This window comes from Methylovorus glucosotrophus, assembly GCF_009858335.1.
GTDB lineage: Bacteria > Pseudomonadota > Gammaproteobacteria > Burkholderiales > Methylophilaceae > Methylovorus > Methylovorus glucosotrophus.
The window spans coordinates 1,038,089-1,153,431 of the sequence record NZ_VMSE01000001.1 but is presented as its reverse complement, the minus strand read 5'-3'; the positions used below and the strand labels follow the sequence as shown (position 1 = coordinate 1,153,431).

The following is a 115,343-nucleotide window of genomic DNA, read 5'->3' as shown; positions in this document are numbered from 1 at the left end:
AAGGTCAGCATGTCAGGCAAGGCACCAACTGTGATTGAGTTCACGCCGGAAGTCAGCGCGCGGCTGGAAGTATCAAACAGCTTGACCACACCAGGGGCGGTACGATCCACGGTGGACTCGATGGCGAAAGCGGCCAGGCCATTATGAATGGCTACACTGTTGATCGATCCATAGGCGGTCGTATCAATATGCTGCACCAGACTGCCGCTGCTCGCGTTCAAGACATCAACGCCATTGATACCAGCCACCCATACCGTGTTGGTGATCTTGTCATAGGCGGAAATTTCAGAGGTTTGACCAGCCACGCCGGTGGATGCGTGGTTATATGTCCAGAGTTTGCTCAGACTCAGCGCGTCTGCAGCGTACGACATCGCCGGCAGGCAAAGGGCGGAAACCGCCAGTGTGATCAGTTTCTTTTTCATCTTCCCATCCTTGTTATTAGGTGTGTAATTGGTGTGTGTGTTCAATGCCTGCGTGCAACAGGCAATGTTAATAAATGTAAAGATGATGTGTGACAGGATGATGAAACCGAGCAGTTACAAAGGATTGCAGACATAAAAATGCCCCGACAAGCGGGGCATTGGGGATCATCACTGTGCGCGATGTATTAGCTAATGAGGCTATTCATGCGACGCACAAAACTGGCCGGGTCTTCCAGTTGCCCGCCTTCTGCCAGCAAAGCCTGATCAAACAGCAGGTTTGCCAGGTCGGCAAAACGGCCGTCATCCGACTCGGTCTTGAGCTTGGCAACCAGCTTGTGCTCAGGATTCACTTCCAGGATAGGTTTGCTATCCGGCGTTTTCTGTCCGGCAGCCTTAAGCAGCCGCTCCAGATTACCCGAGAGATCGTTTTCACCGGCCACCAGACAAGCCGGGGAATCGGTCAGGCGGTGCGTTACGCGCACTTCCTTCACGCGTTCGCCCAGTGTCGTTTTCACGCGCTCAATCAGATCACGCGCTTCTTCTTCCACCTTCTTCTGCTGCTCTTTTTCGGCTTCATCTTCCAGATTGCCCAGATCGAGGTCGCCCTTCGCCACTGATTGCAAGGCCTTGCCATCAAACTCGGTCAGGCTGGACAGCATCCACTCGTCCACGCGGTCAGACATCAGCAAGACCTCAATGCCCTTCTTGCGGAAGATTTCCAGGTGCGGGCTATGCTGGGCGGCTGCGAAGCTATCTGCCGTGATGTAGTAAATCTTGTCCTGGCCTTCCTTCATGCGGCCGATGTAATCCTTAAGCGACACCACTTGCGCATCGGTATCGGCATGGGTGGAAGCAAAGCGCAGCAGGCCTGCGATCTTTTCGCGATTGGCAAAATCTTCGCCCGGGCCCTCTTTCAGCACGCGGCCAAATTCCTTCCAGAAACCGGCATACTCTTCCGGCTTGTTTTCTGCCAGATCTTCCAGCAGACCCAATACCTTTTTCACCGAACCGGCCTTGATATTGTCGATATCCCGGCTGGACTGCAGGATTTCGCGCGACACATTCAGTGGTAAATCCGCACTATCGATCACCCCGCGTACAAAGCGCAGGTATTGCGGCATCAGTTTCTCCGCATCGTCCATAATGAACACGCGCTTCACGTAAAGCTTGATGCCATGCTTGCGCTCGCGGTCGTACAAGTCCAGCGGCGCGCGGCTCGGCACATACAGCAGCGAGATATATTCCTGCTTGCCTTCTACGCGGTTATGGCTCCAGGCCAGCGGGTTTTCAAAGTCATGCGATACATGCTTGTAAAACTCCTGGTACTCCTCGTCGCTGATATCGCTCTTGGCACGCGCCCACAAGGCAGACGCCTTGTTCACGGTTTCATCCTCATCGGTCGGCACCTGCTCGCCATCTTTCCACTCCGACTTCTTCATGATGATGGGCAGCGTGATATGGTCGGAATACTTGCGGATGATGCTCTTCAGCTTCCAGTCATTCAGGAATTCATCTTCACCTTCACGCAAGTGCAGGATGATATCGGTGCCACGGCCAGCTTTCTCAACCGCTTCCAGGGTGTAGTCGCCCTCGCCTGCCGATTCCCACTTCACCGCTTCATCGCTGCCCGCGCGGCGGGTAATCAGGGTGACCTTGTCAGCCAGAATGAATGCCGAGTAAAAGCCCACGCCAAACTGACCAATCAGATTGGCATCCTTGGCCTGGTCGCCGGTCAGCGACTGGAAAAACTCCTTGGTACCAGACTTGGCAATGGTGCCGATATTGCTGATGACTTCAGCGCGGTTCATGCCGATACCGTTATCCGAAATCGTCAGCGTACGGGCATCCTTATCAAAGGACACACGAATCTTCAAATCACTGTCATTGCCATACAGGCTGTTGTCAGACAGCGCCTCAAAGCGCAATTTGTCTGCCGCATCCGAGGCATTGGAGATCAGCTCGCGCAGCACAATTTCCTTGTTGCTGTAGAGCGAATGAATCATCAACTGCAGCAGTTGTTTTACTTCGGCCTGAAAACCTAGCGTTTCTTTTTGAATGGTGTCGGTCGACATATAAACTCCCATGGTAAAACTTTGGTGTTGGTAAGAAGCAGGCTGTATGAAATCAGGGTTCATACATGCATAAAAACGTGCTTATAAATTTGGGGCATTCGTCATATTTTCAAGTGCGATTTTGCTAAACTGACGCAGGACAGCCGGGGAGCAAACATGATCAAGGTAAAACCGCTAGACAATAGCAAGTTTGAAGTGGAAGTGACCAGCCGCTCAACAACCACGCATGTGGTCACGGTACAGCCGGAATATGCCCGAAAACTGGCGCGGCAAGATGAAGACACCGTGTCGCTGGTCAAGCGCTCCTTCGAGTTTTTGCTGGCGCGTGAATCCAACACCAGCATCCTGCGCAGCTTTGATCTTTCCGTGATTGCGCGCTACTTTCCGGAATACGAATCCGAAATTCAGCGTTAGCGGGCATTAAGCCTGCGGATTGTCTGAGCCAGACTTGGTAATGCGCCGAGCAGCGGGTCGTTTGGGTTTTCAGCCCTTGCTCTTAGCCGCGCGGCGGCAGGCATCTGAACAGTATTTGACGCTATCCCAGTTTTTTTCCCACGCTTTACGCCAGGTCATGGTGCGGCCACATTGCACGCAGGGTTTGCTGGGGAGGTAGGCCTTATTGCCTTTGAATTCCCTGGAAGGCAAGGTGCATGCCTCAGGCCGAGAGAAGCTTCAGTAACAGCGCGGAAGCGGCCATGCCAAATGGCGCAGTCACGCAAACGGAGGAGCCATAGCCGGCACAATTAAGGCCGCTCAGCCCGCCATCCGCCTCGCAGCTTGCATCCGGTTTCTGGATGGGTTCATCGGAGTAAATGCAGGGAATGCCAAATTTGGTCGGGGCTTTATTGCCAGAAGGCGCGCGGGGAAAGCCATGATCACGTCGCAGGCTGTTGCGCACCTTGGCCAGCAGTCGATCTCCATGCACCTGGGCCAGATCAGCATGGCGAATACGGGTGGGATCCAGGCGACCACCAGCACCACCTGTCACAACCAGTGGCAGCTTGTGGCGACGGCACCAGGCGGCAATCGCCACTTTGGCGCGTGCATCATCAATCGCATCAATCACGCCATCAAAGCCCTGCCCCAGCATGGCGTCTACATTCTCCACCGTGACAAAATCCTCTATCTGCACTATCTGCGCCCATGGATTAATCCGCTGGATGCGCTCCGCCATGGCCGTCACCTTGGCCTTGCCCAGCTCGCCATCCAGCGCATGCAGCTGGCGATTGATATTGGATTCAGCGATGTTGTCGAGGTCAATCAGCGTGATACGGCCAATCGCATTGCGCGCCAGCGCCTCGGCGGCCCAGGACCCGACGCCGCCTATGCCGATCACGCAGACATGCGCCGCCTGAAAACGCGCCAGCGCCTCTGCGCCATACAGACGCCGCACGCCACCAAAGCGTCGCTCCATATCCACATCCTGCGTATCAGGGATTGCGCCCTGTCCGGCATCAGACTGGTTGGTAGACGAACGCAATGCCATGGCCTACTGCCCGCAATACAGGCGCTTGATGGTGGCAAACGGGGTGTTGGCCAGGATGGTCTTGGGCGGCTCGGCACCGAGGTTTTCGATCACATCGTTGACCTTGAGCGTGCCGCCAAGAAAGGTCGAGGTGTTTTTATCGCAATCAATCGACACATGGTTGAGCATTTCGCTACCCTCGTCATAGGTCGACTTCAGCATGATGGAGAAGAAACTGCGGTCGGTATTCCAGCGCACGCTCTGGTTACTGAGGTACAAGCGGCTTTTGCCCCCCACGTCCAGTTGCTGCCAGTCATTGATAATGGGGATTTCCACGCAGAATTTCTGCGACAAGGCTTCCAGCGTCGCCGTTTTGCTGACCATGGTCGTGGGCTTGGGCTTGTCGAACACCTGCGTCAGCTTGCCATCCTTTAGCGTGCTCATGCGAGTCATGATAAAGGAGCTGGCATCGCAATCAAACGACAGTGTGCTCAGGGTTTCCTGGCTTTTATCGAAAGGCACGACCCGGGTATCGACCATGAAATGGCTGCCGTCGGCGTATTGCTTGATGGATTGCCGATTGTAAAAGACTTCGGATACCTTGCTTTTGCCTATGGACTCCCATTGACCTGCAATGGAGCGCACGCCACAGAAACTGCCTTTCAGCTGGTCAGGCATGGAATCACGCACAATGGCGCTGGCCGGCTTGGGCGTCTCAAATTCGCTCAGCACCTGGCCATCCTGGGTTTTGCTGCCGCTCAGATAGGCATAGCTGCTGTCCTTGCAGTCCACGCGTATGGTCGTCAGCCACTCGGCGCTGTCAGGCTGCACTACGCGGGTACTGATGGTGAATGCGGTCTTGCTGGCTTCCCACTCCAGAGTGCCGATATCAATGTAATGCTTGCCAAAGCTGCTTTCGCCTAGGAGATTCCAGTTGGCCGCCTGAGCTGGCATGACCAGACCAAGGGACAGCAGGAAAAACACCAGCTTGAGTAATCGAGAATTCACCATCACGCCTTTTCCAAAACGACAAACGCAGCCGCCAGGGCTTTTTCATCGCTGATTGATAAATGTTTGTGCACGATGCCTTTGGCATCGAGCAAGCTTTGCAATTCTTGCGCCAGCACCAATATGGGTTTGCCCAGCTCATCGTGGCCGACCCCAATATTCTCAAACGCCGCGGGCCCGCGAATACCGGTCCCCAGTGCCTTGGCAAAGGCTTCCTTGGCGGCAAAGCGCTTGGCGAGAAACCGCGCACGGGTCTTGCTCGCAAGGTACTCATCATACTCGGCCGCGGTCAGTATGCGCTCGGCAAATGCATCGCCAAAGCGCGCCAGCGAATCCTCAATCCGCGATACCTCAACGATATCGGTACCTATGCCGAAGATCATTGCGCGCCCTGCTGCGTCGGCAAATGCTGGGAGCAGATCATTCGGCTTTGGCCGCCTGCAGCATCAAGGCTTTCATTTCACGCACCGAGTATTCCCAACCGACAAAAATGGCATGCGCCACAATGGCGTGTCCGATGTTCAGCTCTTCAATACCCGGGATCGCCGCGATCAAATGCACATTGTGAATATTCAAGCCATGCCCGGCGTTGACCACCAGGCCCAGCTTGCGCCCATGCGCAACAGCGGCCTGAACGCGGGCCAGTTCATGGGCCTGCTCTTCCGGTGTTTCTGCATCGGCAAAGGTCCCGGTGTGGATTTCAATCACCGGAGCACCTGCCGCTTTGGCGGCATCAATCTGCGCAATATCAGGGGCGATGAACAATGACACGCGAATGCCCGCATCGCGCAGCACCTGGCAGGCATGGCTCACCGCCGCCAGATTGCCTGCTACTTCCAGGCCCCCTTCGGTGGTGCGCTCTTCACGCCGCTCTGGTACCAGGCAGACATCCTGCGGTTTCACCTGCAAAGCAATGCCCAGCATTTCTTCGGTCACCGCCATTTCCAGATTCATCTTGGTCTGCAGCAAGGGCCGCAAGGCAAACACATCCGCATCCTGAATATGGCGGCGGTCTTCACGCAAATGAATAGTGATGCTGTCAGCGCCCGCCTCTTCCGCGCGCAACGCGGCTTGCACCACGCTGGGGTACTGGGTGCCGCGTGCCTGGCGCAGCGTGGCGACATGGTCAATATTGACCCCGAGTTTAATCATGATGGAGTAACTTTCATTGATGACAGTAAGAGACAGCCTGGGCTGCCCGGCACTACAGGCCTTGCAAGTCGATCAGCAACTGCCGCGTATGCAGCGGCTTGTCACCGAGATAATGCGCCAGCAGCATGCGCATCAATTGCTTGCTTTGCTGCTGGGTCTGGCTATCGGCGTAATCATCCCGCGCCATGTCCAGCAGGGTTTTGCCACGCAATTGTACGCGATTGGCCACAGGCAGTGGAGTGGCACCGGTGCAGGCGCCGCGCTCGGCTACGTATTCATAGATGCGCTCCGCCTCGACCGGCTGGTCGCGCTCATCGTTCAGCAGGGGTACGGCATAGCCCATCTCCTGCAGCATGCGCAGCTCAAAGCGGCGCAGGCTGGTGGCATGCTCGGCGCTCTGCGACAGGGTACGCAAGGTATCCCCGTAGTAAGCAAACAGCGCATCGTGGCTATCCTCACGCGGCAGCAAGCGCAGCAGCAGCTCGTTCATGTAAAAGCCGCACATCAGGGCATCGCCCTGCAACAGCAGCAGGCCACTGCCCCACTCCAGGCTATGCAGGGTCTTCAGCTCCGCCTTGCCTGACCAGGTGGCAAGCAGGGGTTGAAAGGATTGCAGCATGCCGCGCATGGCGGAACGCGGACGGCGCGCGCCTTTTGCCACTGCCGCCACGCGACCAAAATCGCGGCTGAACAGCTCCACCACCAGACTGGTTTCCTTGAAAGGATAGGTATGCAGCACATACACCGGCTGATTGTCTTGTTTGTGGAGGACGGCCATAAGAAGAATTAACTGCGAATAAAATCAGATGGATTCAGAGGCAACCACCACACCGGGCATCCGCAACCCGCAGGCCTGCGTACACCGAGGCAGTCACCGCTTGGCGGCAATGCCGGGGGGATTGATCATCAATGACGATCAATAGCCCAGGGACTTGAGGGCACGCTCATCATCCGCCCAGCCGCCTTTGACCTTGACCCAGGTTTCGAGCCAGACTTTGCCGCCAAACAGGTTTTCCATGTCCTGACGCGCTTCGGTGGAAATCTGCTTGAGCTTGGCGCCACCCTTGCCTATCAGCATGGGCTTCTGGCTTTCCTTGTCGACAATAAATGCGGCGTGAATGCGGCGCAGATTGCCTTCCATTTCAAATTTTTCAATTTCAACAGCGATGCTGTAAGGCACTTCATCGCCCAGGAAGCGGAAGGCTTTCTCACGCAGAAGTTCGGCTGCCAGAAAACGCTCATTCTTGTCGGTCAGCTCATCTTCGCCATAAATGGCCTCCTGCTCTGGCAGATGCTGGCGCACCGCCTGCAGCAGTTCATCCAGATACAGGTTTTTCTTGGCGCTGACGGGCACGATGGCAGTAAACGGGAATTCCAGATCAAAATCCTGGATCAGCGGCAGCAGGTTGCCCTTGTCGCCCATCAGGTCAGCCTTGTTGACCACCAGCAATACCGGCTTGTTGCGCGGCAGCATGTTCAGCACCAGGCGATCAGCATCCCCCAGATGCATGGGTTCGATCACGAACAGCACCACATCCACCTCGGCCAGCACCTGCGTCACGGTCTTGTTCAGACTGCGGTTCAGGGCATTCACATGCTTTTGCTGGAACCCGGGCGTATCCACAAATAGGTACTGGGTATCGTCGGTAGTATGAATGCCCAGCAGGCGGTGGCGCGTGGTCTGCGCCTTGCGCGAGGTAATGCTGAGCTTGAGCCCGAGAATGTGGTTGAGCAGCGTGGATTTGCCGACGTTGGGACGGCCCACAATCGCCACGGTACCGCAGCGAAAGGGAGAAGCAGGAGTATTTTCAGTGGTCATATAAAGTCTTTTCGCTACGAGGTAGCTGTAAGTTGCTGGTAGGCACGCTCGGCGGCCTGTTGCTCGGCCGCGCGGCGGCTGGAGCCTTCACCATGGGTGACCAGCTTGAGTTTGGGGATGGTGCAATCCACCTTGAACAACTGGCAATGCGCCTCGCCCTCGGTGGCTGTCACGGTGTATTCGGGCAAGGCGATCTTGCGGCCTTGCAGGTATTCCTGCAGCAGGGATTTGGCATCCTTGCCTATGGATTTGGGGTCTATGGCTTCGAGCAAAGGCGTGTATAGCCTGACCACCAGCGCTTCGGCGGCAATAAAACCAGCATCGAGAAACACTGCGCCGATAATGGCTTCCAGCGCATCGGCCAATACGGAAGGACGACGCCAGCCGCCGCTTTTCAATTCGCCCTCGCCCAGTTTCAGCATGTCACCCAGTTGCAGGCGCTGGGCAATCTCGCAGAGGGTTGGCTCCTTGACCAGATGCGCGCGCAAACGGCTGAGGTCGCCTTCTGGCAGTTTGGAAAAACGCTGGAAAAGCTGGTTGGCGATAATGCAGTTCAGCACACCATCGCCGAGGAATTCGAGACGCTCGTTGTTACGCGCACTATGGCTGCGATGGGTCAGTGCCTGCGTCAGCAGTTGCCCATTGGTGAAATCATGGCCTAGCAGCCGTTCCAGTCCGGTTTGTGACATCCGGATCAGGGCGATGCCGAAGCATCGGTAGAGGCGGTGAAATCAATCAGCACGCTGACATTGGCGATAATCGGGATCACTTTCTGGTAATCAATGGACACCGTGTTTTGACCAGCCGCATTCTTGCCCACCACGAGATCCTTGGCGTTCACATCGCCGATCTCGTCTATCATCGCCGCCTTGGTATAGACATCCATGATTTCCTTGCGGCTCATGCTCTCAAAGCCAGGCTCCTGGCTGATTTTCTTCAGCGTTTTCTTGATGGTGAAATATTCAACATAGGCAGGCGTCAGCTTCATGCCTACCATGACCACGAACAGCCCCGCGGCAATAAGCAGCACCAGCCCGATAAAGGTAATACCACGTTGACGGTTCATGTTGATCAGCCCCTAGTTGATGGTGTTGCCAATTCTGCCGAAATTATCAAAATTCCACCAGATGAAAAACGCCTTGCCGACCAGATTCTCTTCCGGCACAAAGCCCCAGAAGCGACTGTCATTACTGTTATCGCGGTTATCGCCCATGGCAAAGTAATGCCCTGGCGGCACTTCCACTTCGCCATCCAGCGAGGGCTTTTCTTCTTCCAGCAGGATATCGTGCTTGTGCTCGCCCAATTGCTCCTGGTAACGCTTGGTCACCACCATGCTGAGGCCGGAGCCTACATACTGGTAGTCATCCGCGTAGTTCACATCCAGCTTTTTGCCATTGATGTAGAGCTGCTTGTCGCGATAGGCAATCTTGTCGCCAGGCACGCCGACCACACGTTTGATGTAATCAATCGACGGGTCCTTTGGATAATGGAACACGAACACTTCGCCACGTTGCGGATGGCGGATCTCGAGAAAGGTATTGTTAAGAATAGGCACGCGCAGGCCGTAGATGAATTTGTTCACCAGGATGAAGTCGCCTGCGATCAGGGTAGGCATCATGGACGCGGATGGAATCTTGAAGGGCTCGACCACGAAGGAGCGGATCATGAACACCACCAGAATCACCGGGAAAAAGCTTTTGGAATATTCCACCAGTACCGGGTCTGCCTTGCCTGCCGGGCGACGCTTTTTCAGCACCAGAATATCCAGCAACCAGATCAGGCCGGTGACAGCCAGGATAACCACCATAAACAGTGCGAACATCATTTGTCTTCTACTTTCAGAATCGCCAGGAATGCTTCTTGTGGAATTTCCACATTGCCCACTTGCTTCATGCGTTTTTTACCTTCTTTTTGTTTCTCAAGCAGTTTTTTCTTGCGGGTAATATCGCCGCCATAGCATTTTGCCAGCACATTCTTACGCATGGCTTTCACGGTTTCACGGGCAATGATGTTGGCGCCAATGGCCGCCTGCACTGCCACATCAAACATCTGGCGCGGAATCAGCTCGCGCATCTTGGCACACAACTGGCGACCACGGTAGATACTGTTGGCGCGGTGCACAATCAGGGATAACGCATCCACGCGGTCACCGTTGACCATGATATCCAGCTTGACCAGATCGGCCGCACGGAACTCGAGGAATTCGTAATCCATGGATGCATAGCCACGCGATACGGATTTCAGCTTGTCAAAGAAATCGAGCACCACTTCGTTCAACGGCATCTCGTAGCTCAGCATGACCTGACGGCCCATGTACTGCATATTGCGCTGCACGCCACGTTTGCCATTGCACAGCGTCATTACCGGGCCCACATAATCCTGTGGCATCAGCAGGTTGACGTTGATCACCGGCTCGCGGATTTCATCGATGCGCGAGGGCTCAGGCAGGCGCGATGGATTCTCGATCTGCACAACCTCACCGTTTTTCAGCAACAGCTCATACACAACGGTAGGCGCCGTGGTAATGAGGTCCATGTCGTACTCGCGCTCCAGCCGTTCCTGCACGATTTCCATGTGCAAGAGACCGAGGAAGCCGCAACGGAAACCAAAGCCCAGGGCAGTGGAGTTTTCCGGCTCGAATTGCAGCGAGGCGTCATTCAGGCGCAGTTTTTCCAGCGCATCACGCAAGGCTTCAAACTGATTGGATTCCACCGGATACAAACCCGCGAACACTTGCGGCTTTACTTCCTTGAAGCCAGGCAACGCTTCGGCAGCAGGCTTGTCGGCCAGGGTCACCGTATCGCCTACCTTGGCACTGGTCAGTTCCTTGATACCGGCAATAATGAACCCCACTTCACCCGCGGATAAGGATTCCTTCTGGCGTGACTTGGGGGTAAACACACCGACCTGCTCGCACAGATGCACGGCCCGTGTGGCCATCATGCGAATCTTGTCTTTGGGCTTGAGCGTACCGTCAATCACGCGCACCAGCATCACCACGCCCACATAGTTATCAAACCAGGAGTCGATGATCAGCGCTTTCAATGGCTTGGTTGGATCGCCCTCAGGTGGCGGAATACGAGCAACGACGGCTTCCAGCACATCGCGCACGCCTTCGCCGGTCTTGGCCGAGCAACGCACGGCATCGGTGGCTTCCACGCCAATCACGTCCTCGATTTCCTGAATCACGCGCTCAGGGTCTGCCGAGGGCAAGTCGATCTTGTTCAGTACCGCTGTCACCTCAACACCGAGATCAATCGCGGTGTAACAGTTGGCCACACTCTGCGCTTCCACGCCCTGCGATGCATCCACCACCAGCAAGGCCCCCTCACAGGCAGACAGCGAACGACTCACCTCATAGGAGAAGTCGACGTGCCCTGGGGTATCAATCAGGTTAAGCTGGTAGATCTGGCCATCCAGCGCCTTGTATTGCAGGGCTGCAGTCTGCGCCTTGATGGTAATGCCACGCTCACGTTCCAGATCCATGGAATCCAGCACCTGCGCTTCCATTTCGCGATCCGAAAGACCGCCGCACAGCTGAATGATGCGGTCAGCCAGCGTGGATTTACCGTGATCAATGTGGGCAATGATGGAAAAGTTACGAATATTTTTCATGAGGTCCGTTTGCAATATATAGCGAGGAAAGTCCATGCGTCCAAGCCTGATCGACACTGAGGTCAGACCGCTCGGCCGCCACCAGTACCGGCGTGCGGAAAGCGCTGCCGGTCGGGACTTTCAGCCTGTTTCAAATCAGCAAGCCTGCTCGCGGCATAACTGATTCAGCCTGCCGCGAATATAGCAAAAGGGCGCCGAAGCGCCCTCTTACATTCACTAGTACGTGATTTTACCGTAAAGCAGGCCTAATAGCACTGCTGATCACGGCTATTTATCCGCAGCGAGCTTCAATGGTACATACAAGGTGTTGTCATCGCGCTGTACCAGCAAGGCCACGGTTTTACCACTAGCGACACCAGCGAGTTGCTTGTTGAACTGCTCCAGGCTCTGCACTTCGGTGTTGTTAAGACCAAGCACCACATCGCCACGGCGTATGCCTGCCTGAGCAGCAGCGCCCTGCGCATCTACCACCAGCAGGCCATTCTTGCCACTGAGTTTGCGCTTCTGCACTGGCGTCAGCTCGCGCAACACCAGGCCAAGACGGTTCACTTCTGGTTTGGCCGAGCCTTTGGGCGTTGGCGCAACGCCATCTTTCTCAGTAGGTGCTTCGCCCACGGTGATGTTGAGGGTCTTGGTGCTACCCTTGCGCAAGACTTCTACCGGCACGGTTTTGCCAGGTTTGGTAGCGCCAACAATACGCGGCAGGTCAGAGGAAGTCAGTACAGGTTTGCCATCAAACTTGACGATGACATCGCCCGCTTCCAGACCCCCCTTCTCTGCAGGAGCGCCTTTTTCCACACCCGCAACCAGCGCACCGTTGGTGCTCTTCATGCCGAATGAATCTGCCAGATCCTTGGTGATTTCCTGAATGCCGATACCCAGCCAGCCACGGGTCACCTTGCCGTTGGCTTTCAGTTGGTTGGACACATCGATCGCCACATCAATCGGGATGGAGAATGACAGGCCCATGGAGCCACCGCTACGGCTGTATATCTGGGAATTGATGCCCACCACTTCGCCACGCAGATTGAACAGCGGACCTCCCGAGTTACCTGGGTTGATTGCCACGTCGGTCTGAATGAAAGGAACAAAGTTTTCCTGCGGCAAGGCACGGCCCTTGGCGCTGACGATACCGGCAGTCATGGTGTTTTCCAGACCGAACGGTGAGCCGATGGCCGCTACCCATTCGCCAACCTTCAGCTGATTGGGGTCGCCGATGGTCACCTTGGGCAGGTTGGTCGCATCAATCTTGATCAGTGCTACATCGGTACGACGGTCAGAGCCTATGATCTTGGCCTTGAATTCGCGCTTGTCGGACAACTTCACCAGCACTTCGTCGGCTTCATTAACCACATGCGCATTGGTCAGGATATAACCATCATTGCTGATGATGAAGCCCGAACCCAGCGACTGCGATTTGTAATCCTGTTGCGGAGCGCCGTTACCCTGGCCTGGCATGCCGGGGATGCCGAAGCGACGCAAAAATTCGCCCAGCGCCGGATCATCCGGCATGCCGGGAAATGGCACCGTGCCTTCTGCCTGGCCATGCATCACCTGCGTGATACTGATATTGACCACCGCCGGCCCCTGCTTTTCCGCCAGCTCGGTAAAGTCGGGCAAATCCTTGGCCGACGCAGTTCCTGACACTGTAATAAGGATCGCGCAAGTGGCGATTAATTTTTTAAGCATGCATACACCTCATTCATACATCGGTTAAATGACAGTCATACCTCAGGCATGAGCCACGTATGGTTGAAGACATCGCGCCGTCATGCCTGTTCCCCTAATAACACTAGATAAAGATGCATCGATCACGCATGGATAAGCAGCATGGCAGCAACACGCGTTGCCGCGCTGGCACTGCATGCTGCAAGGAAAATCCATACGGGAGTTATTTCTTGAAATGAATGGTGTTGGCGATCTGGGTTACGGTAGCTTCGGGGACTTCCCCCACCACCACAACCTGGTGTCCCTCAAGGACATTGGCATAGAAATGGGTGGCGCCAAAAGCGCTATGCCCGACTTTGGGTGCCATGCCTTTGAGCAAAGGCTCGATAAACAGCGACACGGACGCAAGACCATCGGAATAGACGATCTGGGTAACGGGTGCTGGCTTGCCTGGGACCAGGCGTGTGATTTCGTCGACCTTCCGGTAACCAGAAGGAAGCTGTTCTACCGTCCAGGTAATAGCCTCGACCGGTTCGGAGCGGCCCGCCCCGGATTCTTCCATGACATACTGCTTTTCCGGACTGACATTAGGTTGAAACCAGTCCATTTTCTGGCTATTCATCAAGGTCAGCTGGTTGAACGCAAATTGCTCCATAGGCTCGTTGCGTTCGTTCGCTGACATCGATTTCAGGAGCAGGCCATATTCACGGTCTGCCCAGAACTTGTAGGTATAACGGAATTTATCCTTGGGGGAGAGAATCACCATTTGGCCATCCCGCCCACCTATACGCTCCGTGCCGCCAAACTTGACGTCATAGCTGGACTTGATCGCATCCAGGTTGGACGGCAAAACGGCGGGGAACATATTCTGCCCCCGGCGCTTTTCGATGACAACTTTCTCATTGCGTGGGCTGAAAATCACCACATCGCGGCCCTGGCTCAATACCTCGCGCGGAGTGCCATCCAGCACCACAATGCGGGCATACTCGCCCTGCCCGTAATTCATGTGGGTGATCTGTACCGAGCGTGAACCAGTGCCAGACTGATAAACAAATACGCCTTGATAACTCAGCTCGCGGGCAGCCTGAGCTGCCTTTTGCAAGACCATCCAGGGGTCACCAGTGGCTTCTCCCGCCGCTGTTGCAAGCGCAACATGGCTGACAAGCAAAAAACCCAGCACCCCACGCTTCATTACTTCTCGCTTTCAGAGTAAGACGCAGGCTGAATGTAATAAGCGGAGTTGCTTGGGGCCATGGACTGATGGGCCAGCAGATACTCGGAGGCGACATTCTGTGCGATTTCGGCAGGTGCAGCTTCGCCGTGTGTTTGCACCTGTTGTTGCAATACCATCCAGCCGACAAACATGACGGCAGCCACCGAAGCAGCGACCGACCAGAGTGTAGGCGTCTTGTAGACCGCTTTTTTGGCCTTGGGAGCCAGTACCACCGGCTCCTGTTCCAGTTGCTGCATGATGCGATCGGTCAAATCCGCCTTGAAAATGGGACTGCCACGCATGCAATCCCCAATCAGGTGGTATGTGGTCCAGGAATCGGACAGGGTTTCGCTGGACCGAATGGCCGTGTATAGATACTCGGAGTCTTCCAGAGACAGCTCTTCGTCAACGAGAGCAGAAACTTGATCTTTCATTACTTTCTCCTGTTACTTACCAGCGCTTGTCCTGAGGCGTATCCAGCAGCGGGCGCAGTTTCTGCGCAATGGTTTCACGAGCCCTGAAAATACGTGAACGCACCGTACCAATCGGGCAGTTCATCAGGGTCGCGATTTCCTCGTAGCTCAAACCTTCGATTTCGCGCAGGGTAATCGCCGTCCGTAATTCATCAGGAAGTGCCGCAACGGTATCGTTGACGGTACGGGCGATTTCCTTGGTCATTAACTCTGTTTCAGGCGTGTCCATGGTACGCAACTCGTTACCGTCCTCGAAGTTTTCTGCATCTTCGATTTCGATGTCGTTGGATACCTGTGGACGACGGCCCATGGCCACCAGATAATTCTTGGCGGTGTTGATGCCAATACGATACAACCAAGTGTAGAACGCACTTTCACCCCGGAAGTTAGGCAAGGCACGATAGGCCTTGATGAAGGACTCTTGTACCACGTCCTCAACCTCGGCCTGGTCACGAATCAGTCTGGACAATAAACGTCCCAGCTTGCGCTGGTATTTGTCCACCAGCATGCCAAAGGCGCGCTTGTCGCCGCGCTGAGCACGCTCAACCAATTCCTGATCTATCTCCCGGTTGCCCACCATGGGGCCAGCGCTCCCTGTCTGCATATTGTTAATTTTCGGAGTATACCCTTGCATCGTAGTGTCTACGAAACCGAGGCGCGAAAATTCTCCCATATTTTTTGCATTAATCATTGTGTTTCTCCCAGCTTGGTGTCGACTAGCTTAGTGTTGAAGACAGCGCTACACTGATTAAAGTTTCACCTGACGGATATATATGCAGCAATTTGATGTATTGATCATTGGTAGCGGGCTGGCGGGTCTCACCCTGGCCTTGAAAGTGGCAGCAGACAAAAAAGTATGTCTGGTCAGCAAGCGCAGCATCAATGATAGCTCCAGTAACTGGGCACAAGGCGGCATTGCTGCGGTGCTCACCGACGACGATTCCATTGAAGCTCACATTCAGGACACCCTGATTGCCGGCGCCGGACTCTGTGATGCCGAGGTCACCCGCCTGGTGGCCGAGCATGGCCGCGAAACCGTGCAATGGCTGATTGACGAGGGCGTGCCGTTTACCCGTGAAGACGACGATAGCGGCTTTCACCTGACGCGTGAAGGCGGTCATAGTCATCGTCGCATCATTCATGCCGCCGATGCGACCGGGCATGCCGTGCAAAAAACGCTGGCCGAGAAAGTCCGCAATCACCCCAACATCACCCTGCTGGAAGACCATATTGCCGTGGACCTGATCACGGCACGCAAGGTAAAAATTGAAGGTGCGGAGTGCCTGGGCGCCTATGTGCTGGATAACCAGAGCGGCAAGGTACTCACCATTGCCGCACAGAATACCGTGCTCGCCACGGGCGGCGCGGGCAAGGTTTACCTCTACACCACCAATCCGGATGTCGCCACCGGCGATGGCATTGCCATGGCCTGGCGCGCAGGATGCCGCGTGGCCAACATGGAGTTCATCCAGTTCCACCCCACCTGCTTGTACCATCCGCAGGCCAAGTCATTTTTGATCACGGAAGCGGTGCGCGGCGAAGGTGGTCGCCTGCTGTTGCCCGATGGCACCCGTTTCATGCTGGAACATGACCCGCGTGGCGAGTTGGCGCCACGCGATGTGGTCGCACGTGCGATTGACTTTGAAATGAAAAAGCGCGGCATTGATTGCGTGTATCTGGATATCTCGCACCAGCCAGCCGATTTTGTACTTTCGCATTTCCCCACCATTTATCGCCGCTGCATGGAGCTGGGCATCGACATCACGCGCGAGCCTATCCCTGTGGTACCGGCCGCCCACTATAGCTGTGGCGGTGTCATGACCGACCACATTGGCCGCACCGATATTCCGCGGCTGTACGCCATCGGCGAGACCGCCTGCACCGGCCTGCATGGCGCCAACCGCCTGGCCAGCAATTCGCTGCTGGAATGCCTGGTGTTCGGTCAGGCCGCTGCTCAGGATATTCTGGCAAAACCCAATAATCGTCCGGTCAAGCTGCCCTACTGGGATGAAAGCCGCGTGACCGATGCCGATGAAGAAATCATCATCACCCACAACTGGAGCGAGCTACGCCGCACCATGTGGAATTACGTGGGTATCGTTCGCACCAATAAGCGCCTGACGCGCGCCCTGCACCGCATACACTTGCTGCGCGATGAGGTGCACGAGTTTTATAGCAATTTCCGCATCAGCAATAATCTCATTGAGCTGCGCAACCTGCTGCAGGTGGCGGAGCTGATCGTGAATAGCGCCATGGAACGGCATGAGAGCCGCGGCCTGCACTACAGCAAGGATTACCCGGACATGCTGCCGGATGCGATTCCTACCGTGCTGACCCCATCCAATTACTACAGCCTGCTGGATCGCCATCATGGACATCACGAGGTGACGAGTTTGAAAAAACCGGCGCGCCGCACCAAGGCAACACATTAGATTCAGACGAAAGTTTGCTTATGAAACACATCTGGCTATCTGCCGCGCTGATCGCGGCCTTCCTCGCCCCACTGTATTCGCAGGCAGACAACAGCTCGACTGCTGCCGTGCAATTGATCGAAGTGGAGGATGCAGACTGTGCGATAAATGATGGAAAACTGATCACGCTGACCAATACGCAGCCGCAATCCGGCAAAGTGGTATGGGTAGACCGCTGGTATCTGGACAAGCAGACGGCCGACCATACCAAACATGTGCTTGATGTCGAACACCCCAGTGCAAGCCTGGGATGCTCCATCACTCGGGCGGGCAATCAGCACTGGACCATCTACAGCGTGACAGATCTGCCAGGCTGATCCACTTTCCTTTATATCAGGTCAGGATGCGTCGGGCCTGATACCAGCATCGTCGCTAACCGCAATGCCCCAGACGATATCCTGCTGGCGCAACTCTTCCAGCAGTGCCCCGCCAAAGCGCATCAGGGAATCAGGATCCGCATGCCCCATCTCCATGCCCAATTGTTGCAAGGCGGCGCTGCCCGTCAGCTCACCCGCTTGCAATAGCGCCAGCAGGCGCGCCGTCATGGCATTCATCTCGACAAATTTCACCTCATCCAGCTGGTTGCGAAACACCAGCAGATGCACAGGCTCAGGCAAGGCCTGACGCGGCTTGTAACGGACTGAAATCTGCTGCACTGGATAATCATAGGCCAGCAGCGCCAACGCCGGCGCCAGAACGGGCACGCCCAGCAACAAATCGCCCTCCTCAGCCAGCTCTGGCGCTTCTGCTGGCGCCGAAGCAATCGCCAGTTCTACCCATTCATAATGCGCGAGACTGACGGCGTAAGGCGGCAATGTTGCTACCTGCGGTAAAAATTCCAGAAAGGCCTGGGGAATATCCCGAAAAAAAGGGCTGCTCGCCTGATGCTCGGCAAAAAACCGGCGCAGCAGCGCCTGCCAGGCACGCTTGCCCAACACTCGCTGCAAAACCGGATAACAGGCGCCAACGGCAGACTGCAGGTTATTGAATACGATTTCGTTATAGACGCGCATGCGCTTGGCCTGCACTCCTGCCGGGCGGGCATGCTGACGCGGATGGCGAATATGCGCGGTGAATGCCAGCTGATATTGCTGAAACAAGGGCAAATCAGTATCAGCCCCGCTCATGCGGACACCCGTTTGCGGCTGACGGCATCCGCTGGTTGCTGTCTGGCAATAGCTTGCTGCGCCATTTGCAAATCGGCAATTTTATTCACCTCGCGCATGGCCTCCGCTAGCGGCGGAATATTGGTATCGCGCTCCAGCAAGGTGGGGAAAACACCAAACATCGCATAAGCCTCGCGCAGCAACTGCCAGACAGGATCAATCACATCCTGTCCATGGGTATCGATAATCAGGTCTTCAGCCTCGTGATCATGCCCGGCGATATGCGCATAGACGATACGTTCGCCCGGCATTTCACGCAGAAACGCATGCGGATCGAAACCAAAGTTGACACTGTTGACGTAGATATTGTTTAGATCGAGGTGCAAATCGCAATCCGCCTCCTGCAACACGGCACGGATGAAGCTGGCCTCATCCATTTCGGCGATGGGCGAAGCCACATAAAACGAGGCATTTTCTACCGCAATGCGCCGCTCCAGAATATCCTGCGTGCGGCGGATACGCGCAGCCACATGGTGCACGGCCTCTTCGGTAAAGGGGATAGGCAGCAGATCATACAAATAGCCACCATCGGTACAATAGCTTAAATGCTCGGTATAAAGCGGAATCTGGTGCTGATCGAGAAACTGTTTTACCTGATGCAGAAAATCTTCATTCAGTGGATCCGGCCCGCCCAGCGACAGGCACAATCCATGACAAACGATGGGATAGCGCTCGGTGAACCAGGCCAATTGCTTGGCATATTTGCCACCGGCGCCTATCCAGTTTTCAGGCGCAATCTCAACAAAATCAAGGTGAGCGGTCAGGCTGGTGCCGTAAGCTGCCTGAATCTGCGGCAACAGCTCACGCTTAAGGCCCAGACCCGCCCCCTTGATGGGATGATGCGATTGCGCCTGTTCCATATTACTTCTTGTCGGCGTGGCAGGAACCTTCCTTGGACTTCATGTCACCGCTGCAAGAACCTTCTTTGGCTTTCTTGTCAGCGCTGCAGGAACCCTCGGCTTTTTTATCGGCGCTGCATGAGCCTTCCTTGGCCATCTTGGCTTTCATTTCAGCACTGCACTTGCCCGTGCCACACTTGCCGTCTTTCATCTTGTCGGCCTCTGCCACCATGTAGCCGGAAGACAGGGTCTTCATGGCAAACGGATTTTCAGCAGCGTGGACATTGGCGGCCGCCATGGAAGCAACGAATGCAGTACCGACCATCAGGCTCAGGGTTTTCTTGGAAGTGTTCATTTTTATTTCTCCTAAAATTTAAGTGGATAGCTCAACTAGTGAATAGCATCAGCCCCATGTCCTGCGCATCAATCCAGCATTAAATCACTGACGCTCAAGATCAAGAGCACTGGCAATACGCGCCTTCGCCTCCTGGGATAACTGCAGGGTCTCATTCTGCTCGGTCAGCCTGACCATGCGTTTGGCAGCTTCACGCAGCAGTAACAATTGCCGCCCAAACCGCCTGCACACATCGCATATCGTCAAATGCAGACGCAGCGCAGTCCGTTCACGCCACGTCAGACGCCTGTCCAGCGACTGGGACAACAGCCTGCTGGCTTGTTTGCAACTCAGCATACCGCTCCTCCCTTTCCTCTATTCAGGTAACAAGCGCTCATTTTCTAGCGCCCCAACCAGTGCAGTTCAAGACATTTGCGTAATCCCATTCGGGCGCGATACAACATCACCCAAGCATTGGTCGAGCTAATATCCAGTTCCTTACAAATTATTTCGTTTTCTTCTTCCTGCACTTCGCGCAGCATGAAAAGTGCCGCCAGTTTTTTGGGTAAGCGATCCATGCAGTCCTGCAAAATCGTCAAGAACTGCTTTTGCTCCAGGCTGTTTTCCGGCATGCCAAAACTCTGGGGTTTGTCGTTCCAGTGACGGTTGTCCTCGTCAAAAAACTCATCCATGCCTGGCTCATCGGGCAAATCCTCTCCCAACCCTTCCACTGGTTGCTCGCGCATTTGCTTGCGAATCAGATCAATAATCTTGTGCTTGAGTATGCCCACCAGCCAGGTGCGGGGAGCCGATTGCCCGGCATAGCTGGCGCTCTGCATGGCGGCCAGCAAGGTTTCTTGCACCACATCTTCCGCCTGATGGGTATCGCGCAAGCGCGCCAGGGCGAAGCGGTAAAGATAATCACCGTGTTCGGCAAGCCAGGCATGGGGGTCTGTTTTTTTCATGCGCTATTCAATCACGAAATGCAGGGTTTGCACCATGCCAGCAGTGGCTGGCAAATCCGGCCATCGCAAGCCTGCCTTGATACCTCGCATCAAGTAAGCCTTGGCTTGGACAATACTTAGTCAGTCTGCCCTGGCCTTGGCCTGGAAACAGGCGATATAGGCCATGCCGTCCGGCGGCTGCTGATCGCGTTGCGCCCGCCAGATGGTTTCTGCCAGACAGTCCATCAGATCATGCTGCGCATCCATTTCATTGCCGTGACGTTGCCTGAGCGTCTCATAGGCCAGGCGTATGCCGGGCGGCTGGTCGATGGAGAGCTGCTCCAGCACCGATAAATGCAAACTCATGTGCAAAAAGGGATTGGTTTCGCCCATTTCGGGAAAATACGCCTGCTCCAGATAGCGCTCGGGCGCATCGAGCACCGCATGGTATTCCGGATGCAACTGCATCACTTGCAGCGCCAATGCCTCCAACGGCGTCAATGCTGCCTGCTGGCGATATTTGGCCCAGCTATCAAAAAAGAAACGCCGGACTTCATCGCGGGAGGGGTTGAATAAGGCCATGACTAATCCTTGGCAAACAGGCCGAGTACGGCCGAATATTCGAGCAGTTCACTGCCCTGTCCATGCGGGGCAATTTCGCCATTGCCATAAAAACCAATCAAGGGCATGCCAGGGCAACGCAGCCGCAATGCATCCAGGTCTCTATCCATGCCGTTATACAGATAGGGCCCGCGTCCGAGGCAGCTGAAAAACAATCCAAACGCTGGCTGGCGCCCCCAGGCGGCAAGCTGATTGGCGATAAGGCCTTGCAGCTCGGCTTCGGCGGCATCGGCGGCACGCACGCCCCAGCACACCACTTGCCCTGCGCGCAATGGCTTGGTCAGCGTCAACGATTGCTGCGCCGCATTTTCCGAGACGATACCCGCCAGCTGAAAATCGCCCGCCAACAACTGGGCTTCACTATCCGCCACCATGGCCATCAGCAAGTGAGATGAAGGAGCCGTATCCGGAAAGGACAGGTGAAACATCGGCAATGCGGCTTGCGCATTTAACTGCAGGAGATCGTAGTCGCTGGCGGCATCGATGGTCTGGATGGAGGTCAATATACGCAACCCATGCGACACCAGCACCGCAGGATTGACGCCGCGAAACGCAGCTTCGCAATGCCCGACCGGCGTGCCCTTGGCGTGCTGCCATACGGAGAAAGGGCCTTGGCCCGTGGCGTCGCCGGAGACCCCGCCAAAACGCAAAGCGGGTGATTGCAACCAGACCGTATTGAGCGCGTTGGGAGCGGTGAGTGCCATCCGCAGTTCCGGGCCCTCCGGTTTGGGCAGCATGGTCACATCACCACTGAATACCATGGCCGCCGCAGCGGGCGTATCCAGCACCCAATCCTGCTCGGTAAAAATGCCGGGGGCCGAGCATCCCATGACCTGCAGGCAACTGGCCGCCGCAGCGGCGGCCCGGATGGCTGGCTGCGGATCGGCGGCGAATTCTTCCGTCAAAAACAGCAAAACGCTATTCGGAACGCGATTTCCGAGTTTTTGCATGGCCTGCTGCACGGCTTCGGCAGCCAGTTCGGGACGTGCCGTATTGCCGACTGCCAGACCCGTCGCGACTTCATTCAAGCGGTTTTTTCCTTGTATTCACATTGATCGTAGATCACGCAAGCTGCACATTTTGGCTTGCGTGCCACACACACATAGCGCCCGTGCAGGATCAGCAAGTGATGAGCATCCTGCATGTATTCCCTGGGGACGGTCTTCATTAACTTCTTTTCCACATCCAGCGGGGTCTTGCCGGGGGCCAGCCCTATGCGATTGCCCAGCCGGAAAATATGCGTATCAACGGCAATGGTGGCCTCACCAAATGCCGTATTGAGGATCACATTGGCCGTCTTTCGGCCGACTCCGGGCAGACTTTCCAGCGCCTCACGCGTGCGCGGCACTTCGCTGTTGTATTGCTCGACCAGCATGCGGCAGGTGGCGAGCACATTTTTGGCTTTGCTGCGGTAGAGGCCTATGGTCTTGATATAGCTTTCCAACCCTTCCAGCCCAAGATCGACAATCGCCTGTGGTGTATTGGCCACCGGAAACAGCTTTGCCGTGGCAATGTTGACACCCTTGTCGGTGGCCTGGGCCGACAGAATCACCGCAATCAGCAATTCAAATGTGGATGTATGCGTCAGCTCGGTTTTAGGCTCTGGTATGGCCTCACTCAAGCGCCTGAATATCTCGTGTCTTTTTTCTGCATTCATGGGGTTGCGCTCATGGTGTTTGCTGACGCAGTTTTAAAAATTCAATCTGCACTGTCATCGGTCTTTTTCATCTGCGCACGTCTTGCCTCAATGGCCGCAATCTCGGCCGCCACGGTAGGGCTAAGCACCTCGGTATTGCGGGGTGCCGAGGCGGCTTTTTGTGCCTGAACCCGGGCCATGGCCGCGGCAATGGCGGCTTTTTTCGCCAATGCTGCCTGTTCAGCGACCGGATCTTGCGTGGTGCTATTCGCGGCACTGGCAGCGCGCCGCTGCGCCAGTTTGCGTGCCCGCTCCTCCTGTTCACGCGCTTGCCGCTGCACACGGAACGCATGGCGCTCGCGCGCGTTATTGGCTGCATGCACATCCAGCGGCCCGGCAGGCGCATGCAGGGTAAATTCAGGATAACGCCAGCGTGGGCTTTGCGTGACAGGCGGTGGCTGCATAGTGATGCAATCCACCGGACAAGGCGCAATGCAAAGCTCGCAGCCGGTGCATTCGTCCGCGATCACGGTATGCATCTGTTTGGATGCGCCCAATATCGCATCCACCGGACACGCCTGTATGCATAGCGTGCAGCCGATACAGGTTTGCTCATCGATGAAGGCAACCTGTTTGGGTTTTTGTACGCCATGCTGGGGATTCAGCGGAATGTAAGGTCGCTGCAATAAACTGGCGAGTGCGCGTATCCCCGCATCGCCGCCTGGCGGACATTGATTGATATTGGCCTCGCCCCGCGCAATCGCTTCAGCATAGGGCTTGCAACCCTGATAGCCACATTGCGTGCATTGCGTCTGGGGTAAAATGGCATCAATGCTTGCCACCAGCGGACTGGTTTCACCCTGCGCAGGCAGTGCATTGGCACTGGCTGGAATGGACTTGCCCACGACTAGTCGACGCAGGCGCTGCAAGATCGGGGGGGAAATAGGCTTGGATACAGACATGATATGAAACGGATTATACAGGCTTGAGCCCTTTAATTAAGCGGTAACAGACCATGGCTAATATCGGGCCTGCTCACGCCAGCCATATGCCCAACCATAGCCGCCATATGCTCAAATATGATGTAAGCATATGCAAAAAGCGTGTTCTACAGAGGCTACTTTAAGTTAAAATGTTTTGATTTAATTCATATTGTCAGGTTGATCATGCTGCAAGGCAGTCTTGTTGCCATCGCCACCCCCATGCATGAGGATGGTGGTCTTGATATTCAGGCATTACGTTCCCTAATCGACTTTCATGTGCAGGAAGGCACCGACGGTATCGTGATTGTCGGTACCACTGGCGAATCACCTACCGTGGATTTTGATGAACATTGCCTGCTGATCAAAACTGCCATTGAGCAAGTGGCAGGTCGTATCCCCGTGATCGCTGGTACAGGTGCCAACTCGACCAGCGAGGCCATTTACCTGACAAGCAAGGCCAAGGAATTGGGCGCTGACGCCTGCCTGCTGGTGGCTCCCTATTACAACAAGCCCACCCAGGAAGGCTTGTATCAGCATTACAAGGCCGTGGCTGAGGCTGTCGATATTCCGCAAATCCTGTACAACGTACCTGGCCGCACCGGTTGCGATATCAGCAATGAAACCGCCCTGCGGCTGGCAGCACTGCCGAATATTGTAGGTATCAAGGATGCCACTGGCAGCTTGGAACGCGGTACCGACCTGATTTTGCGCGCCCCTGCCGGCTTTGCCATTTACAGCGGCGACGATGCCACTGGCGCTGCCTTGATGCTGATGGGCGCGCATGGCGTCATCTCGGTGACGGCCAATGTGGCACCGCGCCTGATGCAGCAAATGTGCAAGGCCGCCCTCGCGGGTGATGTGGCTACCACACGCAGCATTAATGCCAAGTTGTTTGCACTCCACCAGAAACTGTTTGTCGAAGCCAACCCCATCCCGGTCAAATGGGTATTGGGCGAAATGGGACTGATAGGCCCAGGCATCCGCCTGCCGCTGGTCCCTCTTTCCGCGCAGCATCACGAGACGCTGCGTGCCGCCATGGGCAACGCCTCTATCTAACTCACTGACTCGAAAGTTGACGAGAAACCGCATGAATCGATTCACTTTGAAACCGCTTGTACTCGCGACCTTACTTGCGCTGTCTGTCAGCGCCTGCGACTCCATCCCTTTTATCGACACTTCATCCGATTACAAGGCAGCTGGCCGTTCACGCCCGCTTGAAGTGCCGCCGGATCTGACCTCGATTTCGTCAAACGACACCTATGCCGTTCCTGGCTCTACCACCTATTCCAACTACACCCAAGGGCAATCTGAGCAAGGTGAGGAACAGGTCAAAGTATTAGCCAACCCTGACAATGTGCGTCTGGAGCGCGCGGGTGCCCAGCGTTGGCTGGTTGTTCAGGCGCCTCCGGAGAAAATCTGGCCTGTTGTTCGTGAATTCTGGGCAGACCTCGGCTTTTCCGTCCGTGTGGAGAATCCACAAACTGGCGTGATGGAAACCGAATGGGTAGACCCCAGCACCTTGACCAAGGATGACAAGGGCAATTACCTGGATAAATTCCAGGGCTGGCTCGACAAGCTGAATACCCTGCAAAACCGCCAGAAATTCCGTACCCGTCTGGATAACGGTACCGAAACTGGCACCACTGAAATTTATATGAGCCACCGCTCAGTCAGCGATGCTCCGGACGATAACAAAGAACGCGTCGTCACCAGCGCCGGCGTGGTTGAGATGGGCTACAAGCGCAGCAAGAAAGAAGAAGCACGCGCCGATGCAGAAGATATCGACGCTGAATTGCTGCGTCGCCTGATGGTGAAACTGGGCGTGGAAGAAAAGAAATCGCGCACCATTATCACGACATCCAATACCGAAGTCAGAGCCAAGCTTAACCAGAATAGCGATGGCACCGTCTCGCTTGCCGTCAATGACAGCTTTGACCGTGCCTGGCGCCGTGTCGGCCTGGCACTGGACCGCGTAGGCTTTGTGGTAGAAGACCGCGACCGCTCCAGTGGCATTTTCTACGTGCGCTATTCCGATGTGGACATTGATGACACGCCTCAAAAGAAAAAAGGCTTGATCGACAGCCTGAAATTCTGGGGTGATGACAAGGATGATGAAGCCAAGAAAGATGCTGCCGCCAAGCCCGCCGATGACAAGGGTATTACCGACAAGCTGAAATTCTGGGGCAGCGACAAGGACAAAGCCAAGCAGGAAGCAGAACGTCAATACCGCGTGAAGGTGGAAGATGACGGCACGGGCTCCAAAGTCTCCGTGACCGACAAAGACGGTGTGCCGAGCAAGTCTGCCAGCGCCAAACGCATCATGAACCTGCTGTTCGAACAACTGAAGTAAGTTTGCACTTGATCTTCCAGGCCATGGGGCGCTAAGCTCCATGGCATCATGATGCGTTTCAGCTCCATAGGAAGCGGCAGCTCCGGCAACGGACTGCTGATTCAATCTCGCGATACCACCCTGCTACTGGATTGTGGCTTCGGCCTGCGCGACGCCATTCATCGCCTGCAACGTGCAGGCATATCCCCCGAGAGTTTGAATGGCATTTTGGTTACCCATGAGCATGATGACCATGCTGGCGGCGTTTTCAAACTCGCCAACAAATTCAGCATCCCGGTATGGCTAACGCATGGCACATTTACCATGGTCGAAAGACTGATGCCCAAACAGCGCGGGTTTGAACTGCATGTCATCGACAGCCACGTACCATTCACCATACAAGACCTGGGTGTTAACCCCTTTCCCGTCCCGCATGACGCACGTGAACCCGTGCAATATACCTTTGATGATGGCAATACCAAGCTAGGCGTATTAACCGATACCGGCACCTCCACACCGCATATCGAAGCCATGCTGTCTGGCTGTCATGGCCTGGTGCTGGAGTGCAATCATGATCTGGATATGCTCATGAACGGGCCTTACGCCTGGCCACTGAAAAAGCGTGTGAGTGGGCGGCTGGGCCATCTGGACAATACAACCTCGGCCGCTATTCTTGCCAATCTGGATCTGAGCCATCTGCAACATTTGCTTGCGGCTCATCTAAGTGCAAAGAACAATCACCCGGATTTGGTCATTGACTGTTTATCTTCGGCACTCAATTGTGAACGCGATTGGATCAGCATTGCTGATCAGGAACTGGGGTTTGACTGGCGGGATATTCGCTAGCTTTAAGCAGGAAAACTATCTACCCATGACGGGTTAGAGATGTGATCTTGACCACGCTAATTCTGTGCTGAATGCAAGCAACAGCCTGCAATTAGCTCTTGTTTATCGTAAATTTATCAATGCATTAGCAGGAGTACAGACAAACAAAAAGGCCAACTTTGCAGTTGGCCTTTTTACTTTGCTAGTAAATACTAGAAAGACTTACTTAGCTTCTTCAGCTGGTGCAGCAGGAGCTTCAGCGGCTGGTGCTTCAGCAGCTGGTGCCTCAGCGGCAGGAGCTTCAGCAGCTGGTGCTTCAGCGGCAGGAGCTTCAGCAGCTGGTGCTTCAACAGCAGGAGCCTCAGCGGGAGCTTCTTCTTTTTGACCGCAAGCGGTAAGAGCCAAAGCGAGCAAAGCGGCAAGCAGAGCGGAACGAGTCATTTTTGTATCCCTTAACAATATAGTCTATAAGTTAAACCAGTACGGCAAACCTGTGAAAGAAGCCGAGTGGTAAAAATTCTACCACCTCCGAAAAAAAAAACCACTGTTTTTATCATCCTCAGCTTAATTTAACTTTAATTTAAAATACGTTTCGCGAGAGCGCAGTCAGTCTACCCGAATCATGAGGCGACTATAGCCACTGCCGCTTGCAGACTGACTATTCAGAATGGCACGACTGACATCATCGCGAGATTGCATGGTGCCACCGATATCGAGCCACTCACCCGGCCTCACCATCACAATGGTGGAAAGCTCCTCGAAATCAATCACCCCACCTGCCCCCGCTCGCGCAATTCTGGGCGTGATTTCAACTTCGACTTGATCGCCCAGCGCACGCGGCCTGACCGCGAATCCGGTCGTAATATCCTGAAACTGGGTATTACGAATACGCTGCGCATATGACTGGGTTAGCACTAGCCATTGCTGGGTATAAGGCACACGCTGCCCCACCCGTATGAATGCCCGTTCGCCTTCTGCCACATTGACAAACTCACTGCCTTGCTGCGACCTGCTGTACTCGCGCTGGTCCAGGTCAATATTCAGATTGTTTTCCGGTGGGAGGTCTCCCGGCATGCGTCGCTGCACGATTACCTGCCCTTGCCCAATCCGCACATTGCCACTCGCGCCAATATTCTGCTGATTACCCGATTGCATGTCTTCATGCGAGACCGTAATGCGCATGTTGCGGCGTGCCGTGTCCAGCTTGGCCACTAGCTCTTCTATCGCTTGCATGCGCTCGGGGGATGCGCGGATGACGAGGTGGTTATCAATGGCACTGGCATTGCCATCCTCGCCCACCATCGGCGCCACGATAGGTACCAGCTCCTGCGCAAAGCGATGCTGCAAGGTGATCATCTTGAACTCGGTTCGCGCCCACGCAGGAGAGGCACTGAAAAGCCCCATCAGCAGCAGCAACTTTATGACGCTCGTGCCTGCGCCTCGATAATTAGCCAATATTCGCGTCATATCTCATAACCCCAGGGGTGTGGTACTGATCTGATGATGAGTGAGCTGCAACAGTTCCTCAAACCGCAAGCCAAGCAACCTGGCCGTAGCAATATCGTTCAAGCTGAATTTGAATCTCACCTGGTCCACATGGAATCGCCGCAGGTAAGCATGATCATCCGCTAATACAAAACTGTCACTCACGCGTTTACCCTCGTCGTTCGTCTCATAGACTGTCATCGCATGCTGATATTGCCGCATCAAACCGAGAAGCCGTGGACAGCGATCCAGCAGGTATCGGGCGTCCTGCAATACCAAGGTCACCTTGGCAGCGGGCTGTCTCACCAGCAAGTCTCTCAGACGCATGACATTCTCGGCGGCTTCAAATCCGCCAAAGGTCAGATCAGGGTCAAAAATAAACAGCTTGTGCTGGGCATGCGCCAGCACTGCCGTCAGGGCTGCTTCATACTCGCGCCTGCTGGTTAATACCGTGTTTTCTGGTAAGGAACTCATGGCATCCTTCCCTGTGAAGTGCGCTATACAAACTCGACGTAACCCGCCTGGTACCAATCATGTAACAGCGAGAGCAGATCGGTGTCTTTGATCTCCTGTGGTTCAATCTGGCGTCGATCTGCCAGTGAAATCAGGAGCGGGCGCGCTGGCTCATGCATATCCACCTTTTCGCCATTGATAAACAAAGCATCGCGAAAGAACAGCATCTGCGTTTTGAGATCAAGCGCCAGTGCGTGTGTTTGCAGTTTTTTGGCGAATGTAGCAGGACGCATGGTGGGCGGCACATCAAACACCACATGCGGCTTGGGCTCCGACAGATAACACCCCAGAAAATGCGCAATGTCTTCCGGTTGCCAGCGCAGTGGCTCCAGCATATTGGCTACCCGATTCAGCATGCCAACGCTGATTTCTGCAGGATGGGCTTGCAGGCTGAGGTCGGGGTCTGCGTACATGCCCTCCAACGCACAACGCTCCTGCAAATACGCCAGGAACTCACTGCCCAGCTCCTGTGCAGAGGGGGCACGGAAGCCGATGGAATAGGTCATGCAATCGCCAACGGCAATACCCCAATGCGCCAGATGAGGTGGCAAATACAGCATGTCGCCGGCTTCCAGCACCCACTCTTGCGCCGTATCAAAGCGCTGCAATATGCGCAGTGGTGCGCCTTCGACAATAGCCAGATCCCGCTGCTCACTGATGCGCCAGAGACGACTACCCTGGCCCTGCAGCAAAAAAACATCATACGAATCAAAATGCGGTCCCACACCACCGCCGCTAGGCGCATAGCTCACCATCAAGTCATCCAGCCGGGCATGGGGAATAAAAGAAAATTGCTGCAGCAACGCCATGGCCGATGGCAAATGATGATTGACGCCCTGCACCAGCAACGTCCAGTTTTTTTGCGGCAGCTTGGCAAACACCTCCTCCGCAAAAGGGCCCTGACGCAAACGCCATTGCCCCTTCACCTGGCTCACCAGGCGCGCCTGGGCATCCTCCTCGCAAGCCAGACCCGCCAGTTCATCCGGGCTTAGCAAGCCCGCAAAATCGGGGATGGCGCCGCGAATCAGCAATGGTTTTTTTTGCCAATACTCCGCGAGGAATGTTTCTGCTGAAATGCCGCCCAGCAAGGCCAGTGGCTGCTCGCCTGTCTGGGGCGTTTTATCTGTTTTTTTCATCCAATCATCCTACTGTGTAGCGACTTGCCAATAAAAAATAGGTTAGAATTTGATCACACTCATTTACTGCAAGGTCAAGATGTTGCAGCTTGGTGCACCGGCTCCTGATTTTTCCCTCTTTGACGCAGACATGGAGCTTTTCAAGCTCTCCGGTGTCCGTGGCAAAAATATCGTCCTTTATTTCTATCCCAAGGATGATACGCCGGGCTGCACCGTGGAAGCCATCGAATTCAGCGACCACGAAGAGGATTTTGCCCGCTATAACACCTTGATTGTCGGTGTCAGCAAAGACGACTGTCTCAGCCACGCCACATTCCGCGACAAACACGGACTCGCCATCACGCTACTCGCTGATGAAGACCGTAAAGTCTGCGAAAAATACAAGGTATGGCAAGAAAAAGAGAAAGACGGCATCAAAAAAATGGGGATAGTACGTTCTACCTTCATTATTGATGCCAAAGGTGTACTGCGTCACATGCAATATGGTGTCACGGCCAAAGGCCATGCACTGGAAATACTGAACATTATCAAAACTTTGGACTGAAAGAACCGCTATGCAAATTACCATGAACACTGTTGTCTCCATGACCTACGAACTTCGCAACAGCGAAGGCGAAATCCTGGAGTCCAGCACCGACCCCGTGAGCTATTTGCATGGCGGTTATGACAACATCTTCCCGCGTGTTGAAGAAGAGCTGCACGGAAAATCCGTGGGCGATACCGTCGAGATCACCCTCGAGCCCTCCGATGCCTTTGGCGACTATGACGAAGAACTGGTGCAAATGGAACCCGCCTCGGCATTCCCCAGTAAAGACCTCAAGGTCGGCATGCAGTTTGAAGGTGAAGACGAAACCGGCGAAGTGATCCTCTACACCATCACCAACATCGAAAATGGCAAAGTCATCGTCGATGGTAACCACCCATGGGCAGGCGAGCGCGTGCTGTTCAAGTGTACGGTCACCGGCGTGCGCGAAGCAGGTAAGGAAGAAGTCGAGCACGGCCACGTGCATGGCGCCGGCGGCCACCACCACTAAGCCTCCGAACTCAGGCCAGCATCAATAGTGCAAACGTGCTATTGATGCCTCCCCTTGATACTCTCAGAATGACTTAAAATAACAGGGGAATTATTTTGGAAAAGGCGTTTGAAGCATTATCTGTAGCCGTGCTGGTGCCGTGCTACAACGAAGGTTTAACCATCACCAAAGTCGTCACCGACTTCAAAAAAGCACTTCCCTCCGCCAACATCTACGTTTACGACAACAATTCAAAAGATGACACCTTTGCCAAAGCGCAAGCCGCCGGTGCCATTACCAAAAAAGAACATCTTCAAGGCAAAGGCAATGTCGTCAGACGCATGTTTTCCGACATCGAGGCGGATGTCTATATCATGGTGGATGGCGACGATACCTATGATGCATTTATCGCCCCGCAACTGGTCCGCTTACTAATTGATGAGGACCTGGATACCCTGAACGGTGTGCGGATCTCCGAGCTCGATGAATCCTACAGAAATGGTCATCGCTTCGGTAACTGGATGTTGACCACCATGGTAGCGAAACTCTTTGGGCAATCCACCAAAGACATGCTCACCGGATACCGGGTTTTCTCGCGCAGATTCGTCAAGTCATTTCCTGTGACGGCCTCTGGTTTTGAGATTGAAACCGAACTGACAGTCCATACCCTGGAACTGAAAATGCGCAGCATGGATGTCGAAACAAACTATGGCGCCCGGCCAGAGGGTTCAACCAGCAAACTCAGCACCTACAAAGATGGCTTCAAGATTTTGTGGATGATCATCAAGCTGATCAAACTGGAGCGCCCTTCACTTTTCTTCTACTCGCTCGGCATTTTGTTCTTCTTTACCTCACTTGCTCTGTTTTACCCCGTGCTGATCGATTACTTGCATACTGGCTTGGTAGAGCGTTTCCCGACAGCCATACTCTCTGGTTTGATCATGGCGCTCTCTATTCTCAGCATCATGAGTGGCCTGATACTGGCGACGGTGACACAAGGGCGAAAAGAAGCCAAGCAGCTCGCCTATATCAATACCAACAAATACACATCCTGACATGCCGTGATTCACGCGCATCAGCGATGCCTCACCAGGGTATGGCCAGCTCCACTTCATGGGTAAGCTGGCTATACCGGGTAAAGCGCTGAAAATAAACGGCCGCAACCATGACGGATTAATACCATGACCAGCAACGCAGTCAGCATCAAGTTTTTAAAGTTCGGTTTTGTTGGGGTCGTGGTATTAGGCTTTGATGCGGTGACCTTCTGGCTTTTGCTGCATGTGATTCCATCCAGCATCATCGCAAGATGCTTGAGTGTGGCGGCTTCCATCTTTTTATCGTGGATCATCAACCGTAGCTTTACCTTCGCCTACAGCCGAGAAAAGCCCACCTTTCAGGAATTCATCAAGTTTGCACTATCCCAATTACCGGGTGCATTGGTGAATGCGTTGGTCTCAGTACTGGCATTTAATTTTCTGCCTTATATCAAAAGCAACCCGTGGATATCAGTCGCGTTGGGCAGTTGCGCTGGCATGGTGCTTAATTTCACCATTGCCCATCTATACGTATTTAAAAACAAAAACAATCAATCACCTACATTATGAAGATCGTACTCAAGGGGGCAAAAAATGAACGAAGGATTGCGCGCTAGATCATCCAGTGAAGCGGTGAAACACTCCCGATGGCCCATCCTGGCTTATGCGCTGCTGGTATTTGCCTTGTGCTGGCCAGCCTGGCTTAACGGCCAAGCCTTTTTTCTGCAAGATACCACCGCCTATATAAAGGGGGCAGCTAGTGGTGTAGCCCTCATTTCACCATCCCCTACAGCCCAGGAATGGCTGCATCCAAGCCATTCAGCACGCCCTGCGCCAAGCCAGCCAGGCTCAACGAATGAACATTCGGATACACACAGCAAGGACTATTCCAGCTCGCCCGACAAGAAAGGCGTTCTGGCAGGCAGATCGATCTATTACGGCATGTATCTCTTCACGATCACGGCCATCTCAAGCATCAATCTTGTCCCTGTTATTACCGCTATTCTGACAGTGCTTACCATCGCCACTGTGAGCCGTTCAGTGGGATTAAATCATCTCCAGACATCAGGTTTGCTTGCCATATTGGTCGCAGTCAGCCCACTGCCCTTTTTCAACAGCATGCTCATGCCGGATGTCTTTGCGGGCCTGGCGATTCTTGCTGCAGCCGCAATTTTATTCATCTCACCACTATATAAATGGCATCGCTATTTATGGGCCATCATCATTCTTTGCGCTGTGTTATTTCACACCGCCAATATTCTTATACTGAGTGGCTTGCTGGTCATAACTCTGGTCATTGCATTTGTCCCACCCGCAAACAAGAAAAGCCTGGTGCATAAAACCGCCCTGCTCTTTGTGATTGTATTGATTGGGATTGCAGGCGAAGTCTTTTTTAATGCCGCAGTTAAGCACTTTACGCATAATGCGCCCATACGCCCCCCCTTTATCTCCGCCCGTTTGATCGCCGACGGGCCAGGGACGCTATATGCTAAAAACTACTGCAGCACGACCGCTTTTGAAATCTGCCATTATCAGGCTGCTCTAGGCAAAGCATCCTCTGATGATTTCCTATGGAGCCTCAATCCTGATATAGGCATATTCACCCTCGCCAGCAAAGAATCGCGCGAGCTTCTGTCACATCAGGATTCCGCATTTGCCATCGCCGTATTCAAGAAATACCCGACCGAAGTATTGCGCTCCACAGCACTGAACTTCCTCTCCCAGCTCACTCTGGTCGGCCTGGAAGAGTTTAATTATCCCAAGCTAATGATTACCGACTTCAGCGAGAAAATTCCCGAGGCCGACTTTAAAAGGCTGCAAGAATCAAAGGCGGGGAAAGATATATTCCCCTTAATCACCTCTGAGTGGCTCATTCTGACCGGTATCATTGTCTCGTTGCTGGTCTATGCATACCATGCACGCCTCCAGCGACGCACACAGCCCATATTCTGGCTCTCGATAGTTATCTTGAGTGGCATACTCATCAATGCATTAATCTGCGGGGCACTCTCTACTCCGCATGATCGCTATCAGGCGAGAGTCATCTGGTTACTTCCGCTAATTGCGTTCTATGCGTACAGTTTACGACACCCGTCAGAGGCTGCAGGCTTCAGTCGCAGCTAATTTCTTAAGAGCCCTTCATGAGAAAAATTTACCTTGATTACCTTCGTGCATTTGCCATCATCGGGGTGATCTGTACGCATGTCACGGTAAAATACTATGGTGATAGTGAGCTGTCTGGCACTGCCACATGGTGGATGGCGAATATCATCAACGCCGCCTCCAGATTTGCCGTTCCCCTATTTGTCATGATTTCCGGTGCGGTACTGCTGGGAAAATCCCAGCCCGTTGCCGAGTTTTACCAAAAACGTGCCTGGCGCATTCTTCCGCCCTGGATATTTTGGTCGGTAGCATTTCTGATTTTCAATTATGTTTTCACAGGTGATCTGTACACCCTGGTATGGTTTTTAAAAGGGGGCATCCTGATCCAAGGCAATACTACAACGCACTTGTGGTATCTCTCGATGTTTGCGTGCCTGATGCTGTTTGCGCCTTATATCAACAAAATCATTCTGAATGAGCCTGTTACCAAGCATGAAGTCAAAATACTCTGCTGGATTGTGCTGGTCTTTCTGATCCTGAATGAGCTTGATCATGTATATGCGCTGATTAAAGACAAACCTATTCAATGGTTTAAAACATTTATATGGTTTGTCCCTTACTTTATAGGCGGCTTCCTTATTGACCGCTATAGCGATCAAATCAAGCTATCGAGTGTGTATATCGTGGTGACGGTTTTGGTAAGCCTGGGGATAGGCATAGGCATGAATTACGGGGTAGCCGATCAGTTAGGAATATTCAAAGATTATTTGGTACTCCGCAATGACGGGGTATTAATTTATTTCATCACGTTTGGCGTATTTATACTTGCCCGCCGACATATGGATAAGATCAAGGCTAACAGACTGATAGGCGCATTATCAGACGCTAGTTTTGGTATTTACCTGATACACCCCGCGTTTATTTTCCTTATTAATCGCTATTTGATCCCCAGTCACTTCAGCACCAACGGGGCAGGCGGCGTGATTGCCATATGTATGACCATCTTCATCACACTGCTTTTATCATGGTTAACCATCTCAATCATGCGCAAGCAAGCCGCATTGCGCATGATCTCCTGAGAGCAGAAATCCTGAACGGGTAAGACAGTTCAGTTTTTGGTTTTATAGGATGCTGCCCCCCAGTAGTATGCGAACTGCCCAAGATAAAAGAAGCGATCCTTGGCGCCCAGCAGCGTCTTAACCGCATACTTGATCGCCTTAAAAAACGCTCGCCGGTATAAGCGCAACCGACTGAGGCTGCAATCCGGTGGTGTCCCATTCACGTAATAATGGTTGTTACCAGGATAATTAGCCTGTACAAACGCGAACGTTTCTCCCGCCTGATAGCAGTACTCATAAATGTAAGAAAGACTCTGACGTTTAAGCGGAATCTGATGCAAGACCTTGGTGCCTGGCACCCACCAGCCTGTAGCCCCGGCTTGCAGCATCTTGTACATGACATCCACTTCTTCCCCAGTACGCTTGTGAGTCGGCGCCACCCCAAGCTGAGGGTTGTAAAGATACTGCTTTTGCTCTTGGGTTCTCACCGCAAAATTAGCCCCCCAAGGGTTAATCCCTCGCTTGAAATCCAGTGGGATTTCGGCATCTCCAAAATCGCGTGTAGCGGTAATACTGCTCAAAGGCCAAATATCCATGGCGCCCCTGAACCATACAGGTATTGGCTCCTCAAGTACCGGAATGACCCTGCCACCAAAAATAACGGCCTCTGGATGTTTATTAAACGAATCCACATATGCAGCCAGCCATTGGCTATCCAGAATCACATCGTCGTCGGTCCAGCAGATATATTTTCCACGTGCCTCCTGCACTCCGCGATTACGTGCATTTGAAAGCCCAGGCACGTTTTCGCGCACGCAACGAATAGGCAAGCGGCCAGCAAAACTCGTGACCACCTCCGCTGTGTTATCCGTACTACCGTTATCGACAACGAGAAACTCCCAATCCAAGCCTGCCGGAATCATCATCTTGCTTGCAGATTCCAGCACCTGGCGCAATTGATTGGCACGGTTTCGCGTGCAAATAATCATCGAAATAAAAGGTTGTGTATTCATGGAGGTGTCTACTAAATTAACTGGATTAGAACGTGGCCAAGGAATCAAGCTTTTCAATCGCATCTTGCGCCGAACTTGCGATTTTCACTTGTGGGTATGTATTTGTCCAAGCGTTAATATACCCCGACACTTTCCCGTAATTATTATCTAAAGCCACATGGGGAATATCCAATAAGGTGGAAATAATGTGAGCATGCAAGCGATCGGTTACCACGCGCTTCCCACGTGAAAGCATTTTCACACCTCGCATCAAACGCCCCTGCGCCAAGGCTTGATAATAATCCAATCGATTGGGCTTACGGCCTTGTTTTAGTGCGCTCAAAGTCGCAATCACTTTGCTTCTTTGATGGAAAAATGATGGATCATCTAACCAATCAGCCCCAAGCGCGTTCAATGCAAAAAGAGGTGTTCTGTCATATTCCGCACGTTCGCTATCATTGCGTAACAGCATAAATAAGTCAGCCTCAGGTTTTGAGGGCTTGGCCAATTCACCAATACCAAAAGCGCTATCGGGTGAGAGTTCAACATGGCATGAGAAATTTTTAACTGCAAAATCCAAGCTGGGCTTATCACGAACCAATAGGTGGAAATCACCGTGCTGTTTAATCAAGTCTGCACAATTGGCAATACTTTCAGGATTATCAAACTTAATTGATTGCGGAAGCTGAATTACCTTTCTCCCTTTACATGCAATCATCAAGTATTCTCGAAAATCCTGATGTTTGCGCCAAAGATCGCCAAAATTTCCACCTCCGTGAATGAGAATAGGTCCTTCTGGCAAAGCATTACTTAAAATATCCAGCCGAAAATTTTCGATTTTACTTATATAGGAAGGATGGTTTCCGGTTATTTCTTTCAGTAAATCAATCTCTCCTACCCAAATAGCACTGTCTCCAACATTAGAATGGTCAGGAAAATCAACCAATGCATATTGAGTATTTTTAGGTAGTAATGGTTGAAGTATTGCTTTTATAACTTGCTTCTGCTGACTAATAACCTGCGAATTTCTACCCATTTTTCGTTCCTAATTTACTTACTTAATTTAGCTTTAATACGTGCTAATGCAGCCTTGATTATTCTCAAGGCCTCAGATTCAGGCCCTAATGGCCTACTCATGATATGCCATAAAAGAACATGAATTGATATATAGCTAATAGCTCCACTAGCGCATAAAACCATTAACTCCAAAACCAATCCACTTGTATTGCTTTCTAGTACTAAAAGGCTCTTGATGCAATATAAGATAGCTGCCATAGAAACAACACTCAGCAAAGATCGTATATTTCCTTTTAATTGAGAAAGTACACTTAAAGGGATCATTTTGCTTATCAGATGCATGTTTATCACTAGAGAAATGGTTCCGGAAATTGCCCTACCGTATACAACCCCCATCAAGCCTGCCATAAACATACCGGCAATAATGATAGGTAAACGAATAAAAAAACTAATAAAGTCCCGTTTGAATAAGACCTTAGTTTCACCTAACGCCATTGCCAAAGGATGAACTTGAGAACCAATAGTCTGTAGCACAAAAACACACGAGATAATCTGGATAACTTGTACTACAGGCAACCATTTTTCGCCCATCAACAATAGAATCAAGGGGTGTGCAACCATGGCAAATCCGACCCCTAAGGGTAAAGCCAAAGCAGTAATTACTCCTTGCGCCGAAACATATGCATTACGCAAACGTATCTTGTCATGCACCAAGTGCTTGAAGCCCGGGAACAAGGTGCTTTCAAGAGGCTGAATGGCCTCTCTCGTGGGCATGGCAGCAAGGTTGTCACCCACGGTATAAAACCCTAGTGACTTGGTGCCGAGGTAACTACCAATCATCAAATGATCGAATTTCCAGTTGATGGTGTTGATCATTTTCCCTAAGGTTAACCAGACTGAAAATGACCAAATTTCTCGCGTGTGGCGATATGAAAATCGTGGCCTGTAAGGAACAACGAGATAGGTTACGATAACACCGACCAATTGGGATGCGACTGTCCCACCCACGATAGCCCAGTAGCTTTTGAATATGAACGCCAGCGTCACCCCCACCACAAAGCCTGCGAGCTTCTGGCTGACTGTCATAACAAACTGTTGCCAAAAAATCAGATCACGTGTCAATACAACCATTTTTGGGTTATTAAATCCTGTCACGAAAATGGACGCACCAATAACCCACATAATCTCCTTCAAACGGCTGTCATGGTAATAATCCGCAACATAGGGGGCCGCACATGCAAACATGGCAGCGATCAGCAAGCCTCTGGTCAGATTGAGACTCCAAGCAGTATGAAAGTGATCCTCACTTGGATTTTTATGATGAATCAAGGCAGATGCTAAGGATAAATCAGTCACGGACTCCACAATAGCCAGTAATGCCATCACAATAGCCACCAAGCCAAAATCTGCAGGAGTCAAAAGCCTGGCCAGTACAACGGTACTGCACAACGCTAAGATATTGACGACGATTTTGGCTGCGCCCAGCCATGCTACCCCTTTGACCAGCTTATCCTTCATGAGATTTCCTGCTACATATCATTGAATAGAATACCTTTTCTGCAAGTCTCTAATATTTAAAAGGCAAAACACCTCAATCGAGTCAACGCCATGGATATGGTAGCAATAATTACACCAGCTCCTTATAGTCCCTTTGGACGATTTTCTTTTGGAAAACTTGCCCATCTGAATTTTTGCGAAAAAACCTTAAGGATTCTTTTATATCCTCCAGGCCAAAAGCCAAGCTTCATAAATTGTAGTATTTCAAGCAAGTCAGGTTGAAAACCATAATGCCTGGCAAACACCTGTAACCATAAACTTTGTTGCTGACGAGGATCTTCTGCATGTTTTTCCATCATGCGACGGCATGCTGCGGTTATGAGATTCTTTTTCCCTACAGATAAGCGGTCTGGCCTGGGGGTTTCATCAAAGATATAACTGGGGATATCCATTAGCCTTGCTTCGCCATAGGTCTTAAGCACCCTGAAAAAAAATTCCAGGTCCTGCCATGCTGGCATGCTCTCATCGAAACCTTGCGTGTTTATGAAATATTCACGTCGGGTAAAAATCTGATTACCTATGTAATTTGACTCAAACAAGGACTGGTAAGCCACCCGTGCCCTGCGAAGCCCCACCCTTTGTTCAGAACTTATCCTGGTTAGTGCTTGAGGAAAAATACAAGATACGGGAGCGGTTTCGTACTTCTCTAGAAAATGCCAGTAATCCAAAAGTGCGGCGATGTGATGAGGCAGAAATTCATCATCATCATCAATCCCAGTTAAAAAATCACCCGTTGCTGCTTTGATAGCAATATTCCGTGCGTGACAAGCACCATGACTATGGGAATTCAAAAAAATCCTCACTCGAGGATCTCTCATTTCAAGCGCTTTCAAATATTCTCGACTTCCGTCTGTCGAGCCATCATCCACCACGAGTAGTTCAATATCCTGGTAGCTTTGAGCAAGTACTGAGTTTACCGCTAGTTGCAGGCTGGCCAGACGATTTTTCGTTGGCATATAGATTGAAACACGCATGATTCCCCCCGGATGTCTTGATGTTTCCCCAATAGTTTTTATTTATTCAAATGTGCTTTTACCTTACCTATCAGAGATTGCAGCAGATTAATGCACTCATGCTCTGGCCCGTGGGGTTTACCCATAAAGAGCCACAGCCCCAATACCACCGATGCATAAGCAACGGTGCCAACAAAAACGAACAGGATCAAATGGGTAATCATTTGGAGGGTGCTGTGACCAACCCCAAGTTGATAATGAGCGACCCCAACGAGCAGCACCATACCTGCGACCCCTGCAAGTGAACGTATATTGGCCAACCACTGCTCGCGAATAGATGTGCCGATGATCATCTTCACTATTGTCATATTCATATGCACACTAACCAGTGTTGACAGCGCTCTGCCGATCAGAACTCCCAGTAACCCCGCAGTCCACAGACCAATGACAATCAAGGGAATTCGAATGGCAAAGCTGATGAGGTCACGCTTGAAAAGTAATTTTGTTTGCCCTTGAGATAAAGCCAGTGGTTGAACAGCAGAGCTGAGGGTTTGAATTGCGACTGAGCCGGCCATAATCTGGATCACGAGAATCACAGGCTCCCATTTCTGCCCTAGAAACAATAAAACGATGGATGACGACAGCAAGGCAATGCCCACACCTACCGGGAGAGCAATCAAAGCGACAAGAGTTTGGGCCTTACGATATGCATTCTTGAGTCTTTGCTTATCGTCACCTATCTTGCTGAATCCTGGGAAAAGAGTTGTCTCAAGCGGGGAAATCATTTCACGCGTAGGCTTGGTGGAGAGATTGTCACCCACCGTGTAATAACCCAGCGCCTTATTCCCCAAAAGGAAGCCCACCAATAAGTGATCAAACTTCCAATTCAGCGTATTTATAATCTGCCCTAGCGTTAGCCAGATTGAAAACGACCATAACTGCTTCGCATGCCGCAAGGTGATTCGAGGGCGGTATGGATATACCAGATAGGAGACTGCGATACTTACCAACTGTGAAACCACGGTGCTTGCTATCAATGCCCAGTAACTTTGGTAAACAATAGCGATCACTACCCCTACCGTGACACCGGCCAAACGCTCAGCCACATTTCGCACAAACTCTTGCCAAAACACAAGATTTTTTGTCAATACCACCATTTTGGGATTAGTGAGTCCATTCATTGCTAAAGTGACGCCTAAAACCATCATGACCGATTGCAAGCGAGGGTCGCCATGAATTTCGGAAATCCATGGCGCAGCCAGACAAAAAATCAAACCTATGGCTAATGATCGTAAGACATTCATTGTCCAAGCCGTGTTGTAGTGAATGTCCGTAGGATCGCGGTGGTGAATCAAAGCCGAAGCCAGTGAGAGCTCGGTGACAGCGCTGATGACGCTCAACATGGTGGTAGCAAACGCGACGAGACCAAAATCATCGGGCGTCAAATAGCGTGCCAGTATAAGAGTACTGACAGTGCTGAGCCCATTGACGATAAGTTTGGCTGCAGACAGCCAAGCCACCCCTTTTGCAAGTTGTTGTTTCATATCCCTTATGGCAGTTAAGCCGTTTTATAATTATCGACTTATTTTTGTAAAAATACTGCATTATTTCTGATTCTTTAAAAGAATATACTATCCTGTGTGAATACAAGCCGTATCAAATAGATATTAGCCTTATGCGTGTAGAAAAGGCCTATTGAAAATCATCTTTACACTTGGTTCAGAAAACTCCCGATAGGTATTCAGCCTAGGTTTTGTGCAACTAATAAAATGTAATTACAGGGCCATTCATTTTGATGAACCACATGGTTAAAACCAATCGCTATCGGAGACCTCTATTTATATTCATCGTATGCTTCTCTCTGATAATGAGCATTTATTGGATATTGGGCCTGAAATGTCAGGCTTCAAACGAGGATCTTTTAGCCCCATTCCAACAGCCATCTCCAAATAATACATTTTCCGATTACAAGCATTTATTTGAATATTTTCTGAATGGGTTTATCACTCATGTGAGCAACGGGGGGGCACGCGCATACTATGGGGGAAACCCTATGCAGCAAGGACCGGAAATGGCCAGTATGGAAGGGTTTACAAGGACTGCACCTTTATTTGCCGCCTGGATTTACGGCCAGCACGGCACACAATACACCCTAGAAAACGGACATTCCGTGGACTTGGTCAATCTGCTGAAGACTGCCATCGTAAACGGGACTAACCCCGAGCATGCAGAATACTGGGGAGCAATCCATGACCATCAACAATCTATTGTCGAAGCCGCTGATGTTGCCCTTGTGTTGTGGTTAACAAAAGAATATATCTGGGCAACATTAGATGAAAAACAAAAAAACAACATTGCAACATGGCTGCTACAGGTAAACGGGAAGAAAATTCCAGACAGCAACTGGCATTTATTTGTCATTCAGGTGAACGCAGTACTGGGCTCTCTTGGCCAGCCTTATGATCCAGATGTCATACACAACAGCTATGAGCGGATAAAGTCGTTCTATGTGGGTGATGGTTGGTTTAAAGATGGCAATCCAGTAGATCATGGTGCCTATGATTTCTACAATGCATGGGCATTTCATTATCAACTTCAATGGATTAATAAAATTCAACCCACTCTGGATGAGAGGTTTATATACGAAAGCCTGCAGGCATTCTCAAGCGACTATCCGTATCTTATCGGCACTAATGGCATACCGATCATGGGTCGCAGCGTTTGTTATCGCCTAGCAGCCGCAGCCCCTCTCATTTTCAGCCAAGCCATTAATCAGAGACCCGTTTCCAGTGGCGTTGCCAAACGGGCGCTTGATGCTACTTGGCAATATTTTATACAGCATGGTGCATTAAGTGACGGGAACATCACGCAAGGTTACTGTGGCAAAGATGCAAAAATACTGGAACCATATTCTGGTCCGGCAAGTTGCTTGTGGTCCTTAAGATCATTGATTGTGGCGTTTTCCCAGCCTATCAGTAGCCCATTCTGGCAGTCTCCACCTGAGTTATTGCCAATTGAAGTCAGTGACTACAAAAAAACCATTCCTGCCATTGGCTGGACCGTGATAGGAAGTAAAAAGAACGCTGACATCACGATACACATTGCCGGCAATCGCATGGGGAAAACGCAGATCGCATTAAAAGAATTAAGCATTTACGACCGAATGATGGAAATAATCACTCAAAAATCAAGAAGACCTAAGAATTATGAAGTTAAATATAATTTAAAAGAGTACTCATCGTCAGAGCCTTACTGCGAGTGCAGGAAAATATAAGGCTTAGGATAAGCTTCGTATCTAAAATCGCTGTCAGCGATTTTTCATTTTCCTCGTTATATGTGTATGCGTCATTCAAATCGCCTTTCCGGCTTCATCTGCCTCGTTTCAATTCTTTCCAACACCCATGCTGCGGGGTCCCCACCCTCCCTTGAAGACAACTGGGATAGCCCAAGGAAAGACAATTTCAATCAAGCATATAGCGAACTCAAGCAAATTAATGCGATGAGTGTTGGCAAGCTTAAACTGGCCTGGACCTTCTCCACCGGCATCACGCGCGGGCATGAAGGATCACCTTTGGTCATCGGCAATATTCTGTATGTACACACGGCGTTTCCAAACAACGTTTACGCGCTGGATCTGAACCATCAGCAGAAAATTCTCTGGTCTTATTTTCCCAAGCAGTCGGACGATATACAGGGCATCCTCTGCTGCGACAATGTGAGTCGTGGCCTGGCTTATGGCGATAACAAGATTTTTTTGCAGCAAAACAATGGCATGCTGGTCGCACTGGATAGTCATAGCGGACAAAAGGTATGGGAAAAGCAGGTCAATGATCCCAAAACCGGGGCCACCAACACCAACGCCCCTTATGTATTCAAAGATAAAGTGCTGACGGGTTGTAGCGGTGGCGAATTTGGTGTGCGCTGCTTTCTGGCGGCCTATGCCATCAAGGATGGGCATGAGGTCTGGAAAGCTTACAGCATGGGGCCGGATGAGGATGTACGCATAGGCCCCGACTTCAACCAGGCTAATCCGCATTACAGCGCCCTCTCCGTTTACGAGGATGTGAATGGCGGCAACAAGGAAGGCGGCGCCTTCAAGGCCTTAAGCAAAGATCGGCTGGCATACCCGGAAAAAAATCTTGGCGTACGCACCTGGCTGAAGCCACAAGCCGCAGGCAATGGTTGGGAGCATGGCGGTGGGCCAGTCTGGGGATGGTTTTCGTATGATCCGGCACTCAATCTGGTCTATTACGGCACCGGCAACCCGTCGGTATGGAATCCCGATGTGCGGCCCGGCGATAACAAATGGGCAATGACGCTGTTCGCCCGCGATCTGGATACTGGCATGGCTAAATGGGGCTACCAGCTCACTCCGCATGACGAGTGGGATTATGACAGCGTAAATGAGGTCATTTTATGGGATCACGGCAAGCAAAAACTGGCGACGCATTTTGATCGAAATGGCTTTGCCTACACACTGGATAGACGTGATGGCACCTTGCTCGTTGCTGCCAAAATGCATCCCTTTGTTAATTGGGCCACGCATGTGGACCTCGCCACGGGCGTGCCGCAAAAAGACCCGCGCTACTCCACGCATGAAGATCAGGAGACTGCCAACATTTGCCCCGCAGCCCTCGGGGCGAAAGACGAGCAGCCTGCAGCTTATTCTCCGAAAAGCGGCCTGTTTTATGTCCCGCTTAATCACCTTTGCATGCGGTATGAAGCCGTCGAAGCGAAGTACGTCGCCGGGCAACCCTGGGCTGGCGCCAGCCTGACCATGTTCCCCGGACCGGATGGTGTCATGGGGGGCTTCATGGCGTGGGATGGACTGAAAGGTCAGGCCAAATGGTATAACCGCGAACCTTATCCCGTATGGGGCGGCGCGCTGGCGACGGCAGGTAATCTGGTGTTTTACGGCACACTGGATCGTTGGTTCAAAGCCCTGGATGCGCGCAATGGGAAGTTGCTATGGCAGTTTCAGGTGGGCTCGGGCGTGGTGGGCAATGCCATGACCTACGCCCATCATGGCAAGCAATACATCGGTGTGTATTCAGGTATCGGCGGCTGGGCAGGCATTGCATTGAATCAAGGCCTTACCCAGGATTCAGACGGCGCTGGCACGGCAGGCGCATTCCGCGACCTCGCGAAATACAATGCCGCGCCGGGCGGAGGCGCCTTGAATGTATTCGGGCTTTAACCGAGCAAATTGCCCAGATAGTCCGACTTGCCAAGCTCGACCCCGTTGTGCCTCAAAATGCCGTACGCCGTTGTGATATGGAAATAAAAGTTTGGCAGCACAAAGGTGAAAAGATACGCCTGCGCTGTAAATGTCACCTCACGTCCCCGCAGCTTGAGTTGAATCTCCCGCTGCGCTGCCCCTTCCAGATGCTGAGGCGTGATGGTTTCAAGAAATGCCAATGTTTTGGCAATGCGTTGTTCTAGCTCGTCAAACGTGGCTTCTGTATCTTCATAAGCGGGAATCTCAAGTCCAGCCAGCCTCGCTGCACATCCTTTTGCCGTATCCGTGGCAATCTGAATTTGACGCGACAAAGGGAACATATCTGGTGCCAGCCGCGACCCCACCAGAACAGATGGCTCAATCGCGCGCGCTTCGGCGTAACTTTTCCCCTTTGCCAGTATGGCACTCAAATTATGCAGGCCGCGCACAAGCAAGGGGATAGAGGCATCGTAAAAATTCAAAGACATAGATAGGATTTCCAATCGGAGTAAGGGTACAAGTATCCCCGGTTTACCGATTCCAGTAAACATAGGCGGTTACAACCCGCCGCCTTATGCCATGGATGAGCACTCGGCTCCTAACAGTCTTAGTATTAAGATTTTAGAAAAGACGTCTTAAGCAATCGTTTCCCCAAATTAATGCCGTTTTTCTCTATTGCGTTGTATAAAACCCATGCTATGAAATAAGTTAGAGGTAGCACAGGCACTGCAATCATAAAAAATCTTAAATATTGGTTCAGATCGCCAAAACCTTCCTGGGCAGCAAGAGTTCCGGCGATAGGTAGCACAATCATAAGATGTAATAAATAAACCGCATAGGAAGTATCACCCAGAAATACAGCAAACTTAGAAGAAAGTATACGTCTCAGTCTTTCCACTGAATGGGGGAAATTATTTGCTATATTTAAAGAACCATCATTCATCAGAAAGAATAAAGAAATAATTAATAATGATTGAGATAAAACAACATATATAGGCGAATTTACTAGAGAAACGAAACATAGAGCTATCGCAACCAACATCGCCAAATTCATTTGGTGCCTTGACCGGCCTATGGCCATCCATATACCAGCCATAAATATATTTAATTTAAGTGGAAGAAAAGATGGCATTGGGAAGGAGTGTACATATTCAGAAAATACTATTTGCGTCATTACACATAAAATAACGAGTATAAGTGTTACCTTGAGAGTCCCAAATTTTCCCATTGCATACATTACAAGTGGAAAAACCAAATAAAATAACATCTCCAGACCTATGGACCAATCTGGCAAAGCTGTGCGGAATGAAAAGTCAGGGAGCAATCCAAATACAAAACTAATATGGGTAATGAGGTTTATAGAGGTTTGGTCATTATATCTATCAGGATCAGTAGCAGTGCTAGGCCATAAAGCTGCTATATTGTCTCGAAAATCACCAAGTTGAGGTCCAAACAAAAATGCAGCTATTAAAAGAACATAATACAGTGGGGCAATCCGGAAAAATCTCCTTATCCAGAAAGTAAAAGCAGTATTTTTTTTATTCCATGGCTCTTTGTCTTGCCTCAAAACATAATGATGAGCCATTAGGAACCCTGACAACATCATAAATAAATCAACAGCAACATTCCCCCAAGACAGCACAGGCAACGATCTTAATCCAGAAAGAATCTGTATATGAGATAACATCACCCAAAGTGCAGCGATACCTCTCAAACCATCTAACCATGGCAAATGTTGTAAGTTATTGACGTCATTTTTTGTTGACATATTACCCCCAGAGGTGTTTTCTTTGTATTCCAGATATGAGTGTTTTTACTTCTAACATATCTAGTTCTTCAGCAGAATTAAATATTGCATATTGAAATTGCTTGGCAGCCCTTATATTCAAATCTAAACATCTGGAGCATATCTGCATGTCTCACATCACCATTTACCACAACCCTCGTTGCAGCAAATCCCGCGAGGCGCTTGAGCTTATTTTGCAGAGCGGCGCAGAGCCCGCTATTGTTGAATATTTAAAAACGCCTCCTGACAGATTAACGCTTGAGAAATTAATGCGGGATGCCCGGCTTGAAGCGCGCGACCTGCTACGCAGCAATGAAGCCATCTATCAGGAATTGGGGCTGGAGGATCCGGACTTGAGCGACGAGGCTCTACTGGACGCGATGCTGGCCCATCCGGTACTGATCAACCGGCCTATCGTCGTCACGCCGCTCGGCACCCGTCTTTGCCGCCCCGCCGAAAAAGTGCTTGAAATCCTGCCAGCCAATAGCTAGTTAGTGTTTGTGTTCTCCAGCGCCTGAATGGTGGGGACCAATAAAGTCTCCGCCACATAGCGAGATGTTTCCAGGGTCAGGTGTCCATAATCAAACGTGGTCAGTTCATAGCCTTCCGCAGTGGGGAAATATGTCATGCATTTTTTGCCTTGGCACAGACCGGCGGTCGCTGATACATACGTCAGCACATCGCTTTTCTGATATTTGTCCTGCAGATAGCGATCCGTCTTGAAGATATCCTCGTTCAGATAATTGCCCAGGTAGCGGGGTTTGCTATCCAGATAGTGCTGTGCGTAGATACGGGAGAGATTTTCTGTCCACTGTGGTACTGGCCCCAACAAAACTACATGCTTCACGCCTGCATTTTTTAGGTACTCGGCGGTCGCTGCAAAATCGTTGCTTTCGTGATGATCACGTTGCGCCAACAGAACAATATCAGGCTTGACCTGCTTGATCGCATCCAAAGCACGGGCATTGGCATTATCACAATTCAGTTTTCCGTGGGGCGTAATCGAAGGCGCGCAGCCATACGATGCTACCTGCAGCAGGGAAACATTCTCAGGAAGCGTTTTTCGCAATCCGTAATAGAGATGCTGGGCGTGCGAGTCTCCCCAGATGAACACGGACTTGGCTTGTGTCGGCGTGATGCAACTGGCGGGCATTTCATTACGGATACTGCCATTGAGATTGATCAGACTGCAGTCTGTTCGATACAGATCACTCAGCTTGTGTTCCGAGACGTAGTTTTTGTAATTGCGTAAAAATACATCTTGTTTCGTCAGCGGCTGACTATTGATGCTGACCCAGTCCATCACGGCATAAAGCGCAACCGCCACCATGATCAGAAAAAGAATCAGCGATTTTTTCTGTGACTTGATGGAAAAACGTACCGGCTTTTCCACCATAAAATAAGTCAGGATCGCCAATAGCAGGCTGACGGCAACCGCCGTCATTCTTATCTCACGGGATAAAGGACCCAATTGAATCTGCAGGAACGACAGAATGGGCCAATGCCACAGATAAAACGGAAAGCTGATGGCACCGATAAATACCATGGCCCGATTGGACAGCACGAATTTATTAAAGAGGGCATCTTTGCCGGCCAGGATGATGCACATGGAGCCAATCACAGGAATCAAGGCATTAACCCCGGGGAAGGTGCTGGCCGTGCTCAGATGAAAAACGCCGAACACAATCAGCCCAATACCCAGAATGGAAACAGGATGCCGCCAGGTCGAGGTCTCCAGTCGCGAAAATGCCAGGCGAAAACCCTTCCGATTTTCCTGATGCAGGTAATAGGCGAATAAAGAGCCTATCGCCAACTCCCAGAAGCGCGTGATGGGCATGTAAAACGCCAGCGTCTGATTTCTCGCCACCATATCGAGGCAAAGGGCAAAAGAGATCAGGGCGATCAGCCCGATCACCGCCAACACCTTGCGATGATGCATTTTCCACAGCAGCATCAATAACAGAGGCCAGAGAATGTAGAACTGCTCCTCGACCCCCAACGACCACATATGCAGCAGCGGATTGGTTTCTGACGAGGCGTCAAAGTAGTTGGATTTGGTTAGGAGGTAAATATTGGCAAGAAAGGAGGTCGAGAAAAACAATGCTTTATTGAAGTCGACCTGCTCCTCGCGAAACAGTATCCATTTGGATGCAATCAAACAGACAATAAACACCAGTATCAGGGCAGGAAATATGCGGTTGATACGCTTGCGGTAAAAGTCGAGCAAGGTGAATTTATTGCTCTGCATATGCGCAAAAATAATGGATGAGATCAAAAATCCGGAGATGACAAAGAAGACATCAACCCCAATAAATCCCCCTGGAAAGTGGATCGGAAATCCGTGAAACAGAACCACTAATAAAACGGCAACTGCTCGTAATCCATCAATGTCTGGGCGGTAATTTTTTTCGCTCGATAGCGGACTTACCCAACTGAATAATTTCATAAACAACCTAAACGTCCCTATTAAGCAATTTTTATGGGCACCAGCATGCCGTTGAGGCAAGCAATTAACATACCTTGAACGCAGCGCATCTTCAGGAAATCCCGGCAGAAAAGTAGCCGCTGATGAGGGTATCTGAGATGAGAAGCCTTGTTAATAGGTACAAAGCACTAATGACTGCCTTGTAATAATGCGCGCAGTTTGTATAAAGCCTCCAGCGCCTGCTTGGGCGTCAGATCATCAGGATCAAGGCGCTCCAGTTCAGCCAGTGCGGGCGATACTTCCACATGAGGCTCGGCGGCAGCCTGCTGGCTGAACATATCGCTTTGCGGGCCTGCCTGTATATTCTGCTGCTCAAGTTGCACCAGTTTGCGTTTGGCTGCATTGACAACGGAGCGTGGAATACCCGCCAGTTGGGCGACTTGCAGACCGTAACTCTGGCTGGCTGAACCTTCTTGCACGGCGTGCAGGAAGACGATGCCATTGCCATGTTCTACCGCATCCAGATGCACATTGGCGGCTTGCTTGAAATCTTCCACGAGCCGCGTCAACTCAAAGTAATGAGTAGCAAACAAAGTGTAGCTGCGATTGCGCTCCAGCAGTTGGCGGGCGACGGCCCAGGCCAGCGAGAGGCCGTCGAACGTCGAGGTGCCTCGCCCGATTTCATCCAGCAAGACCAGGCTGTGCTCGGTGGCGTTATGCAGGATGTTGGCGGTTTCGGTCATTTCCACCATGAAGGTCGAGCGACCACCGGCCAGGTCATCCGAAGCGCCTATGCGGGTAAAGATGCGATCCACTTGCCCGATACGCGCGGCCTTGGCGGGGACAAAGCAACCGCAATGCGCCAGCAGCACAATCAGGGCTGTCTGCCGCATATAGGTCGATTTACCGCCCATATTGGGGCCGGTGATCAGCAGCAACTGCCGATATGGCGTGAGCTGCACATCGTTGGCGATAAAGGGTTGCGCCAGTTGCTCCACCACTGGGTGACGGCCAGCGGTGATCTGAATACCCGCTTCAGCGGTAAATTCGGGTTGCACGTAGTTCAGTGCCTGGGCACGCTCGGCAAAGGTGGCGATGACATCCAGCTGGGCCACGGCGTGGGCATTGGCTTGCAGGGCTTGAATATAGGGAGCCAGCGCATCAAGCAAAGCGTCATACAGCGCTTTTTCGCGTGCCAGCGCACGTTCATTGGCGGAGAGCACTTTGTCTTCAAAGGTCTTGAGCTCGGGCGTAATAAAACGCTCGGCGTTTTTGAGCGTCTGCCGGCGGCGGTATTCGGCAGGGGCATGCTCGGCCTGCGCGCGGCTGATTTCAATGTAAAAGCCATGCACGCTGTTGTATTCCACCTTGAGGTTGGTCAAGCCGGTGCGGGCGCGTTCTTCTGCCTCAAATTTGAGCAGGAATTCACCACAATTGGTTTGTATGCCACGCAGCTCATCCAGCTCTGCATCATAGCCATCGGCTATCACCCCGCCCTCACGCAGCACGGATGAGGGCTCGGGACGTATGGCTGCAGCAAGCAAGGATGTCACCTCAGCGGGCGGCTGCAGCAAGGCCATCGCCTGCTGCAATAGTGCGGATGGCAAGCCTGCCAGAGACTGCTGAAGTTCCGGTAATTGCTGCAGGCTATCGCGCAGGCCGGAAAGATCGCGTGGACGCGCGCTTTTCAAGGCCACGCGCGCGGTAATGCGTTCCATATCGCCAATGTTGTTGAGCAGGCGCCGGGGGGCTTGCAGAGCATCGCCTTGCAATAGCGCAGCAACGGCCTCCAGACGTGCCTGTATCGCCGCATGATCCCGCAGTGGATGATGCAGCCAGTGCCGTAGCAAGCGTGCGCCCATGGCGGTGCGGCAGGTATTCAGCAGTGAATACAGGGTGGGCGCGGGTTCGCCACGCAGGGTTTGGTCTATCTCAAGATTGCGACGGCTCGCGGCATCAAACTGAATATATTCGCCGCTCTGCTCCACCGACAAGGCATTAATGTGCGGCAGACTGCTGCGCTGTGTGTGCCGCACGTAATCCAGCAACGCCCCTGCGGCCGAGATGGCCTGGGTGAGGTCGGCACAGCCAAAGCCAGCGAGGTCATGCGTATTGAATTGTTGCGTGAGCAATTGCGTGGCGGAGTCGAGATCAAATTGCCATGGCGCCAGGCGTTTTTTCGGGCATTTCAGCGCTTCAATGCTGGGATGCTGGTAACCATCGGCCAGCAGCAATTCAGCAGGAGAAATACGCTCCAGCTCCTGCGCCAGCAGACCGGGGGCAACTTCGGTGAGCACAAGTTGCCCGGCTGCAAGGTTAATGCGGGCAAGGCCGACAATGCCCTCCCCGGCCGATACGGCGACCAGCAGATTATCGCGAGTGTCATCCAGCAAGGCACTATCGGTGAGGGTGCCTGGCGTCAGGATGCGCGTGACTTGCCGCTCTACCGGACCTTTGCTCTTGGCAGGGTCACCGATCTGCTCGCAAATCGCCACGGCCTCGCCCAGTTTGGCCAGCTTGGCCAGGTATTGCTCAGCGGCATGATAAGGCACACCGGCCATGCGGATGGGCTCGCCATTGGAAGCACCACGCTTGGTGAGAGTAATGCCCAGCAGCCTGGCGGCTTTCTCGGCATCATCATGGAACAGTTCATAAAAATCGCCCATGCGATAAAACAGCAGCATGTCAGGATATTGCGCCTTAATCCCCAGATATTGGCGCATCATGGGCGTATGATTTTCAGCAGATGGGCTTGGCGTATCGACAGCAGTGGTGGTCATGGGTTGAGCAGTGATTCCGTAGCGGAGTTAGTGCGCTGTTAAAGCCGCATTTTCTTGTTAACATGCAAAGCATGCTCTCTGAACTGGCAATATTTTAAATCGTATGCCATTTATTTGCAGATTAAACATGGCGGTTTCCGCCTTTTTTATCTCAGCCCTGCCTGTGGCATGGGCAGGCGATGGTGCGTCAACTGAGTCCATCCCCTGCGGCGTAACGACACCCTATCAATTGCAGCCCTCTGCCGATGCGCAGGCCCAACAGCGTCAAACGCTCTCTGCCAAGCCGCATGCCAAATCCATCCTCTCCGCCGCCCGCAGTTCCGGGCTGGACCCTTGCCTGGTGCATGCCCTGATCTCGGTGGAGTCTGGCTATCGGCAAGATGCCATCTCCAGCAAAGGCGCCATGGGCTTGATGCAGGTATTGCCCGAAACCGGCAATCGGGTTGGTGTAAAAAATAGTGCAAACTCGGTCAGCGCCAACCTCAAGGCTGGCACGCGCTATTTCAGCCTGTTGCAGAAGAAATATCCCGGCCGGCTGGACCTGGCGATTGCGGCCTACAACGCGGGTGAAGGCGCGGTGGAAAAATATGGTAACGAGATTCCGCCTTATGCAGAAACCCAGGCGTATGTGCCCAAGGTAATGGCGCAATATGAAAAGCTGAGCGGCAAGTCCATAAAAAAACATCCACAAAACCAGCCCCGAAAATACATCGAGGGCACCACATTGGCGCCCTCGACCTTGAAAAGTTACCGCATGACGTCGCAGCGGTAAGCTATCTTTTTACTTCTTCTTGCCAACCAGGCCTTCAGCAGCGATGGCTTCCAGCAAGGCACGCAGATCCTTGCCGCACTCAGGGTGCTTGAGACCCAGACGCACGGTCGCTTCCAGGAAGCCGGACTTGGAGCCGCAATCGTAACGCGTACCTTCAAAGCGGTATGCCAGAATCTGTTCTTCGCTCAGCAAGCTGGCAATCGCATCGGTCAATTGCAGCTCGCCACCGGAACCAGCTTGCAGGTTTTCCAGATGATGGAAAATACGGGGCGTCAGGATATAACGGCCGACCACACCCAGGTTGGAAGGCGCTTCTTCTGGCTTAGGCTTTTCCACGATACCAGCCACTTGCTCAATGCCATTGCTCATCGGGTGTGTTGCCACAATCCCGTAGCTCTTGGTTTGATCGCGCGGCACTTCCTGCACGCCGAGCAGTGAGCAACGGTAATACTGGTAGGCATCTACCATTTGTTTGACCACAGGCACTTTGGCATCAATCAAGTCATCCGCCAGAATCACGGCAAATGGATCATCATTCACCACAGGCTTTGCCAGCTTGACCGCATGGCCCAGGCCCAGTGCCTGGTTTTGGCGGATGTAAATGCAATTCACATTCTTGGGAACAATATTCTGCACCACAGACAGCAATTGCTTCTTGCCATTGCGTTCCAGCTCGTTTTCAAGCTCATAGGCCATATCGAAGTGGTCAGAGATGGAGCGCTTGTTACGGCCGGTAATGAAAATAAGGTCGGTGATGCCAGCAGCAACTGCTTCTTCAACCGCGTATTGAATCAATGGCTTGTCGACGACAGGCAACATTTCCTTGGGATTGGCTTTTGTAGCCGGCAGAAAACGCGTACCCAGGCCCGCGACCGGGAAGACTGCCTTAGTGACATTTTTTTGACGCATTTGAGTTTAATCTCCCAACAGGTTGGATGATCGCTGAAAAGGGGTTGCGATCATCGTGATAAAAATCATTAATGTAATGTACACCAATGACCGAAATATTAAATAGCCCTTAAGGACCAATCAAACAGACTTGCCAACTGTTTTGGACTCCCACTGCCAGGCGTGCTGGATGATAGTTTCCAGATCGGCATACACCGGTTTCCAGCCCAGCTCACTGCGCGCAAGTGAGGCATCCGCCACCAGTCTGGCCGGATCACCCTCACGGCGCTCGCCTTCAGCCACCTTGATCGGCTTGCCCGTCACTTTTTGCGCTGCGGCAATCACTTCCTGCACAGAGAAGCCAGCACCATTGCCCAGGTTATAGCGGCGGCTGATGTTGGTTTCCATCAATTTGCGCAAGGCCAGCGAGTGCGCGCTGCACAAGTCGACAATATGAATGTAATCGCGGATGCAGGTACCGTCTGGCGTATCGTAATCGCGACCAAATACCGTAATGTTGTCGCGCCGACCAGAAATAGCCTGTAAAACGAGGGGGATTAGGTGCGTCTCGGGCTCGTGCCGCTCACCGAGCTGGCCTTCAGGATCAGCCCCCGCCGCATTAAAGTAGCGCAGGCAAACCGACTTGATGCCATAGGCGCGCTCATAATCGCCCAGCGCCTGCTCCACCATCAGCTTGGAACGGCCATAGGGATTCAGCGGATTCTTGGCATGCGCTTCGTCGATCGGCACATACTCCGGCTCGCCGAAGACTGCCGCAGTGGAGGAGAAAATAAAGTAATTCACCCCATGCTTCACCATGGCATCCAGCAGATTCATGGTGTTGGTAAAGTTATTGAGGTAATATTTGTCCGGGTGCCGCACCGACTCGCCAACCTGAATATAGGAGGCAAAATGCATGACAGCATCGGGCGTGTGTTTCACAAACACCTCATCCAGCGCCGCCTTGTCAGTCAGGTCCGCCTGCACAAAGGTACCGCCGACCACTGCATCACGATAGCCAGACGACAGATTGTCAAACGTGATGACATCATGGCCTTCGCCCAACAGCATTTTCACCATGTGCGAACCGATGTACCCGGCACCACCTACCACCAAAACTTTCATTGCTTTCCCTTCTTCACTTTTAGCTGTTTAGCGCAGCGCCCCTGGAACGCTAATCGCTGTATTCAATGCAAACGATAGGCCTTTTTTAAGGCATCCGTAATCACCGTATCGCCGAAATGGGCTTCTGCAATCGTGGGCTGTATAGCAATCTCAGGCCGAAATTCCACAGCGGCTTTTGCTACGCCAGCCACATCAGGGCTGACCGCGACATAGCCCTCTGGCAAGGAGCGAGCAGCCCATGCCATGAACGGGGTTTCCAGGGCAATCACATGCTTTTTCAAGGACATGGCAAAAAAGAAGGTTCCGCTCACCACGACATTGTCTTCGGCATGGCAAATAATCACCGCCTGCGACTGCTCCACAACGAGCTTTGCCTCGTCGTCGGAAAGCTCTCTGGCCGCAAAATGAATATTGTCCGACGCTTGCGCACGCAACTCTTCGACATATGCCTCATCGCCAACGATTCCAGCAATCAGGAGTTGCATATCTGATGGCCACACCTTCATGAGTTCATGCACATTCTTGTAGGGCATGATGCGCCCAAACACGATGAAATAAGGCTTACCCTGCAAGGGGGCAAGCTCCGGCACTTGCAGTGAAGGCGGACCGCTCTTGAACTGATAAAGCGGATGGGGCACATACTCATAGCGCCCGGCATCGGCACCCGAATGCGAAATCACCACATCGGAGAGTTTCTCCATCAGCCGCATGAAACGCAGAATACGAGGTATATCTGACTTGGCAGCCCCATGCGGATAATAGTTATGCACGACCATGACGATGTTTTTCGTCACGACCTTCAACACCAGCAGTTTTACCAGCAAACTGGCGGCCCTGGTTAATGAAAATCGCTTGGTGACACGATCGAGACACTCGGTTTCCAGCCAATTGATTACCGAGAAATCATTGCGCTTGAAGCCACGAGCAACCATGGTTTTGAGCGCTTTGTAAAAGCCCTCAAACGGCACGACCTCGGCAAAGGAGGAATGCAGCTGAATCATGCGCTCCGTATACTGGTTGCCGGTATGGAAATACGGATAATAGGTGATGCGTGGCAATGGTGTTTTTGTCACTGAACTGGCCCGTTTTACGCTCTTGTTATTCAAACCACATCAGCTGCGGCCATAAGTATCTTCAAAACGCACGATGTCGTCTTCGCCCAGATAGCCGCCCGATTGCACTTCAATCAGATGCAGAGGCAGCTTGCCTGGATTTTCAAGTCGGTGTGTCGCGCCAATCGGAATATAGGTGGACTGGTTCTCGCACAGCATTTCAGCTTCGCCGTTTTTGGTGACAATGGCGGTACCGCTGACCACCACCCAGTGCTCTGCCCGATGGTGGTGCATTTGCAGCGAGAGCTTTTCGCCGGGCTTGACCATAATGCGCTTGACCTGAAAACGCTCAGCCGCATCAATACCTTCATACCAACCCCAAGGGCGGTATACGCGCGAATGGTACTCGTGCTCCTTGCGCCCCTGCTCTTTCAGGTAATCGACTATCTTTTTCACATCCTGCGCCGCATCCTTGTGTGCGACGAGGACGGCATCACTGGTTTCCACAATGATGAGATTTTCCACACCCAGCGCAGCGACCATGCGGCCTTCACTGCGCACCATGGAGTTTTTGACGCCATTGAGGTAAACATCCCCTACCGTGACGTTGCCCGCATCATCTTTGTCCAGCACATCGGCGAGTGCCGTCCAGGAGCCAACATCACTCCAACCAATATCCACAGGGACTACGGCGGCGTTGCGCGTGTGCTCCATCACCGCATAGTCGACCGATTGCGATGGGCACTCCTTGAAGCTGGCTTCATGCAAGCGCACAAAGTCGAGATCAGTGTAGCTCTGCTCCAATGCCTCGCTGGCCTTGCTGGCGATCTCCGGAGCAAATTGGGTGAGCTCTTCCATGTATTGCTTGGGACTGAACAGGAACATGCCGCTGTTCCAGTAATAATCACCAGAAGCGAGATACTGTTTGGCCGTTTCAAGGTTGGGTTTCTCAACAAAGCGGGAAAGCTCAAAACTGCCGGGGCAACTGGCAAGCGCTGCGCCACCATTGATGTAGCCATAACCGGTTTCAGGTACCGTAGGTTTGACACCGAAGGTCACCAGGCGACCACTCTTGGCGGCTTGGGCAGCTACCGCGATTGCAGCGGAGAAGGCCGCCCGGTTTTGGATAACATGATCAGCCGGCAATACCAGCATGAGCACATCTTCTGCATTTTCTTGCAATAAACGGCTTGCCGCGACAGCAATAGCAGGCGCGGTATTACGGCCCACCGGCTCGAGAACGATGGCCTTGGGCTTGCTGCCAATCTCCAGCAGCTGCTCTGCAACCAAAAACCGGTGATCATTACCGCAAACAACAATAGGCGACTCTATTGACTCCACGCCGCTGAGACGCAACAAGGTCTCCTGCAACATGGAATGTCCTGAGGTCAGGGGTAATAATTGCTTGGGCAAAGCCTGCCTTGATAATGGCCACAAGCGTGTCCCGGATCCACCCGACAAAATCACTGGCACTATTTTCATTTACATTCCCCCAAATCAATTTTCGACATTATTCAATTCCGCTCCAGCCCAATATTTAGCCGGGCTTGCTCAATCCTTTTTCAACCATTCTTTCAAGAATAGTCTTGGGAATACAACGGCATCATTCAGATACCGGGATACCAGTCTTTTCGGCTCAGAGGCCATGCGGTGAAGCCACTCCACCCCGCATCGACGCATCCACATCGGAGCACGTGGTTTCTCACCTGCCAGAAAATCAATGGTCGCGCCTACGCAGAGCGCGGCTTTAACCTGCAACTCCGACTGATATTTAGCCACCCATAATTCCTGCTTGGGTGCCCCCAATCCTATTACCAGAAGATCAGCCTGCGTCTGGTTAATCTGAGCGCAAATCTTCTGACATTCCTCAGGGCTTTTCTCAAAGCCCATAGGCGGGCTATACAAACCCACTACACGCACATTGGGCCATTGCGCATGAATTTGCTCGGCAGCGCGTTCTGCTACGCCAGGACCGGCGCCCAGCAAATAGACGCGCAACTCATTGCTATGCCGTGTTTGTGCGTGGCTGAACAAGGCTGGAACCAGATCACTCCCTGGAACGGTGCCAGGCAAGGGCTTCCCCAACAATTTGGAGGCCAGCACCACAGGCTTGCCATCCGCCACTACCAGGGAGGCCTGATCATAAGCCGCTTTGAAAGAAGCGTTTTCACTCAGCTTGACCACATGATCCACATTCGGCGTTACCACATAGTGGCAATCGCGTGCATCAGCATCCAGCCAGGTGAATATGCGAGCCACACTGCCCTCCATATCCAGCACGTCAATCTTGATATTAAAAAGCTGGATATATGTCATCGGTTCCTTTAGTTCATTATGCCGAGTTTGCATGCGGTGTCGATCAGTTGTCGGTTATCAGTTAAGCAAATAGCAGGCCTGCGTTACTCCGCCGGCCTGAAATAAATTACAGTTTATAAACAGAGGCCTCAAATCCGCCATGGGCGCCACATTCCAGCCTTTGTCTCCAAACAGCGACGTTTAAAAAAGGCTAGAGAAAATAGTCTTTTCAAACAAGCTACCCATCGTTATTTCGACCGTCTCCAATCAGCGACAAGATCGGAAAATGGGCAATTATCAATCGCGTTGCGATCGCACCCACTCCACCTGACGCTTGACCAGATATTTCAGGTACAAGGGGATCTTTCTGAGCGCATACAACGGCGCATACGCCAGCATCCACAAGGGAATGGCGTGTCGTCCAAACTTAGCCCATGCCGCCATCACTGCAAGGAACAGAAACACGAACATTGTGCCCCCAAGCACCAGTGAACCAGCATAACCGAATACCGCCAGCAGCGCAGATATCAGAATGTATGCGCTTAAACACATCACCAGCAACGCCAGGGGAGGAATACAAATATCCAGTGCCATTGCCACAAGCTCGGCATTGCGGGTACGCAAGCCCTTCAATACCAGAGGAAGTCCCGTATTAAAAATCATGCTGATGTGCCCATGTTCCCAGCGCGTGCGCTGAGAATCCGCCCCGGCCTCATTCGCGGCAAACGCACTTTTGACCAATGCCTCATGGCAAAAAACAGGGGCATGGCCATCATTGGCGGCGTCGAGGCCTAGCTTCATGTCTTCAACCAGATGACCGTTGGCAAGATCAGCGTTGGAAATAAATGCCCAGGGAAATGCCATGCCTGTGCCCATCAACTGACATGGCCCTTGCATGACGCGCAATCCCAATGGACGTACCTGGTTTTTAATGACCCAGGCAAACTCAGCCAACCGTGTCTTGAGCGCGCTGGCGTCGGGCGACACCATAAGGTAAAGCGCCTGTACAGGGCGCTGATGCTCCCTGGCGGTTTGCGCCAGTGTGGGAATGGCATGTGGCCCAACCCAGCAATCCGCATCAACAATCATCACAATCTCGGGGGACTGCAGAGTGCTTTTGAGGTATTGCATGCCAAAATCCAGCGCGAAGCCTTTGCCTCGCTTGAGATCGTCCTGACGCTCGATGACGGTCACACCGTATTGCCGGGCAACATCCGCCGTATCGTCAGTACAGTTATCCGCAATCACAATGATGCTTGCAGGTAAGTCAACTTGCGCCAGCAGGGATTTGAGCGTGACGCCAATGCCATTGGATTCATTGTGTGCAGGAACCAATATGGCCAACGAAGGCGTTGCTGTCGTAGACGCTGCGGTTACTGGCGCATGAAAAAATGCCATGACAATTTGCAGGCAGAAATAGCTGGTCGGAACAAACAGGACTAGGCCGACAACGAACCATAAGAGATCAATGTATTGCATGAATCAGTGTCACCTATTAATCACGTTCAGTCTAAGGATAAAGATAGTCGTTACCTGCCAGTCACATTGGAATATCTGAGCGACTGGAGCATTTAGCATGCGCCACCCGGCGATGCATGGATCACTAATGCTGGGTTGCGGGCAATGCCTGAAACAAGTGCAGCAACTTTTGTACCTCGGTGTCCACCGCATGACGGGCAACCACACGAGCATATCCCTGCTCCCCCATGGCGGACAGTTCTGCTACCGGCGTTGCCATGAATTCCTCAATGACGTCGGCCAGCCCTTGCACATCGCCCGCGGGAAACAACCATCCCGTTTTGCCATGGACAACGAGTTCAGGGATGCCCGCAACATAGGTGGTAAGCACAGGCCGCTTGAGTGCCATGGCCTCCATGACCACCACAGGGAGGCCTTCAGCGAAGCTTGGCAATATCATCGCACTGGAATGTTGCATGTATTCACGGACTTGTGCACTGGTAATCCAGCCGGTAATCGTAATCTGCCCCCCCAACTGGTGCTTGTGTATTTGAGATTCAATTTCAGTGCGCATTTCACCGTCACCCGCCAGCACCAGCTCCACTTTTTTACCCCGGGCAGCCAGCAAGGCGACCGCCTCCACGAGCAACATTTGGCCTTTCTGCTCACACAAGCGGCCCACGCAAACCAGACGATGCGTGTCGGGGACCGGCACCGGGCTTACCTCATAAAATTGTCTTTCCAGACCGCAATGGACTTCGTTGATTTTTGACCAGTCGTTGAAGTCTACCCAGCGAAATAGCTGGCTCTTGGTAAAGGCACTAATGGCGATGACAAACCTGGCGTGTTGCACTTTTTCCTTAAGGTGAATCAGTTTGTTTTTATCAAACTCTTCCGGGCCATGCACGGTAAAACTGTAGTCGGGTCCGCCCAGCATCTTGCAGTACATCAGCACCTCGGTTGAATTTGTCCCAAAATGCGCGTGCACATGGTCGATCTCTTTCTCGGCGTACCACTGTCTTAACAGGCAGGCATGTGAAAAATAGATCAGGCTGTAGGCAAAAAACTTTTCTGACTTGAAGCCCAACTTGAGGGACATCATAAGGGTTCTGATAAATGCCAATGGCATTTTCAAAAAGATTTTGCATACCACCAACAAACGGGCAGGCCAGCTAAGCAGCATCACATAGCGTGTCATGTCACGCTCGCGAAAATCTCCCTGATCGACTACCGGACTTGCCCAGCCACGAATGGCAGTTCTGAAAACCGGATGGCCGGCACGTTCAATAGCGTTAATTTCGCGACGAATAAAACTCGTGCTCACCAAAGGGTGTTGATTAATAAAATAGGCGACCTTCACACGCTTCCCGATGCTGTCATGACAGATGATGAACTGGTTTCTGGCGACTCCACTGGCTTGATCCTGTACTGCCAACCAATGGTAGCCCCCAGGAAGAACCAGAAATACCAGTTGAAGTTCAGGTAACCCAACAAATTGTCTGAGTAGGAGTACATCAGATAACTTGCGATGGAGATGAGTGCAATAGTTTTCAATAACTTATCATGAATCACGTTCCGTAATATCGTTTGCCCCGTCTTGAAAAAGAGCCAGATATAAGCCAGCGTGCCAAAGAGGCCCAGATCAAAAAATGTTTGCACATAAACATTATGCGCCGCTGTGGGTTTGTCGGTAGATAGCGGGAAGAACATGGGTGAGTAGTGCAAGAATGCATCTGCCCCATAGCCAGTGAGGTATTTGGAGACTTGCATCCAATGCAATGCCGAGTCCCACAAGTATTTGCGCCAGGCATAGGAATTCAACTTGGCATAGGCGACCACCTGGTTACCAGAGGTAAGGTCGAGTAATCGATCTCGGATTTCAGGAATCGCCAGGCCAATAACGGGGAGCACCAGCAATACAGGGATGTACTTGCGCTCCATGAACAAAGCGTAAAAGGTAAAGAAGGCAAAGAAGGCGACCCATGCACTCCGGGTCTGCGTCAGCATGAGCATGCCTACCATGGCCAGCACAATAAAGGGCAGCAGTTTTTTCAGTAGGGATTTTTCAGTGAACTGCTGGCTTTTCCACAAATAAAAACCAATCAAAATCATCAAAACGCTATAAAAGGCCAGAATATTAGGGTGGGCAAAGGTACTGGCCAGTCGATGCTCTGTCAGGTAATACCCCACTGGACGAACAATGGTCACCGCCCCATACATGATAGGAATCAGGCAGGAGCAGAAGACGATCTTAAGCCACTTGGTAAAGTCTTCGCGGGTTTTTACGACATACAATGCAACGGCAAACATACCCGCTGTAGACAGCAAGTTAATGAAAATACGGAAAGAAGATATTTTTTCGGGAGAAATAACTACGCCATAAAAGTACATGGTGAGAAATGGCAGCCACACCAGCAACACGATTTTTCTCAATGGCCGTTCAAGTTTGTACAGCGCAAGCAGGCCTATCAGCACCATCAACACATTCAGCAAGCCGCCCAAGCCTATGCCAGCGAATTTGGTGGTATCCAGCAAATGGTCCAGCGAGGCACGTAACAATACGATCAGCACCAGCAGCAGCGTCTTGTCCAGCAGCAAAATGAGCGCAATGACCAATACCGCAGGCAATGCCAGCAGCAAGCCGTAGCGTTTGCCTGCAAGATCGACCAATCCGGAAGCAACAATGCCTGAAAAAATCGCCACAAAGGAGAAGATCAAGCCGAGTAGAAACTGCTTACTAAAAATTTTCATGTAGTTGAAAACACCTTAAAACCTGCATACCTTCAATAATGATGTGTCGGATAGATCAGGGGTAACGCAACGTCTCACGCAACATGCGCAGGATACCGCCCATCCAGAATCCTCTTCTTAAAAAGTGGATCCAGTCGCGTGGCTTGGGCCGTATGCCATAAAACTTGGAGAACACCCGTATCATCAGCAGTTGCTGAGCACGTGCGGAGTGGCTAGCGTGTTTGGTAGAGACGATACGAAAAGCTTCGCGGATTTTCTTCTCGGACTTGACCGAAATTCTGTCCACGCGCGGCGAGTCATCGTATAACTGGGTCGGGATATCGAGCAGATATGCCTGACCATATTTTTTTAATACCCGCATAAAAAACTCCAGATCCTGCCAGGCTGGCAAGCTCTCATCGAACAAGCCTGCCTCCATGAAGTGTTCCTTGGGCGCAAATATCTGGTTGCCGATATAGTTGAATTCGAGCAGGTCCTCGAAATTCACACTGCCACGCTTGCTGGATGTTCTGACAGTCTCGCCATTGGCAATAATCACATCCTGTGAATACAGGCAGGCCGGTTGCAGTTTCTGACTCACCAGCAAATCCCAATATTGCAGGAAAGCAGCCACACGAGTTTCAACGAAGGCATCATCGTCGTCCAGTCCAGTGATAAACCGACCGGTAGCCATTTTTATCGCCGCATTGCGGGCTTTGGGCGCCCCTTCTGCTTTGGGCTTATTAATGAACTTGAGTCGTGTATCACTCGCCGCTTTTTCAATCAGATACTGATCTGTGCCATCACTGGAGCCGTCATTGACCACAATCACTTCAATATCTTCATGGGTTTGCCGCAAGACAGACTCAACCGCTCGTTTTAACAATTCCAACCTGTTATGGGTAGGAATATAAATTGATACCCGCATACATATCCTGACAATTATTTGATAGACGATGAAGGCGCTCTGGTAAACAACACAGCATTATCGCCATGTGATCCACCTACCGGGAAGCACGTTTCGGACCATCCGGTAAACTCAAGCCGCTAAAATTTGGCCAGGACGCTTGCCTGATTGGATGGCATGGCAGCCACTAATTCACGCAAGAATTTTTCTTGCCGGGCAAACGCTACCGACGCCTGGGACTCATCTTCAATAATGGACGAAGCTCGCACCAGAATGCCGTCGGCGACATGGCCTGCCAGGCCATCACGCAAAATCTTCATGCGCATGTTGAGTGGCGTGACCGGGTACTCGTTGCCTATTCTTATCCAGTAACTCACCACTTCCAACCGGGCCGGTTGAGTGACCACCAGACGTACGATTTGCACCTGATGCTGGTCATTTATCGCCAAGGTTTGCACTTGGCGCGACTTGATGGCAAAGCCCTGAGCCTGATAACACACATCCGGGCGATGGATTTTGACATCCTGCGACTGTTCACGCGCATAGGCCAGTGCAAGCATGACCGGCTCGCCCTCCGCCGTGTTGTAACTGCGCATTAATACGCGGTCATATGGCTGATCAATATCCTTGTCATTGGTATCCACTAATCCAACCTGCAGATAAGGATTCGGCTGCTCTGTCCACTGCCCTATCTGCTTGGGCACCGAAACCTCAAAGTTTTCCGGCATGGCCTGGGTCTCGAGTTTGGGCGTGAACCAATACGCCAGCACGGCACTGGATGAAAATAGCAGCACAATAAAGATAGCAAGCCGTAATGACACTTTCGGAATCTGGATCATGACTTATCTCTTGAGATCAACCGACTGCGTTGAAGGGACTTTTTCGAACTTCCTGGAGAAGAATCGCAGCAGGCTGTCGGTCGCAATCACCAGCATAAGCGCTGTGATGAACAGGACAATGCCAGAGAACTCGTGCAAGAAGCCTTGCCCTGCTGCATCTCCCCAATGGTATGTAATCAGCGCCAGTACAATCACACGCGTCACATTCGCTATAAACGAAATGGGAATAATCAGCACGGCCAGCATGAAATTACGGAACGGCGATTCATGATGCGTCACATTCATATAGAGCAAACCCAGCACTTCCAGGGTAAACAAGGAATTCAGACCAGCACAGGCATCCGCCACCAGCAATTGATACTGGCCGATGGTTAGCATCACACCTGTGCGGGCGATGGGGTAATCCAAGGCATACAGGATGTGAGCAGTCGCAAATGAAACCGCGGTTTTCATGGGCAATGTCGCGGCATCCACCACAAATGCGGGCAATGGCACGACAAAACACAGGAAGAAAAAGGCAAACCACAGAAACTTCGCAACGCGTGTTCCCATGAAAATCAAGGTAATACCGAGCAAGACCGGAATGAGCGATCCCACCTCAAAAATCAGCAATGTCTGCGAACGCCCGAGAATAAATAGCAGCAAGCCCAAAACCAGTATGGGCCAGCCTAATTTTGGCGAGGGATCATACGTAATCCCATATTCAGGCAATTGCTTGAACTTGAAGTAAAAAAACCAGATGGAAACAAAAAATACAATGGGGCCATGTGCATGACGCTCAGTACCCCAAAGACCATGAAAAAGATCCCAGAACGTTGGGAAATAAAGAATTAACAGACCAATTGCGATAGCGACCCAGGCCCAAGGGATGGTGTCGAGGGAGGGCCAACGTATGGCATGTTTAATATGCTTTTCCATGACTATCGCTTTGTTTCAGATACCAGGGAATCGTCGATTGCAACCTCTCCCTCGAATGTTAATGACTAAAACTGGTTGGCAACTGCACCCACAATACGTACGCCCACCCCACTCAGATGCTCTTTCAGACTGGTCAACTCGTGCATTTTGGTTTCATTGACTCTTGAAATGGCCAGCGTGCCGCGGCAACGACTTGCTACAGACTGAGCGTCAGATGAATGCTCGGTCGAAGAAGTATCCACAATAATCACATCGTAATCCCCCATGACCTTGTTCATGAGGTCAGTAAAGGCAGGACGCGCCAATAACTCTTGCGGATTAGGGGGAATTGTCCCTGCGCCTAACACAGACAGGTTTTCAAATGCGCCAAGGTGGGTGATGACCTCAAGATCTGAACGTCCGATCAAAATGTCAGAAAGACCACGCTGTTCGCTGAGATTGAAATTGCGATGCTGCACGGGATCGCGCAAATTGCCATCGATCAACAAGGTTTTTTCACCCAATTGGGAGAATACGATGGCAAGGTTAGCGGCGATATAACTGCAACCATCCCCTGACTTTGCAGCCACAACAGCCAAGGCCTTATTACCTTCGCTGAACCAGCGAAGGATAAGTTGAGTACGCAGGGCTCTTAATGCTTCTACCTGCTTGGAGAATGGCTGGTAAGCCGCCACGAGATCAGGTGAAAAACCACCTTCATTGGGTTGCAGGTAAGGATACTCAAATTGTACAGACAGGGCTTGCCGAATGTCCGATTCATTAATGAACCCCAGCCTGAGGGCAGCTTCGCCAAAGCGGATGTTTTCTTGTTTCTGGAGCCGTAGCACACGCTCAGCCTCATCCGGTGTCAACTTGCCTAAGTCCAGCAGCACCTTGCCAATATTGGCGTCATTCTTTTCCGGCTTTAAACTGCTTACAGCGGCCGTTACACCATGCGTCATGTCCATACAATTCCTTATGCCGAAGGCAGATATTTTACGATGTTCTGAGGTAAGGCCTTGAGCCCGGTAGCAGGTTTAAGTCCATCAATCAATGCAAACACCGGAACATCCAGAATCGCTGAAATATCATCCTTGCTACGTACACGTCTATCCATAAATTCGGAAACAAATGCGAAACCAATACCTAACAACATACCAATGATGGCGCCAAGTGCCAGCTTCAATAGCGTTCTTGTTCCAGAAGGGAGTAACGGTGAAGTTGCGGTGTTCAGGATGGCAACATCACTTTGATTCGATTTTGACTCGATGCTGGTCTGGCTGAAACGCAACATGGCTCCTTCAATCGCCCGTTGTGCCATCTCAACATCTTTTTGCAAGACCAGCATCTCATCACGTGTTCTATTCATTTCAACCAGAACGGCTTTCTGCTTGTCGACCTGCGCCTGCAGTTCTGCCACACGTTGCTTTTGAATGCCTGCACCATTACCCACAGAGCCTGTCACGGTTTTGACTTCGGCATTCAGCTGGGATTTAATCTTGTTGATTTCTGCCTCAGCAGCCTGATACTGCGGGTGATTTTTATCCAGCCGCTGAGATAGTTCAGCAAGCTTGGATTCCGCTGTCGCCAGATTGATCTTTAGATTCTGGATGATAGGATTGCTGACCACATCAGGGGATTCCAGCGCATTTTTCCGGCTACCACCTGAACGCGAATCTGCTTCAATAGACTGTCCTTGTGCAGATACCAACTGCTCAGAAAGCCAATTGAGGCGTGATGCTTCCACATCCATTCTTTCATCCGAGCTGGTGTAACCATTTTCACGCTGATATTTGGAAAGTCTGGATTGTGCCTTGGAAAGGTTGTCCCGCAGCGCTTGAATCTGTGTACCAAAATACTCAGCCGCCTTTTGTGCAGGCTCAACTTTCATCTCGACATTGGTTTCCTGATAAGCGTTGGCAAAGGCATTGGCGACCAAGGCCACAAAGTCCGGGTCGGAGCCTTCAAACATGATTTCAATCACACTGCTGTCCCGGCCTGGCGTTACAGTGAGCTTCTTCAGGAGCAAGTCTGCCAACCAGAAACGCAGATCACCACGCCCTCCGGTATCCTCTTCAAATTTGGCTTTGACGTTTTCGTTTTCGGCCATGCGCAATTCGTCGACTACCTTGAGAGCAACGTGTTGGCTATTGATGATGTCAATCTGGGTGGGTACATAACCCAGCGCCATATTGCCTGGCACCACCGCGCCGGTCACCGGATCTGTGCCTTTGTAATTCAGCACAACGGATGCTGTTGCCTGATAAACCTTGCTTTGCAGCAAGCTGATTACCAGGACTGTAAATACCGTAAGGGCAAATGTAATCAATACAATACGGTAACGTGCCAGTAATATGAGTACGATTTGATTCAGATTCATCCGAGCTTCCTAAAACAGGCTTTCTTTAACGTAAAGTACGTCGCCAGACTGCACTAATTCATCTAACGCCGGTGCTGTCTTTTCGACGACGCCAGATGCATTTTTGCGATGTAATTTCAAACCACGCTGCGTACCACGAGGTGTTGGACCACCGCCCTCTGCCAGCGCTTGCATGATGGTCATATTGCGCTCAACACGATAAGAGCCTGGACGCTGTACTTCGCCATAAATGTAGAAGACGGGCGCACGGTGCACATAGATGGAATCACCGGCCAGTACATCAGGATTCATGTCAGAGTTTTCATCCATATATATCGCGGCAATATCAACCACCTTGTGGAACTTCTGACCGTCGCGAATACCTTCCAGAATGGCGGAATCCGATCCGCTTACACTCACACCGCCGGCCATGGCGAGGGCATCTGACAACTTCATCTTGGCCTCTTCAAGAGCATAGCGACCAGGACGATTCACTTGTCCAAGGATAGACACCTGATTGCCAGGTACGATGTAGATGACATCGCCTTTGGCCACGAGCAAGTCTGCCTCTTTTTTGTCCAGCAAGAAAAGTTCGGCCAGATCAACCTCACGACGGAAAGACTGCCCATCGCGCTGGCCAGTAATGATGGCCTTGCCGCTACCAGCAGCGGAGAGCACGCCACCTGCGGTCGCCAGTATTTCACTCAAATGAGTATCGAAGGTTTCAATCACAAAGCGACCAGGGCGATTAACCAGGCCCAACACGGCTACCTGATTGCCACGCACCTGAACCAGGACGATATTGACTTGCGGCTTTTGCACAAAACCACCTTGTACCAGACCTTGGGCAATCTTGCGCTCCGCTTGACCAATCCCTGCACCGCCAACATTCACGGTTCCCAGCAGAGGAAATGTGATTTCGCCTGACTCGGAAACCCGCGCTTCTGTCGTCAGATCAGGGTTCTGGAAAACCTGGATACGTACCACGTCACCTGCACCAAGTGCATACTCTTCTGCTGCCACTGCATTAAATGCCGTGACAAAAAGAAGCGTCCCTATGATATTCATGCACCATTTCATCATGATATTTCCCTGTTTGATTATGGTTTAGTTAAGTGATGATGAGCGCTGCTTAGTCCAGGCCCACTACCCCTTTTTCGATATGGCTGTTGTTTTTCTCTGCAGGCTTCGCTTCAGGCTTTGCTACCGCGGTATCGGCACTCTTGGCAAAAGCACCAACATATTCGATCTTGGATTTTTCCTTGAGTTTAGCCAACTCAGACTTGATCAATTTTTGGCCTTCCGAGTTCACAAGGAAGGTTTGGATCAAAGGCTTTGCCTGGTCATAAGGCATAGGGGACACAATCGCACCAATCAGCTTCACAATGTGCGGATTGCCATCCATGGGCACGATCAGGACAGCGCCATCTTTTTGATCCTTAAGCACCGCAAGGGCATCGGTCGGCACTTGCTCGGCTGGTCTGCTGTAGCTGGAAGCACCAAACTTGACATTCTGACTTTTGAGCCACTCAGCCACCTCTTGCAAGCCCTTGCTGCGTTCAACCAAGCCCTTCAACTCGTCAGGAATTGCAGTGCCTGGCGGGAGGGCAATATCTTGCAGGTTATAAACCTTACGGGCGGAAAAAAGCTCAGGATGCCCATCAAAATAGGCCTTCACCTGTTGCGGACTTGGTTTGATGCGCGAACTGACCATGTTAGTCAAATAGGCTCTGGTGATAATTTCGCGCTTGGCCGCTTCTATGGACGAAATGACCTCAGCACTGCGCTCGACCTTTTCTTCCAGCGCTTTATTTAAAACCACCTGCTGATCGACCAGACGATCAAGCAACTGTTTGCGTACCGCGTCGGCATTGTCAGCTGTCACGTTAGGCATGTTTTTCATGGCTTGGTTAAGTTGCAAGACCGATATTTCCTTGCCATCTACAATGGCAGCAACTTGTCCAGATGAAGATTTTTCTTCCGATTTGCCACAGGCGGCTAAAGCGACCACCATGGCGGCAAATACCGCTTTTTTCATAAAAGTCATTATTGCTCCATATTCACGATATGCGCGGCCATGCATTGGTCGGCTTATTTTTTAGAAGGTCAAGCCCGCATTTATCATCGCGCTATTTGAGACATAGTCATCGTTGATAAGGTTTGAATCTCTCACTTCGCGCTTCAACATCACTCCCAGACTCACGAAACGTCGTGGTTCCCAGGTTGCACTGATACTGGCTACTCTCGTACGGTCATGTCGATCCTCGGCAGGAGGCACAGGTGCAAAACCTTCAAATGCACGTTCACGTACAGTCAAGTCTCCTCTGACCAACACTTTCGAGGTGACAGACCATGTCGGCCGGATAGCGATCAAATTCTGACGCACATAGGTATACGAGATGGCTTGCGTTGGGAATAAATCGGTACTCGCAATGAAATTGATGCGGGTCTTGCCAGTCACATCCCAGCTATAGTTTACCGCCCCGATCCAGCCACTCACGTCACGCTGACTAAAATTGTCATTCTTGCGATCAAGATAAGTAGCGCTCATATTCAGCTTCGACTTGCCCGAAAGCACCCAATTGAATTTGAACTCCTGCCGCTTTTCCTCGTACCCCTGATCTGTAAAAAGGACCTCATTCAGGGTGGATTGACCATATTTACCATTGGCAGTACTGGATGCGTATTCCAGATTTGAACCTGAGGGCAGATCGTAACGAATGCCAGCGCGCGCCGAGGTTTGCTCAAAACTGAAATCGATATTGTTTTGTGTTGGCGAAGAGTTATCCGTTGTGACCGTCAAATCGGTTACACCACCCAATAAATGCCAGTTGCCCTGTGGGCTCCAATCAAAATCAAAGCGATTGCTTTTCACTGTCCGCGTATTGGTTGTGAGAGGGTTAATACTTGTTATATTGGCAAACGTATTTGGCAATTGTTGGCGGTCAAATACGATGTTCCCTTTAAGGTAAGGGGTCAAAGACCAGTTCCACTGGATATCGTAATTTGTCCCGTCAAAATTCAAGAAGTTATAGTTCTGGTAGCGATAGGAAGTCTGATTGACATCAAACTTGAATCGCTGAAGACTATACGGCTTATTGATGCTGACGCCATAGGTTGTTGCATTGATCATTTCCCAGCGCTGGCTTTTGCCAAACGTTGCGGTAGGATTCTCACTTCGGTCCAGTTTGAATAAGTTATCGTCATACGTTACCGCATGACTTAACGTGAAATTGACGACATCTTTATCATCCGCCGACGCGGTTCCCGCAATCGACATAAAAACGGCAAAATTCACCAACATCAAACACCGATTAAACGGCATTAACTTTTTGGATGCGTACAAAATTAACTCTCGCAGCGTGTTTAGACCAGACTAAAAAAAGCACCGTCAGGGTACCGGTTAGAGGTGTCGCGCAACCTCTCCGTCATAAGCTGCAATAGTTTTATCAGTATTTTGTTGCCCAGCTTGGGCATATTCACCAGCAGCTCTTGCATGCTACTGCGTGAAAATACCGCGAAATCGGTGGGATGTGTGGTAATACAGGTGGCAGATCTGGGATAGCCATCGATCAGGGACATTTCCCCGATGGTATCGCCAATGCCAAGTCGAGCCACCATATGGCGACCCTCTGCGGATGCATCATTTTTATACACGTCTACCCCCCCACTTAATATTAATAGCAGGTAGTCGCCACCAGTACCCTCGACTAATAACGAATAGTCTCTTGGCGCTGCATAGCACTGCATATAGGCACATAGATAGCGAACTTCATCTGCGCTGAAGTCATCAAGCAGCTTGATGCTGTTGATTATTTCCAGCACTTCATCTACGTACTTATCTGCCCCGCCTAAATGTATTAAATCAGAGTACATGGATAAACAAAAACTTTCAATGATTTGTGACGCTAACGTTAAGCAAGTTATGAACGTAGACAGCCTGTTGTTATGGTTGCCCATCGGCATAGCCACCAAAGGATTCGCTGAGGTATCAGCGCATGACAGTCCATAGTCACCATGGAAAGTGTGATCACGACCAGACATGAATGCCTTCCAGCCGGCAGAACTACGATCCAGCGCCATTATGTACCGCAGTGTATGGACTGTAGAGGGTGACAACAATAGTCCAAAAGAACTACCACTGATGTAGGCAAAAGTTTTATCATAGTGACAGCCGTCACATACAAGAATACGCTAGGATTCCACGCTTGATCCAAATATAAAATGGCCACCTACAAACACATGAGCAAATATCCTTTTCAGCATGTCCCACAATTTGAGTGGAGGACTTACTGCTGGACAGCACTGGCGCCTTTGCAGCTGGCCCAATAATTGCTCGCAAAGACAAGTGTTTACAACGTAAATGAATTTTTATATTTGAACGGCTATGTTTATTACCAAAGAACTAACCGATATTGAGAAGGCACAGCTTATTGACTTGATGCACGAGTCTTTGCGAATCCGCTCGCACTTCGAGTTCTTCCTTTGGATGCAAGGCAAGCTTCAGCAGTTTTTACCGCATGAAATCATGATCACCGCCTGGGGCGATTTCTCCATGGGCGTCATCTATTTCAATATTGTGTCGCCGCTCCCCGGAGTACGTACCGAGAAGATATCCAGTGGCGATCTGAATCCATTGCTCAAACGGCTATTCAATTACTGGCTTAGTCATACGAAAGCCCCGTTTACCTTATCGGCGGAGAATGGCGTATTTCAGGACTGCGATGTACTGCCAGCGGAAGTGAACAGCCATCTGAAAAACATGAAGTCAGCGCTGGTGCACGGTATCAAGGATTTCCGTGGGCGCCATGACTGCCTTTACATATTGCTGAATTCAACCCCCACCATGCCGAATACGTCACGGTACATGCTGGAGTCATTGCTACCTTATATTGATAGCGCGCTCAGGCAACTGGAGCATTTGCCTGTGCAGCACCCGGCAGATAAAGAAGCCAGTGAAGATCTGCACGAAGAAGAAAACGAAGCGCTGGAGCAGCTTTCTTCCCGTGAGATCGAAATCATGGAATGGGTGCGCAACGGCAAAACCAATCAGGAAATCGGCATGATCCTGGACATTAGTTCATTTACCGTCAAAAACCATTTGCAACGCATATTTAAAAAGCTTGATGTTCTGAATAGAGCGCAGGCCGTTTCCAAATTCAAGCAGACTCCACGGGCCTCATGAAACCAATATTAGCCGCCACCAAGCCGACTTCACGAAAAACCTTCGCTGGCATTACCTTTGCACGTGACAATATTCTGCACGGTGTTGAAGCCCTGCTTGATCCGCTTGTCGTCGTCATTTCACTGTGGATCGTGGCGTTTGTTTATGAAAACGATCTGCCACCTCACTACCTGATCATGTCGCTGATTCTGTTTTCGCTGATGTTCCCCAGCACCACCAAAATCAGCCAGCCTATCAGTTCAGTTATCCAAAACACGCTGCTGGCATGGTTTGTTCTGGCCGGGCTATTGATGGCGTTTGGATATGCTTCTGAATACATTTATATTTTCCCCAAAGCCTCGATTACCTTATGGCTCTGGCTGACGCCTACCCTGCTGATCGCTGCAACCCTCGGTTTACGCATGGCGGCACCGCTGCTCATCAAGATGCAAGGGCCTATGCGACGTGCGGTGATTGCGGGTATGAATGAACAGGGCCTGGCCCTGGCGGAACGCTTGCAGCGTAGCCACTACCATCCAACAGAGTTGCAAGGCTTCTTTGAGGATCGCAGTGTGGACCGACTCAATTCAGAATTGCATTACCCCATTCTTGGCCGCATCGACAGCATGGCGGAGTATGTGAAAGAACATCACATCAACACCATCTACCTTTCACTGCCCATGGCCAGCCAACCGCGCATCATGAAGTTGCTGGATGATTTGAAAGACACCACGGCGTCCATTTACTTTGTCCCGGATATTTTCATGACAGACCTGATACAAGGGCGTGTTGATCAGGTAGAAAACATCCCTGTGGTCAGCGTATGTGAAACCCCATTTACCGGCTTTGACGGTCTGTTGAAACGCTCAGCTGACATTGCTTTCTCGGTGCTGATCCTGATCCTTATCTCGCCCGTACTACTGGCGATCGCGATTGGCGTAAAGATGAGTTCACCAGGCCCAGTCATTTTCAAACAGCGCCGTTATGGGCTTGATGGCGAAGAGATTCTTGTCTACAAATTCCGCTCCATGACGGTATGTGAAGATGGCGCAAAAGTGACGCAAGCGACGAAAAATGACCAGCGCACCACCAAGTTTGGCGCCTTCCTGCGCCGCAACTCGCTGGATGAACTGCCGCAATTCATCAATGTGCTGCAAGGGCGTATGAGTGTCGTGGGCCCCCGCCCTCACGCCGTCTCGCACAACGAGATGTATCGCAAGCTGATCAAAGGCTACATGATCCGGCATAAGGTAAAACCTGGCATTACAGGCTGGGCGCAAGTGAATGGGCTGCGCGGGGAAACTGAAACCCTGGACAAAATGAAGGCACGCATCGACTATGACATCGATTATTTGCGTAACTGGACCCCAAAGCTGGATATGTACATCATTTATAAAACAGTCAGCGTTGTGTTTACCGGTGAGAAAAACGCTTACTAGATAGTCCGTGCATTCGTGCATATCAGATTGAGCGAGTTGGACGCCATTCTAGAACCAAGGGATATATCCTCAGCAGAGAAAAACCAGCGTCCCTCGTCGACTGCTTCAGCCGCCGGGATATCATGAACACCACGGAATTTTCGACATGAACTTCACTTCGGCCCATTTGTGCAATCGAGTGTTAAGCAAGTCCAGCAAGCTGATTCAACGGTCGTTCATCCCTGTGGGCATCCAGTCTGCTATTCATCGCGCCAGGATTGGCATCGTCCAGCATTACCTCACCCAACAATACGGCTCGCTCATCAACGAATACCAGCCTCTGGTGAAAAACCCCGCAGAATTAAACCTGCCTGCTGACAAGATCATCTGGGTATGCTGGCTACAGGGCCTGGACCAGGCTCCAGAGATAGTGAAAAAATGCATTGCCAACCTCCAGTTGTTTCACGGTGAGGACTGCACTATTCATCTGATAACGATGGAGAATTATAAAAACTTCGTGACGCTCCCAAGACATATTGAGGAGAAGTTCGAAAAGAAACTCATGAAGCCAGCGCATTTTTCCGATGTGCTACGGCTATGTTTATTGGCAAAACACGGTGGTGCGTGGATAGATTCCACCGTACTTATCCTGAAAAAATTGCCTGATGACGTTTTCAATGAACAATTTTTTACACTGAAAAGTCACTCCTACTCAACCATATCAAGTATTTCCCTGGGTAAGTGGACCACTTTTTTTCTCCAGGCCAGGCCGGGGTACGCCCCTGTTTTATTCTTGCGGGACCTCCTTGTTCAGTATTGGCAAGACCATGATAAAGAGTTGGATTATTTTCTTTTCGACCATGCCATCAGCATCGCCTATCAACACTTCCCAGAGTTTAAATACCAGGTAGAACACCTGGGTTATTTTGGCAATCATCGCCACCTATTAATGCCATTACTATTGTCCGAATATAGCGCAGAAGCCGCCAGCCCCATCAACGAAGATCCGGTGCAGATATATAAATTGACCTACAAGATCGACTCAACGCACACCGTTCCGCAGCATTCGTTTTATCAGCATTACATTAAGTAGCTCACTTTAATATCCGGAATATCCGCGACACCATTTTCAAATCACCCCGCAGAATTCAAGGCGAAAAAAAACCCCGCAAATGCGGGGTTTTTTTATTACTTAAGCAGCTGACAATTAAGCAGCAGCGTAAGCAGACTTGCGACGACGAGCAACGAAGCCCATCAGGCCAACACCAGCCAGCATCATTACGTATGTTTCAGCTTCTGGAACAGCCGATACGCTGATAGTGCCGCTGTAGCTACCCTTGCCCAGACCAGCAACACGGATGAAGTAATCGCCACCCAGGTCGTCAGCTTCCAGACCGCCAAAAGTGATCTTGGCAGTCAGATTGCCAACATCGCCAGTCACAACAGTGGTGTATACACCATCAATCAGCTTCACCAGATCAAATTTGGTGAAAGAGAAAGCCGATGTGGAAGTACCGGAAATGGAAGCAACGATAGAAGCTGGAGCCACTACGTTGAAAGACCACAAATCATCGAAATTGGATGAAGTGGTGTAGTTGATGGAATAGCCTTCTGGAGTTGCAGTTGATGCAAAAGTAGCAGCATTTGCGCTCATTGAAGACAGACCAGCGACACCAGCCAGAACCAAAGAAGCAAACAGTTTTTTGTAACCTAAAGTCATGATATTCCCCCGAATTAAAAAGTTGACAATCAATAATGCCTTCTCACTGGTGCCCATTAAATGCTGAATGGATCAAGCACTCAATAGTCCGAAAGAACTAACACCACCTAATGCATTGATTTACATTGATTTATTAACTTTTTTCAAGGGAAATTTACATCTCTTGACTTAACTTTACCTGTTAAACCGGCTTGCTACGCAGACTGTCCGTCAAATGTGGGGCAAGCGTTTGCAGCATTTGCGAAAATACTTTCGGGTTACCGGCGACAATATTGCCAGACTCAATCCAGCTCTCATTGCCTTCAAAGTCACCCACAATACCACCTGCCTCCTGAATCAGTAGCGCACCCGCGGCAATATCCCACTTGGAGAGGCCGATTTCCCAGAAACCATCAAAATACCCGGCAGCCACGTAAGCAAGATCCAGTGCAGCCGAACCGGGACGACGCAGACCAGAGGTTTTGCGCACCATATCCTTGAACATGCCCATATAGGTATCCAGATGACTAAAGTCACGGAATGGGAAGCCAGTACCAATGATGGACTCCTGCAACTTGGCGCGGTTGCTGACACGGATACGCTTGTCGTTGAGGAAAGCACCGCGGCCGCGGGTAGCGGTAAACAGGTCATTGCGGTTAGGATCGTAGACCACAGCCTGGGTCAGTTGACCTTGCTGCATCAGCGCAATTGAGATGGAATACTGTGGAAAGCCATGTAAAAAGTTGGTGGTGCCATCCAGCGGATCAATGATCCAGACATTCTCGGCATCAATATTGTCATTGCCGGTTTCTTCCCCAATAAAGCCATGAGTAGGGTATGCATCTTTCAGCACATCGAGAATGGCGGCCTCGGCAGCGTGGTCAACTTCGCTCACGAAGTCATTGTAGGTCTTGCTACGTACCTTGAGCGAGCCCACATCCTGAGATGCGCGGGTGATGATCCCGCCAGCGCGGCGAGCGGCTTTAACGGCATTGATAAGTATAGGATGCATAGTATTTAGATCGTTTCCAATGGGATGGCCTTGTGCAGAAACTACACAAATGCACTTTTTAAAGAACTGTTAAAATAGCATTTTAATGTGTAACTCCATGACTTCCAAACTTCATTTACTTTCCCGCTTTCGCGTCGTGCTTTGCCAACCCAGTCATCCGGGCAATATTGGCTCCACAGCACGCGCCATGAAAGTGATGGGCCTGCATGACCTTAAACTGGTCAATCCTGAAAAATTCCCCGACAACGAAGCCAATGCCCTGGCATGCGGTGCCGTCGATATCCTTGAAAACGCGCAGGTTTGCTCCACATTGGAAGAAGCACTGACGGGATGTACCCTGGCGATTGGCTTGAGCGCACGCAAACGCCAGCTCTCCCACCGCTTGGTCAGCGTGCGTGAAGCTGCGACCGAAGCCCGTGAGTTATTGCTGCAGTCCGCAGATGAGGATAGCAAGATCGCCCTGGTGTTTGGCACCGAAATGAGCGGGCTTTCTAACGCAGAGCTGGATCGCTGCCAGTTGCTGGCCATGATACCGACAGACCCCGGCTACTGGTCGCTCAATCTGGCCGCTGCCGTGCAGGTGATGTGCTACGAAGTCCGCATGGCGTTGCTGGACGAGCAGCAAGCACTACCCCATGCAGGCCTGAAAGCAACACCAGCCACCAATGACGAGGTGGAGATGTTTTATCGCCACCTGGAACAAACATTAACGGAGATTGGCTTTCTCAACCCGCACTCGCCCCGGCGCCTCATGCAGCGCCTGCGCCGGATGTATGCAAGAACAGCGCTGGAGAAAGAGGAAGTCAATATTTTGCGCGGGATACTGACCCTGACTCAGCACCCACGCCCCCCTGAGGAATAAAGCACCATGACGGACATACACCATGCTGGATAGATTTAAAGAAGACATCGCCGTTGTATTCGAGCGTGACCCGGCGGCACGCACGCGCTGGGAAATTCTCACCACCTACCCAGGCGTGCATGCGCTCATCATGCATCGCTTGTCACACTGGATCTGGAAGCAGCGGTTTTACTGGCTGGCCCGTTTCAGCTCGCATCTTGCCCGCTGGTTTACCGGCATCGAAATTCACCCGGGCGCGCAAATTGGCCGCCGCGTGTTCATTGATCACGGCATGGGCGTCGTCATTGGCGAAACCGCGGTCATCGGCGATGACTGCACCTTGTATCACGGCGTTACCCTCGGCGGCACCTCATGGAATAAAGGCAAGCGTCACCCCACACTGGAGCGTGGTGTCGTCATTGGCGCGGGCGCCAAAGTGCTGGGCCCCATCACCATAGGGGCAGAAGCCAAGATAGGCTCCAACGCCGTGGTGGTTAAAGATGTACCGCCGAATGCTACTGCCGTCGGCATTCCTGCCCGCATTCTGGATGACCAGGAAAAACACCGTCAGCGCGATGACATGGCCGCCAAAATCGGCTTCTCTGCCTATGCCGTCAGCGACAATATGAATGACCCCATGATCAAGGCCATCCACGCTTTGCTGGACCATGCCGCCAAGCAGGATCAGCAGCTGCAAGAGGTGATGCAACAGCTGGCAAAACTCGGCGCGGACGTAGAAACAGACGCCGAAGTGGGCAAGGCATTTGATGTGAACTATCTCAACAAAATAGTTGACTAAAGTGTTAGGGTATTATAAAGTTTAGGCCTGTTTAGAGAGTCCGCTCGCAGCCTGAGAAGGCACGCCACGACTGGCTTTCAGCGCCAATTACTCAACCAGAACACTCTAGGATTAATTCATGCGATTAACGACCAAAGGACGTTTTGCCGTCACCGCCATGCTCGACTTGGCGATGGCTGAAGAAAATCGCCCCGTCACCTTGGCGGGCATTAGTGAACGGCAAAATATTTCGCTCTCTTATCTCGAGCAACTTTTCAGCCGTCTACGTCGTAGCGGCTTGGTCACCAGCGTGCGTGGTCCAGGCGGTGGTTATCTGATTGCAAAAAAACCAGGTGAAATCTCCGTCGCCAACATCATTGCGGCAGCCGACGAGTTGATTGACGCTACCCAGTGCGGCGGCCATAAAAACTGCCGTGGCGAAAAGCCATGCATGACGCATGAACTGTGGTCAACCTTGAATGCCAAAATTCTGGACTACCTTTCTGCTGTGTCATTGGAAGACCTGGTGGCATCGCAATCGGATGAGCGCGCCATTACCATTTCGAGCCGAATTGATGGAAAAAAGAGCATCAAGTCCTCATCCGCAGTGGAAGTCATGACTGCTTGATACGAGCGCAGCATGCAAACCGCGACTTACTTTGATCATAACGGGACTACCCGCCTCGACAGCCGCGTGCTGGAGCGCATGCTGCCCTTTATGACCGAGCAGTCCGGCAATGCCACCAGCCGCCACAGCGCAGGCCGTACCGCCCGTCAGGCGATTGAACAGGCAAGAGAACAAGTAGCCGCTGCTGTCGGGGCATATCCCTCGCAAGTAGTATTTACCGGCAGTGGCACCGAGGCGGACAATCTGGCGATACATGGGATTGCCGCTGCGAATGGCGTGGAACAGGTGCTGATCAGCGCCATTGAGCATCCCGCCATCAGTCGACCAGCCCATGCCTTGCAATGGCAAGGCATCAAAACAGGTTTGATCGCCGCTGATAACAATGGCTTGATCCAGCCCTCAGCGCTTGAGACTGCCATCGCCGAGGCTGGCAAGCCGGTCGGACTGGTTTCGGTGATGCTGGCCAATAACGAAACTGGCGTGATACAGCCGATTAATGAGCTGGCAGAGATCGCGCGAAAGCATAAGGCCTGGATGCACACGGATGCCGTGCAGGCCCTGGGCAAAATCCCAGTCGACTTTGCCGAACTGAATGTGCATGCCATGACGCTTTCATCGCACAAGATTCACGGCCCGCAAGGCGCAGGGGCGCTGATTCTGGACAAACGTGTGGATATACGCCCCCTGATTTATGGTGGCGGACAAGAAAAAGGGCTGCGTAGTGGCAGTGAAAACCTGGCTGCCCTCGTCGGATTTGGTATGGCGGCCGAGTTGAGCGCCAGCGGGCTTGCCCCACGCCGTGAGCATATGGAAAAACTGCGGGCACGGCTCGAACAAGGCTTGACCGAACTGGGAGCCGTTATTTTTGGAGCGCATGCACCGCGCTTGCCGAACACCAGCTTCTTTGCCTTTGCAGGCATAGAAGGCGAAACCCTGGTCATGGCACTGGACCGCCAGGGATTCGCCGTTGCCAGTGGCTCCGCCTGCTCAAGCGACAGTACCGAGCCCAGCCACGTATTACTGGCCGTGGGTGTAAACCCGGATCTGGCGCGCGGCTCTGTGCGAGTTAGCCTAGGCTACACGAATACCATGCAGGAAGTAGACGCATTTTTGCTCACGCTCAAGGGTGAGCTACAACGTTTAAGAAAATTAACTGCGATTGCAGTGTGAGGAAGAAGATGACTGTACATACCCCGATTTACCTGGACTACTCGGCTACTACGCCGACTGACCCGCGCGTAGCGGAAAAGATGATTCCGTTCCTGACCGAGCATTTCGGCAATCCGGCATCGCGTAGCCATCCGTTTGGCTGGACCGCTGAAAAAGCTGTGGAAAATGCGCGTGAAGAAGTCGCCAAGCTGGTGAATGCTGATCCACGCGAGATCGTCTGGACCTCTGGCGCTACCGAGTCCAACAACCTGGCGATCAAGGGTGCCGCGAACTTCTACAGCGGTAAGGGCAAGCACATTGTCACCATTCAGACCGAGCACAAAGCCGTGCTGGATGCCGTGCGCGAACTGGAACGTGTCGGCTTTGAAGCCACCTATCTGGCACCTGAGCCAAATGGGCTGGTGGATATTGAAAAATTCCGCGCTGCGCTGCGCCCGGATACTGTGCTGGCCTCCGTCATGCTGGTCAACAACGAAATCGGCGTAATTCAGGATATTGAAGCGCTGGGCAATATCTGCCGCGAACAAGGCATTATTTTCCACGTGGATGCTGCACAAGCCACGGGCAAGGTACATATCGACCTTGAAAAGCTGCCGGTAGACCTGATGAGCTTCTCGGCTCACAAGACCTATGGCCCTAAAGGCATTGGTGCTCTGTATGTGCGCCGCAAACCACGCGTACGCCTGGAAGCCCAGATGCACGGTGGTGGTCACGAACGCGGCCTGCGTTCCGGCACCCTGGCTACCCACCAGATCGTGGGCATGGGCGAAGCCTTCCGCATCGCACGCGAAGAAATGGACCTGGAAAACGCCCGCATTCGCCGTCTGCGCGATCGCCTGCTGACCGGTCTGCAAGAAATTGATGAAGTATATGTCAATGGTGACATGAAGCAGCGCGTACCGCACAACCTCAACATCAGCTTCAATTTTGTTGAAGGCGAATCGCTGATTATGGCGGTCAAGGATATTGCGGTTTCCAGTGGTTCGGCTTGTACCTCTGCCAGCCTGGAGCCATCGTATGTACTGCGTGCCCTGGGCCGCTCGGATGAGCTGGCACATAGCTCGATTCGTTTCTCCATTGGCCGTTTTACGACCGAAGAAGAGGTCGACTACACGATCAACCTGATGAAAAGCAAGATTGGCAAGCTGCGCGAGCTTTCTCCATTATGGGAAATGCACCTTGAAGGCGTGGATTTAAGCAAGGTGGAATGGGCAGCCCATTAATACGTGAACGATGAAGCCTGAACGCAGGCTGCATTTTTCGCTGTGTGACTAAAAGGAGCAACAAAATGGCATATTCAGACAAAGTATTGGATCACTACGAGAATCCACGTAACGTGGGTACCCTGGACAAGAACGACCCTAGCGTGGGCACTGGCATGGTGGGTGCCCCGGCCTGTGGCGACGTGATGAAGCTGCAGATCAAGGTCAATGAGGCAGGTGTTATTGAAGACGCCAAGTTCAAGACCTACGGCTGCGGTTCTGCCATTGCTTCCAGCTCGCTGGTCACCGAATGGATCAAGGGCAAAACCCTGGATCAAGTCATGGAAATCAAGAACTCGGACATCGCCGAAGAACTGGCATTGCCCCCGGTCAAGATCCACTGCTCGGTACTGGCAGAAGACGCCATCCGTGCCGCAGTAGCCGACCTGAAGGCCAAGCAGGGCAATACCCAGGAAGCCGCATAAGGGACGTACCATGGCAATTACCCTGACTGAAACTGCGGCCAGCCGCGTACAGAAATTCTTGTCCAATCGCGGCAAGGGCATAGGCCTGCGCCTGGGCGTCAAGACCACCGGCTGTTCCGGCATGGCTTACACCCTGGAGTTCGTCGATGACCTCAACCCGGAAGACATGGCCTTTGAAAGCCACGGCGTGAAGGTGATTGTGGACCCGAAAAGCCTGGTCTACATCGACGGCACCGAGCTGGACTTCACCAAGGAAGGCCTGAACGAAGGCTTTAAATTCAACAACCCAAACGTCAAGGACGAATGTGGTTGCGGGGAGAGCTTTACCATTTGATGCCTAAGGCTCCCATCAGGGAGCCTTAGCATACATTATCGCCTGCTCCAGCCCTCTTTCCATCATGCAAGATTCCAGCACAAACCACTTTGCCCTGTTCGGCTTGCCTGCCGCCTTTGCCATTGATACCGCCCTGCTTGATCAGCGCTACCGCCAGCTACAAAGCGAAGTGCATCCTGACAAGTTTGCCGCGGCAAGCAGCACCGAGAAGCTGCGCTCCATGCAATGGGCAACTTCGGCCAATGAAGCTTACCGCACGCTCAAGAATCCCACAGCGCGCGCCAGGTATTTGCTGGAATTGCAAGGTGTACACACCGATGAAGAGAGCAATACCGCCATGCCGACCGACTTTCTGATGCAACAGATGGAATGGCGCGAGGCAATTGAAGAAGCACGCGACGCAAAAGACCTGGATGCGCTGGATAACCTGTTAAATGACATCCAGGCGGCCGCCAAATCATTACAGCAAGACCTGGAGCAGCAACTGGCCGCAGAATCAGCCGAACTGACGGCCGCCGCCGGCTCCGTTCGCAAGCTCAGCTTTGTCGATAAACTGCGTGAAGATATCCTGCAGAGCATGGAAAAACTGGAAGCGTAAAACACGCTACATACAAATCAGGAACTCATCACCTTATGGCCTTATTACAAATTGCAGAACCGGGCATGAGCGCAGCCCCTCACCAGCACCGGCTGGCAGTGGGCATAGACCTCGGCACCACCAACTCACTTGTCGCCACCGTACGCAGCGGCATGAGTACCGTCCTGCATGATGAAAAAGGCCATGCGCTGCTGCCATCCGTGGTGCGCTATCTGGCCGATGGCGCCATTGAAGTGGGTTATGCCGCCCAGGCGCAGCAGAGCCGTGATCCGCAAAACACTATCGTTTCCGTCAAGCGCTTCATGGGGCGTGGCTTGAACGACCTCGCGGATCAGGCGCATATCCCTTACCGCTTTATTGACGCCCCCGGCATGGTGCAGATTGAAACTCGCGCCGGCATCAAAAGCCCGGTGGAAGTCTCCGCCGAAATCCTCAAAGCCTTGCGCCTGCGCGCCGAAAAAGCCTTGGGTGGCGAACTCACCGGCGCCGTCATTACCGTGCCAGCCTATTTCGATGATGCCCAGCGCCAGGCCACCAAGGATGCCGCGCGACTCGCTGGCATCAATGTGCTGCGTCTTCTGAATGAACCGACCGCTGCCGCTGTCGCTTATGGGCTGGATAACGGCTCCGAAGGGGTTTACATCATTTATGACCTGGGCGGCGGCACGTTTGATGTCTCCATCCTGCGCCTGTCCAAAGGCGTGTTCGAGGTGCTGTCCACCAATGGCGATTCTGCACTGGGCGGTGACGATTTTGACCGCCGCATTTTCTGCTGGATACTCGAGCAGGCCAAGCTGCCGCCGCTCAATGCCGAAGACACGCGCCTTTTGCTAACCAAGGCGCGCGAAGTCAAAGAATGGCTGACCGAACATCACGAAGTGCACATCACCAGCGTGCTGAGCAATGGCGATGTCATTAACCTGCATCTCACCGCCGAGGAATTTGTTGAGCTGACGTCCCACCTTGTAGCCAAAACACTGAATCCCACGCGCAAAGCCATGCGCGATGCTGGTTTGACGCTGGAAGACATCAAGGGTGTGGTCATGGTGGGCGGCGCCACGCGCATGCCGCACATACGCCAGGCGGTCGCCGAATACTTCGGTCAGGAGCCGCTGACCAATCTGGATCCCGATAAAGTCGTCGCCCTCGGTGCCGCCATTCAGGCCAATGTGCTGGCAGGGAATCGCAGTGACGATGACCTCTTGCTGCTGGATGTGATTCCCCTGTCGCTCGGGCTCGAAACCATGGGCGGCCTGGTGGAAAAAGTTATTCCGCGTAACTCCACCCTCCCCGTCGCCCGTGCGCAGGATTTCACCACCTTCAAGGATGGTCAGACCGCGATGAGCATCCACGTGGTGCAAGGCGAGCGCGAGCTGGTGAGCGACTGTCGTTCCCTGGCCCGCTTTGAACTGCGCGGCATTCCGCCCATGGCGGCAGGTGCTGCCCGTATTCGCGTCACCTTTCAGGTAGATGCCGACGGCCTGCTCTCCGTTACTGCCCGCGAACAAACCAGCGGCATTGAATCGCACATTGTGGTCAAACCCTCGTATGGTTTGAGCGAAGACACCATCACCGGCATGCTGCAATCCTCGTTCGCCGCTGCCGAAAGCGATAAACAGGCCCGTGCCCTGCGCGAAGCCCAGGTGGATGCCCAACGCCTGCTTGAAGCCATTACGGCCGCTCTGCAGCAGGATGGGGATACGCTATTAAGCCCGGAAGAGCGCGCCGCCATCGAGCAGGAAATGCAGGCCTTGCAAACATTGATTTCGCAAAACGACAGCCATGCCATCACCCGGGCCGTCGATGCCTTGAATCATACCACCGAAACCTTTGCCGCCCGCCGCATGGACGCGTCGGTCAAGCAAGCGTTTGCCGGGCAAAACCTTAACTCACTGGAAATCTGATATGCCGCAAATCATCGTACTACCCCATCAGGAACTGTGCCCGGATGGCGCCGCCTTTGACGCCAAGCCAGGCATGTCGGTATGCGACAATCTGCTGGAGCAGGACATTGATATCGAACACGCTTGCGACAAGGTGTGCGCATGCACTACTTGCCACGTGATCGTGCGGGAGGGCTACAAATCGCTCAATGCCCCCGAGGAAAAAGAAGAAGACCTGCTGGATAAAGCCTGGGGCCTGGAACCCAATTCCCGTCTTTCCTGCCAGGCCATTGTCGGTAAAGAAGACCTGGTCGTCGAAATCCCCAAGTACTCCATCAATATGGCCAAAGAAGGCCACCGCTAGACGCAATACCGCCCCTTATGTGCTGGCACATCAGGGGGACTTTCTTTCGCGGTAGCCATATCCATCCAGTGCCTTATCCTTAGCCTGGATAATCATCTTCGACAACGTTTGCAAAAATACGCGTCTATCCTCGTCATCTTCAACAATACCCCCCCCTTCACCTCTTACTGTGACGTGTGGTAAGGGCATCTAGAAAGCCATGCCTACTGGCCGTGATAGGATGAAAACTTAGCCACCTTTTTGCCATATAGCTAGACCTGCAGAAGATAATAAAGCGCTTGATCCAGCCCACATTGGCTTTTCGGTTCTGATACCATAATTGCATCACCCGATATGACCCGCGACCTGTTCAAATTCTAGTGGCTATTTAACGGTATGCATAAATGAACTTGAGTCCAAAGGTAAAAAAATGGGTACAAATCTCTATTGTTATAGGTGGGTTACTTTTATTTAAAGTGCCTCAATGGGTTAATGAAGAGCTATTAGAAAATCGGCAAGCTGAATTTGGAAATCAATATGCTCAGCAGTTACGAATCCTTCATAGAGAATTAAACACCGAGGTTGTTGATCTCTCAGGAAATCGCTCTTATGCAATATTTGATGTATCCGTTAAATCATATCCAGATATTAAGAGCCAAGAGTATTTGGTAACCATGGAAAATGACATGGTTAATTTATATTGCAGATTAATATCAAAATCAAAATATGATTTAAAAATCGATTTTTTTAATGTTAATTTACGTGCTGAATCAGCAGATGGCACAGAAATGATTATTTCAAGAGTGCTATCTAATAATCTATGCATAACCCATCTCTCAAGCGGGACGCCTAACGGCGACCTTGATTAAAACGCTAGGAGTCTTGATGTCGTACCGTACTCGAATAATTGCTTCGCTTGTGTTGTTCGCGTTGGCCTGCGGCGCTGTCGCCGCCGAACCTGAGCCAACCAGCGCCGAGACTACAGAAGCCCCTTGTCCCAAGACGCTCGGAGAGTATGTGGCAGGTGAGTCCACTTCAGATATTGTGCTACGCTGTCTAGGTAAACCGCACCACGAAGATCACAATCCTGATGGGCGCTTCACCTATTTGTACAATCTGAACCAAAAAGTGACCGTGGTGTTCCTGTTTGACCCACAGAGCAAGCTAATTCGCTATCGTGGCTACCAACGGAATTAAAACTCCTATGCCTTGGTTAAGACACTGGCCTTCGGCGACTGGGGCGCTCCATGTTAGAAATATTGAAAGTGTGTGCTGTCATGTTTGCATTTCTTGCTATTAGCCTCGCTCGTACGGAAGAAGTACGAAAATCAATATCGTCCCAAGAAGCTAAAATCGATCAATTCGCATGGGATGGGCCACGTTGGACGTCATGAGTGAGTTTTCCCTTTCCGCATTCGATGGGGTAACCATTGATGGATTGGAATTTTGTGGGAAGGTCTACGAACTGTTTGAGGCAATTCGCCAAGGTCCTGACGGAACAAGCCGTCTCCGGCTCCGCCCGAGTAAGGTTGAGAAACGGTTACTTGAAGAGCTCATGCCGATCGCCGCATACATACAATATAGCTACCGTGCGGGCAGATACATCTCTGTGCGTTGGCTTCAAGGAAGCCAACCATTCGACGCTGAGGTAACTCAGCACGGCAGCTATATCGATCAAGGTTATTTTCCACGCAGCTCATACCTCGAACTAACTTGCGTCGTCCATCCAAAAGAACATATGCAAAGAGAGCATTTAGAGAAGAAGGGGGGCACCTTCGGACTGGATGGAATCCATCGCTTGCCAAGCGGCGAATTGATATCTGAACCCGTGGTGTACAGCAATGGAAACTTCATAGACAGTTTTGCGGAATTGGTCGTCCGCGAGCTAACCAAGAAGAGCGCCAAGTCTTACCCTGAAAATACCAGCCTTATTGTCGAGTGCATTCTCAACACGCTTTATGATCCGAGCGAATGGCGCGATCTGATGGATAAGGTTCAATCTCGCATGCCAAAGAACGGATTCCGCGAGGTTTTCTTTCACGATTCAACCCATAACTACGCATGTTTAGCGTACTCGCCGAAATGACGCCCAACCAGTCATCCTGACCTGTCGGCTTTGCCTATCCCCATCCTCTCGTTAACCCATCAGGTCGCGGATATCACATCTTAAATCATGCGCAGTGCAGCCGGATTCACTACATCAGCACGCCTGCTGGGACTTCATGGGTGCCCGGCATGAAGTGACGCGCTTGCAGGGCTATCACCAGCCCACCGCAGACGCATCATAGGGTTAAGCGCTCAGGCTACCGCCGCCTCACCCAGTTGCAGCCTGAGCATGGGCTGCAGTTTCAGCATGCGGACAAAGTCGTGGCTATGTAGCGGTTCGCTAAACAGGAATCCCTGAATCTGGTCGCAGCCCTGTTTTTTCAGGAAGGCCAGTTGCTCCTGGGTTTCCACGCCCTCTGCGACCACCTTGATCTGCAGGCTGTGGGCCATGGCGATAATGGCTTGGGTGATCGCCATGTCGTCCACATCATCGGGGATATCGCGCACAAAGGATCGGTCGATCTTGAGTGAATCAATCGGGAAGTGCTTGAGATAGCCGAACGAAGAATAGCCGGTGCCAAAGTCATCAATCAGCACATGGGCGCCCAGGTCGTGGAAGTGTTGCAACACCTCCCGCGCCCGCTCGGCATTGTGCATGATCATGCTTTCCGTAATTTCCAGTTCCAGGCAATCTGGCGTCAATCCGCTCTCGGCCAGTGAGTCGGCAATGGTTTGCCGCAGGGTTTCATCGCGGAACTGGCGGGCGGAGAGATTAACGGCAACCCTAACGTTCTGTCCGGTGAGCTGTTGCCACTCTACGGCTTGCCGACAGGATTCCCGCATGATCCAGGCGCCGATGTCGATAATCAGGCCGGTCTCTTCCGCCAGGGGAATAAACTGCATGGGTGACAGCATGCCGAGCTCAGGATGCTGCCAGCGCACCACCGCCTCGGCGCCGATGATTTTCTGCGAGCGCAAGTCTACCTTGGGCTGGTAATGCAGCACGAATTCATTGCGCTCCACTGCGCGGCGCAGGTTGTTTTCCAGCGTCAATAATTCTACGCTATTGGTATTGGCTTCTGCCGCATAAAAGCGGAAGGTGTTCTTGCCGGACTCTTTGGCGCGATACATGGCGGCATCGGCATGCTTGAGCAGGCTGGCTGTATCGAGGCCATCGTCCGGATATACGCTGATGCCGATACTGGCGCTGATAAAAAGCTCGCGCCCGACCAGTATAAAAGGCTGCGCCAGAGTGGCCATGATCTTGCGGGCGATGGTATTGAGATAGTCGGTATCGCCACAGTCTTCCACCAGCACCACAAACTCATCGCCGCCCTGGCGCGCAACGGTATCGGTTTCGCGCAAACATTCTTTAAGCCGCTTGGCGGCTTCTTGCAGCAGCATGTCGCCGGTTTGGTGTCCTAGGGTATCGTTGATGATCTTGAAACGGTCAAGATCAATGAACAAGACGGCAATCGCGGTCTTGTTGCGTTGGGCGCGGAACAGGGCTTGGTCGATACGCTCCTGCAGCAGGGCGCGGTTGGGCAGATGCGTCAGTGCATCGTGATTGGCCAGGAACTGCAGGCGCTCTTCGGATAATTTGCGTTGAGTGATATCCGTAAACACGGCCACATAATTCTGCACGCTGCCCTTGGCATCAGCGACCTGGCTGATGGATAACCACTCAGGATAACTCTCGCCGGATTTGCGCCGATTCCAGATTTCGCCTACCCATTGACCTTCGCGTCGCAAGGTTTGCCAGATGCCTTCATAGTAAGCAGCCTCGTGCAAGCCAGCCTGCATGACCGATGGCAGCTTGCCGATGATTTCCTCTTTCTCATAACCCGTGATCTGCTGATATGCCTGGTTGACCTCCAGCACGCGGAAAGCAGGATCGGTAATAACAATGCCTTCTGCCGTGTTGTCGAATACCTGCCGCGCCAGACGAAGATCCGCTTCCGCAGCCTTGCTGGCGGTGATATCCAGCATGACCCCTACCAGCTCGGCCGGACGGGTGTTGGACATATTCGGAATCACCTTGACGATGTCTTTCATCCAGACCACGCGCCCATCCGCCGCGATCATGCGGTAGTCAAAATCAAAGCTCTGCAGTTTGAGCGATTCGGTGCGGCAATACTCCACTACCCAGTCGCGGTCGTCCGGGTGAATCTTGTCTACCCAGAAGCCGGGATCCGTCGTCCACTGCGCCAGTGGATACCCCAGCAAAGCTTCCGCTTCTTTACTGACGAAGGTGAATTTGCCACCAGGAATCGCCCGCCACACAATCGCCTGCACCGATTCCACCAGTTCGCGGTAGTCCTGCTGGCTTTTCACAAGCTCGGCTTCGGCTTTTTTGCGGCTGCTGATGTCAATGATCAAGGTCACGATGCGCTGACTGTCATCCCGATACTGGGCAGCCGCAATCTCAATGTGAATGGCCCTGCCGTTTTTCCCCAGGCCCAGCGCTTCATAGCGCGTAGGCACATCCATATCCTGCAGGCGTTGCTGGTAAATTTCGCTCACGCGCTTGCGATCAGACGGATGGATCAGGCTGAAGAAATCCGACCCCAATGGAATGTCACCGGGACTGTAACCTCCTATGCGCCACAAGGCATCGTTACCATAGACGATCTTGCCACGATGAATAATCGCCACACCTTCATTCACATCCGCCTGTGCGTGCAGCAAGGCATCGTAGGTATCCAGCTGCTCCTTGAGTCGCGCCTCCGAACGGATACGCCCGGCATTCAAGCCAGACAAGGCAACACCGGTCGACGAAAGCACCAGCACATACATCCAGTAATCCAGCAGATTGGACTGGGCAAAATCATGCGCAAAGGTCCCCAAGCCATGCGCCCCGCCCCACAACGCCGTCATGGCAACAAATAGCACACTCAGCGCCGCACCGCGCTGATGAAAGCGTAGCGCCGCCCACATGATGAGCGGAAACAGCATGAAAGCCTGAGGCTGCATCAACTGCGACATAGATTTATCCATGGCACCCAGCATGGTCAACAGACAGCTGAAGACCACCAGACCGGCCAGTAGCAGGGCTTCGCCCGCCCGCGCCCAACTCCAGCGTATGGGCTCATAGTGATAGAACGCCAGCACGGCCGGGGTAAACAACAGATAGCTGAAAGCGTCTTCCAGCCAGGAATTAGTAAAGCTGTTAGCGAGCGCGGTGGTATCCGCACCGACGACCACCAGCATCAGCACATTGATCAATGCACTGACCAGAGGGCTGATACCGACGGCGAAAAACACCAGCGTCAGGAAATCACGCAGGCGTATCAGCGCCGGATCAAAACGCGCTACCTGCTTCAATAGATAACAGGCCAGCAGGGTTTCCAGTGTATCCCCCACTGCCATGGTGGCAGCCACGTAATACACCGTGGCATGCAAATGGGTAAACAGGGAGCCCATAAAAATAGCAGGCCATGCGCGATAACCAAAGACTAATAGAATCGCCAGCGAGAAGCCGGCCGTGGGACTGATTAAGGTCGCCCAGGCATCCGGAATGGGAATCCAGAGATTAAGACTGCCAAGCAAGCAATAAACAAAAACAATAATGCTGAGTTTAACGATATTGCGGAGAGACAGCGGCCGCGGCCGAGTGTTGAGACTGGTGTACATTTCCCTGATTTATAATATGAATTTTTATGTAATCGTACACAACAAACGCCAAAAAGCCTATTACTAAAAGGGGTTTAACCGTCTGGCTGCAGCCCCCGTCAGGCTTCGCATAGCCTTTAAAACCATGGCCAACTCGATTTGCTTTCAGCGTAAAAAAACCCGCCATTTTCATGGCGGGTTTTTTTCAGGATACGCATGCCATTTTAGTGGCATGCTCGGCACTTATCAGCTTAGAACTTGTAAGTGACGTCCAGTTGGTACAGATTGTAGCTGTCGAGGTTCAGGTTAATATCACCTGCGCCAGTAGCGGCCAGACGGTCATTCTTGCGAGTAGCATGACCAGCAGCCAGATTCAGGAATACGTTATCACGCACCAGGTATTCACCCTTGAACACGACACCCTTCAGGTTAACCTTGGAATCCATGAAGTCAGAGTCAACAGCGTTAGGATCCAATGCGTAAACACCTACGTCCTGGTACCAGAGCTTGGCAGACCAGTCACCCTTCTTGGGGTTCTTGTCCTGCTTTTGTTCCAGGCCTACACCCACCAGCCAGGCTTTGTCATCGTTACCAGCTGCGCGGATAGTGTTACGGGCAGTACCGGCCGTAGCAGCAGCTACAGCAGCGTCAAAGCGGTCATCACCATCCAGGTTGACTACGTAATCACCAAACACATTCAGTTTCATGTTGTTTGCCAGCTTGAAGCCCAGTTCAGCCGGGATTTCAATGGTGCGGATATCATTAGTCGAGGTAACGTTGGTACCGAGGGTGGAACCAACGGTCGTGGTGGTACCCAAGCCTGGTACAAAAGCACCAGTGCCAGTGCCGTTATCACTTGTGTAAGTGGTGTAAGTCAACGCAGCCTTGGCAGACACGGTATCGGTAATATCAAACTTCGCACCGCCCTGGAAAGCCAACAGGGTGTTGGTTTTACGCTCAGAGGCGGTATCGATGTTGTAATAATCCTGACGGTCACCACGGTATTGAGACTGTGCGAAATTACCGAACAGGTTTACCTTGCCCCACTTGTAGTCGATCTTTTCAACCAGGCCTTCAAATGTCAGGTCAGCATCCCATACCATGGAAGTGGTATACAGTGGGTTAGCCACACGACCAGCTTCAACCTTCAACCAGTCAGTTGCTTTCCAGCCCAACATGGCGCGCTTGACGTAAACGGTTTCCTTACCGTTTGCGCCGTTGTTGCCATTACCAAATGTGGCATTGTCGGAACGACCACCTGAACCCATGGACAAAGCCAGGTCAGAGTAGAAATCACCAGCTTCGGTCTTCACGCCCAACAGCATCTTGTAGCGACCACGCGTACGATCTTCACCATTGCTGGCAGTGTCTTCGCCATTACGGAATTCGTAACGTGCGCGCATATCGCCATACAAAGTTGCATTATCGATTACATCAGAAATCTTAATCTTGCCAGCCGTTTTCATGGCTTTTTCCTGACCCAGTTTTTCGCCTTCGCGGCCCTTGGTCAGCAGATTGCCTTCTTCTTCGGTCAATACGCCCTTGCTCACCAGCGCATTGACGATGTCAACAGTGGAATCAGCCATGGCATTGGCGCCAAAGCCGAACAGTAGTGCCCCAGAAACTGCAGCACAGACGCCGCGCAGCTTGATACTTTTCATTAGATTGCTCCCGGTTAAAAAACTATAAATTCGTTTTGTTGAGTTTCAACACGGAAGCGATTCTGGGGATGCAATGTGACAGATTGATGACGAATCATGAATTCGTCACGCAGGCGTTGCAAAAATACAACAACCCATACGTGACGATAAGGTGGCTCCAACAACGTCAACCATTGGAGCTCGGAGGGAACTTAAGCGTGACCTGCGCTGGCTGCGCGTAATGGGCTGGCTTTGTTATTGGCGCTTTCGGTGGAGATGGAAGCGATGTCACCAGACAACTCTCCACCTTCTTCAATAAAAATCTTGCCGTAGCGAATTTTGCCGCTAACCCGGCCACTGGCATGAATGATGAGCTGGCTACGTGCGGTGAGTTCGCCTTCAAACTTGCCATATATCTCGGCGACATCGATACCCACCTTGCCGGAGAATTCGCCAGCTTCGGCAATCTGGATGACACGACTATCCATGGTGGCCTCGACGCGCCCTTCTACTACCAGGGTATCGCAGTCCTGGATTTCCGCGCCTTTGAGTTTGACATCCGGCCCCACAATCAGGCGGCTACCTGAGATCTCTTTGTTGTCAGTGTCCGTTTTAATATCAGATGCTGCGGAGGCTGCCGTGGCAGAAGAGGTAGCGGCAGGATAAGGCGCGCTGGTCGTCGTTGTGCTGGCAGATAAAGGTGAAGTGGAAGGACGGCTAGCGGGCGTGGATTGTGCAGGAGAAGGTTGGGCACCTCGATTGAAAAGACCTTGCTTGTTTAACATGGGTAATCCTCTTTCATGATGGTAAAAAATGTCGAAATGCAGACATCACATTTACCAGAGCAGTTAGAGCAATGACCATGCCGGAAATAACTACACCAAAATAATCATGTACTTACGAAAATCTGTTGGTGAATTTTCAAGAATCAGGGGTAAATACCAAAAAAAACGTCTCCCTCAGGAGACGCTCATCCGTTCTTTAAAAAACAAGCGATTGTTTTTAAAGAGCTAATCTTGTCGCCCTGCCGCAACAAACCGCAGCAGGGCTCGCGTTCAGATTCAGGCTTCGGGACGCATATGCGGGAACAAAATCACATCGCGAATGCTGGGGCTATCGGTCAACAGCATCACCAGCCGGTCAATGCCGATACCGCAACCACCGGTAGGTGGCATGCCATATTCCAGCGCCCGTATGAAGTCAGCATCGTAATACATGGCTTCGTCATCGCCCGCCTCTTTGGCAGCGACCTGGGCATGGAAACGTGCTGCCTGGTCTTCAGCATCATTCAGCTCCGAGAAACCGTTGGCAATTTCGCGACCGGTGACAAACAGCTCAAAACGCTCGGTAATCTCGGGATTGCTATCCGATGCGCGTGCCAGCGGCGAGACTTCCACCGGGTAATCAATGATATAGGTTGGCTCCCATAACTGGCTTTCGGCCGTTTCTTCAAACAGAGCCAGTTGCAGCGCGCCCAGACCGGCATGGGCAAAGGCCTCGACCCCAAACTTCTTCAATTCGGTGCGCAGGAAAGCAGCATCATTCAGCTGCTCCAATGTATAGGCCGGCGCATATTTCTGAATCGCCCCGACAATGGTCAAGCGCTGGAATGGCTGGCTGAGGTCCAGCGTACGGCCTTGATATTCCAGCACAGCCGTGCCACGGGCGGCGATAGCAGCCGCACGGATACAGTTTTCAGTGAAGTCCATCAGCCACTTGTAATCGGTATAGGCCGCGTAGAACTCCATCATAGTGAATTCGGGGTTGTGACGGACGCTTACGCCTTCGTTACGGAAATTGCGGTTGATCTCGAATACGCGCTCAAAGCCGCCCACGATCAGACGCTTGAGGTAAAGCTCAGGCGCAATACGCATGTACATCTGCATATCCAGCGCATTGTGATGCGTAATGAAAGGCTTGGCCGACGCACCGCCAGGAATCGGATGCAGCATGGGCGTTTCCACTTCCAGGAACTCATTGCCCAGCATGAAGCTGCGAATAGCCGCCACAATCTTGCTGCGAGCAATAAAGGTCTGGCGGGTATCGTCCGACACAATCAGATCAACATAGCGCTGGCGATACTTGGTCTCCTGATCAGACAGCCCATGGAATTTCTCAGGCAGCGGACGCAAGGACTTGGTGAGCAGACGCAGCTCGCTCACCTTGATCGACAGTTCACCAGTCTTGGTTTTGAACACCACGCCGCGGGCGGCAAGAATATCGCCCATATCCCATTTCTTGAAAGCATCGTAAAGCTCTTCGCCTATGCTTTCCTTGGAGATGAAGAGCTGGATACGGCCGCTTTTATCCTGCAGCGTGGCAAAGCTGGCCTTGCCCATGACGCGCTTCAGCATCATGCGGCCCGCCACGCTCACCTGCACATTGGCAGGCTCCAGCGTTTCATTGTCCTGTTCGCCATATTGGGCATGCAGTTCTGCTGCCGCGTGCTCAGGCTTGAAATCATTGGGGAAGGCCACACCCTGAGCCCGGATCGCTTTCAGCTTTTCGCGGCGCTCGGCAATCACATGGTTTTCGTCTTGTTGTGTCGCCTCAATCGGCTGTTGTGCTTCGCTCACTACTACACTCCCTGCTTTAAACTTTCTGATATGAATGGATCCAGATCGCCATCCAGCACGCCCTGGGTATTGCCAATTTCAACGTTGGTGCGCAGATCCTTGATGCGCGACTGATCCAGCACATAGCTGCGAATCTGGTGACCCCAGCCAATATCCGTCTTGGCATCTTCCAGCGCCTGCTTTTCCTGATTGCGCTTGTTGAGCTCCAGCTGATACAGCTGCGCTTTCAGCATGTTCATGGCCTCAGCCTTGTTACGGTGCTGTGAGCGGTCATTCTGACATTGCACAACGGTATTGGTCGGCAAGTGGGTAATACGCACGGCGGAGTCGGTCTTGTTAATATGCTGACCACCGGCACCGGATGCCCGGTAAGTATCAATCCGCAAATCGGCCGGGTTGATTTCAACTTCAATCGAGTCATCCACTTCCGGGAAGACCGACACGCTGGCGAACGAAGTGTGGCGACGATTGCCCGAGTCAAATGGCGACTTGCGCACCAGGCGGTGCACGCCACTTTCGGTACGCAGATAACCATAAGCGTAATCGCCCGAGATTTTCAGTGAAGCGCTCTTCAGCCCGGCGACATCGCCTTCAGACTCTTCCAGCACTTCCACCTTGAAGCCACGACGTTCGCAATAGCGCAGATACATGCGCAGCAGCATGGAAGCCCAATCCTGTGCTTCGGTACCGCCCGAGCCGGACTGGATATCGATAAAGCAGTTATTGCCATCCATGGGGTTGGCAAACATGCGGCGGAATTCCATTTCCTCCACCTGCTTTTCCAGGGCTTTGCTGTCGGCATCAATACCAAGCAAGGTGGCATCATCGTTTTCTTCGCGCGCCATTTCAAACAGCTCGGCACTGTCACGCAGGCTGTTATCCACCTCGGTCAGCGACTTGACCACGAACTCCAGTTCGCGACGTTCCTTGCCTAGTTTTTGCGAGCGTTCGTTATCGTTCCAGATGCTGGGATCTTCCAGCAATTGCGAGACTTCTTCCAGGCGTTGCTGCTTGGTCTCGAAGTCAAAGATACCCCCGAAGGGCATGATTACGTTCAGAAAGATCTGCCAGGCGGTGGGCGATCAGATTGAGTTGTTCTGCTTCCATTACCATAAAACCTAATAAAAACGAGATTATACATCAAACCTCGTCCGCTCATTTTGACGGGGTAATAAGCAGCTTGATGCTACAAATAACTCACGCCCGACGTCTTTTCAATTTTCCTGCAATCCACCAGCCTCCAGCCACCATAGTCGATAGAAGTAAGAGCAATGTGATGGCAACGGGCACAGGTACGATGGAGGGCTTGCCAAGCTCACGTGCCACCTTGCCTTTAAGATGGTCTGGGAAGGGTCTGGGCTCTACCGGCACAATCTTCCATTGGCTGCGATCTGCAGGGGCCCGTTCAAGGTATTCATCAAATGAATATACGGGAGCCTGACCAAATGCACGCGACGATGGAATCTGCGGAATATGAACGTAGACCAACGCTTCGACCGATTCCGAAAATTGACGTTCGGTTGGGGTTAATGACCGGTTTGCATGCGGATTAGCCAGCATCAGCATGTCGTTGCCAATGGCATCAAACGCTGCCGCAGGATTCAACCTGGTGGACTCTTCGGTAATGTAGTTATATACATTGCGGGCGTCTTTAAGGCTTTTGCTGGTGATCGCAACATAAAAATAGGCCGCCACCGCTTTCAAATATCCGTCACTGCCTCTTTCAGGCACTTTCCAGCCAATCTGACGTAACGTATCGATACTGAGACCTGCGCAGTTCGATTTAGCATGATCGTATGTCACGTTATGCCGGTAGAAGTCGTCAAAGACCTTATCGATGGTGGATTGGTAGTGTTGCGGAATTGACGAATCACGCATGATCGCCACCAGCATGTAGGAGGGACGATAGTAACTCTGGCCATTGTTGAGATCCATCAGGTACTTGTCAGCTGGAGTAGGCGCCGCGATGATGCCTTTTTCACTATACGAGTCCAGATTGTAAAAATTATTCACTAACCATCGTGACCAGTCACCATCCTGCTCGTACCTGCCTGTCAAAATGCCAAAGTGCCCGCCATGGGCTTCATCATCGTCTCCCTGAGCGCCATTCAACATCAAACCAATGACGGCTTTACCCTGCCATGCCGAATCAGATGAAGGTGTGCGTTGCCATAAAACACGCGTCTGGAATGGACGCTGAGCGCCTCCATTATTGGATCGCACCAACTGCTGAAGGGATTCATTCTGGGCCAGAGGCTCTGGTGGTGTGGGCATGATCTTGAAATTCAGAGGCCATATCGTCCGAGCGACAAACCTCGGCATCCCCCTCCCCTCCTCCATTTCACCACGCAATCGAACGGGATGCCCCATCAAGTACTGCAAGCTCGTCCGATTGAAGTAAGACAGGTTGGTTTTGATTTTAGGCACAATCCCGAACGCCAGGGGTTCGCCATTGCTCAGCGCGATCGTATCTTCATTCAGTATTTTTGCCTCGGCAAGCACCTTGCGCGATCCAAGCCACACGAGCGAACCGGGCGCATCTGAATGCTGGTCAGCAGGAGTACCAATGATCTCATTCTGGAAATACCAAAGTGATTGTGGGGATGCATGACATTCACTGCATTCCCCGGTAGCCAGCCTGTAACCTGCCGCCGGAGTCAGCTCGATATAGCCATCCTCAGTCGCATCCAGGACAGCTGCATATACGACTGAAGGGATAAGTGACGCGATCAATAAGCACATGGGGAGCTTTTTTGTCATTCTTTTCATTTCCATGAGTTAGGAGTGTTAACGGATTCTTGCCTTCAGACTTCTCGACTTTAGCTGCCGCAAGCCTGATTAATATTAAAAAATGGCATTCATATTTTCGAATACCCTTAAACAATCTCGGGCAAAGGCTATCAAGCCAAAGCGCATGATAAAAGTTGTCTCCACTGAACTACGCATTTTCTGGTGATTTAAATGTTCAATATCACCAGCTAAATTTAGCTTTCGTCATCATTGTCACAAACTTGTAACATAGAGGCTTTAAAGTGCTCCCAAGTTATGTACCCCCGCTCTCGGAAGCTGACGTCTGCAGCGCGGATTTTATTCACACCATGGAGGTTATATGCAATCGAAGTTTGTACAAAGCATGGGTCTGGCGGCTGTTGTCGCATCTCTGTTCGCTATCCCCACTGCTCACGCAGCTGAAAAGATCGTCAAGATCGACGGCTCCAGCACGGTTTATCCGATTACCGAAGCGGTCGCTGAAGAATTCCAGAAAGCTAAAAAAGGCGCCATCAAGGTTACCGTGGGTATTTCCGGTACTGGCGGCGGTTTCAAGAAGTTCTGCCGTGGTGAGACTGATATTTCCGAAGCTTCCCGCCCTATCCTGAAGAAGGAAATGGACGCCTGTAAGGAAGCTGGCATTCAATACATCGAACTGCCTGTGGCATATGACGCATTGACCGTGGTTGTGAATCCAAAGAATGACTGGATCAAAAGCATTACCGTGGAAGAGCTGAACAAGATGTGGGCACCTGCTGCACAAGGCAGCGTCAAGACCTGGAAGCAAGTGAATGCCACTTGGCCAGACAAGCCGCTGAAGCTGTTCGGCCCAGGTGCTGACTCGGGTACATTCGACTACTTTACCGAAGCTGTGGTTGGCAAGGCCAAGTCCAGCCGTGGTGACTTTACTGCCTCTGAAGATGACAACGTTCTGGTACAAGGTGTATCCAGCGACATCGGCGGCCTGGGTTACTTTGGTTATGCTTACTTTGACGAAAACCGCGACAAACTGCGCGCTGTGCCTATCGTTGCCAAGACTGGCGCTCCAGCTGTGAGCCCATCTCCTGAAACGGTGATGAATGGCACTTACCAGCCACTGTCCCGCCCGCTGTTCATCTATGTGAACGCAACGGCTGGCGCTTTCAAGCCTGAAGTCAAAGAGTTCATCAACTTCTACCTGGCCAATGCTGCTGCCCTGACCAAGGAAGTGAAGTACGTTCCCCTGCCAGCCAGCGAATACGCTGCCGTGGTTGAACACTGGAAGTCTCTGAAGCCGGGTACTGGCTTTGGTGGTGTGCCAGAAGTGGGCGTGAAGATTCCTGAACTGCTGAGCCGCATCAAGTAATGGCTTGCGACATCGGGCGGCATTATTGCCTGCCCGATGTCGCATCCCTCCCTTCAATTCCGTTACAATGCACGGGTCTAAATCAAGTGAACACGGCTACTCAAGTGCTACCAAATCAGACTGAACTGAAAATCAGTGCACGTTTGGCAAAAAACGTCCGCAGACATTTTGTTGAACGCGTGATTGAATTCCTTCTTATGCTGGCTGCCATGTCGGCAGTAGCAACTACCATGGCAATTGTCGCCATTCTGCTTTACGAATCCTTAAGCTTTTTTGAACATGTTTCCATTATTGACTTCCTGACGGATACGCAATGGACGCCACTGTTTGAAGATGCGCACTACGGCATTCTGCCTCTGGTTTCCGGCACGCTCACCACCTCGGCCATTGCCTTGCTGGTGGCGATTCCGATTGGCACTGTTGGCGCCATTTACCTGTCCGAGTTTGCTTCGCACAAGACACGCGAAACCGTCAAACCTATCCTGGAACTGCTGGTTGGCGTGCCAACCGTGGTATTTGGCTACTTTGCGCTGCTGTTCGTGACACCATTGCTGCAAAAATTCATCCCCGGCCTGCCTGGCTTTAATATGTTGGGCCCAGGTATCGTGATGGGCATCATGATCGTGCCTTATATCAGCTCGGTCGCTGAAGATGCCATGCGCGCAGTGCCAATGAGCATGCGTGAAGGTTCGTACGCCATGGGCGCCACGCGCTTTCAGACTGCCATTCGTGTGGTAACACCGGCTGCGATTTCCGGCATTATCGCCGCTTACATTCTGGGTATTTCCCGTGCGGTGGGTGAGACGATGGTGGTAGCACTTGCGGCTGGCCAGCAACCTAACCTCACCTTTAACCCGATGGAAAGTGCATCTACCATCACGGCTTACATCGTGCAGGTTGCCATGGGCGATTTGCCCCACGGCAGCATTGGTTACCAGAGTATTTTTGCTGCGGGTCTGGTGCTGATGTTAATGACCCTGATCTTCAATATTCTGGGCCACCTTACCCGCAAGAAATTCAGAGAGACTTATTAAGCCATGAGTAACCAAGCATCCGTACTGGACAATCTGGAAGAAGTGCGGGCGATGATTCGCCGGCACAAATTCAATGACTACGTATTCTCGATTATCGGCCTGATCGCGCTGATGATCGGCCTCCTCACCCTGTTGACGTTGTTTGTCGACCTGGTGATGGATGGTTACCCACGCTTCACGTTTGAGTTCCTCTCCGAATACCCTTCACGCCGCGCAGCCCATGCCGGCCTGTTGTCGGCTTGGATAGGTTCGCTGCTGGTGATGATCGTGACCTTTCTTTCCGCCGTGCCGATGGGTGTGGCAGCAGGTCTCTATCTGGAAGAATATGCACCCAAGAACTGGTTCTCTGACCTGATCGAAATCAACGTGACCAACCTGGCCGGTGTGCCTTCGATTGTGTATGGCTTGCTGGCACTGGGTCTGTTTGTTTACATCCTCGACCTGGGGCAAAGCATACTGACCGCTGGCCTGACATTGGGTCTGCTGATCCTGCCAGTCGTGATTGTGGCAACCCGTGAGGCCGTGCGTGGCATTCCTGTTGCGATTCGCGAAGCTGCCTACGCCGTAGGCGCCACCAAATGGCAAGTTGTGCTGCATCATGTGCTGCACTACTCCTTCGGCGGCATCCTGACCGGCGTGATTATCGGCATGGCACGCGCACTGGGTGAAACAGCGCCTCTGATTACGATTGGTGCACTGACGTTTATTGCCTTCCTGCCCCCATCACCGATTACGGATACGCCGCCCTTCCTCAATTTTGAGTGGCTGAGCTCGGGCTTTACCGTGATGCCGATCCAGATGTTCAACTGGCTGTCCCGCCCTGACCATGCATTCCACATGAATGCAGCGGCCACCGGCGCGCTCATCATCGTGGTTACCCTGCTGATGAATGGCACTGCAATCTGGCTGCGTTACCGCATCCGCAAGAATATCAAGTGGTAATCGGGACATTCCCCGCTTACTGGCTGAACAGACTAATTTAAGAATCAGGAAACTAATCAAATGGTGACAACCTCAACTCCGATTAAAGCTGAATCGCGCGATCTGAATTTCTACTACAACGGTGGTCACAAGGCGCTCAAGGGCATCACCATGCCGCTGTATGAGAAGAAGATCACGGCCCTGATCGGCCCATCCGGCTGTGGCAAATCGACATTCCTGCGCTGCTTCAACCGCATGCATGATCTTTACCCTGGCAACCGTTATGACGGCCAGATCATCATGCATCCGGACAACACCAATGTACTGGCCAATGGCGTAGACCCGATTGAAGTGCGCATGCGCATCAGCATGGTGTTCCAGAAGCCTAACCCCTTCCCCAAGTCCATCTACGAAAACGTGGCTTACGGCCTGCGTGTACGCGGTGAAAACAACAAGCGCGTGGTGGATGACAAGGTAGAAGAAGCACTGAAAGGTGCCGCCCTGTGGGACGAAGTGAAGAACCGCCTGCACGATCTGGCATTCAACCTGTCTGGTGGTCAGCAACAGCGTCTGTGCATTGCTCGCGCCCTGGCAACTGATCCTGAAATCATGCTGTTTGACGAGCCAACATCGGCGCTTGACCCGATTGCGACGGCCAACATTGAAGAACTGATGTCCGAGCTGCGCAACAAGCTGACGATTCTGGTGGTAACACACAACATGCAGCAAGCCGCCCGTGTGTCTGACTACACCGCTTATATGTACCTGGGTGAGTTGATCGAGTACGGCGATACCGACATGATCTTCACCCGCCCTACCCGCAAGGAAACAGAAGACTACATTACCGGCAAGTTCGGTTAATGCCATCACCTGGTGGCCTGCCAAACAGGCCACTCTTGCAGTGAAAAAGCCCGGGGTAATCCCGGGCTTTTTCATGGGCGCTCACAGGCTCAGGGCTGCTGGTAGCGCATTAGCGACAGGTCGTCATGGCGTATATCCGTCGCCTGCCCGGAAACGAGGTGCGTCAGCAACTTTGCTGAACCGCAAGCCATGGTCCAGCCCAAAGTGCCATGGCCGGTATTGAGAAAGAGGTTGGGGATATGCGTTGCACCCACTAGTGGCGTGCCGTCCGGCGTCATGGGGCGCAAACCGGCCCAGAAGCTCGCCTGGGCGGTATCGCCCGCGCCGGGGAATAAATCCTGCACCACCATTTCCAGCGTGGCGCGGCGGCGTGCGCGCAAGCGTGTATCGTAACCGACCACTTCTGCCGTGCCACCGACGCGTATGCGCTGGTCAAAGCGCGTCAGTGCAATCTTGTAGGTTTCGTCCAGAATGGTGGACTGCGGGGCAAGGCTGGCATCCAGAATGGGCAGTGTCAGCGAATACCCTTTCACCGGATATACCGGAATCCTGGCGATGCCCTTCAGCAGATCTGCACTGTAAACACCGGCAGCGAGCACGCAGGCATCCGAGCTGATCCGCCCCCGATGGGTATGCACGCTGGCAAAGCGCCCACCTTCTACCTCAATGGCGCGGACTGTGGAGCCGTATTCAAACTTCACCCCCAGCGACTCTGCCATGGCGGCAAGGCGGGTGGTAAACAGGTAACAATCGCCGGTTTCATCGTGCGGCAAGCGCAAGCCGCCGGTTAAGCGGCTGGCATGTTGCAGCGCAGGTTCAACACTGGCAAGTTCGGCATTGGATAAGAGCTGGAATGGCACGCCAGCCTCATGCAGCACGGCGATATCGCGGCCAGCGGCATCCAGCTGCTGCTGGGTACGAAACACCTGCAAGGTGCCGAGCTGGCGGCCTTCATATTCAATCCCGGTATCGCGGCGCAAGGCATCGAGGCAATCGCGGCTATATTCCGCCAGCCGCACCATGCGCTCTTTGTTCTGCTGGTAATGGCGGGCATCGCAGTTGCGCCAGAGTTGCCACAGCCATTGGATCTGCGCCAGTGAGCCATCAGGTTTAAGTGCAAGGGGAGCATGCCGCATAAACATCCACTTCAAGGCTTTGAGTGGAACGCCGGGAGCCGCCCACGGCGAAGCGTAGCCAGGCGAAACCTGACCCGCATTGGCAAAACTGGTTTGCAAGGCGGGGCCCGCTTCACGCTCAAGCAGCGTGACCTGATGCCCGGCCTGCGCCAGATAATAGGCTGTCGTTACACCGATGACGCCACCGCCAATGACAACAACATGCATAGCCTAACCCCTGTGTAATCCTCACCCTGATTAGAGCAAGCTTAAGGGTTGGCGATCAATCTATTTTTGCATGAGGGTCATCAGCGCCGCCCCAGCCGTTATAGGCAAGCTTCCAGTCTCAGGCCGAAATCAGCTGCTCGTAAAACTGGAGCATGCGTTCGGCCTGGGTGCGCGATGTCCAGCGTTTGGCCGCATATTGCCGGGCGGACTCGCCGAGGCGCTTGCGCTTGACCTCGTCACTGAACAGGCAGCGTACTTTCTCGGCAAACACCTGTTCATCTTCCGGCGCAATCAAGGCGCCCTCGCCTTCGATCAGGATGGATTTGGTACCCAGCTCCGCCAATGCGACCACCGGCGTGCCTTGTGCCATGGCTTCCAGCAGCACCAGGCCCTGGGTTTCGGTTTTGGATGAAAACACAAAGACATCCGCCGCCCGATAACACGCATTGAGTTCTTTCTCGCGATCCAGATAGCCGATGAACTGGATATTGTCCTGCAGGCCCAGCTGTTTGCTCATGGCATGCAAGCTATCCTCTGCCGGGCCTTCTCCGGCAATCACCAGCAAGGCATCGGGCTGTTGCTGACGCAGATGCGTGAGCATGCGGACCAGAAAGGCAATATTTTTCTCAAAGGCCACACGCCCCACAAACAGCGCGACCGGACGGCCCTGGGCGATGCCATATTTATTGCGAAAGGCTGCGCCATCGGCATCCGCAAAACTATGGGGTTGCAAACCGGTGGGTATCACCTCGGCCGTGCTATTGATGCCATATTGGCGCAGTACATCCAGCATGGGCCGCGAAGGCGCCACAATGGCCTGCACCGCATTGCACTGCTGTCGCGACACCATGCGCGCCAGCCCTTTTGCCATGGCCTTGGGTATCCATGGCAGATAGTGATGCAGATAATCTTCAAAAAAGGTGTGGTAGGTTTCCACGCAAGGCACATCCAGCAAACGCCCCAGCTTCAGCCCCAGGTAGTGGGCCACAAATGGCGTGTGGATATGGATGAGGTCGTAATTCTCGGCGCGCAGTTCCATCAGCTTGTCCAGCGCAGCGCCATATTTCATCAGACGGTCTTCCGGATCAAAATAAATGGTACGCGCGGGGATACGGCGTATCCAATGCTCATCTTCCGTTTGCACGCCATAATCCGGGGCGATCAGATGCACCTCATGGCCCAGTTCCTGCAACTGCCCGACAAAAGTCCGGATGGACGTCGACACCCCATTGATACGGGGAAAATACACATCGGAAATAAATAAAATCTTCACATCTGCCTCTCGCAACACGCATATAACGCTTTGTTGGCAAGATACAGAGGATTTATGACGCTTATGTGAATTGCAACGCAGACGTCATATTGCCTGTTTATAATGCAGCCGCTTATCAGGGAATCCCGTCATGAAACGACTCCGCACTTTGCCAGCGCTGCTGCTGGTATTACCGCTCGCCGCCCATGCTGCGCGCCCTATGATCACCGACGATGCACGGGTGGTGGACCCGCGCAGCTGCCAGCTGGAAACCTGGACCAAACATAATGCCAACAGTGATGAATACTGGGCGCTGCCAGGCTGCAATGTCGGCGAAAATCTGGAGCTGACCTACGGCGGCGCCCTGACCCGCGAAGATGGCGACTCGAATACCACCGACGTCATTCTGCAGGCCAAAACCCTGTTCCGCCCGCTCACAACCAACAATTACGGCATCGGCCTGGTAGTGGGGCATGCGCGCCATCCCAGCGTGGATGAGAAATCCAGCATGCTGGGCGATGCCTATGCGTATATGCCTGCCAGTTTCTCACTGGCAAATGATGCGCTGATACTGCATGTGAATCTGGGTTGGCTGCATGAAAAAGCCGAGCACCAGAACAAGCTGACCTGGGGGCTGGGGTCAGAAACGCGGTTGAACGAACGATTGCAGGCTATCGCGGAAGTATTTGGGGATGACCGTGAGCATCCTTTTTACCAGATAGGCTTGCGCTATTGGCTGGTGCGAGAGCGTGTGCAGATAGACACGACGTATGGTAACCGCATGGACCAGGGCAATGAGGATCGCTGGCTCAGCGTGGGCCTGCGGTTATTGAGCCCCCAGCTGTGGCATTAAGGCAAGCCTGGCCAGCTAGGGAGATATGAAGCGTTTAGCCCAGTAGAATCAGCAGCCAGACCACGGCCAGATTGATCAGGCTGATCAGTACCGCCGCACTGCCGATATCCTTGGCGCGCTTGGCAAGCATGTGGTTTTCGAGGGAGATGCGATCTACCGTGGCTTCGATGGAAGAATTAAGCAGCTCGACAATGACGACCAGCAATACACTGGCGATCATGGCAGCCTTGGCAATGCCACTCTCGCCCAGATACAGGGCCAGCGGCACCAGGACAATGGTCATCAGCACTTCCTGACGGAAGGCATCTTCATTGGTATAAGCGGCCTTCAGCCCGGCCATGGAGTAGCCGAATGCATTGATCAGGCGGCGTAATCCGGTTTTTCCCTTGTATGGACTTTCCATGTTGCTTTCCTTAGCGAGCGATCATCAATGATGCGTAACAGACATCAGCGCGGCAGTATAGCAAACCCGAACGCCCGCAAAGGCGTGTCACAATAAAATCATATAATTGTCACAAGGCCATCATGCCCTGAAGCGACATTAGGCAGCATGAAAAGGCACGCAAATCTTGGTAAGGTCTTCTGGCTTTTGCCCCTGGTTTTGCAATCACAGGACGCCAATGCCTGGGGACTGGTTACCCACCTCTATTTCGCCCACTCCCTGCTCTGGGCCATGCCCTTGCTTGACCCGCGTCTGCGTCAGGCCATACAACGTTTTCCCGAGCTGGTCATGGCCGGTGCCTGCCTGCCTGATCTGTCGCTAGTGTCTCCTACCTTTAGAGAAACCCACCAGTGGCGCCATGCCTATGGGCTGCTGAGCCGCGCCCGCACCGATGAAGAAACCGCCATGGCGATCGGCTATGCCAGCCACCTGTATGTGGATGTCATCGCGCATAATCACTTTGTGCCGGCGCATGAAGCCATGTGGATGGAAAACAGCATGATGACGCACATTGCCTCGGAATGGGCGATGGACGCCCACCTGGCGCCTTTGATGGCCCATACGCCGGGCAAACTGCTTGATTGCAACGCCAACGCACTGGCAGCCTTTATTTCCCCCAGCTTTGGCTGTGAGCCACAGCATACCGAGAAAGCCTTGCGGCGACTGGGCAAGGCAGACAGGTTGCTGCGATTTTCAAGGCTGCCAGGCATGATCTACCGCAGCATGCGCATGCTGGATAGACGGGTATTCAAGCACTTTGTGTATTACATCGCCAAGACCCAAACGGCGATTCAGGATATCCATATCGTGCTGCAAGGCATACAGCCGCATTGGGAGGCCGAGCTGCGCCACCTGGATGCAGCGCAGCTGAATGCATGGCGCGCCGCCTGCCGGCAGCATCTGGAACATCTGCACCCTGCTCCCATCACGTATTTCAGCAAACTGGCCGGGGATTAACCCAGCCAGTATCGCTGCACCCAGAGAGCAGACTACTCCTTGAAGGTAGATCGCAATACCAGCACCGCTGCTTTGCCGAAGCCATAACTGGTGGTCAATACACTGGCTAGCAGGTAAACGGTGAATATCATCGGTGGCGGCTGATTGGGATTATCCAGCAACGGAAAAATCGCCATCAGCAAAAACAGGCTGGAATTGGTAAAGGCCCCCACCACCATGGCCCAGCGCACAGTCCATGGCAAGGTGACGCGAGCTGCGTATACGCCCAGTATCAGCGCTGTCATCAGCAGAAAATCGATATGCGCCTGCAACAGCCGCGTAAACTTCCCGGCAAAGATCGCTTTCAGCGGGTCTACGCCAAAATTCAAGCCGACCATGCACCAGGCCAGCAAAAGGGCCATCAATAGCCAAAGGCAGGCGCCCCGGAGCAATACGATATTGCCGGCATGTCGTGCATTTTGTTGTTGCATGATGTATCTCGTCCCTGTGCTGTTTTAGATAGCGCAAAGTGTAATCAAGCTTGTTGCGGCATACTTTGCTGTCAAGGATGTCAAACTTGACTGCAACGGTGGTATGGCAATTTACAGACAGCCGGAGCACGCTTACCATCACATGACATCAACAGGATAAGGTAGCAGAGTGAAACCGCGTGACGCTGAGACAGAGAGCCTGCAGCCGCCAACGGCCATCCGTTTGTCCACCGAAGATATCTCACCCTGGCACCGGCACGAGTGGCTGAAAGAGATCATCGGCCGGGAATATGCCCATGTTGACATCACCCCCCCGCGCCATGTACCGCTGCTGAATGAAATGGACATCTACACATGGAAGCATCTGCGGCTATCCTGCATCCGGTCCAATGCCATCAAGCTGAAACGCCTGCCACAAGAGCCTTTGCACACTGGCCAGGATGCCTACTTTGGCGTGGTCCTGCTTTCCGGCGAATACATGCTGGAGCAAGCGGGGCGCGAGGTATTCCTCAGTCCCGGAGACATGACGATTTACGACGCCACCAGGCCGCACCGTATTACCTGCCCTAGCAGCTTTTCCAAATTGATCGTATCAATTCCCAGGGAGTTAATGCGGCAAAAGCTGGCGGGGGTTGAAGATTGTATCGCCAAGAAAATCCTGGGGAGCAAGGGCATAGGTGCCGTGGCCGCCGACTTCATGCGTGCCAGCGCAAGTCAGGCAACGGGCATGTCGCAGCTGGCATTTGATGCGCTCTCGGATAATGCGCTCGATCTGTTTTCCCTGGCCTTGCAGGAGATCAGGCCACCCGCCAGCCAGCTATCGCGCAGTCGCTCACTATCGCTTTACAACATCAAATCTTGTGTGGAAAAACACTTGGCCCATCCGCAGCTGGATAGCCAGATGATCGCGCAGGCCACCGGGCTGTCTTCCCGCTATATCAACGAATTGCTGGCGGCAGAAGATACCTCGCTCATGCGCCATGTATGGGAGCGGCGGCTGGAAAAAACGCATCAGGAGATTCTTGGCGCCTGCCAGACGGGATTGGCAGTATCCGACATTGCGATGAAATGGGGCTTTAACGATTTATCGCATTTCAGCCGCGCGTTCAAACGAAAGTATGGCGTATCACCCCGAGCACTCAAGGCTCAGGCGCAAGCTGCAAAAGCAAAAAGCGACGCATGAGGCGTCGCTTTTTGTGCTTCAGTGTTGCCGTTAAACGATAAGCTTAAACGATAGCGATGGAGATCATCGCGATGGTGGCGCCAATCGCGGCGCCAGCCAGTACATCGCTAGGGTAATGCAAGCCCAATACCACGCGTGACAAGGCGACCATCAGCGTAAACGGCAACAGCAAGGGCATCAGCGCCGGGTAGTAGAACAGGCCCACCGTGCAAAAAGCCACGGCATGCAGGGTATGCCCGGAAGGAAAGCTGAAGCGATCCAGCGGCTTGCCGGTCAACCAGATATCCTGATGCACTTCATAAGGACGTGGACGCAGGGTTTTGCCCTTGAGCCATTTGTATACGCAGGTACCTGTCAACCCTGCCAGCGCCATGTGCAAGGCGGGCAGAATGCCATCTGCACCGTGACTCAAGACGATGCCCAGCATGACGGTGTACCAGAAAACACCATCGCCCAGCCGACTGACCAGGCGGAAAAAGAGTCGCACGCCCATAAAGCGCGAGGTGCGATTGGCTCGCACACACAGGCGACTATCCAGTTTGTTGAATCGGTCTATGACCAGATGCATTCGTTGCATGTTGACCTCCACTTCACCGAGGTTAATGATGGTTTAACTTGGTTTTACGTGGGCAAGCATGTCATGCAAGTATGACGGGATGATGACGGTAAATGCGTTAACCATCACCAGTGATGAATGAAAGACGATGCAGCGCTGGCTGAGGCAGCGCCGGAAAGAAGCCGACACGCAGCAGCACTGCATGTCGGCCAGGCCATGTCTATCAGGCTAACTGGGCTTGTACTACAGCGGCGATCTGCTCGGCCAGACGCTGCACCAGCGCACCGTCTTCGCCTTCCACCATCACGCGGATTTTGGGTTCGGTACCCGATGGGCGCAACAGCACGCGGCCGCGCCCTTGCAATTTCTGCTCGGCATCTGCCACGGCTTGCTGGATAGCAGGCTGTGCCGCCAGATCCACTTTGCCAGCGACCTTGACGTTGATCAACACCTGCGGATACAGCGTCAGGCCTGCGCCTAGTGTATCCAGACTGCAGCCAGCGGTACGCATGGCATGCAGCACCTGCAAGGCGGCAATGATGCCGTCACCGCTACTATGCTTGTCCAGACAGAGGATATGGCCGGAGTTTTCGCCGCCCAGTTGCCAATCCTGCTCATTCAGCAGTTCCAGCACATAGCGGTCGCCGACCTTGGCGCGCAGGAAAGGAATATCGGCCTTTGCCAGGGCATGTTCCAGCGCCAGATTGGTCATCAGCGTGCCTACCACGCCACCCTCCAGACGGCCGCGCTGCTTGCGCTGCATGGCAATGATATACAGCAACTGGTCACCATCCAGCAGGCGGCCCTGGCTATCGACCATCACCACCCGGTCGCCATCGCCATCAAACGCGATGCCCAGATCCGCCTTGTGCTCAATCACCGCACGGCACAAGGCTTGCGGGTGGGTAGAGCCACAGTCGAGGTTGATGTTGAGGCCATCTGGCTGATAGCCGATGGTGACAATTTCGGCCCCCAGTTCGTGAAACACCGGCGGGGCCACGTGATAGGTCGCGCCATTGGCACAATCCAGCACTATGCGCAGACCGCGCAAATCCAGTGCGGCAGGAAAGGTGCTCTTGCAGAATTCAATATAGCGGCCCGCAGCATCGGTGATGCGCTTGGCTTTGCCCAGACCGGCTGATGGCATTACCTGCAATGGCTGATCCAGCGCCGCTTCAATCGCCAGCTCAACCTCATCCGGCAGCTTGGTGCCCTCGGCGGAGAAAAACTTGATGCCGTTGTCTTCAAAGGGATTATGCGAGGCCGAGATCACAATGCCCGCCTGCGCGCGCAAGGCACGGGTCAGATACGCCACAGCTGGCGTTGGCATGGGGCCAGTCAGCAATACATCCACGCCCGCAGCAGACAACCCCGCCTGCAAGGCGGACTCCAGCATGTAACCGGAAATCCGCGTATCTTTACCGATCAATACGGTCGGATGTGCATCCTTTGCCAGGTGACTATCGAGGCCAGTCAGCACCCGTCCAGCGGCATAGCCCAATCGCATGACAAAATCTGGCGTGATGGGGGCATCCCCTACACGACCACGTATGCCATCGGTACCAAAATATTTTCTTGTCATTCCCTAAACTTTCAAAAAACCTGACGCATGTAAAACGTCATCGTGAAGCATGCTTTGCAGCTAATACCTGTCAGCCACAGCTGAAACATGATCCAGGGCATCAGTCTAGCGGACGGCTGCCACCACTTTCAGCGCTTCCGCGGTGGCTTTGACATCATGCACCCGCACAATGGCAGCCCCTTTCATGGTGGCAATCACGGAGGCAGCGAGACTGGCATACAGGCGGGAGTCGACATCCTCACCTGTAATTTTGCCCAGCACAGATTTGCGCGAAAGCCCAACCAGCAAAGGATAGCCCAGCGCCTGCAATACCGGTAATTGCTGCAGCAAGGCAATATTATGCACAGTACGCTTGCCGAAACCAAAGCCCGGATCCAGCGTGATGCGCTCTGCGGCTATCCCGGCTGCCTGAGCCGCCTGCAAGCGGCTTTGCAGAAAACCGGCAACCTCGGTCACCACATCATCATATTGCGGTTCCAGTTGCATGGTCTGCGGCGTGCCTTGCATATGCATGAGGCAAACGCCAACATTGCTTGCCGCCACAATCTCGAGCGCATGTGGCTCCTGCAAGGCCCTGACATCATTCACGATATCAGCCCCGGCGGCGATAGCGACCCGCATGACTTCCGGCTTGTAGGTATCAATCGAAAGCGGCACATCCACGCGCTTTGCCAATTGCTCGATCACCGGCAAGACGCGTTGCAGTTCATCCTCCAGCGAGACTGGTGTTGCCCCCGGGCGGGTGGATTCGCCGCCTATATCAAGGATGTCTGCCCCCTGCTCTACCAGTTCAATGGCATGCGCTACCGCGAGCTCGGTAGAGGAGTATTTGCCACCATCCGAAAAAGAGTCAGGCGTGACATTGACGATGCCCATGACATGAGGGCGCGAAAGATCAAGCTGATAACGACCACAGATAAATTTCATAAGCTAAAAAGTAAGAAAGCCATATTCCACTTGCGAAGAATATGGCTTTGACAGTGAAGGAAAACTATTCGGACTTGGCCGCAGGCTGTGGTGCAGGTGTTGCCGTTGGGCCAGAGCTGCCAGTATCACTGGCGGTATGGCGGTTCACCGTCGGCAATACCTTGGGTGGACGTGGGGCATTGCCTGCCATGATGTCGTTGATCTGCTCGGCATCAATGGTTTCCCACTCCAGCAACGCGGCTGTCATGGCTTCCACCTTGTCGCGATTGTCTTCCAGAAGCTTGCGTGCAACCGCATATTGCTCGTCCAGAATACGACGGATTTCAGCATCCACCTTTTGTTGCGTGGCTTCAGAAACCGTTTTCGCGGACATGCGGCCAAACATGGAATCCTGATCGTTATCCACGTACACCATGGTGCCCAGGGTATCGGACATACCGAAGCGCGTCACCATGTCACGGGCCATCTTGGTGGCACGCTCAAAGTCATTCGACGCACCAGTGGACATCTGATGCATGAAAATTTCTTCTGCAATACGGCCACCAAACAGGATGGAAATTTCTTCCAGCATCTTGTCCTTGTAGTTGCTGATGCGGTCATGCTCTGGCAGCTGCCAGGTCAAACCCAGCGCCCAGCCACGCGGCATGATGGTGACTTTGTGCACGGGGTCAGCCTTGGGCAGCAACTTGGCTACCACCGCATGGCCGGACTCGTGATAAGCGGTGTTGCGACGCTCTTCTTCACGCATGACCATGGACTTGCGTTCGGGACCCATGAAAATCTTGTCCTTGGCATCTTCAAAGTCCTGCATATCTACCGTGCGCTTGTTACGGCGAGCGGCAAACAAGGCAGCTTCATTCACCAGATTTGCAAGATCCGCACCGGAGAAACCAGGTGTACCACGGGCAATGATATCGGCCTTTACATCCGCATCAATCGGCACCTTGCGCATATGCACCAGCAGGATCTGCTCGCGACCACGAATATCCGGCAGACCCACCATAACCTGACGGTCAAAGCGGCCTGGACGCAGCAATGCCTTGTCCAGCACGTCCGCACGGTTGGTCGCGGCAATCACGATCACGCCCGAGTTAGGCTCAAAGCCGTCCATCTCGACCAGCATCTGGTTAAGTGTCTGCTCGCGCTCATCGTTACCACCGCCGGTACCGGCGCCACGATGACGACCTACGGCATCAATTTCATCAATAAAGATGATGCAGGGAGCAGCTTTCTTGGCTTGCTCAAACATATCACGCACACGTGCCGCACCTACACCGACAAACATTTCAACGAAATCAGAACCGGAGATGGTGAAGAATGGTACTTTGGCTTCACCGGCAATCGCCTTGGCCAGCAAGGTTTTACCAGTACCAGGAGGGCCCACCATCAATACGCCACGGGGAATACGGCCACCCAGTTTCTGGAACTTGGTAGGATCACGCAGGAACTCAACCAGCTCGGAAACCTCTTCCTTGGCTTCATCGCAACCTGCAACATCGGCGAAGGTGGTCTGGTTGGAGGCTTCATCCAGCTGGCGCGCCTTGCTCTTGCCGAAAGAGAAAGCACCGCCTTTGCCGCCGCCTTGCATCTGGCGCATGAAGAACACCCAGACGCCAATCAGCAGCAGCATGGGGAACCATGACACGAAAATATTCATGAGCAACGATGGCTCTTCATCCGGCTTGGCTTCAACCGTGACGTTATTCTTCAGCAGATCGGACACCAGCCATGGATCAGAAGGCGCATAAGTATTGAATTTGCGGCCTTCGTTGGTGACACCGCGCAATACGCGGCCTTCAATCGTCACTTTGGCAATCTGGCCCTGTTTAACCTGGTCGATGAATTGCGAGTAGACAACCTGACTGTCTGCAGTGGTCTTGGAGCCAAACTGGTTGAAGACAGTCATGAGCACCAGGGCGACAATCACCCAAATTGCAATATTCTTGACGATGTTGTTCAAAATCACATCCTTAACTAATAAAGGCAGCAAACTTCATTCTAAACCTATTTTGATCGCTTGCGCAGGCGCCAATCAATCGGCTTTGCGCTTCAATCCGAGCAAATAGACTTCACTGCTACGATCACGAGAGGCCTTTGGTTTTCGGGTCACCACCTTATCGAAACCGAGTCGCATGGTTTTCATGATCTCGTCAAACCCCGAACCGATGAAAACTTTGACCAGAAAATTACCCCCCGGTTTCAGCCATTTCAGGCTGAATTCCAGAGCAAGTTCCGTCAAATAAGCCGCATTCGCCTGATCGACAGAACTTATACCGGATATATTTGGGGCCATGTCGGCAATTACAAGGTCTATGGGGCGATTATTTAATTTTTCTTCCAGTTGTAACAGCACAGCGTCTTCACGAAAATCGCCCTGGATAAAGTCCACACCCGGAATTGCCGCCATTTCCAGCAAGTCCAGCGCAATGATGCGGCCCTGCCCTTTCAAACGCTGCACCGCCACTTGTGACCAGCTGCCAGGGGTTGCCCCGAGGTCAACGATAGTCATGCCAGGCTTGATCAGCTGATCCTTGTCATCGATTTCCATGAGCTTGTAGGCCGCGCGTGCCCGATAACCGTCACGTTGCGCCCGTTTCACGAACTCGTCGTTGACATGTTCCTGCATCCAGCCCTTGCTGGTTCTGGTTCTTTTCATGGTGTAAGCATAGTACTTCTTGGTAGGAATGATGGCATGTGATAGACTGCGGGCCTTTTTGAATCAAAGGGATACCCTCTGGATGGAGCGTGTATTCCGCCAACATCACGAGATGATATGCCTGAACTGAACTCCAAACAAATTAGCCATCTGCGCGCATTGGGTCACAACCTGAACCCGGTTGTAATGATAGGCAACAATGGCCTGACTGACACCGTCCTCAAGGAAATCGAAGTCAGCCTCAAGGCGCATGAGTTGATCAAGATCAAGGTATTCGGGGATGATCGGGCAGCCCGCGTCAGCATGCTGCAAGAAATCTGCGAAAAAACCCATGCCACCGCCATCCATCATATCGGCAAGCAACTGGTGATCTATCGCCAGGGCGAAAATCCGAAAATCAGCTTCGCCTGATTAGCCGAAACACAAAGGCCGGGGATTACTCTCTGGCCTTCAACACCAGTACCAGGCCCAGCAGACTTTCAATCAGGTAAGCAATACTGGCAATGCCGTGCCATGCTTTGAAACGACTGGCAAAAATGCTGTGCATGACATCTGCCGGCATGGCTTGCGCCTTCAATTGGGCAATCAGCGGCTGGATACCAAAGTGGCCGAACAGGGTCAGTATCAGCATCACAACCACCGCCCAGAAAAAACCTTGCTTGAGCGCAGTGGTACCAAAATTCGCCAGGCGGTGAATCAACAGATAAAACGCACTGCCCACCCCGATGTAAGCCACCAGCGTGAACATTTTGCCGGCAAGGCTACCTGCCAGCTGACGATCAGATAAGGCGCTGAATAGCGTGGGGGCTACCAGATAGCCAACTGCCCATAAGGCGCCTACCCACAGGGTAATCACCAGTAATGCAAGCTTGTCTGACCAGGCACCCATCTAGCGCTCCCGCCCCTTAAATGTATTGAACATCCAGCACTTCGTAAGAGCGCAAACCTCCAGGTGCCATCACTTCTGCGACATCGCCTGCGGTCTTGCCGATCAAACCACGTGCAATGGGGGATCCGATGGAAATCTTGCCCTTCTTGATATCCGCTTCGTCATCACCCACGATCTGGTAGGTGGATACATCGCCGTTATCCAGGTCTTCCACTTCTACGGTAGCGCCAAATACGCAACGACCTTCCGCATTCAGCGTCTTGGGATCAATAACCATGGCGTTCGACAGCTTGGCTTCGATCTCGGCAATACGACCTTCAATAAAGCTTTGACGCTCTTTGGCGGCATCGTATTCCGCATTTTCCGACAAATCGCCCTGGGCACGCGCTTCGGCAATTGCCTGAATCACATTGGGACGGTCAACGCT

At 52.4% G+C, this 115,343-nt stretch carries 115 protein-coding genes (2 of these 115 running past the window's edge); 40 read left to right on the top strand and 75 right to left on the bottom strand.

Translation table 11 applies throughout. The features are described from left to right. On the bottom strand, positions 1-422 hold the 5' end (the start) of the coding sequence (locus FNL37_RS05425) for a choice-of-anchor I family protein (RefSeq protein ID WP_015830404.1). It extends 1,066 nt beyond the left edge of the window; 422 of the gene's 1,488 nt are visible here — the first part of the coding sequence; the start codon lies at positions 420-422; its stop codon lies off the left edge, out of view. Positions 423-607: 185 nt separating this feature from the next. Beyond that, positions 608-2,494: a molecular chaperone HtpG gene (gene htpG, locus FNL37_RS05420; RefSeq protein WP_159355395.1), complete on the bottom strand. Its 1,887-nt coding sequence runs from the start codon at positions 2,492-2,494 to the stop codon at positions 608-610. 156 nt (positions 2,495-2,650) lie between these two features. Between htpG and FNL37_RS05415 the strand changes: the two genes are divergently transcribed. Next, a complete protein-coding gene (locus FNL37_RS05415) occupies positions 2,651-2,908 on the top strand; it encodes a hypothetical protein (protein WP_159355394.1) in 258 nt (85 codons plus the stop codon). A gap of 69 nt (positions 2,909-2,977) precedes the next feature. Here the strand turns inward: FNL37_RS05415 and FNL37_RS14135 are convergent, their stop codons facing one another. The 15 genes from FNL37_RS14135 to rpoE all read right to left on the bottom strand — a co-directional run bounded on the left by FNL37_RS14135 (position 2,978) and on the right by rpoE (position 15,511). Beyond that, positions 2,978-3,139: a DUF2256 domain-containing protein gene (locus tag FNL37_RS14135; RefSeq protein ID WP_159355393.1), complete on the bottom strand. Its 162-nt coding sequence runs from the start codon at positions 3,137-3,139 to the stop codon at positions 2,978-2,980. Positions 3,140-3,149: 10 nt separating this feature from the next. Continuing rightward, complete coding sequence (locus tag FNL37_RS05405; protein WP_211371944.1) at positions 3,150-3,980, bottom strand: tRNA threonylcarbamoyladenosine dehydratase; 831 nt, start codon at positions 3,978-3,980, stop codon at positions 3,150-3,152. A 3-nt stretch (positions 3,981-3,983) separates the two neighbouring features. Continuing rightward, positions 3,984-4,970 (bottom strand): hypothetical protein, encoded by a 987-nt coding sequence (locus FNL37_RS05400; protein ID WP_159355392.1) that lies wholly within the window; start codon positions 4,968-4,970, stop codon positions 3,984-3,986. After that, positions 4,970-5,350 (bottom strand): holo-ACP synthase, encoded by a 381-nt coding sequence (gene acpS / locus FNL37_RS05395; RefSeq protein WP_013442554.1) that lies wholly within the window; start codon positions 5,348-5,350, stop codon positions 4,970-4,972. Before acpS ends, FNL37_RS05400 begins: the two co-directional genes overlap by 1 nt. Before the next feature lie 37 nt (positions 5,351-5,387). Continuing rightward, a complete protein-coding gene (gene pdxJ, locus FNL37_RS05390) occupies positions 5,388-6,119 on the bottom strand; it encodes a pyridoxine 5'-phosphate synthase (RefSeq protein WP_159355391.1) in 732 nt (243 codons plus the stop codon). A gap of 52 nt (positions 6,120-6,171) precedes the next feature. Continuing rightward, on the bottom strand, positions 6,172-6,897 hold the full coding sequence (recO, locus tag FNL37_RS05385; RefSeq protein ID WP_159355390.1) for a DNA repair protein RecO: 726 nt from the start codon (positions 6,895-6,897) through the stop codon (positions 6,172-6,174). 138 nt (positions 6,898-7,035) lie between these two features. Beyond that, positions 7,036-7,938 (bottom strand): GTPase Era, encoded by a 903-nt coding sequence (gene era, locus FNL37_RS05380; protein WP_159355389.1) that lies wholly within the window; start codon positions 7,936-7,938, stop codon positions 7,036-7,038. Between the two features lie 14 nt (positions 7,939-7,952). Beyond that, positions 7,953-8,627, bottom strand: a complete 675-nt coding sequence (rnc, locus tag FNL37_RS05375) for a ribonuclease III (RefSeq protein WP_013442558.1) — start codon at positions 8,625-8,627, stop codon at positions 7,953-7,955. Positions 8,628-8,632: 5 nt separating this feature from the next. Further along, entirely contained in the window at positions 8,633-9,004 is a 372-nt protein-coding gene (locus tag FNL37_RS05370) for a DUF4845 domain-containing protein (RefSeq protein WP_013442559.1), read from the bottom strand. Between the two features lie 12 nt (positions 9,005-9,016). Further along, on the bottom strand, positions 9,017-9,763 hold the full coding sequence (gene lepB, locus FNL37_RS05365; RefSeq protein WP_013442560.1) for a signal peptidase I: 747 nt from the start codon (positions 9,761-9,763) through the stop codon (positions 9,017-9,019). After that, positions 9,760-11,553, bottom strand: a complete 1,794-nt coding sequence (gene lepA, locus FNL37_RS05360) for a translation elongation factor 4 (protein ID WP_015830417.1) — start codon at positions 11,551-11,553, stop codon at positions 9,760-9,762. The genes lepB and lepA overlap by 4 nt, the downstream gene beginning before the upstream one ends. A 267-nt stretch (positions 11,554-11,820) precedes the next feature. Further along, a complete protein-coding gene (locus tag FNL37_RS05355) occupies positions 11,821-13,242 on the bottom strand; it encodes a DegQ family serine endoprotease (protein WP_015830418.1) in 1,422 nt (473 codons plus the stop codon). 202 nt (positions 13,243-13,444) lie between these two features. After that, the gene (locus FNL37_RS05350) at positions 13,445-14,413 is read right to left on the bottom strand and encodes a MucB/RseB C-terminal domain-containing protein (RefSeq protein ID WP_015830419.1); all 969 of its coding nucleotides are present in this window, start codon (positions 14,411-14,413) and stop codon (positions 13,445-13,447) included. Then, positions 14,413-14,868 (bottom strand): sigma-E factor negative regulatory protein, encoded by a 456-nt coding sequence (locus tag FNL37_RS05345; RefSeq protein WP_015830420.1) that lies wholly within the window; start codon positions 14,866-14,868, stop codon positions 14,413-14,415. The genes FNL37_RS05350 and FNL37_RS05345 overlap by 1 nt, the downstream gene beginning before the upstream one ends. A gap of 16 nt (positions 14,869-14,884) precedes the next feature. Beyond that, on the bottom strand, positions 14,885-15,511 hold the full coding sequence (gene rpoE, locus FNL37_RS05340; protein ID WP_369750483.1) for an RNA polymerase sigma factor RpoE: 627 nt from the start codon (positions 15,509-15,511) through the stop codon (positions 14,885-14,887). Between the two features lie 169 nt (positions 15,512-15,680). On the opposite strand from rpoE, the gene nadB reads away from it, so the two are divergent. Then, positions 15,681-17,339 carry an L-aspartate oxidase gene (gene nadB / locus FNL37_RS05335; protein ID WP_013442566.1) on the top strand — a complete coding sequence of 553 codons (1,659 nt, stop codon included), beginning with the start codon at positions 15,681-15,683 and terminating at the stop codon, positions 17,337-17,339. 20 nt (positions 17,340-17,359) lie between these two features. Then, complete coding sequence (locus FNL37_RS05330) at positions 17,360-17,695, top strand: hypothetical protein (RefSeq protein WP_159355388.1); 336 nt, start codon at positions 17,360-17,362, stop codon at positions 17,693-17,695. A 21-nt stretch (positions 17,696-17,716) separates the two neighbouring features. Here the strand turns inward: FNL37_RS05330 and FNL37_RS05325 are convergent, their stop codons facing one another. The 9 genes from FNL37_RS05325 to rsxB all read right to left on the bottom strand — a co-directional run bounded on the left by FNL37_RS05325 (position 17,717) and on the right by rsxB (position 23,880). Beyond that, positions 17,717-18,505, bottom strand: coding sequence for an HvfC family RiPP maturation protein (locus FNL37_RS05325; protein WP_159355387.1), 789 nt, complete (start codon positions 18,503-18,505; stop codon positions 17,717-17,719). Then, positions 18,502-19,404, bottom strand: a complete 903-nt coding sequence (locus tag FNL37_RS05320; RefSeq protein WP_159355386.1) for an HvfB family MNIO-type RiPP peptide maturase — start codon at positions 19,402-19,404, stop codon at positions 18,502-18,504. Before FNL37_RS05320 ends, FNL37_RS05325 begins: the two co-directional genes overlap by 4 nt. A gap of 1 nt (position 19,405) precedes the next feature. After that, positions 19,406-19,738, bottom strand: a complete 333-nt coding sequence (locus FNL37_RS05315; RefSeq protein ID WP_013442570.1) for a hypothetical protein — start codon at positions 19,736-19,738, stop codon at positions 19,406-19,408. Positions 19,739-19,822: 84 nt separating this feature from the next. Then, positions 19,823-20,074, bottom strand: coding sequence for a zf-HC2 domain-containing protein (locus FNL37_RS05310; RefSeq protein ID WP_015830425.1), 252 nt, complete (start codon positions 20,072-20,074; stop codon positions 19,823-19,825). Positions 20,075-20,118: 44 nt separating this feature from the next. Next, the gene (locus tag FNL37_RS05305) at positions 20,119-20,682 is read right to left on the bottom strand and encodes a sigma-70 family RNA polymerase sigma factor (RefSeq protein ID WP_013442572.1); all 564 of its coding nucleotides are present in this window, start codon (positions 20,680-20,682) and stop codon (positions 20,119-20,121) included. Positions 20,683-20,802: 120 nt separating this feature from the next. Then, a complete protein-coding gene (locus FNL37_RS05300; RefSeq protein WP_015830426.1) occupies positions 20,803-21,243 on the bottom strand; it encodes a DUF1841 family protein in 441 nt (146 codons plus the stop codon). 2 nt (positions 21,244-21,245) lie between these two features. Beyond that, the gene (locus tag FNL37_RS05295) at positions 21,246-22,310 is read right to left on the bottom strand and encodes an FIST C-terminal domain-containing protein (RefSeq protein ID WP_159355385.1); all 1,065 of its coding nucleotides are present in this window, start codon (positions 22,308-22,310) and stop codon (positions 21,246-21,248) included. Then, positions 22,307-22,939 (bottom strand): endonuclease III, encoded by a 633-nt coding sequence (nth, locus tag FNL37_RS05290; protein ID WP_159355384.1) that lies wholly within the window; start codon positions 22,937-22,939, stop codon positions 22,307-22,309. Before nth ends, FNL37_RS05295 begins: the two co-directional genes overlap by 4 nt. 41 nt (positions 22,940-22,980) lie before the next feature. Beyond that, entirely contained in the window at positions 22,981-23,880 is a 900-nt protein-coding gene (rsxB, locus tag FNL37_RS05285; RefSeq protein WP_211371943.1) for an electron transport complex subunit RsxB, read from the bottom strand. A gap of 204 nt (positions 23,881-24,084) precedes the next feature. On the opposite strand from rsxB, the gene dapA reads away from it, so the two are divergent. The 3 genes from dapA to FNL37_RS05270 are packed head-to-tail and all read left to right on the top strand — an operon-like array spanning position 24,085 to position 27,076. Next, positions 24,085-24,957: a 4-hydroxy-tetrahydrodipicolinate synthase gene (gene dapA, locus FNL37_RS05280; protein ID WP_015830430.1), complete on the top strand. Its 873-nt coding sequence runs from the start codon at positions 24,085-24,087 to the stop codon at positions 24,955-24,957. A 31-nt stretch (positions 24,958-24,988) separates the two neighbouring features. Beyond that, entirely contained in the window at positions 24,989-26,251 is a 1,263-nt protein-coding gene (bamC, locus tag FNL37_RS05275; RefSeq protein ID WP_159355383.1) for an outer membrane protein assembly factor BamC, read from the top strand. Between the two features lie 51 nt (positions 26,252-26,302). Then, positions 26,303-27,076 carry an MBL fold metallo-hydrolase gene (locus tag FNL37_RS05270; RefSeq protein WP_159356160.1) on the top strand — a complete coding sequence of 258 codons (774 nt, stop codon included), beginning with the start codon at positions 26,303-26,305 and terminating at the stop codon, positions 27,074-27,076. Between the two features lie 201 nt (positions 27,077-27,277). Here the strand turns inward: FNL37_RS05270 and FNL37_RS05265 are convergent, their stop codons facing one another. From FNL37_RS05265 to FNL37_RS05250, 4 genes are all read right to left on the bottom strand, one after another. After that, positions 27,278-27,496, bottom strand: a complete 219-nt coding sequence (locus FNL37_RS05265; protein WP_041370090.1) for a hypothetical protein — start codon at positions 27,494-27,496, stop codon at positions 27,278-27,280. Positions 27,497-27,661: 165 nt separating this feature from the next. Further along, positions 27,662-28,411 carry a secretin N-terminal domain-containing protein gene (locus FNL37_RS05260; protein ID WP_244948212.1) on the bottom strand — a complete coding sequence of 250 codons (750 nt, stop codon included), beginning with the start codon at positions 28,409-28,411 and terminating at the stop codon, positions 27,662-27,664. 114 nt (positions 28,412-28,525) lie between these two features. Then, complete coding sequence (locus tag FNL37_RS05255; RefSeq protein ID WP_159355381.1) at positions 28,526-29,014, bottom strand: DUF7931 domain-containing protein; 489 nt, start codon at positions 29,012-29,014, stop codon at positions 28,526-28,528. Positions 29,015-29,037: 23 nt separating this feature from the next. Continuing rightward, positions 29,038-30,189, bottom strand: a complete 1,152-nt coding sequence (locus tag FNL37_RS05250) for a ribosomal protein uL16 3-hydroxylase (RefSeq protein ID WP_159355380.1) — start codon at positions 30,187-30,189, stop codon at positions 29,038-29,040. 79 nt (positions 30,190-30,268) lie between these two features. On the opposite strand from FNL37_RS05250, the gene FNL37_RS05245 reads away from it, so the two are divergent. The 6 genes from FNL37_RS05245 to FNL37_RS05220 all read left to right on the top strand — a co-directional run bounded on the left by FNL37_RS05245 (position 30,269) and on the right by FNL37_RS05220 (position 35,418). Then, on the top strand, positions 30,269-30,733 hold the full coding sequence (locus FNL37_RS05245) for a peroxiredoxin (protein ID WP_159355379.1): 465 nt from the start codon (positions 30,269-30,271) through the stop codon (positions 30,731-30,733). A 10-nt stretch (positions 30,734-30,743) separates the two neighbouring features. Next, positions 30,744-31,223, top strand: a complete 480-nt coding sequence (locus FNL37_RS05240; RefSeq protein ID WP_013442585.1) for an FKBP-type peptidyl-prolyl cis-trans isomerase — start codon at positions 30,744-30,746, stop codon at positions 31,221-31,223. 95 nt (positions 31,224-31,318) lie between these two features. Beyond that, the gene (locus FNL37_RS05235) at positions 31,319-32,257 is read left to right on the top strand and encodes a glycosyltransferase family 2 protein (protein WP_159355378.1); all 939 of its coding nucleotides are present in this window, start codon (positions 31,319-31,321) and stop codon (positions 32,255-32,257) included. Between the two features lie 126 nt (positions 32,258-32,383). Then, complete coding sequence (locus FNL37_RS05230; RefSeq protein WP_159355377.1) at positions 32,384-32,806, top strand: GtrA family protein; 423 nt, start codon at positions 32,384-32,386, stop codon at positions 32,804-32,806. A gap of 24 nt (positions 32,807-32,830) precedes the next feature. Continuing rightward, positions 32,831-34,360 (top strand): hypothetical protein, encoded by a 1,530-nt coding sequence (locus FNL37_RS05225; RefSeq protein WP_159355376.1) that lies wholly within the window; start codon positions 32,831-32,833, stop codon positions 34,358-34,360. 17 nt (positions 34,361-34,377) lie between these two features. Next, positions 34,378-35,418: an acyltransferase gene (locus FNL37_RS05220; RefSeq protein ID WP_159355375.1), complete on the top strand. Its 1,041-nt coding sequence runs from the start codon at positions 34,378-34,380 to the stop codon at positions 35,416-35,418. Between the two features lie 29 nt (positions 35,419-35,447). Here FNL37_RS05220 and FNL37_RS05215 read toward each other — a convergent pair whose 3' ends face one another. The 5 genes from FNL37_RS05215 to FNL37_RS05195 form a co-directional block, all read right to left on the bottom strand. Further along, positions 35,448-36,410, bottom strand: a complete 963-nt coding sequence (locus tag FNL37_RS05215; protein ID WP_159355374.1) for a glycosyltransferase — start codon at positions 36,408-36,410, stop codon at positions 35,448-35,450. Between the two features lie 25 nt (positions 36,411-36,435). Continuing rightward, positions 36,436-37,425 carry a polysaccharide pyruvyl transferase family protein gene (locus FNL37_RS05210; RefSeq protein WP_159355373.1) on the bottom strand — a complete coding sequence of 330 codons (990 nt, stop codon included), beginning with the start codon at positions 37,423-37,425 and terminating at the stop codon, positions 36,436-36,438. Between the two features lie 14 nt (positions 37,426-37,439). Continuing rightward, positions 37,440-38,924 carry a lipopolysaccharide biosynthesis protein gene (locus FNL37_RS05205; protein ID WP_159355372.1) on the bottom strand — a complete coding sequence of 495 codons (1,485 nt, stop codon included), beginning with the start codon at positions 38,922-38,924 and terminating at the stop codon, positions 37,440-37,442. Positions 38,925-39,046: 122 nt separating this feature from the next. Beyond that, positions 39,047-39,937 (bottom strand): glycosyltransferase family 2 protein, encoded by an 891-nt coding sequence (locus tag FNL37_RS05200; RefSeq protein WP_159355371.1) that lies wholly within the window; start codon positions 39,935-39,937, stop codon positions 39,047-39,049. A 38-nt stretch (positions 39,938-39,975) separates the two neighbouring features. Continuing rightward, positions 39,976-41,460 carry a lipopolysaccharide biosynthesis protein gene (locus FNL37_RS05195; RefSeq protein ID WP_159355370.1) on the bottom strand — a complete coding sequence of 495 codons (1,485 nt, stop codon included), beginning with the start codon at positions 41,458-41,460 and terminating at the stop codon, positions 39,976-39,978. A gap of 251 nt (positions 41,461-41,711) precedes the next feature. Here FNL37_RS05195 and FNL37_RS05190 point away from each other — a divergent pair, with 251 nt between their 5' ends. Further along, positions 41,712-43,190, top strand: coding sequence for a DUF2264 domain-containing protein (locus tag FNL37_RS05190; protein WP_342353785.1), 1,479 nt, complete (start codon positions 41,712-41,714; stop codon positions 43,188-43,190). Positions 43,191-43,256: 66 nt separating this feature from the next. Next, positions 43,257-45,113: a methanol/ethanol family PQQ-dependent dehydrogenase gene (locus FNL37_RS05185; protein ID WP_244948211.1), complete on the top strand. Its 1,857-nt coding sequence runs from the start codon at positions 43,257-43,259 to the stop codon at positions 45,111-45,113. Here the strand turns inward: FNL37_RS05185 and FNL37_RS05180 are convergent. Both FNL37_RS05180 and FNL37_RS05175 read right to left on the bottom strand, forming a co-directional pair. Then, positions 45,110-45,685, bottom strand: coding sequence for a DUF1993 domain-containing protein (locus tag FNL37_RS05180; protein WP_244948210.1), 576 nt, complete (start codon positions 45,683-45,685; stop codon positions 45,110-45,112). The genes FNL37_RS05185 and FNL37_RS05180 overlap by 4 nt on opposite strands. 62 nt (positions 45,686-45,747) lie before the next feature. After that, entirely contained in the window at positions 45,748-46,902 is a 1,155-nt protein-coding gene (locus tag FNL37_RS05175) for an acyltransferase family protein (RefSeq protein WP_159355368.1), read from the bottom strand. Between the two features lie 146 nt (positions 46,903-47,048). Here FNL37_RS05175 and arsC point away from each other — a divergent pair, with 146 nt between their 5' ends. After that, on the top strand, positions 47,049-47,411 hold the full coding sequence (gene arsC / locus FNL37_RS05170; RefSeq protein ID WP_159355367.1) for an arsenate reductase (glutaredoxin): 363 nt from the start codon (positions 47,049-47,051) through the stop codon (positions 47,409-47,411). On the opposite strand, the gene FNL37_RS05165 is transcribed toward arsC, so the two are convergent. Together FNL37_RS05165 and mutS are read right to left on the bottom strand one after the other, a co-directional pair. Further along, positions 47,408-49,366: an acyltransferase family protein gene (locus FNL37_RS05165; RefSeq protein ID WP_159355366.1), complete on the bottom strand. Its 1,959-nt coding sequence runs from the start codon at positions 49,364-49,366 to the stop codon at positions 47,408-47,410. The two genes, arsC and FNL37_RS05165, sit on opposite strands and share 4 nt — an antisense overlap. A gap of 167 nt (positions 49,367-49,533) precedes the next feature. Further along, positions 49,534-52,125: a DNA mismatch repair protein MutS gene (gene mutS, locus FNL37_RS05160; RefSeq protein WP_159355365.1), complete on the bottom strand. Its 2,592-nt coding sequence runs from the start codon at positions 52,123-52,125 to the stop codon at positions 49,534-49,536. Between the two features lie 127 nt (positions 52,126-52,252). Between mutS and FNL37_RS05155 the strand changes: the two genes are divergently transcribed. Next, complete coding sequence (locus FNL37_RS05155) at positions 52,253-52,897, top strand: lytic transglycosylase domain-containing protein (protein WP_015830445.1); 645 nt, start codon at positions 52,253-52,255, stop codon at positions 52,895-52,897. A 9-nt stretch (positions 52,898-52,906) separates the two neighbouring features. Here the strand turns inward: FNL37_RS05155 and galU are convergent, their stop codons facing one another. From galU to FNL37_RS05070, 17 genes are all read right to left on the bottom strand, one after another. Beyond that, the gene (gene galU / locus FNL37_RS05150) at positions 52,907-53,806 is read right to left on the bottom strand and encodes a UTP--glucose-1-phosphate uridylyltransferase GalU (protein ID WP_013442599.1); all 900 of its coding nucleotides are present in this window, start codon (positions 53,804-53,806) and stop codon (positions 52,907-52,909) included. Between the two features lie 120 nt (positions 53,807-53,926). Continuing rightward, positions 53,927-54,910: a UDP-glucose 4-epimerase GalE gene (gene galE, locus FNL37_RS05145; RefSeq protein WP_159355364.1), complete on the bottom strand. Its 984-nt coding sequence runs from the start codon at positions 54,908-54,910 to the stop codon at positions 53,927-53,929. A 62-nt stretch (positions 54,911-54,972) separates the two neighbouring features. Beyond that, positions 54,973-55,983 (bottom strand): glycosyltransferase family protein, encoded by a 1,011-nt coding sequence (locus tag FNL37_RS05140; RefSeq protein WP_159355363.1) that lies wholly within the window; start codon positions 55,981-55,983, stop codon positions 54,973-54,975. A gap of 39 nt (positions 55,984-56,022) precedes the next feature. Beyond that, complete coding sequence (locus tag FNL37_RS05135) at positions 56,023-57,444, bottom strand: mannose-1-phosphate guanylyltransferase/mannose-6-phosphate isomerase (RefSeq protein WP_159355362.1); 1,422 nt, start codon at positions 57,442-57,444, stop codon at positions 56,023-56,025. A 69-nt stretch (positions 57,445-57,513) separates the two neighbouring features. Beyond that, a complete protein-coding gene (locus FNL37_RS05130) occupies positions 57,514-58,278 on the bottom strand; it encodes a WecB/TagA/CpsF family glycosyltransferase (protein ID WP_159355361.1) in 765 nt (254 codons plus the stop codon). A gap of 276 nt (positions 58,279-58,554) precedes the next feature. Continuing rightward, positions 58,555-59,736 (bottom strand): glycosyltransferase family 2 protein, encoded by a 1,182-nt coding sequence (locus FNL37_RS05125; protein WP_159355360.1) that lies wholly within the window; start codon positions 59,734-59,736, stop codon positions 58,555-58,557. A gap of 124 nt (positions 59,737-59,860) precedes the next feature. Next, positions 59,861-61,039 (bottom strand): glycosyltransferase, encoded by a 1,179-nt coding sequence (locus FNL37_RS05120; protein WP_244948209.1) that lies wholly within the window; start codon positions 61,037-61,039, stop codon positions 59,861-59,863. A 32-nt stretch (positions 61,040-61,071) separates the two neighbouring features. Next, the gene (locus FNL37_RS05115; protein ID WP_159355358.1) at positions 61,072-62,466 is read right to left on the bottom strand and encodes an O-antigen ligase family protein; all 1,395 of its coding nucleotides are present in this window, start codon (positions 62,464-62,466) and stop codon (positions 61,072-61,074) included. A gap of 55 nt (positions 62,467-62,521) precedes the next feature. Then, positions 62,522-63,373, bottom strand: coding sequence for a glycosyltransferase (locus tag FNL37_RS05110; RefSeq protein WP_244948208.1), 852 nt, complete (start codon positions 63,371-63,373; stop codon positions 62,522-62,524). Between the two features lie 119 nt (positions 63,374-63,492). Beyond that, entirely contained in the window at positions 63,493-64,191 is a 699-nt protein-coding gene (epsI, locus tag FNL37_RS05105; protein WP_159355356.1) for an exosortase-associated protein EpsI, B-type, read from the bottom strand. 3 nt (positions 64,192-64,194) lie between these two features. Then, positions 64,195-65,109 carry an exosortase B gene (gene xrtB / locus FNL37_RS05100; RefSeq protein ID WP_159355355.1) on the bottom strand — a complete coding sequence of 305 codons (915 nt, stop codon included), beginning with the start codon at positions 65,107-65,109 and terminating at the stop codon, positions 64,195-64,197. A gap of 65 nt (positions 65,110-65,174) precedes the next feature. Further along, positions 65,175-66,050, bottom strand: coding sequence for a chain length determinant protein tyrosine kinase EpsG (epsG, locus tag FNL37_RS05095; protein ID WP_244948207.1), 876 nt, complete (start codon positions 66,048-66,050; stop codon positions 65,175-65,177). A 14-nt stretch (positions 66,051-66,064) separates the two neighbouring features. Next, positions 66,065-67,468: a chain length determinant protein EpsF gene (gene epsF, locus FNL37_RS05090; protein WP_159355353.1), complete on the bottom strand. Its 1,404-nt coding sequence runs from the start codon at positions 67,466-67,468 to the stop codon at positions 66,065-66,067. Positions 67,469-67,477: 9 nt separating this feature from the next. Continuing rightward, a complete protein-coding gene (locus tag FNL37_RS05085; protein ID WP_244948206.1) occupies positions 67,478-68,515 on the bottom strand; it encodes an SLBB domain-containing protein in 1,038 nt (345 codons plus the stop codon). Between the two features lie 64 nt (positions 68,516-68,579). Then, a complete protein-coding gene (locus tag FNL37_RS05080) occupies positions 68,580-69,494 on the bottom strand; it encodes an EpsD family peptidyl-prolyl cis-trans isomerase (protein ID WP_159355351.1) in 915 nt (304 codons plus the stop codon). A gap of 51 nt (positions 69,495-69,545) precedes the next feature. After that, entirely contained in the window at positions 69,546-70,751 is a 1,206-nt protein-coding gene (gene epsL / locus FNL37_RS05075; protein WP_159355350.1) for an XrtB/PEP-CTERM-associated polysaccharide biosynthesis outer membrane protein EpsL, read from the bottom strand. Between the two features lie 62 nt (positions 70,752-70,813). Continuing rightward, positions 70,814-71,491: a Crp/Fnr family transcriptional regulator gene (locus FNL37_RS05070; protein WP_244948205.1), complete on the bottom strand. Its 678-nt coding sequence runs from the start codon at positions 71,489-71,491 to the stop codon at positions 70,814-70,816. Positions 71,492-71,834: 343 nt separating this feature from the next. On the opposite strand from FNL37_RS05070, the gene epsA reads away from it, so the two are divergent. The 3 genes from epsA (at position 71,835) to FNL37_RS05055 (ending at position 75,122) form a co-directional block, all read left to right on the top strand. Then, positions 71,835-72,632 (top strand): XrtB/PEP-CTERM-associated transcriptional regulator EpsA, encoded by a 798-nt coding sequence (gene epsA, locus FNL37_RS05065; RefSeq protein WP_013442618.1) that lies wholly within the window; start codon positions 71,835-71,837, stop codon positions 72,630-72,632. Beyond that, complete coding sequence (locus tag FNL37_RS05060) at positions 72,629-74,050, top strand: undecaprenyl-phosphate glucose phosphotransferase (RefSeq protein ID WP_013442619.1); 1,422 nt, start codon at positions 72,629-72,631, stop codon at positions 74,048-74,050. The genes epsA and FNL37_RS05060 overlap by 4 nt, the downstream gene beginning before the upstream one ends. Positions 74,051-74,195: 145 nt before the next feature. After that, positions 74,196-75,122 (top strand): capsular polysaccharide synthesis protein, encoded by a 927-nt coding sequence (locus tag FNL37_RS05055; RefSeq protein ID WP_159355349.1) that lies wholly within the window; start codon positions 74,196-74,198, stop codon positions 75,120-75,122. Positions 75,123-75,236: 114 nt separating this feature from the next. Here the strand turns inward: FNL37_RS05055 and FNL37_RS05050 are convergent, their stop codons facing one another. Together FNL37_RS05050 and FNL37_RS05045 are read right to left on the bottom strand one after the other, a co-directional pair. Continuing rightward, entirely contained in the window at positions 75,237-75,806 is a 570-nt protein-coding gene (locus tag FNL37_RS05050) for an FxDxF family PEP-CTERM protein (RefSeq protein WP_159355348.1), read from the bottom strand. Positions 75,807-75,930: 124 nt separating this feature from the next. After that, positions 75,931-76,740 carry an inositol monophosphatase family protein gene (locus FNL37_RS05045; protein WP_013442621.1) on the bottom strand — a complete coding sequence of 270 codons (810 nt, stop codon included), beginning with the start codon at positions 76,738-76,740 and terminating at the stop codon, positions 75,931-75,933. A gap of 97 nt (positions 76,741-76,837) precedes the next feature. On the opposite strand from FNL37_RS05045, the gene FNL37_RS05040 reads away from it, so the two are divergent. The 13 genes from FNL37_RS05040 to FNL37_RS04980 all read left to right on the top strand — a co-directional run bounded on the left by FNL37_RS05040 (position 76,838) and on the right by FNL37_RS04980 (position 87,088). Beyond that, entirely contained in the window at positions 76,838-77,602 is a 765-nt protein-coding gene (locus FNL37_RS05040; RefSeq protein WP_041370103.1) for an RNA methyltransferase, read from the top strand. Between the two features lie 22 nt (positions 77,603-77,624). Continuing rightward, a complete protein-coding gene (gene cysE, locus FNL37_RS05035; RefSeq protein ID WP_013442623.1) occupies positions 77,625-78,380 on the top strand; it encodes a serine O-acetyltransferase in 756 nt (251 codons plus the stop codon). Positions 78,381-78,498: 118 nt separating this feature from the next. Next, the gene (locus FNL37_RS05030) at positions 78,499-78,987 is read left to right on the top strand and encodes an Rrf2 family transcriptional regulator (RefSeq protein ID WP_015830470.1); all 489 of its coding nucleotides are present in this window, start codon (positions 78,499-78,501) and stop codon (positions 78,985-78,987) included. A 12-nt stretch (positions 78,988-78,999) separates the two neighbouring features. After that, entirely contained in the window at positions 79,000-80,157 is a 1,158-nt protein-coding gene (locus FNL37_RS05025) for a cysteine desulfurase family protein (protein ID WP_159355347.1), read from the top strand. Between the two features lie 8 nt (positions 80,158-80,165). Further along, on the top strand, positions 80,166-81,380 hold the full coding sequence (locus tag FNL37_RS05020) for an IscS subfamily cysteine desulfurase (protein ID WP_013442626.1): 1,215 nt from the start codon (positions 80,166-80,168) through the stop codon (positions 81,378-81,380). A gap of 65 nt (positions 81,381-81,445) precedes the next feature. Next, a complete protein-coding gene (gene iscU, locus FNL37_RS05015) occupies positions 81,446-81,844 on the top strand; it encodes a Fe-S cluster assembly scaffold IscU (protein ID WP_013442627.1) in 399 nt (132 codons plus the stop codon). Positions 81,845-81,854: 10 nt separating this feature from the next. After that, on the top strand, positions 81,855-82,178 hold the full coding sequence (gene iscA / locus FNL37_RS05010; RefSeq protein ID WP_013442628.1) for an iron-sulfur cluster assembly protein IscA: 324 nt from the start codon (positions 81,855-81,857) through the stop codon (positions 82,176-82,178). Between the two features lie 64 nt (positions 82,179-82,242). After that, on the top strand, positions 82,243-82,776 hold the full coding sequence (gene hscB / locus FNL37_RS05005; RefSeq protein WP_159355346.1) for a Fe-S protein assembly co-chaperone HscB: 534 nt from the start codon (positions 82,243-82,245) through the stop codon (positions 82,774-82,776). A 35-nt stretch (positions 82,777-82,811) separates the two neighbouring features. Then, positions 82,812-84,680: a Fe-S protein assembly chaperone HscA gene (hscA, locus tag FNL37_RS05000; protein WP_159355345.1), complete on the top strand. Its 1,869-nt coding sequence runs from the start codon at positions 82,812-82,814 to the stop codon at positions 84,678-84,680. A 1-nt stretch (position 84,681) separates the two neighbouring features. Next, entirely contained in the window at positions 84,682-85,023 is a 342-nt protein-coding gene (fdx, locus tag FNL37_RS04995) for an ISC system 2Fe-2S type ferredoxin (protein ID WP_159355344.1), read from the top strand. A 383-nt stretch (positions 85,024-85,406) separates the two neighbouring features. Further along, complete coding sequence (locus FNL37_RS04990) at positions 85,407-85,871, top strand: hypothetical protein (RefSeq protein WP_159355343.1); 465 nt, start codon at positions 85,407-85,409, stop codon at positions 85,869-85,871. 16 nt (positions 85,872-85,887) lie between these two features. After that, on the top strand, positions 85,888-86,199 hold the full coding sequence (locus tag FNL37_RS04985; protein WP_159355342.1) for a hypothetical protein: 312 nt from the start codon (positions 85,888-85,890) through the stop codon (positions 86,197-86,199). A 193-nt stretch (positions 86,200-86,392) separates the two neighbouring features. After that, positions 86,393-87,088, top strand: coding sequence for a hypothetical protein (locus tag FNL37_RS04980; protein ID WP_159355341.1), 696 nt, complete (start codon positions 86,393-86,395; stop codon positions 87,086-87,088). Between the two features lie 212 nt (positions 87,089-87,300). Here FNL37_RS04980 and FNL37_RS04975 read toward each other — a convergent pair whose 3' ends face one another. The 6 genes from FNL37_RS04975 to FNL37_RS04950 form a co-directional block, all read right to left on the bottom strand. Next, positions 87,301-90,681 carry a bifunctional diguanylate cyclase/phosphodiesterase gene (locus FNL37_RS04975; protein WP_159355340.1) on the bottom strand — a complete coding sequence of 1,127 codons (3,381 nt, stop codon included), beginning with the start codon at positions 90,679-90,681 and terminating at the stop codon, positions 87,301-87,303. Between the two features lie 230 nt (positions 90,682-90,911). Continuing rightward, positions 90,912-92,321 carry a putative porin gene (locus FNL37_RS04970; protein ID WP_159355339.1) on the bottom strand — a complete coding sequence of 470 codons (1,410 nt, stop codon included), beginning with the start codon at positions 92,319-92,321 and terminating at the stop codon, positions 90,912-90,914. A 191-nt stretch (positions 92,322-92,512) separates the two neighbouring features. Beyond that, positions 92,513-93,085, bottom strand: a complete 573-nt coding sequence (locus FNL37_RS04965; RefSeq protein WP_013442641.1) for a bactofilin family protein — start codon at positions 93,083-93,085, stop codon at positions 92,513-92,515. 276 nt (positions 93,086-93,361) lie between these two features. Continuing rightward, the gene (gene lysS / locus FNL37_RS04960; protein ID WP_159355338.1) at positions 93,362-94,876 is read right to left on the bottom strand and encodes a lysine--tRNA ligase; all 1,515 of its coding nucleotides are present in this window, start codon (positions 94,874-94,876) and stop codon (positions 93,362-93,364) included. 2 nt (positions 94,877-94,878) lie between these two features. After that, positions 94,879-95,983 (bottom strand): peptide chain release factor 2 gene (prfB, locus tag FNL37_RS04955; protein ID WP_148211171.1). Its coding sequence is split into 2 segments (ribosomal slippage): positions 94,879-95,901 and positions 95,903-95,983, totalling 1,104 coding nucleotides; the frame shifts between segments, so codons are not numbered across the junction. Positions 95,984-96,073: 90 nt separating this feature from the next. After that, positions 96,074-97,636 (bottom strand): hypothetical protein, encoded by a 1,563-nt coding sequence (locus FNL37_RS04950; RefSeq protein ID WP_211371942.1) that lies wholly within the window; start codon positions 97,634-97,636, stop codon positions 96,074-96,076. Between the two features lie 349 nt (positions 97,637-97,985). Here FNL37_RS04950 and FNL37_RS04945 point away from each other — a divergent pair, with 349 nt between their 5' ends. The 4 genes from FNL37_RS04945 to pstB all read left to right on the top strand — a co-directional run bounded on the left by FNL37_RS04945 (position 97,986) and on the right by pstB (position 101,806). Next, a complete protein-coding gene (locus tag FNL37_RS04945) occupies positions 97,986-98,990 on the top strand; it encodes a PstS family phosphate ABC transporter substrate-binding protein (protein ID WP_013442644.1) in 1,005 nt (334 codons plus the stop codon). Between the two features lie 86 nt (positions 98,991-99,076). Beyond that, complete coding sequence (gene pstC / locus FNL37_RS04940) at positions 99,077-100,024, top strand: phosphate ABC transporter permease subunit PstC (RefSeq protein ID WP_049757298.1); 948 nt, start codon at positions 99,077-99,079, stop codon at positions 100,022-100,024. Between the two features lie 3 nt (positions 100,025-100,027). Beyond that, positions 100,028-100,966 (top strand): phosphate ABC transporter permease PstA, encoded by a 939-nt coding sequence (pstA, locus tag FNL37_RS04935; protein WP_013442646.1) that lies wholly within the window; start codon positions 100,028-100,030, stop codon positions 100,964-100,966. A gap of 60 nt (positions 100,967-101,026) precedes the next feature. After that, positions 101,027-101,806, top strand: a complete 780-nt coding sequence (gene pstB, locus FNL37_RS04930) for a phosphate ABC transporter ATP-binding protein PstB (protein WP_013442647.1) — start codon at positions 101,027-101,029, stop codon at positions 101,804-101,806. An 89-nt stretch (positions 101,807-101,895) separates the two neighbouring features. On the opposite strand, the gene FNL37_RS04925 is transcribed toward pstB, so the two are convergent. After that, entirely contained in the window at positions 101,896-103,149 is a 1,254-nt protein-coding gene (locus tag FNL37_RS04925) for a D-amino acid dehydrogenase (RefSeq protein ID WP_159355337.1), read from the bottom strand. Positions 103,150-103,267: 118 nt separating this feature from the next. Further along, positions 103,268-104,422, bottom strand: a complete 1,155-nt coding sequence (locus tag FNL37_RS04920) for a glycosyltransferase (protein WP_159355336.1) — start codon at positions 104,420-104,422, stop codon at positions 103,268-103,270. A 130-nt stretch (positions 104,423-104,552) separates the two neighbouring features. Here FNL37_RS04920 and FNL37_RS04915 point away from each other — a divergent pair, with 130 nt between their 5' ends. Then, entirely contained in the window at positions 104,553-105,254 is a 702-nt protein-coding gene (locus FNL37_RS04915) for a hypothetical protein (RefSeq protein WP_159355335.1), read from the top strand. A 34-nt stretch (positions 105,255-105,288) separates the two neighbouring features. Here FNL37_RS04915 and FNL37_RS04910 read toward each other — a convergent pair whose 3' ends face one another. Beyond that, positions 105,289-105,657, bottom strand: coding sequence for a diacylglycerol kinase (locus FNL37_RS04910; RefSeq protein ID WP_013442651.1), 369 nt, complete (start codon positions 105,655-105,657; stop codon positions 105,289-105,291). A gap of 147 nt (positions 105,658-105,804) precedes the next feature. Here FNL37_RS04910 and FNL37_RS04905 point away from each other — a divergent pair, with 147 nt between their 5' ends. Continuing rightward, positions 105,805-106,653 carry a zinc dependent phospholipase C family protein gene (locus FNL37_RS04905; RefSeq protein WP_159355334.1) on the top strand — a complete coding sequence of 283 codons (849 nt, stop codon included), beginning with the start codon at positions 105,805-105,807 and terminating at the stop codon, positions 106,651-106,653. Between the two features lie 32 nt (positions 106,654-106,685). Here FNL37_RS04905 and FNL37_RS04900 read toward each other — a convergent pair whose 3' ends face one another. Next, positions 106,686-107,123 carry a hypothetical protein gene (locus tag FNL37_RS04900; protein ID WP_159355333.1) on the bottom strand — a complete coding sequence of 146 codons (438 nt, stop codon included), beginning with the start codon at positions 107,121-107,123 and terminating at the stop codon, positions 106,686-106,688. Between the two features lie 169 nt (positions 107,124-107,292). Here FNL37_RS04900 and FNL37_RS04895 point away from each other — a divergent pair, with 169 nt between their 5' ends. Continuing rightward, positions 107,293-108,306 carry an AraC-like ligand-binding domain-containing protein gene (locus tag FNL37_RS04895; protein WP_159355332.1) on the top strand — a complete coding sequence of 338 codons (1,014 nt, stop codon included), beginning with the start codon at positions 107,293-107,295 and terminating at the stop codon, positions 108,304-108,306. 43 nt (positions 108,307-108,349) lie between these two features. On the opposite strand, the gene FNL37_RS04890 is transcribed toward FNL37_RS04895, so the two are convergent. From FNL37_RS04890 to FNL37_RS04870, 5 genes are all read right to left on the bottom strand, one after another. Beyond that, complete coding sequence (locus FNL37_RS04890) at positions 108,350-108,883, bottom strand: phosphatase PAP2 family protein (protein ID WP_015830484.1); 534 nt, start codon at positions 108,881-108,883, stop codon at positions 108,350-108,352. Between the two features lie 202 nt (positions 108,884-109,085). After that, complete coding sequence (gene glmM, locus FNL37_RS04885) at positions 109,086-110,444, bottom strand: phosphoglucosamine mutase (RefSeq protein ID WP_159355331.1); 1,359 nt, start codon at positions 110,442-110,444, stop codon at positions 109,086-109,088. Positions 110,445-110,549: 105 nt separating this feature from the next. Beyond that, entirely contained in the window at positions 110,550-111,371 is an 822-nt protein-coding gene (gene folP, locus FNL37_RS04880; RefSeq protein WP_159355330.1) for a dihydropteroate synthase, read from the bottom strand. A 64-nt stretch (positions 111,372-111,435) separates the two neighbouring features. Continuing rightward, on the bottom strand, positions 111,436-113,331 hold the full coding sequence (gene ftsH, locus FNL37_RS04875) for an ATP-dependent zinc metalloprotease FtsH (RefSeq protein WP_159355329.1): 1,896 nt from the start codon (positions 113,329-113,331) through the stop codon (positions 111,436-111,438). Between the two features lie 72 nt (positions 113,332-113,403). Beyond that, positions 113,404-114,027: an RlmE family RNA methyltransferase gene (locus tag FNL37_RS04870; RefSeq protein ID WP_041362249.1), complete on the bottom strand. Its 624-nt coding sequence runs from the start codon at positions 114,025-114,027 to the stop codon at positions 113,404-113,406. 117 nt (positions 114,028-114,144) lie between these two features. Between FNL37_RS04870 and yhbY the strand changes: the two genes are divergently transcribed. Next, entirely contained in the window at positions 114,145-114,438 is a 294-nt protein-coding gene (gene yhbY, locus FNL37_RS04865) for a ribosome assembly RNA-binding protein YhbY (protein ID WP_013442660.1), read from the top strand. Between the two features lie 25 nt (positions 114,439-114,463). Here yhbY and FNL37_RS04860 read toward each other — a convergent pair whose 3' ends face one another. Both FNL37_RS04860 and greA read right to left on the bottom strand, forming a co-directional pair. Continuing rightward, on the bottom strand, positions 114,464-114,916 hold the full coding sequence (locus FNL37_RS04860) for a DUF4149 domain-containing protein (RefSeq protein WP_013442661.1): 453 nt from the start codon (positions 114,914-114,916) through the stop codon (positions 114,464-114,466). A 16-nt stretch (positions 114,917-114,932) separates the two neighbouring features. After that, on the bottom strand, positions 114,933-115,343 hold the 3' portion of the coding sequence (greA, locus tag FNL37_RS04855) for a transcription elongation factor GreA (RefSeq protein WP_013442662.1). Its footprint extends 66 nt past the window's final position; 411 of the gene's 477 nt are visible here — the last part of the coding sequence; its start codon lies off the right edge, out of view — the gene reads right to left on this strand; the stop codon is at positions 114,933-114,935.

Excerpts from the sequence above, each read along its gene's own strand:
- FNL37_RS05055 (WP_159355349.1), top strand. The coding sequence starts at position 74,196 with ATGAACTTCACTTCGGCCCATTTGTGCAATCGAGTGTTAAGCAAGTCC.
- iscU (WP_013442627.1), top strand. The coding sequence starts at position 81,446 with ATGGCATATTCAGACAAAGTATTGGATCACTACGAGAATCCACGTAAC.
- FNL37_RS05125 (WP_159355360.1), bottom strand. The coding sequence starts at position 59,736 with ATGCAATACATTGATCTCTTATGGTTCGTTGTCGGCCTAGTCCTGTTT.
- FNL37_RS05220 (WP_159355375.1), top strand. The coding sequence starts at position 34,378 with ATGAGAAAAATTTACCTTGATTACCTTCGTGCATTTGCCATCATCGGG.
- epsF (WP_159355353.1), bottom strand. The coding sequence starts at position 67,468 with ATGAATCTGAATCAAATCGTACTCATATTACTGGCACGTTACCGTATT.
- FNL37_RS05200 (WP_159355371.1), bottom strand. The coding sequence starts at position 39,937 with ATGCGTGTTTCAATCTATATGCCAACGAAAAATCGTCTGGCCAGCCTG.
- FNL37_RS04985 (WP_159355342.1), top strand. The coding sequence starts at position 85,888 with ATGTCGTACCGTACTCGAATAATTGCTTCGCTTGTGTTGTTCGCGTTG.
- epsG (WP_244948207.1), bottom strand. The coding sequence starts at position 66,050 with ATGACGCATGGTGTAACGGCCGCTGTAAGCAGTTTAAAGCCGGAAAAG.
- FNL37_RS05270 (WP_159356160.1), top strand. The coding sequence starts at position 26,303 with ATGCGTTTCAGCTCCATAGGAAGCGGCAGCTCCGGCAACGGACTGCTG.
- bamC (WP_159355383.1), top strand. The coding sequence starts at position 24,989 with ATGAATCGATTCACTTTGAAACCGCTTGTACTCGCGACCTTACTTGCG.
- FNL37_RS05265 (WP_041370090.1), bottom strand. The coding sequence starts at position 27,496 with ATGACTCGTTCCGCTCTGCTTGCCGCTTTGCTCGCTTTGGCTCTTACC.
- FNL37_RS04905 (WP_159355334.1), top strand. The coding sequence starts at position 105,805 with ATGAAAAGGCACGCAAATCTTGGTAAGGTCTTCTGGCTTTTGCCCCTG.
- glmM (WP_159355331.1), bottom strand. The coding sequence starts at position 110,444 with ATGACAAGAAAATATTTTGGTACCGATGGCATACGTGGTCGTGTAGGG.
- FNL37_RS04870 (WP_041362249.1), bottom strand. The coding sequence starts at position 114,027 with ATGAAAAGAACCAGAACCAGCAAGGGCTGGATGCAGGAACATGTCAAC.
- FNL37_RS04890 (WP_015830484.1), bottom strand. The coding sequence starts at position 108,883 with ATGCAACGAATGCATCTGGTCATAGACCGATTCAACAAACTGGATAGT.
- rnc (WP_013442558.1), bottom strand. The coding sequence starts at position 8,627 with ATGTCACAAACCGGACTGGAACGGCTGCTAGGCCATGATTTCACCAAT.
- rsxB (WP_211371943.1), bottom strand. The coding sequence starts at position 23,880 with ATGTCTGTATCCAAGCCTATTTCCCCCCCGATCTTGCAGCGCCTGCGT.
- acpS (WP_013442554.1), bottom strand. The coding sequence starts at position 5,350 with ATGATCTTCGGCATAGGTACCGATATCGTTGAGGTATCGCGGATTGAG.
- FNL37_RS05045 (WP_013442621.1), bottom strand. The coding sequence starts at position 76,740 with ATGCATCCTATACTTATCAATGCCGTTAAAGCCGCTCGCCGCGCTGGC.
- lepA (WP_015830417.1), bottom strand. The coding sequence starts at position 11,553 with ATGAAAAATATTCGTAACTTTTCCATCATTGCCCACATTGATCACGGT.
- FNL37_RS05020 (WP_013442626.1), top strand. The coding sequence starts at position 80,166 with ATGACTGTACATACCCCGATTTACCTGGACTACTCGGCTACTACGCCG.
- FNL37_RS04950 (WP_211371942.1), bottom strand. The coding sequence starts at position 97,636 with ATGACAAAAAAGCTCCCCATGTGCTTATTGATCGCGTCACTTATCCCT.
- cysE (WP_013442623.1), top strand. The coding sequence starts at position 77,625 with ATGCTGGATAGATTTAAAGAAGACATCGCCGTTGTATTCGAGCGTGAC.
- FNL37_RS05130 (WP_159355361.1), bottom strand. The coding sequence starts at position 58,278 with ATGACATATATCCAGCTTTTTAATATCAAGATTGACGTGCTGGATATG.
- FNL37_RS05135 (WP_159355362.1), bottom strand. The coding sequence starts at position 57,444 with ATGAAAATAGTGCCAGTGATTTTGTCGGGTGGATCCGGGACACGCTTG.
- era (WP_159355389.1), bottom strand. The coding sequence starts at position 7,938 with ATGACCACTGAAAATACTCCTGCTTCTCCCTTTCGCTGCGGTACCGTG.
- FNL37_RS05345 (WP_015830420.1), bottom strand. The coding sequence starts at position 14,868 with ATGAAAGATCAAGTTTCTGCTCTCGTTGACGAAGAGCTGTCTCTGGAA.
- FNL37_RS04925 (WP_159355337.1), bottom strand. The coding sequence starts at position 103,149 with ATGCATGTTGTTGTCATTGGCGGTGGCGTCATCGGTGTAACGACAGCC.
- hscA (WP_159355345.1), top strand. The coding sequence starts at position 82,812 with ATGGCCTTATTACAAATTGCAGAACCGGGCATGAGCGCAGCCCCTCAC.
- FNL37_RS05310 (WP_015830425.1), bottom strand. The coding sequence starts at position 20,074 with ATGCTGAGTTGCAAACAAGCCAGCAGGCTGTTGTCCCAGTCGCTGGAC.
- epsA (WP_013442618.1), top strand. The coding sequence starts at position 71,835 with ATGTTTATTACCAAAGAACTAACCGATATTGAGAAGGCACAGCTTATT.
- FNL37_RS05205 (WP_159355372.1), bottom strand. The coding sequence starts at position 38,924 with ATGAAGGATAAGCTGGTCAAAGGGGTAGCATGGCTGGGCGCAGCCAAA.
- FNL37_RS04990 (WP_159355343.1), top strand. The coding sequence starts at position 85,407 with ATGAACTTGAGTCCAAAGGTAAAAAAATGGGTACAAATCTCTATTGTT.
- FNL37_RS05080 (WP_159355351.1), bottom strand. The coding sequence starts at position 69,494 with ATGACTTTTATGAAAAAAGCGGTATTTGCCGCCATGGTGGTCGCTTTA.
- FNL37_RS05245 (WP_159355379.1), top strand. The coding sequence starts at position 30,269 with ATGTTGCAGCTTGGTGCACCGGCTCCTGATTTTTCCCTCTTTGACGCA.
- FNL37_RS05175 (WP_159355368.1), bottom strand. The coding sequence starts at position 46,902 with ATGTCAACAAAAAATGACGTCAATAACTTACAACATTTGCCATGGTTA.
- FNL37_RS05030 (WP_015830470.1), top strand. The coding sequence starts at position 78,499 with ATGCGATTAACGACCAAAGGACGTTTTGCCGTCACCGCCATGCTCGAC.
- FNL37_RS05225 (WP_159355376.1), top strand. The coding sequence starts at position 32,831 with ATGAACGAAGGATTGCGCGCTAGATCATCCAGTGAAGCGGTGAAACAC.
- FNL37_RS05260 (WP_244948212.1), bottom strand. The coding sequence starts at position 28,411 with ATGATCACCTTGCAGCATCGCTTTGCGCAGGAGCTGGTACCTATCGTG.
- iscA (WP_013442628.1), top strand. The coding sequence starts at position 81,855 with ATGGCAATTACCCTGACTGAAACTGCGGCCAGCCGCGTACAGAAATTC.
- FNL37_RS05195 (WP_159355370.1), bottom strand. The coding sequence starts at position 41,460 with ATGAAACAACAACTTGCAAAAGGGGTGGCTTGGCTGTCTGCAGCCAAA.
- mutS (WP_159355365.1), bottom strand. The coding sequence starts at position 52,125 with ATGACCACCACTGCTGTCGATACGCCAAGCCCATCTGCTGAAAATCAT.
- lepB (WP_013442560.1), bottom strand. The coding sequence starts at position 9,763 with ATGATGTTCGCACTGTTTATGGTGGTTATCCTGGCTGTCACCGGCCTG.
- FNL37_RS05405 (WP_211371944.1), bottom strand. The coding sequence starts at position 3,980 with ATGGCATTGCGTTCGTCTACCAACCAGTCTGATGCCGGACAGGGCGCA.
- FNL37_RS05355 (WP_015830418.1), bottom strand. The coding sequence starts at position 13,242 with ATGCTTAAAAAATTAATCGCCACTTGCGCGATCCTTATTACAGTGTCA.
- FNL37_RS05325 (WP_159355387.1), bottom strand. The coding sequence starts at position 18,505 with ATGAGCGGGGCTGATACTGATTTGCCCTTGTTTCAGCAATATCAGCTG.
- xrtB (WP_159355355.1), bottom strand. The coding sequence starts at position 65,109 with ATGGAAAAGCATATTAAACATGCCATACGTTGGCCCTCCCTCGACACC.
- FNL37_RS05300 (WP_015830426.1), bottom strand. The coding sequence starts at position 21,243 with ATGGCCTTATTCAACCCCTCCCGCGATGAAGTCCGGCGTTTCTTTTTT.
- FNL37_RS04945 (WP_013442644.1), top strand. The coding sequence starts at position 97,986 with ATGCAATCGAAGTTTGTACAAAGCATGGGTCTGGCGGCTGTTGTCGCA.
- FNL37_RS04965 (WP_013442641.1), bottom strand. The coding sequence starts at position 93,085 with ATGTTAAACAAGCAAGGTCTTTTCAATCGAGGTGCCCAACCTTCTCCT.
- FNL37_RS05240 (WP_013442585.1), top strand. The coding sequence starts at position 30,744 with ATGCAAATTACCATGAACACTGTTGTCTCCATGACCTACGAACTTCGC.
- FNL37_RS05110 (WP_244948208.1), bottom strand. The coding sequence starts at position 63,373 with ATGCGGGTATCAATTTATATTCCTACCCATAACAGGTTGGAATTGTTA.
- nth (WP_159355384.1), bottom strand. The coding sequence starts at position 22,939 with ATGAATGCAGAAAAAAGACACGAGATATTCAGGCGCTTGAGTGAGGCC.
- yhbY (WP_013442660.1), top strand. The coding sequence starts at position 114,145 with ATGCCTGAACTGAACTCCAAACAAATTAGCCATCTGCGCGCATTGGGT.
- FNL37_RS05315 (WP_013442570.1), bottom strand. The coding sequence starts at position 19,738 with ATGAACACTTCCAAGAAAACCCTGAGCCTGATGGTCGGTACTGCATTC.
- arsC (WP_159355367.1), top strand. The coding sequence starts at position 47,049 with ATGTCTCACATCACCATTTACCACAACCCTCGTTGCAGCAAATCCCGC.
- FNL37_RS05040 (WP_041370103.1), top strand. The coding sequence starts at position 76,838 with ATGACTTCCAAACTTCATTTACTTTCCCGCTTTCGCGTCGTGCTTTGC.
- FNL37_RS05230 (WP_159355377.1), top strand. The coding sequence starts at position 32,384 with ATGACCAGCAACGCAGTCAGCATCAAGTTTTTAAAGTTCGGTTTTGTT.
- FNL37_RS05255 (WP_159355381.1), bottom strand. The coding sequence starts at position 29,014 with ATGAGTTCCTTACCAGAAAACACGGTATTAACCAGCAGGCGCGAGTAT.
- pstA (WP_013442646.1), top strand. The coding sequence starts at position 100,028 with ATGAGTAACCAAGCATCCGTACTGGACAATCTGGAAGAAGTGCGGGCG.
- fdx (WP_159355344.1), top strand. The coding sequence starts at position 84,682 with ATGCCGCAAATCATCGTACTACCCCATCAGGAACTGTGCCCGGATGGC.
- FNL37_RS05250 (WP_159355380.1), bottom strand. The coding sequence starts at position 30,189 with ATGAAAAAAACAGATAAAACGCCCCAGACAGGCGAGCAGCCACTGGCC.
- hscB (WP_159355346.1), top strand. The coding sequence starts at position 82,243 with ATGCAAGATTCCAGCACAAACCACTTTGCCCTGTTCGGCTTGCCTGCC.
- FNL37_RS05400 (WP_159355392.1), bottom strand. The coding sequence starts at position 4,970 with ATGGTGAATTCTCGATTACTCAAGCTGGTGTTTTTCCTGCTGTCCCTT.
- FNL37_RS05155 (WP_015830445.1), top strand. The coding sequence starts at position 52,253 with ATGGCGGTTTCCGCCTTTTTTATCTCAGCCCTGCCTGTGGCATGGGCA.
- nadB (WP_013442566.1), top strand. The coding sequence starts at position 15,681 with ATGCAGCAATTTGATGTATTGATCATTGGTAGCGGGCTGGCGGGTCTC.
- epsL (WP_159355350.1), bottom strand. The coding sequence starts at position 70,751 with ATGTTGGTGAATTTTGCCGTTTTTATGTCGATTGCGGGAACCGCGTCG.
- FNL37_RS05050 (WP_159355348.1), bottom strand. The coding sequence starts at position 75,806 with ATGGGCACCAGTGAGAAGGCATTATTGATTGTCAACTTTTTAATTCGG.
- pstB (WP_013442647.1), top strand. The coding sequence starts at position 101,027 with ATGGTGACAACCTCAACTCCGATTAAAGCTGAATCGCGCGATCTGAAT.
- FNL37_RS05190 (WP_342353785.1), top strand. The coding sequence starts at position 41,712 with ATGAACCACATGGTTAAAACCAATCGCTATCGGAGACCTCTATTTATA.
- FNL37_RS05305 (WP_013442572.1), bottom strand. The coding sequence starts at position 20,682 with ATGAAAAAAACAGACCCCCATGCCTGGCTTGCCGAACACGGTGATTAT.
- FNL37_RS05370 (WP_013442559.1), bottom strand. The coding sequence starts at position 9,004 with ATGAACCGTCAACGTGGTATTACCTTTATCGGGCTGGTGCTGCTTATT.
- FNL37_RS04975 (WP_159355340.1), bottom strand. The coding sequence starts at position 90,681 with ATGTACACCAGTCTCAACACTCGGCCGCGGCCGCTGTCTCTCCGCAAT.
- FNL37_RS04860 (WP_013442661.1), bottom strand. The coding sequence starts at position 114,916 with ATGGGTGCCTGGTCAGACAAGCTTGCATTACTGGTGATTACCCTGTGG.
- FNL37_RS04910 (WP_013442651.1), bottom strand. The coding sequence starts at position 105,657 with ATGGAAAGTCCATACAAGGGAAAAACCGGATTACGCCGCCTGATCAAT.
- FNL37_RS04915 (WP_159355335.1), top strand. The coding sequence starts at position 104,553 with ATGAAACGACTCCGCACTTTGCCAGCGCTGCTGCTGGTATTACCGCTC.
- FNL37_RS05115 (WP_159355358.1), bottom strand. The coding sequence starts at position 62,466 with ATGAAAATTTTTAGTAAGCAGTTTCTACTCGGCTTGATCTTCTCCTTT.
- FNL37_RS05165 (WP_159355366.1), bottom strand. The coding sequence starts at position 49,366 with ATGAAATTATTCAGTTGGGTAAGTCCGCTATCGAGCGAAAAAAATTAC.
- FNL37_RS04900 (WP_159355333.1), bottom strand. The coding sequence starts at position 107,123 with ATGCAACAACAAAATGCACGACATGCCGGCAATATCGTATTGCTCCGG.
- FNL37_RS05330 (WP_159355388.1), top strand. The coding sequence starts at position 17,360 with ATGAAACACATCTGGCTATCTGCCGCGCTGATCGCGGCCTTCCTCGCC.
- rpoE (WP_369750483.1), bottom strand. The coding sequence starts at position 15,511 with ATGCAGACAGGGAGCGCTGGCCCCATGGTGGGCAACCGGGAGATAGAT.
- htpG (WP_159355395.1), bottom strand. The coding sequence starts at position 2,494 with ATGTCGACCGACACCATTCAAAAAGAAACGCTAGGTTTTCAGGCCGAA.
- epsI (WP_159355356.1), bottom strand. The coding sequence starts at position 64,191 with ATGATCCAGATTCCGAAAGTGTCATTACGGCTTGCTATCTTTATTGTG.
- galE (WP_159355364.1), bottom strand. The coding sequence starts at position 54,910 with ATGAAAGTTTTGGTGGTAGGTGGTGCCGGGTACATCGGTTCGCACATG.
- FNL37_RS05215 (WP_159355374.1), bottom strand. The coding sequence starts at position 36,410 with ATGAATACACAACCTTTTATTTCGATGATTATTTGCACGCGAAACCGT.
- dapA (WP_015830430.1), top strand. The coding sequence starts at position 24,085 with ATGCTGCAAGGCAGTCTTGTTGCCATCGCCACCCCCATGCATGAGGAT.
- galU (WP_013442599.1), bottom strand. The coding sequence starts at position 53,806 with ATGCGTCAAAAAAATGTCACTAAGGCAGTCTTCCCGGTCGCGGGCCTG.
- FNL37_RS05210 (WP_159355373.1), bottom strand. The coding sequence starts at position 37,425 with ATGGGTAGAAATTCGCAGGTTATTAGTCAGCAGAAGCAAGTTATAAAA.
- FNL37_RS05060 (WP_013442619.1), top strand. The coding sequence starts at position 72,629 with ATGAAACCAATATTAGCCGCCACCAAGCCGACTTCACGAAAAACCTTC.
- FNL37_RS04980 (WP_159355341.1), top strand. The coding sequence starts at position 86,393 with ATGAGTGAGTTTTCCCTTTCCGCATTCGATGGGGTAACCATTGATGGA.
- pdxJ (WP_159355391.1), bottom strand. The coding sequence starts at position 6,119 with ATGATTAAACTCGGGGTCAATATTGACCATGTCGCCACGCTGCGCCAG.
- FNL37_RS04970 (WP_159355339.1), bottom strand. The coding sequence starts at position 92,321 with ATGAAAAGTATCAAGCTGCGCGGCGTCTGTGCTGCAGTTTCTGGGGCA.
- FNL37_RS05025 (WP_159355347.1), top strand. The coding sequence starts at position 79,000 with ATGCAAACCGCGACTTACTTTGATCATAACGGGACTACCCGCCTCGAC.
- FNL37_RS05180 (WP_244948210.1), bottom strand. The coding sequence starts at position 45,685 with ATGTTTACTGGAATCGGTAAACCGGGGATACTTGTACCCTTACTCCGA.
- FNL37_RS05085 (WP_244948206.1), bottom strand. The coding sequence starts at position 68,515 with ATGAATATCATAGGGACGCTTCTTTTTGTCACGGCATTTAATGCAGTG.
- FNL37_RS05350 (WP_015830419.1), bottom strand. The coding sequence starts at position 14,413 with ATGAAGCGTGGGGTGCTGGGTTTTTTGCTTGTCAGCCATGTTGCGCTT.
- FNL37_RS05070 (WP_244948205.1), bottom strand. The coding sequence starts at position 71,491 with ATGTCTGGTCGTGATCACACTTTCCATGGTGACTATGGACTGTCATGC.
- recO (WP_159355390.1), bottom strand. The coding sequence starts at position 6,897 with ATGGCCGTCCTCCACAAACAAGACAATCAGCCGGTGTATGTGCTGCAT.
- FNL37_RS05185 (WP_244948211.1), top strand. The coding sequence starts at position 43,257 with ATGCGTCATTCAAATCGCCTTTCCGGCTTCATCTGCCTCGTTTCAATT.
- FNL37_RS05415 (WP_159355394.1), top strand. The coding sequence starts at position 2,651 with ATGATCAAGGTAAAACCGCTAGACAATAGCAAGTTTGAAGTGGAAGTG.
- folP (WP_159355330.1), bottom strand. The coding sequence starts at position 111,371 with ATGAAATTTATCTGTGGTCGTTATCAGCTTGATCTTTCGCGCCCTCAT.
- FNL37_RS05320 (WP_159355386.1), bottom strand. The coding sequence starts at position 19,404 with ATGGAACAGGCGCAATCGCATCATCCCATCAAGGGGGCGGGTCTGGGC.